This window comes from Aeromonas sp. S5(2024) (assembly GCF_041403025.1).
Classification (GTDB): domain Bacteria; phylum Pseudomonadota; class Gammaproteobacteria; order Enterobacterales; family Aeromonadaceae; genus Aeromonas; species Aeromonas hydrophila.
Map to the genome: position 1 here is coordinate 172,302 of NZ_JBGLRI010000003.1, position 114,293 is coordinate 286,594.

The 114,293-nt window shown below is 62.6% G+C and carries 105 protein-coding genes (2 of these 105 cut by a window edge); 55 read left to right on the forward strand and 50 right to left on the reverse strand.

Annotated elements, in window-relative coordinates; translation table 11 throughout:
* Positions 1–862: the 5' portion of an FAD-dependent oxidoreductase gene (locus ACB032_RS07375; protein WP_371137652.1), read on the reverse strand. Its footprint begins 827 nt before the window's first position; 862 of the gene's 1,689 nt are visible here — the first part of the coding sequence; its start codon is at positions 860–862; the stop codon falls past the left edge of the window.
* Positions 863–996: 134 nt separating this feature from the next.
* Between ACB032_RS07375 and ACB032_RS07380 the strand changes: the two genes are divergently transcribed.
* The 3 genes from ACB032_RS07380 (at position 997) to ACB032_RS07390 (ending at position 5,548) form a co-directional block, all read left to right on the forward strand.
* Positions 997–3,936 (forward strand): EAL domain-containing protein, encoded by a 2,940-nt coding sequence (locus ACB032_RS07380; protein WP_371137653.1) that lies wholly within the window; start codon positions 997–999, stop codon positions 3,934–3,936.
* A gap of 65 nt (positions 3,937–4,001) precedes the next feature.
* Entirely contained in the window at positions 4,002–4,820 is an 819-nt protein-coding gene (gene pflA / locus ACB032_RS07385) for a pyruvate formate lyase 1-activating protein (RefSeq protein ID WP_011705579.1), read from the forward strand.
* Between the two features lie 86 nt (positions 4,821–4,906).
* On the forward strand, positions 4,907–5,548 hold the full coding sequence (locus ACB032_RS07390) for an energy-coupling factor ABC transporter permease (RefSeq protein ID WP_045790156.1): 642 nt from the start codon (positions 4,907–4,909) through the stop codon (positions 5,546–5,548).
* Positions 5,549–5,599: 51 nt separating this feature from the next.
* Here ACB032_RS07390 and ACB032_RS07395 read toward each other — a convergent pair whose 3' ends face one another.
* The 4 genes from ACB032_RS07395 to ACB032_RS07410 all read right to left on the reverse strand — a co-directional run bounded on the left by ACB032_RS07395 (position 5,600) and on the right by ACB032_RS07410 (position 8,850).
* Positions 5,600–6,292 carry an ABC transporter permease gene (locus tag ACB032_RS07395; protein ID WP_371137654.1) on the reverse strand — a complete coding sequence of 231 codons (693 nt, stop codon included), beginning with the start codon at positions 6,290–6,292 and terminating at the stop codon, positions 5,600–5,602.
* Positions 6,293–6,295: 3 nt separating this feature from the next.
* Positions 6,296–7,036: an ABC transporter permease gene (locus ACB032_RS07400; RefSeq protein WP_011705576.1), complete on the reverse strand. Its 741-nt coding sequence runs from the start codon at positions 7,034–7,036 to the stop codon at positions 6,296–6,298.
* Positions 7,037–7,240: 204 nt separating this feature from the next.
* Positions 7,241–8,014 (reverse strand): ABC transporter substrate-binding protein, encoded by a 774-nt coding sequence (locus ACB032_RS07405; protein ID WP_011705575.1) that lies wholly within the window; start codon positions 8,012–8,014, stop codon positions 7,241–7,243.
* A 65-nt stretch (positions 8,015–8,079) separates the two neighbouring features.
* A complete protein-coding gene (locus tag ACB032_RS07410) occupies positions 8,080–8,850 on the reverse strand; it encodes an ABC transporter ATP-binding protein (protein WP_011705574.1) in 771 nt (256 codons plus the stop codon).
* A 533-nt stretch (positions 8,851–9,383) separates the two neighbouring features.
* Here ACB032_RS07410 and ACB032_RS07415 point away from each other — a divergent pair.
* The gene (locus tag ACB032_RS07415; RefSeq protein ID WP_252376907.1) at positions 9,384–10,286 is read left to right on the forward strand and encodes a lysine exporter LysO family protein; all 903 of its coding nucleotides are present in this window, start codon (positions 9,384–9,386) and stop codon (positions 10,284–10,286) included.
* Positions 10,287–10,395: 109 nt separating this feature from the next.
* On the opposite strand, the gene iadA is transcribed toward ACB032_RS07415, so the two are convergent.
* Positions 10,396–11,526 carry a beta-aspartyl-peptidase gene (gene iadA, locus ACB032_RS07420; protein WP_371137655.1) on the reverse strand — a complete coding sequence of 377 codons (1,131 nt, stop codon included), beginning with the start codon at positions 11,524–11,526 and terminating at the stop codon, positions 10,396–10,398.
* Between the two features lie 175 nt (positions 11,527–11,701).
* On the opposite strand from iadA, the gene ACB032_RS07425 reads away from it, so the two are divergent.
* The gene (locus ACB032_RS07425) at positions 11,702–12,322 is read left to right on the forward strand and encodes an ACP phosphodiesterase (RefSeq protein ID WP_371137656.1); all 621 of its coding nucleotides are present in this window, start codon (positions 11,702–11,704) and stop codon (positions 12,320–12,322) included.
* A 36-nt stretch (positions 12,323–12,358) separates the two neighbouring features.
* On the opposite strand, the gene ACB032_RS07430 is transcribed toward ACB032_RS07425, so the two are convergent.
* From ACB032_RS07430 to arsC, 3 genes are all read right to left on the reverse strand, one after another.
* Positions 12,359–13,429 (reverse strand): linear amide C-N hydrolase, encoded by a 1,071-nt coding sequence (locus tag ACB032_RS07430; RefSeq protein ID WP_286040941.1) that lies wholly within the window; start codon positions 13,427–13,429, stop codon positions 12,359–12,361.
* 296 nt (positions 13,430–13,725) lie between these two features.
* Positions 13,726–14,121 carry a DUF2069 domain-containing protein gene (locus ACB032_RS07435; protein ID WP_324014732.1) on the reverse strand — a complete coding sequence of 132 codons (396 nt, stop codon included), beginning with the start codon at positions 14,119–14,121 and terminating at the stop codon, positions 13,726–13,728.
* Complete coding sequence (gene arsC, locus ACB032_RS07440; RefSeq protein ID WP_286040942.1) at positions 14,118–14,468, reverse strand: arsenate reductase (glutaredoxin); 351 nt, start codon at positions 14,466–14,468, stop codon at positions 14,118–14,120. The genes ACB032_RS07435 and arsC overlap by 4 nt, the downstream gene beginning before the upstream one ends.
* A 60-nt stretch (positions 14,469–14,528) precedes the next feature.
* Here arsC and ACB032_RS07445 point away from each other — a divergent pair, with 60 nt between their 5' ends.
* Positions 14,529–15,011 (forward strand): TlpA family protein disulfide reductase, encoded by a 483-nt coding sequence (locus tag ACB032_RS07445; RefSeq protein WP_371137657.1) that lies wholly within the window; start codon positions 14,529–14,531, stop codon positions 15,009–15,011.
* A gap of 119 nt (positions 15,012–15,130) precedes the next feature.
* Here ACB032_RS07445 and ACB032_RS07450 read toward each other — a convergent pair whose 3' ends face one another.
* Complete coding sequence (locus ACB032_RS07450; RefSeq protein WP_348981351.1) at positions 15,131–16,585, reverse strand: M48 family metalloprotease; 1,455 nt, start codon at positions 16,583–16,585, stop codon at positions 15,131–15,133.
* Positions 16,586–16,713: 128 nt separating this feature from the next.
* Here ACB032_RS07450 and ACB032_RS07455 point away from each other — a divergent pair, with 128 nt between their 5' ends.
* Genes ACB032_RS07455 through ACB032_RS07465 form a run of 3 tightly spaced genes read left to right on the forward strand, consistent with a single transcriptional unit; the run spans position 16,714 to position 18,881 of the window.
* Entirely contained in the window at positions 16,714–16,956 is a 243-nt protein-coding gene (locus tag ACB032_RS07455; RefSeq protein WP_011705565.1) for a sulfurtransferase TusA family protein, read from the forward strand.
* 15 nt (positions 16,957–16,971) lie between these two features.
* Complete coding sequence (locus ACB032_RS07460) at positions 16,972–18,039, forward strand: AI-2E family transporter (RefSeq protein ID WP_039215776.1); 1,068 nt, start codon at positions 16,972–16,974, stop codon at positions 18,037–18,039.
* 35 nt (positions 18,040–18,074) lie between these two features.
* Entirely contained in the window at positions 18,075–18,881 is an 807-nt protein-coding gene (locus ACB032_RS07465; RefSeq protein ID WP_371137658.1) for a MipA/OmpV family protein, read from the forward strand.
* Positions 18,882–18,988: 107 nt separating this feature from the next.
* On the opposite strand, the gene ACB032_RS07470 is transcribed toward ACB032_RS07465, so the two are convergent.
* Complete coding sequence (locus ACB032_RS07470; protein ID WP_371137659.1) at positions 18,989–19,789, reverse strand: alpha/beta fold hydrolase; 801 nt, start codon at positions 19,787–19,789, stop codon at positions 18,989–18,991.
* A gap of 112 nt (positions 19,790–19,901) precedes the next feature.
* On the opposite strand from ACB032_RS07470, the gene ppk2 reads away from it, so the two are divergent.
* A complete protein-coding gene (gene ppk2, locus ACB032_RS07475) occupies positions 19,902–20,717 on the forward strand; it encodes a polyphosphate kinase 2 (protein WP_045526273.1) in 816 nt (271 codons plus the stop codon).
* A 115-nt stretch (positions 20,718–20,832) separates the two neighbouring features.
* On the opposite strand, the gene ACB032_RS07480 is transcribed toward ppk2, so the two are convergent.
* The 5 genes from ACB032_RS07480 to yejK form a co-directional block, all read right to left on the reverse strand.
* Entirely contained in the window at positions 20,833–21,969 is a 1,137-nt protein-coding gene (locus ACB032_RS07480; protein ID WP_011705560.1) for an ABC transporter ATP-binding protein, read from the reverse strand.
* A 69-nt stretch (positions 21,970–22,038) separates the two neighbouring features.
* Complete coding sequence (malG, locus tag ACB032_RS07485) at positions 22,039–22,929, reverse strand: maltose ABC transporter permease MalG (protein WP_005299600.1); 891 nt, start codon at positions 22,927–22,929, stop codon at positions 22,039–22,041.
* Positions 22,930–22,941: 12 nt separating this feature from the next.
* The gene (gene malF / locus ACB032_RS07490) at positions 22,942–24,594 is read right to left on the reverse strand and encodes a maltose ABC transporter permease MalF (RefSeq protein ID WP_102989026.1); all 1,653 of its coding nucleotides are present in this window, start codon (positions 24,592–24,594) and stop codon (positions 22,942–22,944) included.
* Between the two features lie 75 nt (positions 24,595–24,669).
* Entirely contained in the window at positions 24,670–25,851 is a 1,182-nt protein-coding gene (gene malE / locus ACB032_RS07495) for a maltose/maltodextrin ABC transporter substrate-binding protein MalE (protein ID WP_011705558.1), read from the reverse strand.
* A gap of 395 nt (positions 25,852–26,246) precedes the next feature.
* Positions 26,247–27,296 carry a nucleoid-associated protein YejK gene (gene yejK / locus ACB032_RS07500; protein ID WP_043121934.1) on the reverse strand — a complete coding sequence of 350 codons (1,050 nt, stop codon included), beginning with the start codon at positions 27,294–27,296 and terminating at the stop codon, positions 26,247–26,249.
* A 73-nt stretch (positions 27,297–27,369) separates the two neighbouring features.
* On the opposite strand from yejK, the gene ACB032_RS07505 reads away from it, so the two are divergent.
* From ACB032_RS07505 to hdfR, 10 genes are all read left to right on the forward strand, one after another.
* Positions 27,370–27,597, forward strand: a complete 228-nt coding sequence (locus ACB032_RS07505) for a DUF1414 domain-containing protein (protein WP_011705556.1) — start codon at positions 27,370–27,372, stop codon at positions 27,595–27,597.
* A 43-nt stretch (positions 27,598–27,640) separates the two neighbouring features.
* On the forward strand, positions 27,641–29,491 hold the full coding sequence (locus tag ACB032_RS07510; protein WP_016350314.1) for a DUF3413 domain-containing protein: 1,851 nt from the start codon (positions 27,641–27,643) through the stop codon (positions 29,489–29,491).
* A gap of 306 nt (positions 29,492–29,797) precedes the next feature.
* Complete coding sequence (locus ACB032_RS07515; protein WP_324003333.1) at positions 29,798–31,960, forward strand: TonB-dependent hemoglobin/transferrin/lactoferrin family receptor; 2,163 nt, start codon at positions 29,798–29,800, stop codon at positions 31,958–31,960.
* Positions 31,960–34,038 (forward strand): prolyl oligopeptidase family serine peptidase, encoded by a 2,079-nt coding sequence (locus tag ACB032_RS07520; RefSeq protein ID WP_371137660.1) that lies wholly within the window; start codon positions 31,960–31,962, stop codon positions 34,036–34,038. The genes ACB032_RS07515 and ACB032_RS07520 overlap by 1 nt, the downstream gene beginning before the upstream one ends.
* Before the next feature lie 32 nt (positions 34,039–34,070).
* Positions 34,071–36,485, forward strand: a complete 2,415-nt coding sequence (locus ACB032_RS07525; protein ID WP_371137661.1) for a proprotein convertase P-domain-containing protein — start codon at positions 34,071–34,073, stop codon at positions 36,483–36,485.
* A 59-nt stretch (positions 36,486–36,544) separates the two neighbouring features.
* Positions 36,545–37,915, forward strand: a complete 1,371-nt coding sequence (locus ACB032_RS07530) for a DUF1566 domain-containing protein (protein WP_371137662.1) — start codon at positions 36,545–36,547, stop codon at positions 37,913–37,915.
* Positions 37,912–38,469 (forward strand): DUF1566 domain-containing protein, encoded by a 558-nt coding sequence (locus ACB032_RS07535; protein WP_029301308.1) that lies wholly within the window; start codon positions 37,912–37,914, stop codon positions 38,467–38,469. Before ACB032_RS07530 ends, ACB032_RS07535 begins: the two co-directional genes overlap by 4 nt.
* A gap of 231 nt (positions 38,470–38,700) precedes the next feature.
* Complete coding sequence (gene eco, locus ACB032_RS07540; protein WP_005299572.1) at positions 38,701–39,183, forward strand: serine protease inhibitor ecotin; 483 nt, start codon at positions 38,701–38,703, stop codon at positions 39,181–39,183.
* 302 nt (positions 39,184–39,485) lie between these two features.
* The gene (maoP, locus tag ACB032_RS07545) at positions 39,486–39,848 is read left to right on the forward strand and encodes a DUF413 domain-containing protein (RefSeq protein ID WP_016350309.1); all 363 of its coding nucleotides are present in this window, start codon (positions 39,486–39,488) and stop codon (positions 39,846–39,848) included.
* Positions 39,848–40,723, forward strand: coding sequence for an HTH-type transcriptional regulator HdfR (hdfR, locus tag ACB032_RS07550; protein WP_016350308.1), 876 nt, complete (start codon positions 39,848–39,850; stop codon positions 40,721–40,723). The genes maoP and hdfR overlap by 1 nt, the downstream gene beginning before the upstream one ends.
* Positions 40,724–40,795: 72 nt before the next feature.
* Here hdfR and tyrA read toward each other — a convergent pair whose 3' ends face one another.
* From tyrA to glpD, 4 genes are all read right to left on the reverse strand, one after another.
* Positions 40,796–41,935: a bifunctional chorismate mutase/prephenate dehydrogenase gene (gene tyrA / locus ACB032_RS07555; RefSeq protein WP_077097440.1), complete on the reverse strand. Its 1,140-nt coding sequence runs from the start codon at positions 41,933–41,935 to the stop codon at positions 40,796–40,798.
* 118 nt (positions 41,936–42,053) lie between these two features.
* Positions 42,054–43,127 (reverse strand): 3-deoxy-7-phosphoheptulonate synthase, encoded by a 1,074-nt coding sequence (locus ACB032_RS07560; RefSeq protein WP_011705545.1) that lies wholly within the window; start codon positions 43,125–43,127, stop codon positions 42,054–42,056.
* 319 nt (positions 43,128–43,446) lie between these two features.
* On the reverse strand, positions 43,447–44,526 hold the full coding sequence (gene glpQ, locus ACB032_RS07565; RefSeq protein WP_044799739.1) for a glycerophosphodiester phosphodiesterase: 1,080 nt from the start codon (positions 44,524–44,526) through the stop codon (positions 43,447–43,449).
* 102 nt (positions 44,527–44,628) lie between these two features.
* On the reverse strand, positions 44,629–46,116 hold the full coding sequence (gene glpD / locus ACB032_RS07570) for a glycerol-3-phosphate dehydrogenase (RefSeq protein WP_011705543.1): 1,488 nt from the start codon (positions 46,114–46,116) through the stop codon (positions 44,629–44,631).
* A 104-nt stretch (positions 46,117–46,220) separates the two neighbouring features.
* Here glpD and ACB032_RS07575 point away from each other — a divergent pair, with 104 nt between their 5' ends.
* Entirely contained in the window at positions 46,221–46,424 is a 204-nt protein-coding gene (locus ACB032_RS07575) for a hypothetical protein (protein ID WP_259231168.1), read from the forward strand.
* A 12-nt stretch (positions 46,425–46,436) separates the two neighbouring features.
* Here ACB032_RS07575 and ACB032_RS07580 read toward each other — a convergent pair whose 3' ends face one another.
* Entirely contained in the window at positions 46,437–47,195 is a 759-nt protein-coding gene (locus ACB032_RS07580) for a DeoR/GlpR family transcriptional regulator (protein WP_011705542.1), read from the reverse strand.
* 101 nt (positions 47,196–47,296) lie between these two features.
* Positions 47,297–48,652, reverse strand: a complete 1,356-nt coding sequence (glpT, locus tag ACB032_RS07585; RefSeq protein WP_011705541.1) for a glycerol-3-phosphate transporter — start codon at positions 48,650–48,652, stop codon at positions 47,297–47,299.
* Positions 48,653–49,139: 487 nt separating this feature from the next.
* Between glpT and ACB032_RS07590 the strand changes: the two genes are divergently transcribed.
* Positions 49,140–49,988: an MIP/aquaporin family protein gene (locus ACB032_RS07590; protein ID WP_029301314.1), complete on the forward strand. Its 849-nt coding sequence runs from the start codon at positions 49,140–49,142 to the stop codon at positions 49,986–49,988.
* 54 nt (positions 49,989–50,042) lie between these two features.
* On the forward strand, positions 50,043–51,545 hold the full coding sequence (gene glpK, locus ACB032_RS07595) for a glycerol kinase GlpK (protein WP_101148811.1): 1,503 nt from the start codon (positions 50,043–50,045) through the stop codon (positions 51,543–51,545).
* A gap of 167 nt (positions 51,546–51,712) precedes the next feature.
* Here glpK and ACB032_RS07600 read toward each other — a convergent pair whose 3' ends face one another.
* Entirely contained in the window at positions 51,713–52,615 is a 903-nt protein-coding gene (locus ACB032_RS07600; RefSeq protein WP_371137663.1) for a LysR substrate-binding domain-containing protein, read from the reverse strand.
* A 192-nt stretch (positions 52,616–52,807) separates the two neighbouring features.
* On the opposite strand from ACB032_RS07600, the gene ACB032_RS07605 reads away from it, so the two are divergent.
* The 6 genes from ACB032_RS07605 (at position 52,808) to ACB032_RS07630 (ending at position 57,131) form a co-directional block, all read left to right on the forward strand.
* Positions 52,808–53,194: a DUF6404 family protein gene (locus ACB032_RS07605; protein WP_371137664.1), complete on the forward strand. Its 387-nt coding sequence runs from the start codon at positions 52,808–52,810 to the stop codon at positions 53,192–53,194.
* A 20-nt stretch (positions 53,195–53,214) separates the two neighbouring features.
* On the forward strand, positions 53,215–53,580 hold the full coding sequence (locus ACB032_RS07610; protein WP_073349683.1) for a VOC family protein: 366 nt from the start codon (positions 53,215–53,217) through the stop codon (positions 53,578–53,580).
* A 154-nt stretch (positions 53,581–53,734) separates the two neighbouring features.
* The gene (locus tag ACB032_RS07615) at positions 53,735–54,289 is read left to right on the forward strand and encodes a hypothetical protein (RefSeq protein ID WP_371137665.1); all 555 of its coding nucleotides are present in this window, start codon (positions 53,735–53,737) and stop codon (positions 54,287–54,289) included.
* A gap of 146 nt (positions 54,290–54,435) precedes the next feature.
* On the forward strand, positions 54,436–54,732 hold the full coding sequence (locus ACB032_RS07620) for a putative quinol monooxygenase (RefSeq protein WP_371137666.1): 297 nt from the start codon (positions 54,436–54,438) through the stop codon (positions 54,730–54,732).
* A 47-nt stretch (positions 54,733–54,779) separates the two neighbouring features.
* The gene (gene dkgB / locus ACB032_RS07625) at positions 54,780–55,583 is read left to right on the forward strand and encodes a 2,5-didehydrogluconate reductase DkgB (protein ID WP_371137667.1); all 804 of its coding nucleotides are present in this window, start codon (positions 54,780–54,782) and stop codon (positions 55,581–55,583) included.
* 375 nt (positions 55,584–55,958) lie between these two features.
* A complete protein-coding gene (locus ACB032_RS07630) occupies positions 55,959–57,131 on the forward strand; it encodes an MFS transporter (RefSeq protein ID WP_371137668.1) in 1,173 nt (390 codons plus the stop codon).
* A 62-nt stretch (positions 57,132–57,193) separates the two neighbouring features.
* On the opposite strand, the gene cydX is transcribed toward ACB032_RS07630, so the two are convergent.
* Genes cydX through ACB032_RS07645 form a run of 3 tightly spaced genes read right to left on the reverse strand, consistent with a single transcriptional unit; the run spans position 57,194 to position 60,033 of the window.
* Positions 57,194–57,307: a cytochrome bd-I oxidase subunit CydX gene (gene cydX, locus ACB032_RS07635; protein WP_005310033.1), complete on the reverse strand. Its 114-nt coding sequence runs from the start codon at positions 57,305–57,307 to the stop codon at positions 57,194–57,196.
* A gap of 27 nt (positions 57,308–57,334) precedes the next feature.
* The gene (gene cydB / locus ACB032_RS07640; protein WP_371137669.1) at positions 57,335–58,462 is read right to left on the reverse strand and encodes a cytochrome d ubiquinol oxidase subunit II; all 1,128 of its coding nucleotides are present in this window, start codon (positions 58,460–58,462) and stop codon (positions 57,335–57,337) included.
* Entirely contained in the window at positions 58,462–60,033 is a 1,572-nt protein-coding gene (locus tag ACB032_RS07645) for a cytochrome ubiquinol oxidase subunit I (RefSeq protein WP_371137670.1), read from the reverse strand. Before ACB032_RS07645 ends, cydB begins: the two co-directional genes overlap by 1 nt.
* A 120-nt stretch (positions 60,034–60,153) precedes the next feature.
* Between ACB032_RS07645 and ACB032_RS07650 the strand changes: the two genes are divergently transcribed.
* Positions 60,154–61,593, forward strand: a complete 1,440-nt coding sequence (locus ACB032_RS07650) for a PLP-dependent aminotransferase family protein (protein ID WP_371137671.1) — start codon at positions 60,154–60,156, stop codon at positions 61,591–61,593.
* A 33-nt stretch (positions 61,594–61,626) separates the two neighbouring features.
* On the opposite strand, the gene ACB032_RS07655 is transcribed toward ACB032_RS07650, so the two are convergent.
* The gene (locus ACB032_RS07655; RefSeq protein WP_371137672.1) at positions 61,627–62,145 is read right to left on the reverse strand and encodes an N-acetyltransferase family protein; all 519 of its coding nucleotides are present in this window, start codon (positions 62,143–62,145) and stop codon (positions 61,627–61,629) included.
* A 128-nt stretch (positions 62,146–62,273) separates the two neighbouring features.
* A complete protein-coding gene (locus ACB032_RS07660) occupies positions 62,274–62,924 on the reverse strand; it encodes a tellurite resistance TerB family protein (protein WP_371137673.1) in 651 nt (216 codons plus the stop codon).
* A 63-nt stretch (positions 62,925–62,987) separates the two neighbouring features.
* Here ACB032_RS07660 and ACB032_RS07665 point away from each other — a divergent pair, with 63 nt between their 5' ends.
* The 6 genes from ACB032_RS07665 to ACB032_RS07690 all read left to right on the forward strand — a co-directional run bounded on the left by ACB032_RS07665 (position 62,988) and on the right by ACB032_RS07690 (position 66,679).
* Positions 62,988–63,836, forward strand: a complete 849-nt coding sequence (locus tag ACB032_RS07665) for an EamA family transporter (protein ID WP_371137674.1) — start codon at positions 62,988–62,990, stop codon at positions 63,834–63,836.
* On the forward strand, positions 63,833–64,132 hold the full coding sequence (locus tag ACB032_RS07670; protein WP_371137675.1) for a hypothetical protein: 300 nt from the start codon (positions 63,833–63,835) through the stop codon (positions 64,130–64,132). The genes ACB032_RS07665 and ACB032_RS07670 overlap by 4 nt, the downstream gene beginning before the upstream one ends.
* Before the next feature lie 20 nt (positions 64,133–64,152).
* Positions 64,153–64,623: an acyl-CoA thioesterase gene (locus ACB032_RS07675; RefSeq protein ID WP_227289804.1), complete on the forward strand. Its 471-nt coding sequence runs from the start codon at positions 64,153–64,155 to the stop codon at positions 64,621–64,623.
* Between the two features lie 81 nt (positions 64,624–64,704).
* Positions 64,705–64,860 (forward strand): pleiotropic regulatory protein RsmS, encoded by a 156-nt coding sequence (gene rsmS, locus ACB032_RS07680; RefSeq protein WP_371137676.1) that lies wholly within the window; start codon positions 64,705–64,707, stop codon positions 64,858–64,860.
* A 40-nt stretch (positions 64,861–64,900) separates the two neighbouring features.
* A complete protein-coding gene (locus ACB032_RS07685; protein ID WP_319897458.1) occupies positions 64,901–65,368 on the forward strand; it encodes a GyrI-like domain-containing protein in 468 nt (155 codons plus the stop codon).
* A gap of 111 nt (positions 65,369–65,479) precedes the next feature.
* Positions 65,480–66,679 (forward strand): MFS transporter, encoded by a 1,200-nt coding sequence (locus ACB032_RS07690; protein ID WP_319897460.1) that lies wholly within the window; start codon positions 65,480–65,482, stop codon positions 66,677–66,679.
* 22 nt (positions 66,680–66,701) lie between these two features.
* Here ACB032_RS07690 and ACB032_RS07695 read toward each other — a convergent pair whose 3' ends face one another.
* Positions 66,702–67,550 (reverse strand): LysR family transcriptional regulator, encoded by an 849-nt coding sequence (locus tag ACB032_RS07695; protein WP_371137677.1) that lies wholly within the window; start codon positions 67,548–67,550, stop codon positions 66,702–66,704.
* Positions 67,551–67,655: 105 nt separating this feature from the next.
* On the opposite strand from ACB032_RS07695, the gene ACB032_RS07700 reads away from it, so the two are divergent.
* Positions 67,656–68,159: a nucleoside deaminase gene (locus tag ACB032_RS07700; RefSeq protein WP_371137678.1), complete on the forward strand. Its 504-nt coding sequence runs from the start codon at positions 67,656–67,658 to the stop codon at positions 68,157–68,159.
* On the forward strand, positions 68,152–69,384 hold the full coding sequence (locus ACB032_RS07705) for a cyanate transporter (RefSeq protein WP_371137679.1): 1,233 nt from the start codon (positions 68,152–68,154) through the stop codon (positions 69,382–69,384). The genes ACB032_RS07700 and ACB032_RS07705 overlap by 8 nt, the downstream gene beginning before the upstream one ends.
* A gap of 73 nt (positions 69,385–69,457) precedes the next feature.
* Here ACB032_RS07705 and rluF read toward each other — a convergent pair whose 3' ends face one another.
* Positions 69,458–70,492, reverse strand: coding sequence for a 23S rRNA pseudouridine(2604) synthase RluF (rluF, locus tag ACB032_RS07710; RefSeq protein ID WP_077095534.1), 1,035 nt, complete (start codon positions 70,490–70,492; stop codon positions 69,458–69,460).
* A 629-nt stretch (positions 70,493–71,121) separates the two neighbouring features.
* Between rluF and gdhA the strand changes: the two genes are divergently transcribed.
* Together gdhA and ACB032_RS07720 are read left to right on the forward strand one after the other, a co-directional pair.
* The gene (gene gdhA / locus ACB032_RS07715; RefSeq protein WP_371137680.1) at positions 71,122–72,468 is read left to right on the forward strand and encodes an NADP-specific glutamate dehydrogenase; all 1,347 of its coding nucleotides are present in this window, start codon (positions 71,122–71,124) and stop codon (positions 72,466–72,468) included.
* Positions 72,469–72,666: 198 nt separating this feature from the next.
* Complete coding sequence (locus tag ACB032_RS07720; protein ID WP_371137681.1) at positions 72,667–74,250, forward strand: alpha/beta hydrolase; 1,584 nt, start codon at positions 72,667–72,669, stop codon at positions 74,248–74,250.
* A 126-nt stretch (positions 74,251–74,376) separates the two neighbouring features.
* On the opposite strand, the gene ACB032_RS07725 is transcribed toward ACB032_RS07720, so the two are convergent.
* Complete coding sequence (locus ACB032_RS07725; RefSeq protein ID WP_219311174.1) at positions 74,377–74,745, reverse strand: VOC family protein; 369 nt, start codon at positions 74,743–74,745, stop codon at positions 74,377–74,379.
* Between the two features lie 153 nt (positions 74,746–74,898).
* On the reverse strand, positions 74,899–75,366 hold the full coding sequence (locus tag ACB032_RS07730; RefSeq protein WP_171282542.1) for a hypothetical protein: 468 nt from the start codon (positions 75,364–75,366) through the stop codon (positions 74,899–74,901).
* Between the two features lie 256 nt (positions 75,367–75,622).
* Between ACB032_RS07730 and ACB032_RS07735 the strand changes: the two genes are divergently transcribed.
* Positions 75,623–76,300, forward strand: coding sequence for an HNH endonuclease (locus ACB032_RS07735; RefSeq protein ID WP_371137682.1), 678 nt, complete (start codon positions 75,623–75,625; stop codon positions 76,298–76,300).
* A 58-nt stretch (positions 76,301–76,358) separates the two neighbouring features.
* Here the strand turns inward: ACB032_RS07735 and ACB032_RS07740 are convergent, their stop codons facing one another.
* From ACB032_RS07740 to ACB032_RS07755, 4 genes are all read right to left on the reverse strand, one after another.
* Entirely contained in the window at positions 76,359–76,946 is a 588-nt protein-coding gene (locus ACB032_RS07740) for a histidine phosphatase family protein (protein WP_206819715.1), read from the reverse strand.
* Between the two features lie 164 nt (positions 76,947–77,110).
* A complete protein-coding gene (locus tag ACB032_RS07745; protein WP_005299461.1) occupies positions 77,111–77,764 on the reverse strand; it encodes a transcriptional regulator in 654 nt (217 codons plus the stop codon).
* A 58-nt stretch (positions 77,765–77,822) separates the two neighbouring features.
* Positions 77,823–79,112 carry a serine dehydratase subunit alpha family protein gene (locus tag ACB032_RS07750; protein WP_011705514.1) on the reverse strand — a complete coding sequence of 430 codons (1,290 nt, stop codon included), beginning with the start codon at positions 79,110–79,112 and terminating at the stop codon, positions 77,823–77,825.
* A gap of 22 nt (positions 79,113–79,134) precedes the next feature.
* Positions 79,135–79,518: a Rid family detoxifying hydrolase gene (locus tag ACB032_RS07755; protein WP_011705513.1), complete on the reverse strand. Its 384-nt coding sequence runs from the start codon at positions 79,516–79,518 to the stop codon at positions 79,135–79,137.
* A 248-nt stretch (positions 79,519–79,766) separates the two neighbouring features.
* On the opposite strand from ACB032_RS07755, the gene ACB032_RS07760 reads away from it, so the two are divergent.
* The 3 genes from ACB032_RS07760 to ACB032_RS07770 all read left to right on the forward strand — a co-directional run bounded on the left by ACB032_RS07760 (position 79,767) and on the right by ACB032_RS07770 (position 83,829).
* A complete protein-coding gene (locus ACB032_RS07760; protein WP_041218311.1) occupies positions 79,767–81,062 on the forward strand; it encodes an amino acid permease in 1,296 nt (431 codons plus the stop codon).
* Between the two features lie 189 nt (positions 81,063–81,251).
* Complete coding sequence (locus ACB032_RS07765) at positions 81,252–83,258, forward strand: methyl-accepting chemotaxis protein (RefSeq protein WP_060388991.1); 2,007 nt, start codon at positions 81,252–81,254, stop codon at positions 83,256–83,258.
* A gap of 280 nt (positions 83,259–83,538) precedes the next feature.
* Entirely contained in the window at positions 83,539–83,829 is a 291-nt protein-coding gene (locus ACB032_RS07770) for a hypothetical protein (RefSeq protein WP_167297544.1), read from the forward strand.
* A 65-nt stretch (positions 83,830–83,894) separates the two neighbouring features.
* On the opposite strand, the gene ACB032_RS07775 is transcribed toward ACB032_RS07770, so the two are convergent.
* Positions 83,895–84,083 (reverse strand): hypothetical protein, encoded by a 189-nt coding sequence (locus tag ACB032_RS07775; RefSeq protein ID WP_371137683.1) that lies wholly within the window; start codon positions 84,081–84,083, stop codon positions 83,895–83,897.
* A 285-nt stretch (positions 84,084–84,368) separates the two neighbouring features.
* On the reverse strand, positions 84,369–86,270 hold the full coding sequence (gene speA / locus ACB032_RS07780) for a biosynthetic arginine decarboxylase (protein ID WP_024943754.1): 1,902 nt from the start codon (positions 86,268–86,270) through the stop codon (positions 84,369–84,371).
* Positions 86,271–86,297: 27 nt separating this feature from the next.
* On the opposite strand from speA, the gene ACB032_RS07785 reads away from it, so the two are divergent.
* The 3 genes from ACB032_RS07785 (at position 86,298) to ACB032_RS07795 (ending at position 90,428) form a co-directional block, all read left to right on the forward strand.
* Entirely contained in the window at positions 86,298–86,555 is a 258-nt protein-coding gene (locus ACB032_RS07785) for a hypothetical protein (RefSeq protein WP_024943755.1), read from the forward strand.
* Positions 86,556–87,337: 782 nt separating this feature from the next.
* Positions 87,338–88,561 (forward strand): peptidase T, encoded by a 1,224-nt coding sequence (gene pepT, locus ACB032_RS07790; protein WP_371137684.1) that lies wholly within the window; start codon positions 87,338–87,340, stop codon positions 88,559–88,561.
* A gap of 142 nt (positions 88,562–88,703) precedes the next feature.
* Positions 88,704–90,428: a lysophospholipid acyltransferase family protein gene (locus tag ACB032_RS07795; RefSeq protein ID WP_371137685.1), complete on the forward strand. Its 1,725-nt coding sequence runs from the start codon at positions 88,704–88,706 to the stop codon at positions 90,426–90,428.
* A 62-nt stretch (positions 90,429–90,490) separates the two neighbouring features.
* On the opposite strand, the gene ACB032_RS07800 is transcribed toward ACB032_RS07795, so the two are convergent.
* The 4 genes from ACB032_RS07800 to ACB032_RS07815 form a co-directional block, all read right to left on the reverse strand.
* On the reverse strand, positions 90,491–90,802 hold the full coding sequence (locus tag ACB032_RS07800; RefSeq protein WP_017781774.1) for a SelT/SelW/SelH family protein: 312 nt from the start codon (positions 90,800–90,802) through the stop codon (positions 90,491–90,493).
* Between the two features lie 37 nt (positions 90,803–90,839).
* Positions 90,840–91,961: an adenosylhomocysteinase gene (locus tag ACB032_RS07805; protein WP_016350268.1), complete on the reverse strand. Its 1,122-nt coding sequence runs from the start codon at positions 91,959–91,961 to the stop codon at positions 90,840–90,842.
* Between the two features lie 186 nt (positions 91,962–92,147).
* Positions 92,148–92,885 (reverse strand): hypothetical protein, encoded by a 738-nt coding sequence (locus ACB032_RS07810; protein ID WP_371137686.1) that lies wholly within the window; start codon positions 92,883–92,885, stop codon positions 92,148–92,150.
* Positions 92,885–93,445 carry a YceI family protein gene (locus tag ACB032_RS07815; protein ID WP_011705502.1) on the reverse strand — a complete coding sequence of 187 codons (561 nt, stop codon included), beginning with the start codon at positions 93,443–93,445 and terminating at the stop codon, positions 92,885–92,887. The genes ACB032_RS07810 and ACB032_RS07815 overlap by 1 nt, the downstream gene beginning before the upstream one ends.
* 110 nt (positions 93,446–93,555) lie before the next feature.
* On the opposite strand from ACB032_RS07815, the gene ACB032_RS07820 reads away from it, so the two are divergent.
* On the forward strand, positions 93,556–94,458 hold the full coding sequence (locus ACB032_RS07820; RefSeq protein WP_011705501.1) for a LysR family transcriptional regulator: 903 nt from the start codon (positions 93,556–93,558) through the stop codon (positions 94,456–94,458).
* A 29-nt stretch (positions 94,459–94,487) separates the two neighbouring features.
* Here the strand turns inward: ACB032_RS07820 and ACB032_RS07825 are convergent, their stop codons facing one another.
* Entirely contained in the window at positions 94,488–94,904 is a 417-nt protein-coding gene (locus tag ACB032_RS07825) for a hypothetical protein (RefSeq protein ID WP_371137687.1), read from the reverse strand.
* A gap of 66 nt (positions 94,905–94,970) precedes the next feature.
* Here ACB032_RS07825 and ACB032_RS07830 point away from each other — a divergent pair, with 66 nt between their 5' ends.
* The gene (locus tag ACB032_RS07830) at positions 94,971–96,701 is read left to right on the forward strand and encodes a formate--tetrahydrofolate ligase (RefSeq protein ID WP_371137688.1); all 1,731 of its coding nucleotides are present in this window, start codon (positions 94,971–94,973) and stop codon (positions 96,699–96,701) included.
* A 242-nt stretch (positions 96,702–96,943) separates the two neighbouring features.
* Here ACB032_RS07830 and ACB032_RS07835 read toward each other — a convergent pair whose 3' ends face one another.
* Together ACB032_RS07835 and folE are read right to left on the reverse strand one after the other, a co-directional pair.
* Positions 96,944–98,599, reverse strand: coding sequence for a methyl-accepting chemotaxis protein (locus ACB032_RS07835; protein ID WP_371137689.1), 1,656 nt, complete (start codon positions 98,597–98,599; stop codon positions 96,944–96,946).
* A 411-nt stretch (positions 98,600–99,010) separates the two neighbouring features.
* Positions 99,011–99,667 carry a GTP cyclohydrolase I FolE gene (gene folE, locus ACB032_RS07840; protein ID WP_011705496.1) on the reverse strand — a complete coding sequence of 219 codons (657 nt, stop codon included), beginning with the start codon at positions 99,665–99,667 and terminating at the stop codon, positions 99,011–99,013.
* Positions 99,668–99,972: 305 nt separating this feature from the next.
* Here folE and moeA point away from each other — a divergent pair, with 305 nt between their 5' ends.
* Both moeA and moeB read left to right on the forward strand, forming a co-directional pair.
* A complete protein-coding gene (gene moeA, locus ACB032_RS07845) occupies positions 99,973–101,199 on the forward strand; it encodes a molybdopterin molybdotransferase MoeA (RefSeq protein WP_371137690.1) in 1,227 nt (408 codons plus the stop codon).
* Positions 101,196–101,951 (forward strand): molybdopterin-synthase adenylyltransferase MoeB, encoded by a 756-nt coding sequence (gene moeB / locus ACB032_RS07850; RefSeq protein WP_371137691.1) that lies wholly within the window; start codon positions 101,196–101,198, stop codon positions 101,949–101,951. Before moeA ends, moeB begins: the two co-directional genes overlap by 4 nt.
* 102 nt (positions 101,952–102,053) lie before the next feature.
* On the opposite strand, the gene ACB032_RS07855 is transcribed toward moeB, so the two are convergent.
* From ACB032_RS07855 to ACB032_RS07865, 3 genes are all read right to left on the reverse strand, one after another.
* Entirely contained in the window at positions 102,054–103,244 is a 1,191-nt protein-coding gene (locus tag ACB032_RS07855; RefSeq protein WP_371137692.1) for an amino acid aminotransferase, read from the reverse strand.
* A 175-nt stretch (positions 103,245–103,419) separates the two neighbouring features.
* A complete protein-coding gene (locus ACB032_RS07860; RefSeq protein WP_371137693.1) occupies positions 103,420–104,361 on the reverse strand; it encodes a hypothetical protein in 942 nt (313 codons plus the stop codon).
* A 231-nt stretch (positions 104,362–104,592) separates the two neighbouring features.
* Positions 104,593–105,714, reverse strand: a complete 1,122-nt coding sequence (locus ACB032_RS07865; protein WP_017409876.1) for a porin — start codon at positions 105,712–105,714, stop codon at positions 104,593–104,595.
* 381 nt (positions 105,715–106,095) lie between these two features.
* Here ACB032_RS07865 and dinG point away from each other — a divergent pair, with 381 nt between their 5' ends.
* The 3 genes from dinG to ACB032_RS07880 all read left to right on the forward strand — a co-directional run bounded on the left by dinG (position 106,096) and on the right by ACB032_RS07880 (position 109,982).
* Positions 106,096–108,168, forward strand: coding sequence for an ATP-dependent DNA helicase DinG (dinG, locus tag ACB032_RS07870; RefSeq protein WP_371137694.1), 2,073 nt, complete (start codon positions 106,096–106,098; stop codon positions 108,166–108,168).
* Positions 108,169–108,341: 173 nt separating this feature from the next.
* Entirely contained in the window at positions 108,342–109,001 is a 660-nt protein-coding gene (locus tag ACB032_RS07875) for a DUF2057 domain-containing protein (RefSeq protein ID WP_043121838.1), read from the forward strand.
* Positions 109,002–109,085: 84 nt separating this feature from the next.
* Complete coding sequence (locus ACB032_RS07880) at positions 109,086–109,982, forward strand: histone deacetylase (protein ID WP_371137695.1); 897 nt, start codon at positions 109,086–109,088, stop codon at positions 109,980–109,982.
* 178 nt (positions 109,983–110,160) lie between these two features.
* Here the strand turns inward: ACB032_RS07880 and ACB032_RS07885 are convergent, their stop codons facing one another.
* Positions 110,161–111,309 carry an MFS transporter gene (locus ACB032_RS07885; protein ID WP_371137696.1) on the reverse strand — a complete coding sequence of 383 codons (1,149 nt, stop codon included), beginning with the start codon at positions 111,307–111,309 and terminating at the stop codon, positions 110,161–110,163.
* Between the two features lie 373 nt (positions 111,310–111,682).
* Entirely contained in the window at positions 111,683–112,633 is a 951-nt protein-coding gene (ylqF, locus tag ACB032_RS07890) for a ribosome biogenesis GTPase YlqF (protein ID WP_016351290.1), read from the reverse strand.
* A 332-nt stretch (positions 112,634–112,965) separates the two neighbouring features.
* On the opposite strand from ylqF, the gene ACB032_RS07895 reads away from it, so the two are divergent.
* Positions 112,966–114,293: the 5' portion of an alkaline phosphatase gene (locus tag ACB032_RS07895; RefSeq protein ID WP_219313935.1), read on the forward strand. The gene runs 64 nt beyond the window's last position; 1,328 of the gene's 1,392 nt are visible here — the first part of the coding sequence; its start codon is at positions 112,966–112,968; its stop codon lies beyond the right edge, outside the window.

Sequence of the window (114,293 nt, forward strand, 5' to 3'; positions counted from 1 at the left end):
TTCGCATGCCGGCATCCACCTTGATGCCGCCGCGGGGCCCCAGCTCCAGCCCCGCCTTGGCGGCGAGCAGGGTCTCTGGCTTGACGCCGATGGCGAGGATCAACAGGCCCGTATCGAGCCGGGTGCCATCGCTCAGGGTCAGGCGTAATCCACCCCGTTGTTCAGTGGCCACGGCAGCGGTTTTTTCCGCCAGCACATCCAGGCTCTCGATGGCCGAGAGGCCGGTGCGCAGGCGCAGATCGATTCCCTCCTCCCGGATACGGGCATGGAGCATGTTGGCCATCTCTTTATCCACCGGCGCCATCACCTGATCGGAGAGCTCCAGCAGGGTGACCGCCAGCTGGCGCTGGTGCAACGCCTCCATCATCTCCAGTCCGATGAAACCGCCCCCCACCACGGTGACGTGGCGCGGCTGATCGTGCGCCAGCGCCACCAGAATGCGATCCATGTCGGGAATATTGCGCAAGGTGTGCACACCCGAGCTGTCGATACCGGGGAACGGAGGCCGGATGGGTGCCGCCCCTGGGCTCAGCAGCAGCACGTCATAGGCTTCACGGCGCTCTTCGCCGGTCAGCAGGTTGCGCACCAGCAGGCTCTTGCCCGCCTTGTCTATCTCGATGACGTCGTGAAAGACCCGCACATCCACGTTGAAGCGGCGTTTGAAGCTCTGGGGGGTCTGCAACAGCAGGGCATCCCGGCTCGGGATGTCGCCCCCGATGTGATAAGGCAGCCCACAGTTGGCGAAGCTGACGAACTCGCCCCGCTCGAACATCACAATTTCCGCTTCTTCGCTCAGACGGCGGGCTCTGGCCGCCGCAGAGGCACCACCGGCCACACCGCCTACAATCAGGATCCGTTTCATCAGCAAGACTCCAGTCAACGACAGATTGCCATTAAATTAGTATTTTCTAATTTAGAATTCAATGAAATTTTGTTTGTACCGATTTTGCAGTATTCTTGCCACCCGACAGTCGTTCAACAGGATGTTATCAGTTCATGTCGTCAACCGCGCTCAGTCACCTTTCTTCTGCCAGCCAGACACCGCTGTTCTTTCGTCTGGACGTGCGCAGCCAGCGGCTGGTCGCCCTGACCGATGTGATGCAAACCCCGCTCTACTGGCTCGATGAGCCCAGAGGCCCCTGGCCGGCCCAGTTGCCGGATGCGCTGCGCCTGCCCATCGAACAGGCGCTCACCAGCGGCCAGGGCGGCAAGCTGGTGCTGCGCTTTGCCGGCCAGCAGTGGCACGTCGCCCTCTCCCACGAGCAGGATGCCTTCTGGCTCATCTGCCTGCAGACCCTGCGCCAGGAGCCGGTGGCCGATCTGGCGCTGCATCTGCCGCGCCTAAGCCAGATGGCGAGCCAGCAGCAGTTTGCCGCCATGCTGGAGACCCTCAAGGAGAGCCTGGGGGCCGATCGCCTCATCCTCTGGCACTATCAGGCCAACGGTCCCCTCGGCAGCGAACAGCTGACCCCGGTCTTCACCCTGGGAGCCGACGAAGTGACCGCCATTCGCGGCGACAGCCGCTACATCCGCGCCCTGCGCACCCGCAAGTCCCTGAGCTTTTCGGAGGCGGCGCACCAGCCCATGCTGAGCCAGCACTACTATCTGGCCAATGCGGGGGTAAGCTCGCGCCTGGACGGCGCGTTGCTGGAGCAGGAAAAACTCATCGGCGTGCTGAGCCTCGAGTACCTCAACGCCACCCCGCTCAGCGAGGAGATGCTGCAGCTGGTGCGTCACAGCGCCCAGCTGCTCGGCCACTGGCAACCGCTCCCTGAACCTGTGCACAACCCAGTGCTGGCCCTGCCGGCCGAGCTCACCCTGCTGACCGGCATCGCCTATTGCCGCGCGCTGGTGCGCTGGGGCATGAGCGTCAGTGGCGCCCGCATCGGCTGGATCGGCGAGTACCAGCCGCGCGGCCAGGAGCTGTGGATGATCCCGCGCTGCGTGCTGGAGGGGGAGACCTTCTCGGTGCTCAAACCCATCCAGATGGACCCGGGTCCCGGCCAGGAGCTGTTCCAGCACGGCCAGGCGGTCTATGTGGAAGACCTGCCCCTGCGCTATCCCCAGGCCAGCCAGCTGCTGGCACTCAATGCCCCCGTCTATGTCGGCATTCCGCTGCACGGCCAGCACGGTGCCCCCATCGGCCAGCTCACCCTGCTGCTCGGCACGCCGCTGGCCGACCCCATGCCGCTGCTCGACGCTCTCAGCAGCCAGCACGAACGGGCCGCCGTCGAACTGCAGCGGCTGGCCGCCGACGAAGCCTTGCGGCTGGCCGAGGTGGCCTTCAACACCCACGACGGCCTGCTGGTGATGGATCACAAGGGGATCATCCTCAAGGTCAACAACTCCTTTACCCGCATCACCGGCTTTGCCGACGATGAGATGATCGGCCAGCATATCGTCCGGCTCAGGCCCACCTACTATGGCGATCACCTGAAGCAGGATGTGCGCCAGGCGGTGGCGGCCCAGGAGTTCTGGATGGGGGAAGAGCGCTGCCTGCACAAGGATGGCCACCTGTTCCCGGTGCGCTTGATGGTGAGCGGGGTGCAGGACGAGCACGGCGAGATCAGCCACTACGTCTGCAGCTTCTACGATATCAGCAAGGAGAAGGAGGCGGCACGCCACATCGAGCAGCTCGCCTATTACGACGATCTGTGCGGCCTCTACAACCGCCGCAGCCTCAACGACATCATGCAGCGTACTCTGCAGGAGGCCAGCGGCCAGTGGGGCGCCCTGCTGCTGGTGGATCTGGACAACTTCAAGTCAATCAACGACTCCCTCGGCCATGCCTGCGGCGATCTGCTGCTGCAGGCGGTGGTGGAGCGGCTCAAGGGGCTGCCGCAGGACAACCTGGTGCTGGCCCGCATCTCGGGGGACGAATTCGCCCTGCTGTTCACCGCCCTGGGCCAGGGCTATGTCACCGCCAAGATCCTCGCCGAGCACTTCGCCCGCGAGCTGATGGGGCTGTTTCGCATTCCGTTCGACATCGAGGATCACAAGCTGCACTGCAGCGCCTCGGTGGGGATCAGCCTCTTCTCCAGCGAGGACAAGGATCACCTGGTGCTGATGCAGCAGGCCGACACCGCCACCCACATGGCCAAGCGATCCGGCCAGGGCAACTATGTGTTCTTCAGCGAGGCGATGGCCGAAAAAGAGAAGAGCAAGCTGGCGCTCAACAACCAGCTGCGCGACGCCCTGCGCCACCACGAGCTGCAGCTGCACTATCAGCCGCAATACCGAGTCGACAACGGTGCGCTGTCCGGCATCGAGGCACTGCTGCGCTGGCAGCGCAGCGACGGCAGCATGGTGCCACCGGCGGAGTTCATTCCCATTGCCGAGGAGACCAGCCTCATCCAGGACATCGGCTACTGGGTGATGAAGACCGCCTGCGCCCAGTACAGCTTCTGGCTCAACCGCGGGCTGGCCATTCCCCACCTGTCGGTCAACGTCAGCGCCCGCCAGTTCCACACCGTCGGCTTCGTGCAGCAGGTGGAATACATACTGCGCGATACCGGGGTGCCCCCCTCCCGCCTGCTGCTGGAGGTGACCGAATCCGTGGTGCTGGAAAACCGGCTGGAGAGCATCGCCAGAATGCGCCAGCTCAAGGAGCTCGGCATTCTGCTCTCCATCGATGATTTCGGCACCGGCTACTCGTCGCTCGCCTACCTGCGCGACCTGCCGGCGGACGAGGTGAAGCTCGACAGAAGCTTCATTCAGACCCTGGTGCACAGCGAACAGGACAAGGCCATCGTCAAGGCGATCCTGGAACTGGCCAAGGTTTTTCGTTTTACCGTCACCGCCGAAGGGGTGGAGGATGAAGAGCAGCTCGCCATCCTCAAATCCCTCGGATGCCAGCATTATCAAGGCTTCCTGACCAGCCGGCCGCTCACCGCCAAAGCCCTCGAGAGCCTGCTGGGTGCCCCGGTACCGGGCTAAACATGTAGGATTTATAGGGCTTTATGTAATAAAATAACGGCCTGCTCGAATCATTGGAGTCGTCTATGTCTGTCATTAATCGGATCCCCGCTGTCGAAGTCAGCGCCACCGCCGCTGAAACCAGTGTGACCGCCGATGCATCCGGGGTCATTGGCCGGATCCATTCCGTTGAAACCTGCGGCACCGTCGATGGCCCCGGAATACGCTTCATCGTGTTCATGCAGGGCTGCCTGATGCGCTGCAAGTACTGCCACAACCGCGACACCTGGGACACCCAGGGCGGCCGCGAGGTGACAGTGCCGGAGTTGATGAGCGACATCACCAGCTATCGTCACTTCATGAATGCCTCGGGTGGCGGCGTCACTGCCTCCGGTGGCGAAGCCATGCTGCAGCAAAATTTCATCGCCGAACTGTTCGCCGCCTGCAAGGAGAAGGGCATCCACACCTGCCTCGACACCAACGGCTTCGTGCGCCACTACGACGAGCAGCTCGACAAGGTGCTCGACAATACCGATCTGGTGCTGCTCGACATCAAGCAAATCAACGACGACAAGCACATTCCGCTGACCCACGTCAGCAACAAGTACACCCTGGAATTTGCCCGCTATCTGGCCGCCAAGGGCAAGACCATGTGGATCCGCTACGTGGTGGTACCGACCTGGTCAGACGACGACGAGAGTGCCGAAGGGCTCGGCCAGTTCATCGCCGAACTGGGAGAGTGCGTCGAGAAGGTGGAGCTGCTGCCCTACCACGAGCTCGGCAAGCACAAGTGGGACGTGCTGGGCGACACCTATGATCTCAACGGGATCAAGCCGCCCAGCAAGGAGACCATGGACCGCGTCCAGGGCATCCTCGCCAAGTACCACAACAACGTCAAATACTGATAGCTCAGGGGCTGGCCGGGAAAACGCCGGCCCCTTTCACATCGGGCTTCGCCCATCTGCATGCCGTCACCGGACAAGGATCTGCCATGAGTGAAGGACAAGCCGCCGCCCTGCTGCTCTGGGTACTGCTGCTCATATTCAGCCTGCGCGGCACCTTGCTGCGCACCCTCTACCAGAATCCGCTCTATCAGCATCTCTGCCTCGGCGGTGCCATCGTGCTGGTGCCGCTCTGGACCCTACGGGCCGGCCTGCACGAGGGACTGGACGTGCACTTTCTCGGCCTCACCAGCCTCACCCTGCTGCTGGGCTGGCGTCTCGCCCTGCTCGCCCCCTGCCTCACCCTGCTGGTGCTCAGCTATTTTGGCGTCATCCCGCTGGCCGAGATCGGCTGGCAGGCCCTCATCGGCGTGGCCCTGCCGGTTGCCACCACCTGGCTGCTGTTTCTGGCCAGCTGGGCCTGGCTGCCGCGCCATTTGTTCGTCTACCTGTTCGTGGTGGCCTTTCTTGGCGGCGCCCTATCCATCTCGGTCAAGGTGGTGGCCAGCGCCCTCCTGATGGGCCTTAGCGACACCTATCCCTGGTACACCATCAGCGCCGACTACCTTTCCATCTGGCCGCTGCTGCTCTTCCCCGAAGCGCTGCTCAACGGCATGACCATGACCCTGCTCGCCATCTACCGCCCCCACTGGGTCAACACCTTCTTCGACCGGGAATACCTAGGCCGCTGAGCAACACGCAGCGACAAAAAAGCCCGCAAATGCGGGCTTTTTTTATGGCGTTTACACGGTGCGAGGGCGCAGGTGAGCGTGCCAGCGAGCTTCCCACTTCTTGAACAGCCAGACGATGACGAAGATCAGCAGCATGTAGAGCAGGCCGGCGGTCAGGAACGCTTCGAACGGGCTGTAGTAGCGGGAGTTGATGATCCGCGCGGCGCCGGTCAGATCGACGATGGTGATGATGCCCGCCACCGCCGAGCCCTGCAGCATGAAGATCACCTCGTTGCTGTAGGCCGGCAGTGCCCGACGAAACGAGTTAGGCAAAATGATCCGGGTCAGGGTCTGCCAGCGGGTCATGCCGAAGGCGTTGGCCGCTTCAATCTGCCCCTTGGGCATGTTGAGCACGGCGCCGCGCACGATCTCGGCGGTGTAGGCCCCGGTGTTCAAGGTAAACGCCAGCAGGGCGCAGAACCAGGCTTCGGCAAACAGATCCCAGGCAACACTGTTTTTCAGCCACTCCCACTGGGCGGCGCCGTAGTAGATGATGAACAGCTGCACCAGCAGCGGGGTGCCGCGAAAGAAGTAGATATAAGCCCAGATCGGTCCCTTGATCAGCCAGTTGCGGCTGTTGCGCAGGATGCCGAGCGGCACCGCCAGCATCAGCCCGAGGATCAGGGAAGCCGCCACCAGCAGTACCGTGGTGTAGAGGCCCTGCCAGTAGGTGGGCCATTCGGTGAGAATGATTGAGAAATCCATGGCTTACCTCGTCTTTATCGCATAGTGACGCTCGGCCCATTTCAGTGCCGAGGTGGAGACCGCAGTGAAGATCAGGAAGATCAGGGCCACCGCCATGTAGAAGGTGAAGGGCAGCTGGGTCGAGCCCGCCGCCAGGGACGCTTTGCGCACCATGTCATCGAGCCCGATGATGGAGACCAGCGCCGTGGTTTTCAGCAGTACCAGCCAGTTGTTGCCAAACCCCGGCAGGGCGTGACGCATCATCTGGGGAAACAGGATCCGCACAAACACCTGGGTTGCCCGCATGCCGAAGGCGCGGGCCGCTTCCAGCTCGCCCTTGTCCACCGCCAGGATGGCGCCGCGGAAGGTCTCGGTCATGTAGGCGCCGAAGATGAAGCCGATGGTGGCCACCCCGGCCGCAAACGGGCTGATGTCGATGTAATCGGGTAGCAGGGAGACCCACTCCTGGTTGGGATTGCTCGCCAGCAGGTAGTTGTTGTAGCTCTCATTGACCCAGGTACAGAGGTTGTTGATGAGCACCTGGCCGCCGAAGAACAGCAGCATCATCAGCACCAGATCGGGGATGCCGCGAATGACGGTGGTGTAGGCGGTGGCAAAACCGCGGGCCCATTTGTAGGGGGAGAGCTTGGCCAGCGCCCCCAGCATGCCGAGCACCAGCGCCAGCAGCAGGGAGGCCAGCGCCACTTCCAGGGTGACCCAGGCCCCCTCCAGCAGGGAGGTTTCGTATCCTTTCAAATCAAACATATGCGGCTCCATTGCAACTCATTGAGCGGAATCTTCCGTCCCAATATCCTTTCAAACCAAACACATGCAGCTCCATTGCAACTAAGCGGGCCCATCGCTCCCTTGCGAGAGACAACGGGCCCGATGACTACAGACTAGGGTCAACCTGTCGTGATGATTCGCCGCAATTGCGCCGGCGGCTACCGGGGTAGCGCGCCTTCGGGATTACTCGCCGTACACGTCGAAGTCGAAGTACTTGTCGTTGATCGCCTTGTACTTGCCGTTGGCACGCAGCGCCAGGATGGCGGCGTTGAATTTCTCCTTCAGATCCTTGTCGGCCTTGCGCACCGCGATGCCGGCCCCCTCGCCAAACCACTTGGGATCGGTCAGTTTCGGGCCGATGAACTCGAACGCATCGCCACCCTCTTTCTTGAGCAGGCCGTCGCTGATGGCGGCGGAATCGGCCATCACGTAGTCAACCCGGCCGGATTTCAGATCGAGATAGGCCTCATCTGCGGTGCCATAACGCTTGATGGTAGCGTTGGGGAAGTTGTCGGTGATGTAGGTGTCCATGGAGGTGGCGCGCTGTACGGCCACTGTCTTGCCACTCATGAACTCCTTGTCGAGCTTGATCTCGGTGCCCTTCTTGGCGGCGAAGCGAGCCGGAATGTGCTGGTACTTCTGGGTGAAGTCCACCTTCTTCTTGCGCTCTTCGGTGATGTCCATGGTGGCGATGATGGCGTCATATTTGCGCGACAGCAGCGCCGGAATGATGCCGTCCCAGTCCTGTTTGATCAGGGTGCACTTCACCTTCATCTCCTCGCACAGGGCGTTGGCGATGTCGATGTCGAAACCTTTCACCTCGCCGCTCGGCTCGGTCCAGGAGAAGGGGGGATAGGCACCTTCCACCCCGATCCGCACCTCTTTCCACTCCTTGGCCATCAGGCTGCCGGAAGACAGGGCAGTGACTATGGCGGTCGCCAGCATCAGCTTGTTCATGTATCTCTCCTTGATAAAGTCATCGACTGTTGCAATTGCAGATTATTGGGGATCAGCCCCGGCCATCAATAGATGGAGGAGATGAATTGCTTGAACCGTTCGGACTTGGGATGGGCGAAGATCTCCTTGGGATTGCCCTCCTCCTCCACACGGCCCTGATGCAAAAACATTACCTTGTTCGACACATCGCGGGCAAACGACATCTCATGGGTCACCACCAGCATGGTGCGCCCCTCTTCGGCCAGCTCGCGCATCAGGCCGAGCACTTCCCCCACCAGCTCGGGATCGAGCGCCGAGGTGGGTTCGTCAAACAGCATCACCTCGGGCTCCACCGCCAGCGCCCGGGCAATGGCCGCCCGCTGCTGCTGGCCGCCGGAGAGGTGGCCTGGGTAGTAGTCGCGCCGCTCCCACAGACCCACCCGGTTGAGCAGGTGTTCCGCCTTGGCCATCGCCTCGGCGCGGGGCACCTTGAGCACCTGGATCGGCACCTCGATGATGTTCTGCATGATGGTCATGTGGGACCAGAGATTGAAGCTTTGAAACACCATGGCCAAGCGGCTACGAATGCGCTCCACCTGGCGCACGTCCTCCGGCAACCGTTCACCGGCCCGGTTGGTTTTCATGCGAATAAGTTCGCCATGGAGGGAAACCGTGCCGGAAGAGGGTGTTTCCAGCAGATTGATACAGCGAAGAAAGGTCGACTTCCCCGAACCGGAGGAGCCGATAAGGGAGATGACATCCCCCTTGTGGGCGGTCATATCGATGCCCTTGAGCACTTCGTGGGTGCCGAAATACTTGTGCAGATCACGAACTTCCAGTGCGGCAACGTCGCTCATCCATTACAACCTTGTCTGTCCCTAGACGCCGCTGGGGCGTGACTCACACCATCGTTTATTTAACAAAAAGTTAACCGATGGCAACCTTCAGCGAAAATATCACTCGGATAGTTAAAAAACAATACAGAACCGAGGTCTTTGGTGTTTTGTCTGTATTTTTATTGGCCAAACAGGTATTTTTCAGCACTTTGTCTGCATAAAACGCTAATCCACCCTGCCTGACGACACCGCCTTTTTATACCCCCAGCGCAAGGCTGGCAAGAAGATTCCTACGTTTTGGCCGCAAGCCACCCAGATTGACTTTATTCAACCATGCAGTACACGCATCCTGTTGAAAAATGGGCCTGTCAGACCCCGTTCTGGCTGCACCAGAATGGGCCAGCGCCCCAACAGCGGGCCTCATTTCGCACCAAAAACATAACATATTGATAAAAAAGCTCCGGATGGAGCAGGCAAACACACAAATATGTGACACAGGCCCAATAAGTGATGATAAGGTGTCATTTTTGTCAGTTTTTGTGATCGAGGCCCCGATGTTGCTCAATGTGTTGCTGATCCTGCTGCCGCTGGTAATCGGCTATCTGGTACCCCTCTCCTCTGCCCGTTTGATCAAGCTGGTCAATCAATCGCTGGGCAAGATGGTCTATCTCATTTTGTTCCTGATGGGGCTGGGGCTCGCCTACGTGGAGAACCTGGGCAGCAATCTGGCGGTGATCTTCAAGGTGGCCGGGGTGATGCTCGCCGCCATTACCCTGTGCAACATGCTGGCCCTCTGGTGGCTGGACAGACGCTCACCTCCCACCCACGAGGCCAGCGACGGCCAGATGCCGAGCAAGCTGCACCTACTGTGGGAGTCGCTGCAGCTCTGTTTCGTGGTGCTGGGCGGCGTCTTGCTGGGGCTGCTGGTCGACCTGCGCGCCCTGCCCATCGACAAGTGGAGCGAGTGGGCGCTGATGCTGCTGCTGTTTCTCATCGGGGTACAGATGCGCAACTCCGGCATGCGGCTGCGCCAGATCCTGCTCAACCCCTGGGGCATGAAGATCGCCGTCACCGTCATCCTCAGCAGCTGGCTGGGCAGCCTGCTGGCCGCCCAACTGCTCGGCATGCCGCTGACCCACGGCCTGGCTCTGAGCTCCAGCTTCGGTTGGTATTCGCTCTCCGGCATCCTGGTGGCCGACAAGCTGGGGCCGGTACTGGGCTCCGCCGCCTTCATCAACGATCTGGGGCGCGAGCTCATCGCCATCCTGATCATTCCGATGCTGATGCGCCGCCACCCCTCCGCCGCCATCGGCTATGGCGGCGCCACGGCGCTGGACTTCACCCTGCCGGTCATCCAGAAATCCGGCGGCATCCAGGTGGTGCCGGTGGCCATCGTTTCCGGCTTTATCCTGAGCCTGCTCGGCCCCATCCTGATCCTGGGCTTCCTGGCCATCTGATTGCCCCTGAGCCACCCACCGCCAACAACGACAAGCCCGGCACTGCTGCCGGGCTTGCCGTTTAAAAGAGGGGAGCGAGCGTGACAGCCCCGCCTTCAACTAACGGCCTTCAGGTGCGCCAGCGGCCGCCGCTCATCACCCGCTCGATGGTAAGCGTATCGGGCTCGATCAGCAGCAGATCCGCATCCTGCCCCACTGCCAGCGTACCCTTGGTCGCCAGGCCCAGCGCCCTGGCCGGATTGGCCGTCACCACCGCCAGCGCCACCTCCAGCGCGACCCCCTTGCCGCAAGCCTCCACCAGCGCCTGCCACAGACTGCCGATCTGGCCGCAGCGCAGCTCGATGAGACGCCCCTCGCCATCGAAGCGCGGCAGGCTGGCGTTGGCGTCCGAGCTGAAGCTGATACGATCGGCGGGCACCCCGGCCGCCAGCAGCTCCACCAGGGCGTCGGCCGCCAGCCGCTCGCCATCGTCCAGCAAGTCCGGAAAGCTCGAGGTGGTGAGGTCGACCCAGCCGCCGGCCCGACCCCACTCGATGGCCTCGGCAAACAGCCAGGGATTGCGGTTGCAGTGAGTGGGATAGAGCTGGCGCAGCGGGATGTCGGTGCCATCGCGCAAAGCCCGCAGCGGCGCCAGCGCCCCGCGCCCGTCCCCCAGATGAAAGAAGCTGACCCCGCTCTTGCCGGCGAGCAGCCCGGCCACCCGTGCCTCGCTCACCAGACGGGCCAGCTCGTCGTGGGTCGGCGCACTGGATCTGTGATCACTGATGGCCACCTCTCCCACTCCCAGTACCTCGGGAATGAGCATGATGTCGGACTCCACCGTGCCGGTGAGGGTCTTGACCGGCAGATGGTAGGAGCCGGTATACATGAAGGCGCTCACCCCGGCGGCGCGAAACTCGCGCACCTTGCCGAGCACCTGAGCCGGGCTGCGGGTCAGGCTGTCGGTACCGAGCGCCGCCACCAGGGTAGTAACCCCTGCGCTCAGCGCCTCCCTTGCCGCCAGCTCCGGCGTGCGAAAACCAAAGCCCCCCTCGCCGCCACCGCCGGTGATGTGGGCCAGCGGATCCACCAGCCCGGGCACCAGATAGCGGCCGCGGCCGTCCACCCGCGTCAGCGGCCAGTCGGCGGGGACTGACAAGCCCCGGCCGAGCCAGGCGATGCGGCCATCGGCCACCAGCAGATCCTGGCGGCCCAGCGCAGTCGGGCCATAGAGTTCGGCGCCCTCGATCAGGGTCAACATGTGCATGCTCCTCGTGATGATGATGGGCGCCACAAAGCGCCAGCCATGCTGCACTCTACCCAGCCGGCGGTCATGGTGGGAAGCACTTCCGCACGGCCAAGCGCCCGTTCCCGTAGGCAATAGCCGCCGGATCCGCTAGGCTCAGCGACAATCCCACTGGCTGACGTCACCCTTCATGAACTATCTCGCTCACCTGCATCTGGCAGCCCATACCCACAGTTCCCTCACCGGCAACCTGCTGGGGGATTTCGTCAAGGGCGCCCTGCCGAGCGCGCTCGGCACCGAACTCGACGAGGGGATCTGGCTGCACCGCAAGATAGATGCCTTCACCGACAGTCACCCCGAACACAGGGCGGCGGTGGCCTGCTTCGAGGCCCCCTGGCGCCGCTTTGGCGGTATCCTGGTGGACATGCTCTACGACCACTGGCTCAGCCTGCACTGGCCGCAGTTTCATGACGAGGCCCTGCCCCGTTTCCTGCAGCAGAGTTACCGGCACCTACTGGTGGATGCAGACAGCCTGCCGGATGGGTTGCCGCTGCCTCTCAGACGGATGGCGGAGCAAAACTGGATCGCCGCCTATCAGCACAGAGAGGGGCTGGCTCAGGCCCTCAACGGCATCGGCCGCCGGCTGCGCCGTCCCCTGCCGCTCGGCGATGCGCTGCTCACCCTCAAGCAAGTGCAATGGCAAGGGTGCGAGGCGGGCTTTCTGCGCTTCTACCCCCAGCTGATGAGCCACAGCGTGCAGCAGCTGGCCCACTATCGCGAGACCGGCGGCCACGCCGGCTTGCGGCCATAAAAAAGGCCCCGTGAGGGGCCTTCTACCAACATTTAATCAGGCCCCTGGCGTGGCCGGCAGGAAGGTGAACGCCTTGGCCGGCACAAACTTGTCCGCCGTTTCCCCCGCATAGAGCTGACGCTCGGTCAGCGGGAGTTTCTTGACCGGGGCGCCCGCACTCAAGTCCAGCTGGTCCATGCTCACCCAGAAGGTGTTGGGCAGATGGGTCAGCTCGAAGAAGTAGCGGCGATGCTGTTGATCCGACACGCTGCGCCACAGGGTGGTGGAGATGTTGGGTTGATCCGGTGTACTGATCCCCATGGGCACCGAGACGTTGCGCATCACGCTCATCACACCGGCCACGGCCTCATTGGCCTGATCCGTCTTGGGCAGGGTCTTGATATAAAAAGAGGCCCGGGCGAAACGATCCGCCGACCGGTTGGTGCCCGGCAGCATGGTGAGCCCGCCTATCTCCTCCCAGTACTCGTTGAGTGCCAGCTGCTTGTCGAACACGGGGGAGTTGGTCATCACCTGATAGCTGCGGTCGTGGTGGATCTGCAACTTGCCATCCACGTACTGGAAAATGGCCGAGTCTCCGCTGGCATCCGAGATGGAGAGGTGCAGCTGGCCCGGCTTGCCATCCGGCGTCAGGGTGGTCACCACATAGAACTCGTCCTTCGACAGGGCGGTGACCGCCTCGCTGACGGTGGCAAAATTGTCCAGCACATACTGGGCCCAGAGGGAGATGGAGAGCGTCTTGCGCGGATCCTTGTCGCTCGGAGTCACATACTCGGACTCGGTCAGATAGAGCAGGTTGGCCACCAGCCCCTTTTCGTTCATGCCATCGGCGGTACCCGCGTCAAACCCCGCGGCAACCAGGGAGCCATAGCGCGCGTTCCACGTCATGGAGTGCGGACCGGCTGCCCCGCTCCGTTCGATGCCGCGCGGCAAGGCCCAGAGGTTGGTCGGCATGGCGGCGCGCCAGTCCATGGTGCGGCCGGTCACCACCAGACCGCCGTCGCCCTGATAAACGGCGCGGGTGCAGGCATCGGCCAGCGAGCTGACCGACAGGGCCATGGTCAAGGCCAACAGAGTTTTCTGGAACAGGGGGCGGGATTGGCGTTTCATAGGATGCATCACTCAAGGCTGGTGAAAAGGACAGGCTAACGGCTGCCGCTGTATGGGAGCTTAATGAGGATAATCAGCCGCCCGCCCCCCCTCCCACCTCGCGGCGGCCAAGATGTGATCAGGTCGACATAGTTGCTGCAAGATCAGCGAGATACACCTGGCATCTACGCTGCCAGCAAGCCCTTGGCCCACCCGCTGTTGCGTCGATTCTGGTCGTATCATGCCTGGGCTGCTCATCCATAAAAAAACCGGACTCCAGGTCCGGTTTGCACAGAGCAGGCGCGCTGACACTGGCCTCAGTGGTCTTGCGCCGAAGGTTCACCCTTCTTCTTGCGAATGCTCAGGCCCAGCTCGCGGCCGCGCAGGCGGGCGTAATAGATGGTGCCGATAAAGGCGAGCACGGTGAACACCAGCTCCACCACCGCCAGCCACCGCTCCCCCTCGTCCGTGGTGATCAGGGTCAGGGCATGCAGGAAGTAGGGCATCAGCACGAAGTTGCCCCAGGCGTGAGTGTAGGGGTTGCCCTGCACGATCCCCTTGAGCGGGAACAGCAGCGGCACCGTCCAGATCACCGGCAGCAACCAGGGGTTGAGATCCGGGTGGGGCGAGAGCCACAGATGCCACAGAATGACCCAGCCCAGCAGGCCGAAGAAGCCGACCAGGGTCAGCAGGCGGGCGAAGCTGGTACTCACTTGAGGATCTCCAGCACCTGCTCGGGCGGACGGCCGATGCGGGCCTGACCGTTCTTGATCACGATGGGCCGCTCGATGAGCTTGGGATACTGGTGCATGGCGCGAATGAGGTCATCGCCGCTCACCTCGCCAAGCCCCAGCTCCTTGTAGAGATCTTCCTTGGTGCGCATCAGCTGACGCGGATCACTGAACCCCAGCTGGCTCAGCAGGGTGCGGATCTCTTCCTCGCTCGGAGCCTGCTCCAGATAGAGCACCACATCCGGGGCGATCCCGTGCTGTTCCAGCAAGGCCAGGGTTTCACGGCTCTTGGAGCAGCGCGGATTGTGGTAGATTTGGGTCTCGCTCATGATAACTCCCTGATTAATCGCAAGATGGGACAAGAAACGGCGCTATTGTAGGGGAAACTGATGGTCAGGGTAAGCGCGAGAGTGCAGGAATTGAAACGAATTTGTTGGCTGATTGTGGCCGGCCTGCTGACAGCCTGCAGCCCGGCCCCCCAGTTCACCGACAGCCAGAACCAGCCGGTGGCCCTGGCCGACTTTGCCGGCAAGCCGCTGTTGGTCAACTACTTCGCCCCCTGGTGTGCCCCCTGCCTGCGGGAGATACCGCTGCTGGAGGCGCTGGCGCGGGAGGGGCAAACTGCCGTGGTGATGGTCAACTACGACCCGGCCACCCCGGCCGAGCTCGACCAACTGGCCGGGCTGTACCGCATCGAGGTGCCGCTGCTCATCGCCCGGCAGGAGGCGAGTCTTCCCTTCCCCCGCCCCGCCGGGCTGCCCACCAGCTATCTGCTCGATGGCGAGGGCAAGCTCCAGCAGACCCTGGTGGGCGAGCTCACCCCATCGCGGCTCGAAGCCCTCAGGGCATCAGTCAAGTCGCTTGACCACTGACGCCAACGCCGCTGGCGGCGGCGCCAGCTGGCTGGCTTTGCCACCATTCTCTTCGCCATCATAAAACAACAAGGGCGCACCTCGGTGCGCCCTTGTTGCGTGTGAGAACCGCTGGCCCGTCAACCCTTGAGGCTGTCGAGATCCTTCTTGGCCCGCTCCAGCTCGGTGATGCGCGCCTCCAGTCTGGCCAGGGTCAACTTGTCGTTGGTGGTACCACGCGCCACAATCAGCTCGTCGATGGCCGCCTGATAGTCACCGCGCAGGGAGAGCATCTCGGCCCGTGCCATGTGCAGATCGGTCATCCTGCCCGCCTTGCGATAGGCATCGGAGAGCAGGCTCCAGGCCAGGTTGTTCTCTTCGTGCTCGCGGGCATAGGGGTCGAGAATGGCGATGGACTTCTTGTAGTTGCCCCCTTCCAGATAGGCGTTGCCGAGGTTCACCACCACCACCTCGTTGTCCGGCATGCGGGTGCGGAACTTCTCGAGCCGGGCGATGGCCTGGGCGCTGCGCCCCTTGGCGAGATCGATATCGGTGAGGGCATCCACCACGAACAGATCTTCCGGGTGGCGAGTCGCCAGCTCCTGCATCAGGGCGTCGGCCTCGTCGGTGCGCTTGAGCTGCAGCAGCGCCAGCGCCTTGCCGTAGGTGGCCGCATCCTTGAGCGGGTAGTCCCCCTTCTGCAGGCGGTTGTCAAAATATGTGAGCAGGGCCTGCGGGCTCTCGGTGCCAAAACGCACCTGAATGCGCACCTTGGCCAGCCAGAAGTCGAGGCTCGGCGGCAGATCCCGGCGGCCATAGCTGCCCGCCCGGGCGCGCGCCTCGCTGATCCGGGTCTCCGGCAGCGGGTGAGTCAGCAGCATCTCAGGCGGCTTGCTGGCGTAGCGATATTCGGCCGCCAGCTTCTGGAAGAAGTTGGCCATGCCCATGGGATCGAAGCCGGCGTCGTAGAGAGTCTTCATGCCGATCCGGTCCGCTTCGTATTCGTTGTCGCGGGTGTAGTTGATGGCCGACTGCATGGAGAGACCGAGCGTGGTCTGCAGCGCGGCGATGCCCGCGGTGGGGTTGATCACCGCCAACGCGATGGAGCCCACCAGCCCGGCCAGGGTCATGGCGGAGCTGCTCGCCTGCGCCTCCATGTAGCGGGCGATGTGGCGCTGGGTCACGTGGGTGATTTCGTGCGCCAGTACCGAGGCGAGTTCGCTCTCGCTGTCGGCATAGAGGAACAGGCCGGTGTGCACCTTGACCCGCCCGCCGAGGAAGGCAGCCGCGTTGATGCTGGGGTCGTTGATGAGGAAGAAGGTGAACGGGAAACGCACGCCGTCGGCGTTGGAGAGCAGCCGCTGGCCCAGATCGTCGATGTACTGGCTCAAGACGGGATCATCGATGATCGGCAAGCCGGCCCGGGCAAAGCGCATGAAGGCGTTGCCATAGCGCACCTCCTGCTCGATGGGCAGGGCGGCCACCCCGGCGGTGCCGATGTCGGGAAGCTGGTTGTTGGCCTGGGCATGGAAAGTGGCACCCATCAGGGAAGCCAGCAGGGGGAGCGATGCCATCAGGGGGGAAAAGCGTGCCACGTTATCTCTATCTCCAATCAGACCCTACCGGGACACCGGCAGAATACCCTTGCCCATCAAGGGCTACAAGCGTTGTTTCGCGCTCTCATCACGGCCATAATAGCCGCCTCACGCGCGATGGAGCCTCCATGGAATACCTCGACCTGACCCCCTGGCGCTGCCCCGAGCCGCTGATCCGGCTCAAGCTCTGGCTGCGTCAGGCCAACGCCGGTCAATCCCTGTCCATCCGGCTGGCCGATGCCGGCTCCCGGCAGGATATTCCCGCCTATCTGCAACGCCAGGGTCATGCCTTCACGTTGCAGGAGGCGCCAGACAATACCCTCTCTTTGCAGTTGGTGGTCGGGGCCCAGCACCACGGCAAGCCCCAGTAACCTAAGGATGTCGCCATGTTAGAAGTCATCAAGCGCTGGTATCAGACCCGTTTCTCCGATCCCGATGCCGTCACCCTGTTCCTGCTGCTGGTGGCCTGTTTCGCCGTGCTCTGGCTGTTCGGTGATCTCTTGGCGCCGCTGCTGGTGGCGCTGGTGATGGCCTACCTGCTGGAGTGGCCGGTGAGCCGGCTGCAGCGGGCCGGGCTCTCGCGCACCCTGGCCACCAGTCTCATCCTGCTGCTGTTCATCGCCCTCACCGCCATGGCATTTCTCGGGCTCATTCCGACCCTGGCGAGCCAGGGACTGAACCTCGCCAAGGAGTCGCCGGCCATGCTCTCCCATGCCCAGGACTATGTGCGCACCCTGCCGGAGCAGTACCCCGAGCTCATCAACGTCACCCTGGTGGAAACCATCATCGACAACATCCGTCAGCGCATCCTGACCGGGGGCGAGCAGTTGGTGAGCGCCTCCCTCAGCTCCCTCATCAACGTGGTAGCCATCCTCATCTACGCCATCCTGGTGCCGCTGATGGTGTTCTTCATGCTCAAGGACAAGCAGATCCTGATGGGCGGACTGCGCCGCTTCCTGCCGCGCAACCGCACCCTGGTCAACCGGGTCTGGGTCGAGATGAACGAGCAGATCCTCAACTACATCCGTGGCAAGGTCATCGAGATCCTGATCGTCGGGGTGATCAGCTATGTGGCCTTCGCCATGCTGGGGCTGCGCTACTCGGTGCTGCTGGCGGTGGCGGTCGGCTTCTCGGTGCTGATCCCCTATATTGGCGCCGCCGCGGTGACGGTACCGGTGGCCATGGTGGCCCTGTTCCAGTGGGGACTGACGCCGGAGTTCACCTGGCTGATGGTGGTCTACACCGTGATTCAGGTGCTCACCGGCAACGTGCTGGAGCCCATCCTCTTCTCCGAGGCGCTCAACCTCCATCCGGTGGCCATCATCATCGCCGTGCTGGTGTTTGGCGGCCTGTGGGGATTCTGGGGGGTCTTCTTCGCCATTCCCCTCGCCACCCTGGTCAAGGCGGTGCTCAACGCCTGGCCCAAGCGCGAAGAGCTGCCCGCGGCGAAATAACCAACTTCCCATGCAATCGTGACAACGGAGTGTCCATGACCTTTTTGCGTCAAATCAGAGCAGCAGGGCTGACGGCCCTGCTGCTCGCTGCCGCCATGCCCGCCCGCGCCGATATCGACCTTGGCGCCATGGATCTGCTCACCAGCGACAGTCCCACCAGCCCGGTGCCACAAGGCTTTGTCGCCGGTGCGGCGCTCATCGGGGGACAAGCCCGCTATGAGGCGCAGGATAATGCCACCTACGCCATCCCGGGCGTTATCTACTTCGGCAAGCAGTTCATGTTTCTCGGCGATCGGGCGCGTTACTACTTCCACAAGGATGAACATGTCGCCCTGTATGGCTATGGCCGGGTGCGTTTTGGCAATCTGGATCCCGAGGATTCGCCCGCCTTCACCGGCATGGTACAGCGTAAATGGCAGCTGGAAGGCGGGATCGGTGGCAACCTCATCACTCCCTACGCCCTGCTGACCGTGCGGGCCAACAGCGACATCACCGGCCGCAGCAAGGGCCAGGAGCTACTGCTGTGGGCCGACTTCCCCATCCAGCGCGACAACCTGCTGATCATGCCGGGGATGGGGCTGATGCTGCGCAGCGACAAGATGGCCAACTACTACTTCGGCGGCATCTCCGAAAGCGAGGCCACCGTCCAGCGCCCGGCCTGGGATACGGGGTCAACCCTCTCCCCCATGGCGGCGCTCATCACCAGCTATCGCTTCAGCCCCAACTGGATTGGCATGTTTGCCATGAACTACGAATTGTATGATCGGGATATTAAAAACAGTCCCATCGTCCAGCGCGATGGCGAACTCTATGCAGGATTTGCCCTCGGCTATATCTGGTAACTGTGATTCGCCGTGAGATACGAACAAACAAAAGGGAGCCCTCGGCTCCCTTTTTCACGACCATCGTCAGGCTGATAGTGCAGCCTACTCAGGCTGCCAATTCAGGCTTACAGCGCAGCCAGAAACGCGCCGAGCTGCTCATTGACGAAGGCGGGGTTCTCCAGCGAGGCGATATGGCCAGCCGCTGGGATCTCCCTGAACGGGCAGCCCAGTACCTCGGCCATCAGATAGCCCTCCAGCACCGGCCGCGCCTTGTCCTGACTGCCGGTCATCACCAGCGCAGGCACACGGATCGCTTCCAGCCACTCGATGCGATCCTCGCGGGTCACGAAGCTGCGGCCCACCGCCACCATGGCGGCTACCTTGTCGGCCGGCCAGGCGGCGAGACGCGCCTTGAAACCGCTCATCAGGTCGGCATCCGGCTGGTCGGCAAAGAACAGCGGCGCCACCTGCTCGACGATGGGGGCCGGGATGGTGCCAAGCTGCTCGATCATCGCCAGCATGCCTAGGTAGCGCTCGCAGGTGATCTGCGGCTCGAGACCAACGAAGCTGTCCATCAGCACCAGGCCCTTGAGGCGCGCGGGAGCCATGCGTGCCAGCTCGACGCCCCACATGCCGCCGATGGAGAGACCCACCAGCACGAACTCATCGATGCCGAGCGCATCGAGCAGCGCCAGATGATCGCATGCCAGGGTCGCCAGGGTGCAGGCCCCCTCGGGCAGCGCGTCGGAATCGCCGTGGCCCCACAGCTCGGGCACGATGCAGCGATACTGCCCCTTGAGGGCCTCGACTTGCGGCGCCCACATGGCGCTGTCCCACAGGTAGCTGTGACCAAACAACAGTACTGGGCCCTGCCCCTCGTCCAGATAGGCCATTTGGCGGCCCGCGATCTCCATAAATTGCTTCATGTTTTCTCCTGTTTCTGGTGCCGACTATTGACGGGGCGGCAGTGTAGCACGACCCTCTTGGCAGTGACGCCTGCCTGGTGCAATCTGGAAAAGTGTCAATAAGGAGAAGAACATGCCGAAGGACAAGAGCAAGAAACGCCCGCGCCTGGACAAGAAAACCTACGAGCACCACCTGGCCCATCTGCAGGAGGAGCTGGTCAAGCTGCAGGAGTGGGTCAAGCAGGAGGGGCTGAAAGTGGTGGTGCTGTTCGAGGGCCGCGACGCCGCCGGCAAGGGGGGCGTCATCAAGGCGATCACCGAGCCTCTCAATCCCCGGGTCTGCCGGGTCACGGCGCTGCCCGCCCCCTCGGATCGCGAGCGCTCCCAGTGGTACTTTCAGCGCTATGTGGCGCACCTGCCCGCCGCCGGCGAGATGGTGCTGTTCGACCGCTCCTGGTACAACCGGGCCGGGGTCGAGCGGGTGATGGGCTTTTGCAGCGACAACGAGTATCGCGAGTTTCTGCGGGCCTGCCCCGAGTTCGAGCGGATGCTGATCCGCTCTGGCATCACGGTGATCAAATACTGGTTCTCGGTCAGCGACGAGGAGCAGGAGAAACGGTTCAAGGAGCGGATCAACACCCCCATCAAGCGCTGGAAGTTCAGCCCGATGGACCTGCAGTCCCGCTCGCGCTGGGTGGAGTACTCCCGCGCCAAGGACGACATGTTCACCTACACCGACACCGAGGATTGTCCCTGGTTCGTGGTGGAGGCGGACGACAAGCGCCGCGCCCGCCTCAACTGCATCTCCCACCTGCTGGGCAAGGTGCCCTATGAGGCGATCCACTACGAGCCCATCACCCTGCCCCCCATCAACACCGAGGGGTATGAGCGCCCGCCGCTGGCCAACCAGCACTTCGTGCCCGACATTACCGCCGCACTCGAGGGCTGAGCCCTGCCACCTTGCCTGCCGTTCTCGCCAAACGGCAGGCAATAAAAAGCCGGTCTTGCGACCGGCAAAAAGGCATTGAATCTAAAGAAAGGAAAACCTCGGCAGCCGCCCCTGATCAGGTGCGGATGTATTTGGCCGTGCGCGGGAAGGCTTGCTCCTTGGCATCGAACAGGTAGCAGGCTTCGGCCGGAATGCCGACGCTGTACTGCTGACCGGTGGCCACGTCCACGTCGGAGCTGGCCTTGACGGTGAAGTCGTGCCCTGCCACGTCCATGTAGACGAAGGATTCGGCCCCCAGGTGTTCAGCCACCTGCACCACCCCGCTCACCTTGCTGTCGGCATGGGGGTGATCCAGCGGCACCAGGTGCTCGGGACGAATGCCCAGCTCCACCTTGTCGCCGACCGCGCCGCTGCGGGCATCGACCCGGGCACGCACGGTATCGCCGGTGGTCAGCTTGACCACGCACTCCTGCTCGCCAATCTCCACCAGCTCGCCGGCCAGGAAGTTCATCTTGGGAGAGCCGATGAAGCCGGCCACGAACTTGTTGTCCGGGTTGTGGTAGAGCTCGAGCGGGGTGCCGAACTGCTCCAGGTTGGTGGTCGCCTCGCCCTTGAGCGGGCTCAGCACCACGATGCGGTTGGCCAGCGTCATGGCCTCCACCTGGTCGTGGGTCACGTAGATGATGGTGGAGTTGAGCTCCTTGTGCAGCTTGGCAATCTCGATGCGCATCTTGACCCGCAGGGCGGCATCCAGGTTGGAGAGGGGTTCGTCGAACAGGAACACCTGTGGCTGCTGGACGATGGAGCGACCGATGGCGACCCGCTGGCGCTGACCGCCGGAGAGTGCCTTGGGCTTGCGGTCCAGCAGCGGCTCGAGACCCAGGATCTCGGCGGCGCGCATCACCCGCTTGTGGATGTTCTCCTTGTCCATCTTCTTGAGCTTGAGGCCAAAGGCCATGTTCTCGTAGATGTTCATGTGCGGATAGAGGGCGTAGGACTGGAACACCATGCCCACGTTGCGCTCTACCGGCGGCACGTCGTTCATGTAACGACCGCCGATGGTCAGCTCGCCGCTGGTGATGTCTTCCAAACCCGCGATCATCCGCAGCAGGGTGGACTTGCCGCAACCGGACGGACCGACGAAGACGATGAACTCCCCTTCCTTGATGGCCAGGTTGATATTGCGCAGGGTGTCCTTGTGAACAGCCGGGTCGTAATTTTTGCGAACGTTGTTGAGTACTACTTCAGCCATGTCGAGCTCCGCTCTTGAATCTTTGCAAATCGTGATGGCGGGGGGAGTCGGCTCCCCCGGCCATGAACCTTAACCTTTCACGCCGCCGGCAGTGAGACCGCCAACCAGCCAGCGCTGTGCGAGCAGGAAGACAACCGTGATGGGGAAGCCGGACAGCACGGCGGCTGCGGCAAAGTCGCCCCACAGGTAGTTCTGCGGATAGAGGTACTGCTGGGCTCCGACCGCCAGGGTCAGATTGTTCACATCCTGCAGCAGGATGGAGGCCATGGGCACCTCGGTAATGGAACCGATGAAGGCCAGGATGAACACCACCGCCAGGATGGGCACCGACAGCGGCAGCAGGATCAGGCGGAATGCCTGCCACGGGGTGGCACCGTCGATGGCCGCCGCCTCCTCCAGGGAGGAGTCGATGGTCTCGAAGTAGCCCTTGATGGTCCAGACGTGCAGGGCGATGCCGCCCATGTAGGCCAGGATCAGGCCGCCGTGGGTGTTGAGGCCAAGCCAGGGGATGTAGTCACCAATCTTGTTGAAGAGCGCATAGATGGCCACCAGTGCCAGCACCGCCGGGAACATCTGGAAAATCAGCATGCCCTGCAGGATGGTGGACTTGCCACGAAAACGCAGGCGGGCGAAGGCGTAGGCACAGGTGGTGGAGAGCACCACGATCATCAGGGCGGTGATGCCCGCGATCTTGATGGAGTTCCACAACCAGGTCAGCACCGGGAACGGCGGCGGCGTGATGCTGCCATCGGCGTTGGTGATGGACATGCCCAGCGCCAGCTTCCAGTGATCCAGGGTCGGGTTGGAGGGGATGATCTCCCCTACCGCGAAGTTGCCGTTTCTAAACGAGATGGCGATGACCATGATCAGCGGGAAGATGATCAGTGCCAGGAAGCCCCACATCACCAGGTGGGTTGCCCACACCCGGTATTTGACTGATTTGGGTTGTACGATTGCCATGTTGAAGCCTCCTTACAGTTGCTTGTCGGCTTTGGACAATTTCAGGTTGAGCAAGGCCAGCGCACCCACGATGAGGAAGATGGCGGTGGCGATGGCACTGGCCAGACCGTAGTCCTGACCACCCGAGCCCTGGAACGCGATCCGGTAGGTGTAGCTCACCAGCAAGTCGGTGGTACCGGCCGGGGTGCTGGCGCCTATGATGTCCGGCGCGCCGTTGGTCAACAACTGGATGAGCACGAAGTTGTTGAAGTTGAACGCGAACGAGGCAATCAACAGCGGTGTCAGCGGCTTCATCAAGAGCGGCACTGTGATCTTGAAGAAGTTCTGCACCGGACCGGCACCGTCCATGGCAGACGCTTCATAGAGATCTTCCGGAATGGCTTTGAGCAGGCCCATGCAGAGGATCATCATGTAGGGGTAGCCAAGCCAGGTATTGACGATGAGGATCATCACCTTGGCCAGGAAGGGGTTGGTATACCAGTCCGGCTTGATGCCGAACGCCGCTTCCAGGAACAGGTTGATCTCACCGAAGTTCTGGTTGAACAGGCCCTTGAACACCAGGATGGAGATGAACGCCGGGATGGCATAGGGCAGGATCAGCATGACCCGGTAGAAGCCGCGCCCCTTGAGGGACTCCCACTGCACCAGACAGGCCAGCACCATGCCGATGGCCAGGGTGAAGCCCACCGAACAGGCGGAGAAGATCACGGTCCAGACGAAGATCTGCAGGAACGGTGCCTGGATACCCGGATCGGTGACGATGCGGGCGAAGTTCTTCCAGCCCACGCTCACCACGAAGCCTGGCGCCACGCTCTTGCCGACAAACTGACCCTGCTCGTCGATGTATTGATAGAAGCCGGTGTCGCCGTTGGGCAGCATCAGCTCGCCGCTCTGGTTGTCACGCAGCAGGTTGCTGTCTTTGATCACCACCCCGGACTTGAGCACGGCACCATCCAGCAGACGGGTGTACTGCTGCTTCTGGGCGGCGAACTTGCGCAGGCTGCTCAGGGTCAGGTGGGTTCCGCCATCCGGCAGCACCAGATCGAGTGCGCTCAGGTGGGTGCGATGGTCGACGATGGCCCGAATGGGTGCCACCTTGTCCACGGCCTCCCCTTCCAGGTGTTGCAGCTGAACAACCTGCACCGGTTCATGAACTCTGCCCTCGCGGACAGCCAGTTCACGGGCCTTGTTGCTCATCAGGGTAACGGGTTGACTGATAAAGGATTGGTCGTCCTGTTTCAGCAGCAGCTGAAACTGATTGTTCTCACCACCCAAGAGGGTGAAATCGAATTCACCGCCCGCCACCTTGTAGGTTTTTTTCAGATGGTAATCTCGCGCCTGCTCGATGGAGAGCAGGTTGGAGCCCGAATAGTTGGTGAAGGCGATGCCGATCGTGTAGGCAAGAGGGAAGATGATAAAAACAACCATGCCGGCCACACCGGGGAAGATATAGCGGTGGGCATAGGTCTTCTTGTTCATGAAGACATACAGACCGACGGAGACCACCACCAGATCCAGCAGAGCGAATACCCACTCACCGCTGGCGTACATCATCACGGCTGCATAACCGTTGAGGATGGCTACCAGAGCAGCAATGGTCCACTTAAGCCAGGTGTGCTTATCCTTCGGACCGGCATAGGATTCAATAGAAGGTACTACTTCCATGCCAATTAACCTTTATAACGCCAAGAGAGATTTGAGAGAGTGGGAGGCCGTTGCGGCCTCCCGGGTAGTGCGTGCTTACTGAACGATACGCTTGGCAGCGGTATCCAGGGCTTCGTCAACGCTCTGACGGCCGGAGGTTACGTTCTTGAGGGCAGTTTCGAAGGAGGACCAGAAACGGCTCATCTCAGGCACGGACGGCATCGGCTCGCCATTCTGGGCGTTTTGCATGGTTGCCTTGATGTGCGGATCGGATTCCAGGGTCTTCTGGAAGGACTTCAGCGCCACGGCGCCCAGCGGCTTGTCGGCGTTGACCGGTGCCAGACCGGCGTCGGTCAGCAGGTAGTTTTCCAGGAACTCGATGGCCAGATCCTTGTTCGGGCTGGCGGCGTTGATGGTGGCACCCAGTACGCCGACGAAGGCCTTGGCCGGTTTACCCTTCAGGGTCGGCAGCGGCGCTACGCCGTACTTGATGCCGCTCTTGTCCAGGTTGCTCCAGGCCCAGGGACCGTTGATCATCATGGCCACTTCGCCCTTGTTGAACTTGGCGTCCATCACACCGTAGTCGATGCCTTTTTCCAGGTGACCGGACTTGATCATCTCGGAGATGTAGCCAACACCGGCCTTGGCACCCGCGTTGGCCACGCCGGTGTCTTTCACGTCATAACCGGTAGCGGTTTTCTTGAAGGCATAACCACCGTTGGCAGCCACCAGCGGGTAGCTGAAATAGGGGGTGTCATAGGCCCACATGATGGCGCGCTTGCCGTTCTTCTTCAGGGTCTCGTCAATCTTGGCGATCTCTTCGAAGGTCTTCGGCGGCTCCGGCAGCAGATCCTTGTTGTAAATCAGGCTGACCGCTTCCACGGCAACCGGGTAGCCGTAGGTCTTGCCATCGACGGTCATGGCATCCCAGGCGAACTGTTCAAACTTGGCTTTGGTGGCTGCATTCGGGGTCACGGGGACCAGCAGACCGGCCTTGACCCACTCACCGTAACGGTCGTGAGCCCAGAAGAAGATGTCCGGACCGTTGCCGGTGGCAGCGGCTTGCTGGAATTTCACTTCCACCTGATCAGGGTGCGCAACCGTCACCTTGATGCCGGTTTCGGCTTCAAACTTCTTACCTACTTCGGCCAGACCATTGTATCCCTTGTCACCGTTAATCCAGATGGTCAGTTGACCTTCGTCAATGGCGGCAGTGGCAGAGCAAGCCACGCCCAGAGTAGCCAGACCGATCAGGGATGACAGCAATTTCTTTTTCATGAGCCTTTCCTTGTATTAGTTCCGCGCTGTAAGAGCATTGTGTGCGAGATGAATATTATCCCAAGCCGTTACCGCCTCACATGACGCAACTCGCATTTTTGAAACGCAATTACGTATTTTCTTCCAGAAAGTTCTGAAAACATTTTCTTATTTCAGGGGGTTATCGCCATTTATTGGCATATTTATCGCCAAATTAAGAAATTCAATTACCAAAGAGAAATAAAAAAACATGAATGAAAGGGTTTTCACCTCACTGAAAACCCTTTCACGGGGATTATTCTGTTTAATTTGTTAACAAAGCACCGAGTTGGTTTCGCTGCTGCCTACCCCGTTAAATAAAAAGACACCGCAGCGAAGTGCGGTGTCTTTTTGCCAAAACTGGAAAGCAGATCACATTACGACTGGCGCAGCAGCTGATCCTTGAGGTTGGGCGGGACCCCCTTGATGGTCAGGGTATCGGTCTGGGGATCGTAGAAGATACGGCTGTTGAGCAGCTTCTGCTCGAAGCTCAAAGTCAGGCCGCCACCGGAGCCGACGAACTTGGTCAGGCCGCGCAGGGTCGAACGGTCGGCCGGGAAGCGATCTTCCAGCTCATACTCCTGACCGATGAAGCTGTAAAAATCGAGGTCGCCATCGCCCGGCAATTCCGCCGACAGCTCCTTGATCTCGATCTCTTCACCGGCGCTGGCCTGCTCGGTGCAATATTTGAAGACCTGTTTCTTGTAGTCGTTGCGCTCGGCCGGCTCGAGCTGGCGGCTGTCGCAATAATCGTCCACCGCCTGCAGCAGCCCCTTATTCTGGATCTTGGCATCCATCCCCTCGCGGGCACCCAGCAGATCCATGAAGAAATCACCCAGCTTGCGACCGACCCGGCCCTTGCTGAAGGTGATATAACGGCGCGAATCCGGCTGGGTTTTCCATTCGGTCAGATCGATGCGGGCCACCAGGTTCAATTTGCCGATATCCAGATACTGGATGTGACGCAGCTCCAGCGCCTCGCTGACGGTGACGCTCTCCTTGCCCTCCAGCAGGGCGATCATCAGATAATCCACCCCCACGTAGTTGTATTTGGCAAACAGCAGCACCCCCTGCTCGTCGAGGGCGTGCTCCACCAGCTGCTTGACCAGCAGCTGGGTCATCTCGACCGAGAAGGGGACAAAGTCGGTCTGTTCGCCGAGCAGCCGTTCGAGGGCGATGCGAAAGAGCGGAGAAGGCTGTTTGGGGGCGCTCTCCCCCTCCGCCAGCTCGGCGACGGCGGCCTCGGGGTCGGCAAAGAAGCCGAAGCCCTTGCCCCCCTTGCCGTTGTAAATGCGATGCAGCTCCGCCATCAGCCCCTGTACCGCCTCATCGGCAGGCAGAAGCTGGCTGCGGGTGTCGGCGTGAGGTTGACCATCGCCGCCCTGGCGCAGGGAGTGAAGAATGATCTTGTCGATATCGAGACTCATGTCACAAAGCCATAGTGTTAGCCGAAAGGGTGAAGTATTATAAGGCGCTTTGAACCGAGATGAACCCAAGATTATGCCCATCGTATCAAAGTACAATAACGAGCAGTTTGACGCCCTGATGAACGACCTGATCACCGCCCTGGAGAAGCACAAGGCGCCGGTGGATCTGAGTCTGATGGTGCTCGGCAACCTGACCACCAATATCATCAATGGCATGGCCCCGGCCCAGCGTCAGGCGATCACCGAAAAATACATCCAGGCGCTCACCGCCTCGGTGGATCATCGCCACGATGCTCACTGAGTCTCTTCGCATTCTTTGATGTTTTTCAAGCAGATGGATCACTATGGTCGAAACCGGCAACCCCTATCGTGATAATGTTTCTCGCCTGATCACCTGGGGGCATTGGTTCTCCTTCTTCAACATCATTCTGGCCATGCTGATTGCCACCCGCTACCTGGGGGCGATCAGCTGGCCGTCGACCACGCTCGGCGTGACCTATCTCATCATCAGCTGGATCGGTCACTTCTCGTTTCTGAGCTTTGTCACCTATCTGTTGACGATCTTCCCCCTGAGTTTCGTGCTGCCCAAAGAGAAGCCGCTGCGCTTCATCTCGGCCATCATCGCCACCCTGGCGCTGGTGCTGCTGCTCATCGACACTCAGGTGTTCCAGCTGTTCAAGTTCCACCTCAACGGCCAGGTGTGGCAGTTGCTGCTGGATCAGGCCCAGACCGAGGAGGGCTCGATCTGGAGCATCATCTTTGTGGCGGTGCCCACCATCTTCCTGGTGCAGCTGCTGCTGTCGGCCTATGTCTGGCGCAAGATCAACAAGCGCAAGCGCCGTCAGTACGGCAATCAGGTGGGGCTGGCCCTGCTGGTCTGCTTCATCCTGACCCACGTGGTCAACAGCTGGGCCGATGCCACCCTGTATCAGCCCATCACCATGCAGCGCGCCAACTTCCCGCTCTCCTACCCGATGACCGCCAAGAGCTTCCTCGCCAAGCACGGCTGGCTGGATCTGGATCAGTACGAGAAGAAGGCCGAATCACAGGATGGTGACAATGCGAGCCGCTTGCGCTACCCGCTACGCCCGCTCAGTGTCAACGCCCCGCTGACCCACAAGAACCTGCTGATCGTGGTGGTCGACTCCCTGCGGGCCGACATGCTCAACAACATCAACATGCCCAATCTGCAGCGTTATGCGGATCAGCACCTCAACTTTGCCAACCACATGAGCGGCGGCAACGATGATGTGATGGGGATGTTCAGCCTGTTCTACGGCCTGCCGGGTCACTACTACGACGACATTCGTAACGACAAAACGCCGCCGGTACTGTTCGACGAGATGCTGCGCCAGGACTACCAGTTCGGCCTGTTTGGCGCACTGGAAGATGCCCAGAAGTACCGCCAGAGCATTCTCTCCGGCCTGCGCAAGCAGGTGTTCGTCTCCGAGCAGACCGACGACACCCAGCTCATCGGCGACTGGCAGCAGTGGCTCGCCAAGCGCTCGCCGGACCGGCCCTGGTTCTCGCTGGTCTATCTGTCGAGCCCGGGTGACTACCAGCTGCCGGCCAACGTGAAGGGGCCCTTCCAGCCGGAGCTCACCAAGTTCAACCCGGCCACCGCCTATCAGGCCGAGAATCTGGTGAAGCTGGAGAACCGCTACAAGAATGCGGTCTTCTATACCGACCAGTTGCTGGAACAGATGCTGGCCCAGCTGCAACAGCAGGGGCTTGGCGAGCAAACCATCGTCGTGGTCACCGCCAACCACGGTCAGGAGTTCAACGAGACCCAGAACAACAGCTGGGGCTATGGCACCAACTACTCGCCCTATCAGGTGCAGGTGCCGTTCGTGCTGGCCTGGCCGGGCAACGATACCCTGCCGACGAGCCCGGTGAGCAGCCATCTGGATCTGGTACCGACCCTGATGCAGAGCATGCTGGGGGTGCGCAATGCGCCACGGGACTACAGCATCGGCCGCAACCTGTTCGACACCAGCCCGCGCAACTGGCTGCTGGCGGGGGATCAGCGCGACTTTGCCATCTATCAGGGCAACACCATCACCCACTTCAACAAGCAGGGTGACTTCGAGCTGCTGGAGCGAAACAGCTACCGTCCCATCAAGCACGGCACCCCCGACATGGGCGTCATGATCCAGGTGATGAACGAGCTGAACCGCTTCTATCGCGCCCCCTGATAACTGCCTCGTGCCCCTTGAAAACCCGCTCCTGCAGCGGGTTTTTTATTGCCGATATCACCTTGGCATCAGCTGCCCAGCCCTCAGCCAACACCTTGCCCCCCTCCCCCGTTTCATCCCCGGTCTGCCCGCCCAGTGCCCTGCGGGCGCAAACGTTGGCCCGCGTCGCTACTGATGCCTTCATCAAAAAATGCAGTCTGATCAGGATCATAAAAACAAAATGATAATGATTATCAATCGTTGATCTGACTGGACCTCTCTGCAATAATCCGCGGCCTTCAGGCTCAAATAATAATTATTCTCAACATGAAAACACTGCTTCACTACTGGCCCATGCTGCTGTCCGGTACAGCGCTGGCCGCCGGCGATCCCGCCGGCATAGACACCTCCGGCACCACCCCGCCCAAGGCACGCGAGACCATTGTCGTCAAGGGTCAGCGGGTCGAACAGAAACTGTCCGACATCTCGGGCTCCATCACCGTCATCACCGAAGAGGATCTGGAGCGCCAGATCGCCACCGAGCTCACCGACGTGTTCAAGAACGAACCCGGCGTCTCGGTGACCGGCTCGGCGGGCCGGCCGCAAAACATCAGCATCCGCGGCATCGGTGGCAACCGGGTGCTGATCATCAAGGACGGGGTCCGGGTCAGCGACGGCTTCGGCGCCGACGATCTCAACGACAAGGTGGGCCGTTTCAGCTTCGATCTCGATGACGTCAAGCAGATCGAGGTGGCCAAGGGGGCGGGCTCCGCCCTGCACGGCTCGGACGCCATCGGCGGCACCGTGGTCATCACCACCAAGCAGCCGGAAGATTACCTGCAGGGGCAGGATGCCTACCTCAGCAGCAAGGTGCTGCACGACGGCAGCAGCGACAAGCAGAAACTGAGCGCCACCGGCGCCGCCCGCTGGGGCGAGAGCGCCCACCTGCTGCGTCTCTCCGGCTGGCAGGGGCACGAGACCGCCAACTACGATCAGAGCCGCATCCCGGCGGATCTCGATGGCCTCAGCGCCTCCACCAGCTCCAGCCTGACCCTCAATGAGCAGCATCTGCTGCGCCTCGAGCTCGACTACTTCGAAGACAACGCCAAGCGGGATCAGGGGCCGCGCGAAATTCCCCAGCCCGATGGCAAGTGGCAGGTGCGCCAGTATCGCGAGAACGGCACCCAGCGCTCCCAGGGCGGCAAACTGAGCTGGGAGGCGCAGGATCTCGGCCACCCGCTGGCCGACCGCTTTACCTGGAACCTGCACGGCAACTACGCCAAGAACACCGCCAACAAGCGCAGCCTGCTGCAAAATGACGAGCTGAGCGGCTACCCCCGCTATCGCAGCGAGCGGGAGCTGGCCACCTTCACCGAACAGCTGATCGGCAGCGAGCTGGATATCCGCCGCGATCTGGTCACCGGCCCCATCGAGCACAAGCTGAGCTACGGCATCGAGCTGGCGCGCACCCGGCACGAGCGACCGGTGGAGAAGCTGATGCTGGAAGCCGGCATTCCCCAGCCCACCCAGTCCGCCCCCTTCAGCAGCGCCCGCACCGATCGGGCCGGTATCTGGCTAGGAGACGTGGCGACCCTGGGCCAGTGGCAGTTCACCCCTACCCTGCGCATGGATCAGCAGTGGCTGAGCCCGCAGGATGGCCGGGGCGAGAGCAACCACAGCTGGCATATCTCGCCGAGCCTGGCCACCAGCTACCGCTTCAACGAGCAGTGGCGCAGCTGGCTGAGCTACGCCAACGGTTTCAGCGCTCCCTCCTACGACAAGGTGTACGGCAACATCCCCCACTACTTTGCCCTGCCGCCGTTCGAGATCATCGCCAACCCGAACCTCAAGGAGGAGACCAGCCACAGCTTCGAGTGGGGGGTGAGCGGCGAAGGGGATGAGTGGAGCATCAAGCCGGCCCTCTTTTACAACCGCTACTACAACTTCGTCGACTGGCGTCAAGTGGGCTTTCGCCTGAGCGACGGGGTCATGCTCCGTCAATACCGCAACGTCGCCAAGTCCGAAACCTGGGGCGCCGAGATCGCTGCCAGCTACTGGCTGACCCAGCAGTGGGAGCTGGCCACCAAGCTGGGTTGGGTCGATGGCAAGACCAGCCAGGGCGAATCGCCGCGCAACCTCACGCCGCTCGAGGGCAACACCCGCCTCAGCTATCAGGCCAACAACTGGAGCCTGGGGCTGCAGGCCGACTACGCCGCCGCCATGAGCCGGGTGCCCAGCTGTGGCAACAGCCTGACCCAGCAGCAGGGCGAGTGCCTGAAAACCGCAGGCTGGCTCAGCTTCGCCCTGACCGCCGACTGGCAGATCACCGACGCCCTCAAGGCCAACCTCAAGCTCGACAACCTGCTCGACACCCGTTACACCCGCTATCAGGACGTCGCCGGGCTGGAAGCGGGCACGGATGCGGGCCTCTACACCCAGACGGGCCGCTCCCTGAGCGCCAGCCTGCGCTACACCTTCGTGGGGCTCTGATGCACGCACTCCTGATGCTGGCCAGCCTGCTGGTCAATCCGGCGCCCGCCCAGCCTGTCGCCCTTGCACCTGTCGATACCCAAAGCCAGGCCGTCGCCACCTCGGCGCCGCTCGTGGCCCCGCTTATTCCTCACCGCCCGCTGCCGATGCCGGGGAAGCGGGCCCGGCTCGACCCCTATGGCGGCTGGCGCGACGACAGCCGCCAGGATCGCGCTCTGCTGGCCCTGCTGGGCGAGCAGAACCGCTGGACCGAGCAGCAGCTCGCCGCGCAGCGGCCGCTGGAGCAGGCTCTGCAGGCCGAGTGGCAGGCGCAAGCACGCGGCGAGTCCATGCCGCAAGAGTGGCTGAGCGAGGCAGGCAGCCAGTGGCGGATGGAAGCCGACGGCAGCCTGTGGCAGCGAGACGGCGAGCAGGCTGAGCCCCGCCAACGGCTGACAGCCCGCCAGCCGGCCAGCGGCTACTACGAGCTCGCCAGCTGGGCCTTGCACCCAAACGGGCGCTGGCTGGCCCTGGCCGAAGATCTGCAGGGCGATCGGGATTACCGCATCACCCTGCTCGACCTGGTCGACGGCAAGCCCCTGGCCACCCTGACCCACAGGGCCAGCGATCTGCTCTGGAGCCTGGATGGCAAGACCCTCTACACCATCGCCAACGAACCCCGCACCCTGCGCCCCTGGCAGCTGTGGGCCTGGCGCGATGGCAAGGAGCAGCAGATCCATCAGGAGGCGGACCCTGCCTGGCTGCTGAGCCTCTATCGCACCACGGATCGGCGCCACCTGCTGCTGCAGAGCAACAACCACGACAGCGCCGAGCAGTACCTGCTGGACGCGGGCACACCGGCTCTGCTCAAGGCTCGTCAGGCCGGCCTTGAATACTATCTGGATACCCAGGGGGAGCAGGTGCTGCTCAAGAGCAACCGGGACGGTGCCCTCGGCCTCTATCAGGTAGCCGACCTGAGCCAGGTGGCCAAGGGCGAGTGGCAGCCGCTCTGGTCTGGCGAAGAGAGGAGTCTCGAGAAGTGGCGCCTGTTTGCCGACTACACGGTGCTGCAGTATCGCCATCACGGGGATGACTGGCTCGATGTGCTGGATGGCCGCGGCCGGCTCAGCCATCGCCTGCTGCTGACCGAGGGGGCCGGCACGGCCTGGATCCAGGGCGCCCACGACCCCGCCAGCGGGCAGATCCTGATCCGCCGCCAGGGCATGGCCGAGCCGCCGCACCAGCGCCAGCTCGATCTCGCCAGCGGCCGCTGGTTGCCGGATTCCCGGGCCGCCCTCCCCTCCCCCTACCGGAGCGAGCGCCGCTGGGTAGTGGGCAAGGATGGTGTCAAGGTGCCGGTCTCCCTGGTATGGCGCAAGGACATCCACACTCCCAAGGCGCTGCTGCTGTACGGCTATGGCGCCTATGGCACCCCCATGCGCCCCTACTACCAGCCGCAGGTGCTGAGCCTGCTGGATCGCGGCTTCGTCTACGCCATCGCCCACGTGCGCGGCGGCGGCATGCTGGGGGACGACTGGTATCTGGCGGGGCGCGGCCGCCACAAGCAGCACAGCGTGGACGACTTCCTGGCCGTGGCCGAGGCGCTGGCCCGGGATCCCGCCATCGACCCCGCCCGGCTGTTCGCCATGGGCGGCAGCGCCGGCGGCCTGCTGGTGGCGGCGGCCCTCAACCAGGCGCCGACCCGCTTCGCCGGGGCCGTGCTGCAGGTGCCTTTCGTCGATCTCATCGGCACCATGAGCGATCCAGAACTGCCGCTCACCCGCCAGGAGTACGCCGAGTGGGGCAACCCGGCCATTGCCGCCGATTACGCCGCCATGCGCCGCCTGAGCCCTTACGACAACCTGCATGCGGCCCCCTATCCCCCCGTCTATGTGACGGCCGGGCTGCACGACAGTCAGGTGCCCTACTGGGAGCCGCTCAAGTGGGTGGCCCGCCTGCGGGAACACAGCACGGGGGCGGGCCCCTATCTGCTCAGCACGGCCCTCGACGGCGGCCACCGCACCAGCCCGGGCAACGCGCGCCAGCAGGCGGCCCGCGAGTACGCCTTCCTGCTCACCCTGGCGGGCGCCCGCCGGTGATCCCTTTTCTCATTTTTATGTTGGAGTAAACCATGAAACCCTCTTCCCTGGCCCTCTGGCTGGCGGCAACCCTGCTCTCCCAGCCGCTGCTGGCGGCCGAGCTGCAGTTTGTCGATGAACAACCGCTGACCACCACACCCAAGCAGTGGCTCGAACAGCGCCTGGGTGTGAGCCTGGCCCCCGACTACGAGCGGGCCAGTCTGCTCGGCCATCACTACAGCTTCCGCCAGCTGGTCAACGGCCTGCCGGTGGCCACCATCCAGGCCGCCGTCAGCGTCGATCAAACAGGCAAGCCCTGGCGCATCTATCACAACAGCCGGCCGCTGCAGAGCAGCGAACCCGGCTGCGACGCCGCCGGCACTCTGGATCCCTTGCTGGAGCAGCTGCGCGATGGCGGCAGCGACATCGACACCCTTGGTCCGGTCGAAGCCTGGTACTGGCGCGACGGTGACACCCTGGTGCCGGCCCTGCGCCAGCGGGTGCGCGAGCATCAGGCGGGCAACGCCAAGGCCAGCTATGTGCAGCTGTTCGCCAGCTGTGACGGCAGCCGCGAGCTGGGTCGCTGGATGGATGCGGCCACCACTCAGGCCAGCCGCGTCGCCGACGCCGGCGATACCCAACTGGAGGCTCGTGTATTCGATCCGGATCCCCGTACCCAGCTGCGCGACGCCAGCCTGGTCTGGCACGAAGCCCTGCAACTGGCGGACGCCGCCTATCAGGACAAGGTGCCGTTGCCGGTCACCCTGGCGGGTGGACGCTATCTGCTGAGCGGCCCCCACGCCAGGGTGGTGGATGCCATGGAGCCGGACACAGCTCCCTTCAGCGCCGACAGCCCGCAGGCGTTTCGCCTCACCCGCGATGATCGTGGCTTTGCCGACATCAACGCCTACTACCACCTGGATCTGGCCCAGCGCCACCTCAAGCACCTCGGCTTTAGCGACCTCATCCCGGGGGCGCTCGACATCGACACCGAGGCCGGCTATCAGGACAACTCCCTCTACGATCCGTTCGAGCGCAGGCTGGAACTGGGTCGCAGCGGCGTGCCCGATGCCGAGGATCCCATGGTGATCTGGCACGAGTTCGGTCACGCGGTGCAGCATCACATAGTGCCGGATCTGGGGGATGAGGCGGACTGGGGCGCCATCGGCGAAGGCTTCAGCGACTACCTGGCCGCCAGCCACCGCCAGCGCAGCGAGGCCGGCCGCCAGTTCGAACCCGCCATGGTGTTCAACTGGGATGCCCGCTTCACCGACCGCACCCCGCGTCAGCTGGACGATCTGCGCGCCCGCTACCACCCGGATTACAACTACCCGGCCCACCGCACCATCAACGGCAGCAATGGCGACCAGCTGTGGGGCACCCCGCTGTTCCAGGCGCTGCTGGCCGCGGTCGCCGAGCAGGGCGAAGGGGCGCGGGACGAGTTTGATCGCCTGATCATCGAGTCCCACTTCGGTCTCGGCCCGGCCATCCGCATGCCGCAACTGGCCCGCATCACGGTGGATACCGCCGCCCGGCTCTACCCGGCGCGCCCCTATGCCAGGCTGCTGGAGCAGGCGTTTCGCCAGCACGGCCTGTTGCAGGCACCGGTCAATGTGGGCCTCAGTGATGGCAGCGTCATCGAGCTGGGGCAGCGCCAGTCGGTGCAGCTGACCCTCACCAACCAGGGCAAGGCGCCGGTCACCCTCAATGAGCTGGCCCTCACCCTGCCAACCGGGTTGCAGGCCGACCCTTACAGCTGGCAACCGGCGACCCTCGCGGCGGGTGCCAGCATGACCACCACCCTGCGCCTGCTGGCCCAGAGCCCGCTCGCCTGTGGCGACGAGGTGGCGCTGCCGGTCAGCCTCGCCATGAGCGGCACCAGCCCGACCGAGCGCCAGTGGCAGCAGTCGCTGACCCTGCCCATCGGCGCCCCCATCGTCAGCCGTGCCAGCGGCCAGCCGATGACCTTGAGCGATGCCATGAGCGACGAAGTGCGCGGCCTCAGTGAAACCAGCCTGCTGATTGAGAGCAGTGAGGCCAGGGTGAGCGATCGGCTGCAGCTGAACCTGGATCTGCAACACCCGGCGCTCGATGAGCTGGAGATCTGGCTCAACTCCCCCTCCGGCACCCGCATCCAGATCTGGAACAAGGGCTACAGCCCATTGCCGCGCCTCAAGGGGGTGTTCCCTACCGAGCTGCTGCCCCTGCAGCCCTTCAGCGCGCTGGAAGGGGAGCCGCTGGCCGGCCGCTGGACCCTGGAGATAGTGGACAGTAAGTCCGGCAATCGGGGCCGCATCAACGGCTGGAGCATCAGCCAGCGCACCGGCGCCCAGTGCAGCAAGCCGGTCACCCCGCCCGATGACGGCATCATCCACTTCCAGGTGGACGACGGCAGCGGCGGCGGGGCAGCCAACCTGCTCTGGTTGCTGCCGCTGGCACTCTGGCGCCGCCTGCGCCAGCGCACCTGAATCCACCCCATCCATATATAAGAAGAGGGGGCCAAGGCCCCCTTGCCCAAGGACAAGAGATGACACCACATTACTCCCGCCTGGCCTGCCTGCTGGCCCCCCTGCTCACCGCCTGTGGCGGTGGCGGCTCGGACGAGGTGCCGCTGGCGGCCCCCGGCTACAGCCTGACCGTGACCCTGCCCGAAGCAGGCACCCTGTGCGTCAACCTCAACCAGAATGCATCTTGTGATGCGGGGGAGCCCAGTGTCAGCGGCACGGCCGGTACTCACCGGTTGAGCGGCAGCGCCCCGGCGCTGTTGACCAGTACCTTGCTGTTCTTGCCAAGCAACCCGGCCGCCCCCGTGCTGCTGCACCCCGCCGCCCGGCTCGATGGCCAGCACCTCACCCCCAGCCCGCTCACCACCCTGCTGCAATACCGCATCGCCGAGGGGCAGCCCCCGAGGCAAGCCCTCGACCAGCTGCTGAGTGCACTGGCGCCGCTGCAACCCGTACAGGAGCTGGCCGCCCTGTCGCAGCTGAGCGACTTCAACCTGGCGCTGGGCCAGCTACTGCAGGCGGTCGTCGAGACCGATCTGAAGGCGGAGGGCTTCTCGACCGCCACCCTGCATATGCTGGTGTGGCCGGCCATCGGCAGCCTGCTGCCCGAGCTGGCCAGCCACTTTGCCCTGCACGGCGAGCTGGCCAGCCAGCAAGCAGACGTCCGCGCCCGGCTGCTGCAACAGCACTCCCATCCACTGATCACCGGCAGCGGCGTCACCACCTACACGGACGGGGTCGACTACCTGCTCACCCAGGAGCCCGCCGATCACCCGGGGCAGGAAGCCAGCCTCAACAAGGCGCCGCTGCGCTATCGCAAGCTGGATGGCAAGGGCCAGCCCCTGCCGGATGACGCCCCCGTCTGGGAATGCGTGGAGGATCTCAATACCGGCCTGGTCTGGGAGAAGAAGCTCGATGATCCCGCCAGCCCGCGCGATCTGCACCGCACCTTCGCCTGGGAGCTTGGTGACTATCACCCCACCCAGGAGGAACGTGACTACGCCTGCCCGGATGGCGAGGCCATCTGCACTACTGAGCAGTACCGCCAGTGGCTCAACGCCCAGCAGCTGTGCGGCATTACCAGCTGGCGCATGCCCCACTCGCGCGAGCTGATGAGCCTGCAGCACTATGGCTCCCTCGCCCGCCAGGACGGCCAGCCGGTGAGCATGGACGTGCGCTACTTCCCCGATGTCGGCACCACCAGCAAGGATTTCAGCGGCTACTACTGGAGCCAGACCCTGACCCCCTCGCGCCGGCTGGAGAGCGCCCCCATCAGCGCCATTGCCCACATTTTCCTTGGTGATGATGCCGGCACCGACTACGCCACCACAGTTCAAAACAGCGATGATGCCAACGGTCTGCAACTGCGACTGGTGGCGGAGGTAACCCGATGAACCGCTTGATGTTGACTCTGCTGCTGACCCTTGGCAGCCCCCTCGCCCTGGCCACCGCCATCTGTGATGACAACATGCCCAGAACCAGCCCCACCGCCCGCTTCATCGACCGCGGCAACGGCACCGTCACGGATCGCTCCACCGGCCTGACCTGGATGCGCTGCCAGCTCGGCCAGACCTGGCGCAACCAGAGCTGCCAAGGCGAGCCGACCCGGCTTTACTGGCAACAGGCCCTGCTGACCGCCGAGCGGATCCGCACCGAGCCGAGCCATGCCCTCTACAACTTCGGCGGCCACGGCGGCTGGCGCCTGCCCACCATCAAGGAGCTGGCCAGCGTGCTGGAGTCCGCCTGCTACAAGCCGGCGCTCAACGAAACCATCTTCCCCCGCGCCATGGCCGGCGAAGGAAAAGAGGTGAACGACGGCTACGTCTACCTCTGGTCCTCCACCCCGGTACCGGCCAGCAAGGGGGTCGCCTATCTGGATATCACCAGCGGCGCCGTCGGCATGCGGGCGCCCGGCGCCTGGGCCAAGCAGGTGTTGCTGGTGCGCTGATGAAGCCGGGTGGCCAGGGGATCCCGATGAGCACAGGATCCCGGCTGGCCACCCATGTTTGGCACCCGGCCTGTCGCTTAGCCTCTCTTCCGTCCTGTCAGAAAATAGCCAGAACACGTCATTGTGTGCCGGATCTGCGTCATTTTACGCAGTTTTTACGTAGCAGATCGCTGGCATGAAACGGGCAGAGCGGTTAGTCTAGCGGCGTTGAACCAACCCCATGAGGTACAGATGAAAACCGTATTGCGTTTTAGCCTGCTGGGCGCCTTGTTGCTGGGCGGCCATGCCTTCGCCGCCGAACCGAAAAAATTTGATATCAGCATGTTCCCGGCCGCCGAAGTGAACCAGGAACGTGTGGTGATCCGCCTGCCGGAAGTCGAGAACGAAGCCGACATGATGGTCGAGCTGCAGGTCGGCAAGAAAATGATGGTCGATTGCAATGTGCCGCGCTTTGCCGGCAACCTGGAACAGCACAGCGTCAAAGGCTGGGGCTACAACTACCTGATGCTCGGCAAGGTGTCCGATCCCATCAGCACCCTGATGGCCTGCCCGGATGGCCAGAAGAAAGAGACCTTCGTCCAGATCTACGGTCAGGGCTTCTTCGTGAACTACAACTCCAAGCTGCCGTTCGTGCTCTACGTACCGCAGGAGTATGAAGTGCGCTACCGTCTGTGGCGTGCCGACACCCTGGCTCAGCCAGCCATGATAGAGTGAGTCTCCATCGAGACCAAACCTCCCGCTTTGGTTCATGAATACAACAAAATAGAGCGCCGAATGGCGCTTTATTTTTAGCCAAATGTCGTCTGACCAGAGCCTCAAACCTTTACAGAACCTGACATAACTCCGCTTTTTTTCTCACTTTTTTGCCCTTCCCCCCGGCTCAGACCCACTGGATCATGGCTAAACCGCTTTCGATTAAAGATATTTATCCATATAGTGAAAAAATTGATTTTGCACTCTGCGACGGCCTGATGATACTTGCCCGCAAAGGTCAAACTAACCAGAAAAAGAGCACTATGAGCTTCGAATCAGACAAGCGTTTCAACGACTTCAAACATTTTCCCCGTGGCCTGCGTCGCAGTGGCGAATTCACTGTGGCCGAAGCGGACAGTCTGGAAAAATACGGCACCGCCATGCTCGCGCTCTATCAGGGCAACCTGGCCCCGCGCGATGACGTAGAAAGCGCCTTTATCGAACAGGTCAAATCCGGCGCCGCCGGCAGCAACCCCCACGCCAAGGTGTGGTTCAAGTATCTGAAGGTGATCGGTCCCAAGCGCGTGCACCGGCTGTGCACCGTCGCCGGCGGTGCCAACGAGGAGACCGGTGGTGGCGGCTTTGAAGGTGGCAGCGGTGGTGGCAGCGACGAGTCCATCGATTAATGGATACCGAACTGCTTCGGACGTTTATCGAGGTCAGCAAGACCCGGCACTTCGGCCGGGCAGCTGAAAATCTCTACCTGACCCAGTCGGCGGTGAGCTTTCGGATCCGCCAGCTCGAACAGCAACTCGGGGTCAGTCTGTTTGCCCGCCATCGCAACAACATCCGCCTGACCGCCTCCGGTGAGCGTCTGCTGCCCTACGCAGACGCCATCTTGCATACTCTGGGCCGCGCCAAGCAGGATGTGGCCCTCTCCCCCGGTTTCAGCCAGCAGCTCGCCATCGGTGCCCCCGCGGTATTTTGGGAGCTCGACTTCAACGACTGGCTCAACCATGTCTATGCCCTGGCCCCCGGCCTTGCGGTGCGGCTCGAAACCGCCTCCCGCGAGCACCTGTGCCGCCAGTTGCTGGAGCGCTCCCTCGATCTCGCCCTGCTCTCAGAGCCGACCAAGATCGACGAGATTGCCCTGCACCCCATCGGCGAGCTGGTGTTCGAGCTGGTGAGCCGGGATGCCGCCGCCAACGCCGACAGCCTGATGCAGATGCCGCACATTCATCTGGATTGGGGCACCAGCTTTGAGCCACAACCCAGCCGGCTGCAGAGCCTGCAAAAGACCCCGGTGCTGCATTCGAGCTCCGCCAACATGGCGCTGCAGTTCGTGCTGGCCAACGGTGGCGCCGCCTATCTGCCGCGGCGCATGGTGAGCCCCTTCCTCGAGCAGGGGCGCCTGCACCTGGTGGAAGGCGCCCAGGCCTTGAGCCGTCCGCTCTACCTCGCCTATCTGGAAAAATCCGATCGGCGGGAGCTGATCGATCAGTTGCTGACCCTGCCGCTGGGCTGGGATGGCGCCGATCTGCGCTTGCCGCAGCCAGAATAAAAGCAGCGCTGCGCGCAAGCGGGAGTGCAAAAGCAAAAGGGGCCGACAGGCCCCTTTTGCTTTTAGTTATCGTCAGCCGTGATGGCGACGATCGTTGGCCTGTGCCAGCAGGGTGCGACTCTCGCGCAGGAACTCGTCCGCCCGCTCGCCGAAGAAGCCGGAGACCTGGCTGAAGGCCTCGATGAAGCCCTCCCGGTCCCCCCGCTCCAGCAGGCCCAGCGCCTCGCCGAAGTTCTGGTAGTAGCGGCGGATCATCGCCAGATTCTGCGGCGACGACAGTATGATGTCGGCGTAGAGGTGGGGATCCTGGGCGAACAACCGTCCCACCATGGCCAGCTCCAGCCGGTAGATGGGGGAGCTCAACGCCAGCAGGCGATCGATGTTGGCCTGCTCGCGAGAGAGGTGCCAGCCGTAGGCGAAGGTAGCGAAGTGGCGCAGCGCCTGGATAAAGGTCATCGCCTCGTCGTGGGCCTTGGCCTCCACCTGCTGCAAACGCGCCCCCCAGATGGTCATCTGCTCCAGCAGCCACTGGCTGGCGGCACCATCGCGCCCCTGACAGCAGACGATCACCTGCTTGGCGAGGCTCGCCACATCCGGCCCGAACATGGGGTGCAGCCCCAGCACCGGCCCCTGGTGTACCGCCAGCATATGGGCAAGCGGTTCACTCTTGACGCTGGTAACATCCACCAGCAGGCAGTTCTCAGGCAGGTTACCGAGCCGGTCGATCACCTCGCAGGTAACGTCGATGGGCACCGCCACCATCACCAGTCCGGCACCGTGCAGGATCTCGTCGGCGCGCGGCCAGTCGGCCTGCCCCAGGGTTTCGACCCGGTAGCCCGAGAGGCTGAAGAGGTTGCCAAACAGGCGGCCAAGTTGCCCCTCGCCACCGATGATCACCACCTTGCCGAGCTCAGGCTTCATGCACTTGAAGTGGTGCTCCTTGTCGCTGGCGGACTCCAGAATATAGGATTCGCGCATCACCCGGCGCAGCACGTCTTCGATGAGATCTCCCGGCACCCCCAGTGCCTCGGCCTCGGCGCGGCGGCGAGCCAGCATGCTCGCCTCCCGATCCGGTGCATAGATGGGCAGGCCGTGCCGGCTCTTCACTTCCCCCACTTCCCCTACCAGGGCGAGACGGGCAGCCAGCAGATCAATCAGCTGCTTGTCCACCGCATCGATTTTGTCCCTGAGGGCATTCAACTCTTCAGCCATATCCGGTCCCTGCGGCGCCGCCCGCAGCGACGCCCTGTGATTCAAGAGGCAACGAGGTGCCACCGCCTCGGCCGGTGACACCTCGATTGTTCAATCAGTGCTGACAAGATACCACGGCTTATGCCTTGGTTCTGGCCAAAAGTGGTGCCGCCAGCTGGCTGTGGCAGCGGGCCAGCAGCGCATCCGTGGTCTCCCAGTCGATGCAGGCATCGGTGATGGAGACGCCGTAGCGCATCTCGCACTTGGGCTGCTCGCTGGACTGGTTGCCTTCGAACAGGTTGGATTCGAGCATCACCCCGATGATGGAGCGGTTGCCTTCCTGGATCTGGTGGATCACGTTGTCCGCCACCTTGGGCTGCAGGCGGTGATCCTTGCTGGAGTTGCCATGGCTGCAATCCACCACCAGACCTGGCAACAGACCCGCCTTCTCCAACGCCTCTTCTGCCAGCGACACATTGACCGAGTCGTAGTTCGGGTGCTTGCCGCCGCGCAGGATCACGTGACCATCCGGGTTGCCCTGGGTCTGCAGCAACGCGACCTGGCCCTGCTGGTTGATCCCCATGAAGGCGTGGGGGCTGGAGGCGGCCTGCAGCGCATTGATGGCGGTGCCCAGGTTGCCGTCGGTGCCGTTCTTGAAGCCCACCGGCATGGAGAGACCGGAGGCCATCTCCCTGTGGGTCTGGGATTCGGTGGTGCGGGCACCGATCGCCGACCAGGAGAAGAGCTCCGCCAGGTATTGCGGGCTGATGGGGTCGAGCGCTTCGGTCGCCAACGGCAGTTCCAGCTCGGCCAGCCAGCAGAGCAGCTCGCGGGCGCGGTGCAGCCCCAGCTCCACGTCGAAGGTGCCATCCAAGTTCGGATCGTTGATAAAGCCCTTCCAGCCGACCGTGGTGCGTGGCTTCTCAAAGTAGACCCGCATGACAATGTAGAGAGAGTCCTGATAGGCGTCATGCAGCGCTTTGAGTCTGGTTGCGTACTCTTTGGCGGCGTCCATGTCGTGGATGGAGCAGGGACCACAGATCACCAGCAAGCGGTGATCGCGACGGTGGATGATATCGGCGATGGTATTGCGGGCCCCTTGCACGAATGCCAGCGCGCGATCGGAGATGGGCAGTTTCTCCTTGAGCTGGGCAGGCGTGATCATCACTTGTTCGGACTGGATATGGATGTTGTTCAGGGGATCTCTTTGCATCTTCTCATTCTCTCTACTGTTTCAAGCCAACTGCGCCGACCGTTCATTTATGTTTACACAAGTCAGCACTTTGTTACGCAACCGCCCTCACCTTACCAATTAAAAACAAACAATCAAGTGAAACCAGTGGATTTATTCGCTAACAGATGGATAAATGACCACAAAAGAGAGTCTTTCGGCCTGAAAGTAGCGATTAGCGCATGCTCCACGCATCAAAATCGTAAACATATAATTACACTCCTTTTGTCTTTCCTTGCCCACCGACATAAAAAAGCGGGGCACCTGGCCCCGCTTGCATTCCCATGTTGCTCTTCTTTTATTATTTGCCGTGAGCCTTGATCACCTCGACCGCCTTGTCGGGGAAGTCGCTGAATACCCCGTCCACATCGGCCTGATAGAGGAAGATGTTGAGCAGATCGGTGAAGTCTTTCGCATAGGCCGGGATCTGGCCCTCATCCTGACGGAAGGTATAAGGATGCACTTTGAGGCCGGCCGCATGGGCCTCTTTCACCATGCCGGTGAAGGTCGGTTTGCCCAGGGTACCCGGCTCCGGCACTATCATCGGCTTCCAGGGGCCGATCCCCTCGGCATAGCCGGCGATCTCCTTCATGGCGCCCGGCTTGAACATCCAGTCATAGCTGTAGGGGGTCGCCTTGCCCTTGGCGTCATAGACCATGGTCTCGTTCCAGTCGGTCTCGGCCATCAGCTGCACCAGTTTCAAGTCCATGCCCATGGCGGGCATCAGTTCGCTGTTGATGCGCTTGAGCTCGTTGGTATCGAAACACTGCAGATAAACCTTGTCGTTCTTGCTGGTGTAGCCGTACTCCTTCAGTACCTTGAGTACCGCCTTGGAGATGTCCTTGCCCTCGTGGCGGAACAGCCAGGGGGCTTTTATCTCCGGGTAGATACCGATGTTCTTGCCGGTGCTCTTGTTGAGCCCCTGGATCATCTCGATCTCTTCCTGGAAGGTATGGATCTTGAAGCTCGACTTCCACAGCGGGAAGCGGGCCGGATAGACCGGCACCTGCTTGCCGTCCACCAGCTGGAACGGCTCGGTCATGCGCAGGGAGCGCACCTCGTCCAGGGTGAAATCCACCACGTAGTAGCGACCATCCGGGCGGGCCCGGCCGGGGAAGCGCTCGGCCACATCGGTGATGCCATCGAGGAAGTGATCGTGCATCACCACCAGCTGGTCATCCTTGGTCATCACCAGATCCTGCTCCAGATAGTCGGCCCCCATGCCATAGGCCAATGCCTTGGACTCCAGGGTGTGCTCGGGCAGGTAGCCGGAGGCCCCCCGGTGAGCGATCACTATCTTGCCTTCATCGACCGCCAGTGCGGGCAATGCCAAGGCGGCCCCCAGACCAAGGGCAAGCAGGGAGAGAGTGTGTTTTTTCATGCGCGGTGCTCTTTGTTATTGTTTATGGGATGTAGGTTATTGTTATAACAGAGGTTTATTGTATTTTCACGGCGGGCGGCCAGGGCCGCCCACCGGGGATGATCAGCAGGCTTCGGGCAGGGCGTGGTGGTGTTCGCTGAGCCAGGCAGCCAGTTGCTGCTGCTCGGCTTCGGACAGACGCAGCCCCAGCTTGCTGCGGCGCCACAGAATGTCTTCCAGGCTGCAGGCCCACTCCCGCTCGATAAGGTAGCGCACCTCAGATTCGTACAGTCCGGCACCAAAATGCTGGCCACGCTCCTGATGCAGCCAGAGACGGGCATGGGCGCCATAGGCCTCGGCAATGCGCAGGGCACTGCGATCATCGAGCCAGTCAAATTCCAGCGCAAAGGCGCGCGCCAGCTCGCGGACCGAGCAGTCGAACTCGCCACCGGGCAGCCGGCTGTTGGCGGTCCAGTCATCCCCCATCTGGCTGAACCAGGGCTTGAGCTTGTTGCAGGCGGCCTGGGCCAGCTTGCGATAGGTGGTGAGCTTGCCACCAAACACCGACAACAGCGGCGCACCGTCGGATTCGCCGGACAGTTCGAGGGTGTAGTCGCGGGTCACCGCCTGCGGCGAGTCGGACTCGTCATCGCACAGCGGGCGCACCCCGGCATAGGTCCAGATCACATCTTTGGGGGCGATCTGACGGGTGAAGTGGGCGTTGACCACCTTGCACAGGTAGTTGATCTCGGCGTCGCTGATCTTGGCTTCACGCGGGCTGCCCTTGTGCTCCACGTCCGTGGTGCCGATCAGCGAGTAGTCCTGCTGATAAGGGATGACGAAGACGATGCGGTTGTCCTCGTTTTGCAGGATGTAGGCCTCTTCGCGCTCATGGATGCGCGGCACTATCATGTGGCTGCCCTTGATGAGGCGAATGCCACGCGGGGATTTCTCGTGCAGGCTCTCGTCATAGAAGGTCTTGACCCAGGGGCCGGCCGCATTGACCAGACCGCGGCAGGTGACGTTGAACTGCTCGCCCCCTTCCCGCTCCAGGGTCAGGGTCCAGTGTTTGGAGCCGCGCACCGCCTTGACGCAGCGGGTGCGGGTCTGCACGTCGGCGCCCTTGTCGCGCGCCATCATGGCGTTGAGCACCACCAGCCGGGCGTCGTCGACCCAGGCGTCCGAATACTCGAACCCCTTGCTGATGCCGGCGGTGAGGCCATCCTGCGGCAGGAAGCGCACGCCGCAGCTGCCCTTGAGCTTGTCGCGCTTGGCCAGGTTGTCATAGAGGAACAGGCCGGCGCGGATCATCCAGGCCGGGCGCAGGTGCGGGCGATGGGGCAGTCGGAAACGCATGGGACGGGCGATGTGGGGGGCCATGCCGAGCAGCACCTCCCGCTCCGCCAGCGCCTCTTTCACCAGCCGGAATTCGTAGTGTTCGAGGTAGCGCAGGCCGCCGTGGATCAGCTTGCTGGAGTTGGAAGAGGTGGCAGAGGCGAGATCGCGCGCCTCGAACAGGGCAACCTTCAGACCCCGCCCCGCTGCATCAGCCGCAATGCCTACCCCGTTGATGCCGCCGCCGACGACGACCAGATCATAATGTTCGCTCATGTTCACCTACTTTCTTATTTTGACCTTGCGAAACCGTCGCAATGTTTGATTTCGCTCATATTAGAGCATGAAAAAATGATAAACGAACATTTTATGGAGAAAATGTGATCGCGATTGTTTTGGCAATGCTAAAAATGCTGCCGGTCGGTGATAAAGCGGCGCAACCTGGGGAAAACGGGGGCAAGGCTGTGAGCGAGATCGCGCTTTGGGGACATCAGCACGGCATTGGCGGTGGAATGAGGGTGAGCAGAAGTGCGGGGAGGCTGAAAACGAAGCGGCCGCCCGATGGCGGCCTGGTGCTGGAATAGGTTAACGGCGACTCAGCAGATGTGGCACTCGATCTGGTGCTGGGACATCAGCCGCATCAGCTTCTCCGGCGGCTCCTGATCGGTGAACAGGGCGTGGATCTGGCTGAGGTTGCCGAGGTTGACCATGGCGTTGCGGCCGAACTTGGTGTGGTCGGCGGCCAGGAACACCTGGCGGGAGTGGGCGATGATGGCCTGGGCAATCTTCACCTCGTGGTAGTCGAAGTCGAGCAATGAGCCGTCGCTGTCGATGCCCGAGATGCCGATGACGCCGTAGTCCATGCGAAACTGGCCGATGAAGTCGCGGGTCGCCTCCCCCACGATGCCGCCGTCCCGGTTGCGAATTTCGCCGCCGGCGATGATGACGGTGAAGTCATCCTTGGCGGTGAGAATGCTGGCCACGTTGAGGTTGTTGGTGACGATGCGCAGCTCGCGGTGATCGAGCAGGGCGCGGGCGATGGCTTCGGTGGTGGTGCCGATGTCGATAAAGAGCGACGAGCCGTCGGGAATATTGGCGGCCACTTCACGGGCAATGCGCTCTTTCTCCTTGAGCTGCATCACCTTGCGAGCGCTGTAGGCGGTGTTGACGGTACTCGAATGCAGGGAGGCCCCGCCATGGTGGCGCCGGATCTTGTTCTGCTCGGCGAGATCGTTGAGATCCCGGCGAATGGTCTGGGGGCTGACGTCAAAGTGGGTCACCAGATCCTCGGTCGAGACAAAGCCCTGCCGCGTCAGGACGTCCAGGATCTCCAGATGTCGTTGGGTTTGCTTCACGCTTGAACTCCGATGATGAGACGAAAAAAGGCCCCGGCAGATGCGGGGCCTTGGGGAGTTTACCTGATCCCTTTTCCAATCGATAAGGGCAGGATCACGTTTTATGCCTTATGGGCAGCCGCTTTGGCGGCAATCGACTGGTTCTCGTGCTTGAGGGTCATCGCCAGCAGGATGATGGAGAGCACGCAGGAAGCGGTCAGCACCATGAAGCCGCCATCCCAGCCGAAGTGGTCAACGGTGTAGCCCAGCATGGCGTTGGCCGCGACCGCGCCACCCAGATAACCGAACAGACCGGTGAAGCCTGCCGCAGTACCGGCGGCCTTCTTCGGCGCCAGCTCCAGGGCATAGAGGCCGATCAGCATGACGGGGCCGTAGATGAGGAAGCCGATGGCCACCAGCGCCATCATGTCGACGGTCGGGTTGCCGGCCGGGTTGAACCAGTAGACCAGCACGGCCACGGTCACCAGCACCATGAACAGGATGCCGGCCGGTGCACGGCGGCCCTGGAACATCTTGTCAGAGATCCAGCCGCACAGTAGGGTGCCCGGAATACCCGCCCACTCGTACAGGAAGTACGCCCAGGAGGAGTTGTCGACGCTGAAGTCCTTGGCCTCTTTCAGGTAGGTCGGCGCCCAGTCCAGCACACCGTAACGGATGAGGTAAACGAAGGCGTTGGCAATGGCGATGTACCACAGCAGCTTGTTGTGCAGCACGTACTTGACGAAGATCTCCTTGGCGGAAAACTCCTGCTCGTGGCTTTCGTTATAGTCCTTCGGATAGTCGTTCTTGTGCTCCTCGATGGGAGGCAGACCCACGGATTGCGGGGTGTCACGCATCACGAAGAAGGCGATCACCGCGATGGCGGCGGCGGCAGCAGCCGGCACATAGAAGGCACTGCGCCAGTCGTTGAACCAGCCCATCCCCAGAATGAACAGCGGACCTATCATGCCGCCACCCACGTTGTGGGCCACGTTCCAGACCGCGACCACTTCGCCGCGCTCTTTCTGTGACCACCAGTGCACCATGGTGCGACCGCAGGGCGGCCAGCCCATGCCCTGTGCCCAGCCGTTCAGGAACAACAGCACGAACATGATGGCGATGCTGGAGGTGGCCCAGTGCATGGTCCCCATCATGAACATGATGCCGGCCGACAGCAGCAGACCGGCGGAGAGGAAGTAGCGGGCGTTGGAGCGGTCCGACACGTTCCCCATCAGGAACTTGGAGAGACCGTAGGCGATGGAGACGCCGGACAGCGCCAGACCCAGATCACCGCGGGAGAAGCCCTGTTCGATCAGATAGGGCATCGCCAGACTGAAGTTTTTCCGTACCAGGTAGTAACCGGCATAACCGAAGAAGATCCCGAAAAACACCTGCCAACGCATGCGTTTGTAGAAGGGGTCGACCTTGTCGGCCGGGAGCCTGTCTATGTGTGGTGCAGGCCTGAAGAGACTAAGCATGTTCTGCTTCCTTATTGTTGTTGTGGGCGGTTGAGGGTGCCCTGTCCATGCTGACCAATCAGATGAGTCCTGATTCGAAAGCGAGCCTATTGTGCTCATATGTGAACATTTAATCTGTGATGGAGGCTGAAATATTGCAGTTTTATTACAAAAGAAAGTGCCAAATGAGCAATCACTCATCAGCCGCAATCCCTTGTGTAGCAAGGCTTTTGGCTACCCACTAAGTGGTATAACCACTGTATCAACTTGCTTTCCGTCACATTTTCTTAGCAATGAGTGGGATCTTGTCCACATTTCCTGCGGGGAGGGAGTGGTGAATGGGCGATTTAGGTTTATTTTCTCTCTCGTCCGAGAACGAGCGCAAACGAGCATAACGTTTGCGTCAGCTCAAAAAACAAGAAGAAACGTTTTCGGACGCAATAATGGGAATGAAAAACAACAAAACGGAATATCAAACCTACTCTGGGTGGATATAAGGAATAACGGTATGAGCATACAAAGACCCAATACCCTGCTTGGCGAATGCATTGCCGAGTTTATCGGAACCGGCCTGCTGATATTTTTCGGCGTCGGCTGCGTGGCCGCACTGGTGCTGGCGGGAGCCAACTTCGGGCAATGGGAAATTTCCATTACCTGGGGTCTGGGCGTCGCCATCGCCATCTATGTCACCGGCGGTATCTCCGGTGCCCACCTCAACCCGGCCGTGACCCTGGCGCTGATGACCTTCTGCGGGTTCGACAAGCGCAAAGTGGTGCCCTACATCATCGCCCAGGTTGCCGGCGCCTTCTGCTTCGCGGCGCTGGTCTACTTCCTCTATGGTAACCTTTTCACCCAGTGGGAAGTGACCCACAACGTGGTACGCGGCAGCGTCGAGAGCCTCGGCAGCGCCGGCATCTTCTCTACCTACCCCAATGCCCTGCTCTCCAACATGCAGGCCTTCGCGGTCGAGATGGTGATCACCGCCGTGCTGATGCTGGGCATCATGGCACTGGGTGACAACAACAACGGTGCCCCCAAAGGCTTCGCCGCCGCCCTGCTGATCGGTATCCTGATCGCGGTGATCGGCGCCTCCCTTGGCCCGTTAACCGGTTTCGCCATGAACCCGGCCCGTGATTTCGGCCCCAAACTGTTCGCCTTCCTGGCTGGCTGGGGTGATGTGGCCATGACCGGTGGTCGTGACAACCCCTACTTCTGGGTTCCCATCCTCGGCCCCATCGTCGGTGCCCAGATCGGTACTGCCCTTTATGTAAAAGTGTTGGCTCCTTGTGTGCCGGGCAACCGTGTTGCCGCCACCGAGCAAGCTGCCCAAACCGCCAAAGAAGAGGCCGCCGCTTAAGAGCGGCCCTCCCCAACGTGTAAAAACGTGGAAAATAAAAACGTGGAGAACATCATGTCTGCTGAAAAGAAATATGTCGTCGCTCTGGACCAGGGAACTACCTCTTCCCGTGCCATCGTGTTTGATCAGGATGCGAATATAGTCGCAACCTCCCAGCGCGAATTCACCCAGCACTACCCGAAAGCGGGCTGGGTGGAGCACGACCCGATGGAGATCTGGGCGACCCAGTCCTCCGTCTTCACCGAAGTGCTGGCCAAGAGCGGCCTTCGCAGCGAAGAGATCGCCGCCATCGGCATCACCAACCAGCGTGAAACCACAGTGGTATGGGAAAAGGCCACCGGCAAACCCATCTACAACGCCATCGTCTGGCAGTGCCGCCGCACCGCGGCCATCTGTGAAGAACTGAAAGCGCGCGGCCTGGAAGAGTACGTGCGTGAAAACACCGGTCTGGTGCTGGACGCCTACTTCTCCGGTACCAAGGTGAAGTGGATCCTCGACAACGTCGAAGGGGCCCGCGAGAAGGCGATGAACGGCGAGCTGCTGTTCGGCACCATCGATACCTGGCTGGTGTGGAAGATGACCAACGGCGAAGTGCACGTCACCGACCCGACCAACGCCTCCCGTACCATGCTCTACAACATCCGCGACCTGAAGTGGGATCAGAAGATGCTGGACGAGCTGGGCATCCCCATGTCCATGCTGCCACAAGTGAAACCCTCTTCCGAGGTCTATGGCTACACCACCCGTGGCGGCGGCTCCCGCATCCCCATCGCCGGTATCGCCGGTGACCAGCAGTCTGCCCTGTTCGGCCAGCTCTGCTTCGAGAAAGGGATGGCCAAGAACACCTATGGCACCGGCTGCTTCATGCTGATGAACACCGGCACCGAGCCGGTTCGCTCCAGCAACGGCCTACTGACCACCGTCGCCATCGGCCCGAAAGGGGAAGTGAATTATGCCCTCGAGGGCGCGGTATTTATGGGCGGTGCTACCATCCAGTGGCTGCGTGACGAGCTGAAGATCATTCATGATGCCCGCGATACCGACTACTTTGCCTCCAAGGTTGGCGACACCAACGGCGTCTACCTGGTTCCGGCCTTCGTCGGCCTGGGCGCCCCCTACTGGGATCCGTATGCTCGTGGCACCATGGTCGGCCTGACCCGCGGCGCCAACCGCAACCACATCATCCGTGCCGCGCTGGAATCCATCGCCTATCAGAGCCGCGATGTGCTGGATGCGATGCAGCAGGACTCCGGCATCAAGCTGGCCGCCCTCAAGGTGGACGGTGGCGCGGTAGCCAACGACTTCCTGATGCAGTTCCAGGCCGACATGATGCACACCCCGGTAGTGCGTCCGACCCGGATCGAGACCACCGCCATGGGCGCCGCCTTCCTGGCTGGCCTTGCCGTCGGCTTCTGGAAGAGCTCGGAAGAGCTGGAAGACAAGTTCAGCGTGGACCGCGAGTTCATCCCGCAGATGGACCGCGACGATCGCGCCAAGCGTTACAACGGCTGGAAGAAAGCGGTGGAACGTTCACGCCGCTGGGCAGAAGAGGAGTGATCGGGCAACCGACCCAGCCTTGAGCTGAAAAACGTGAGAGGCCGACAGCAATGTCGGCCTCTCTTTTTTTAGCGCCGCCCCGATGATAACGCCCCCTATCCGGCCTCGGCAGGCACCCCAAGCGCGGCGGGCCCCTTCTGCCAAGTAGCCCGGTCAGAGCACGGGCGTTAGAGCATCTCGCTGCCGAGCTGCTCTTTGAGGAAATCGAGCCAGACCCGCAGCCGGATGTCGCGCTGGGCATCGGAGTAGAACACCGCATTGATGGGGCGCGAGGCACCGCTGTTGCTGCGGGCCAGCACCTCCACCAGAGCGCCACTCATCCGATCCTGCCCGGTCATGAAATCCGACAGACAGACGATCCCCTCCCCCCGCAGCGCCAGCTGGCGCAAGGTTTCACCGCTGCTGGCGCGCAGGGTCGGGGTGATGGGAAAGCGGTCCCCCTGCTCCTGGCTCAGCAGCGGCCAGTGGTTGAGGTGATCGGGGTGCAAAAAACCGAGCAGCTCGTGGCCACTCAGCAGATCCGCCGGCTGGCGCGGGGTGCCATGCTCGCGCAAATAGTCGGGAGACGCCAGCAGCCGCAGCCGCGAGCGGCCCAGCGGCAGCGCCCGCAGAGACGAGTCGGTCAGCTCGCCGATGCGAATGGCCATGTCCACCCGCCGCTCCATCAGGTTGATAAAGCCCTCGGAGCTGTGCAGTTGCAGCTCGATGGCGGGATAGCGGCGGCGAAACTCGCCGATGATGGGCACCAGCCGGTGCAGGATGAAGGGGGTGGCGGCATCGACCCGCAATACCCCCTCCGGCTGCTCGCGGCGCATCAGCAGCAGCCCCTCCGCCTCGCTCATCTCGGTCAGGATCTTCACCGCCCGCTGATAGAACCAGCTCCCCTCCTCGGTCAGACTGACCCGCCTCGTGGTGCGGTTGAGCAGCACGGTCGAGAGCTTCTCTTCCAGCCGCTTGATGCCGCGGCTCACCACCGAATTGTCCATGCCGAGGTTCTCCGCCGCCTGGCGAAAACTGCTCGCCTCCACCACCGCCACAAACAGGGTCAGTTCATCAGAATGGGTCTTCATTGCTGCAATCCAGACAAGAGTAATGGGCCTTTATAGGCGTATTGTCCTTGAGTTGGCAAGGCCGTATGGCGCAGCATTCTGTATTTCCACGGATAAATAACGTGATGACCAGCGCATACCAGGTTCGCCCTTTGCCAGTACAATGCGGCCAAAACGGCATCGTATGGCGCCACACCATCACAAGGACGATCTATGATATTCGACAACAGGCTGGCCGCCGCCCATCGGGAGCTGGCAGAGAAGGGCGTGCAGACGCTCAACTACAACCCGCCGATCACCTGGCTGCTGCGAAAGGCTGGGTTCACCATCAGGCCGCCCCACTACGAACGCTTTCTGGTCAATGTCCTTGCTCTGGGGATCCCCACTGGCGCTATCTGGGGGGGGTTGATGTGGTTCTTCGGCTGGCAACATGAGGTAAGCCCCGCATTCGCCCTGCGCCAAAGCCTGCTGTTTGGCATAGGGGTCGGTCTGCTGATGGCGACCTGGCTCTGGTTTCGGCGCAAGCAGCTCAAGCTGACCCCTTGGGACGCGTTGCCCCACTCCACGATCCGCACGCAAAAACGCTGGCAACCGAAATAATCACCGACAAGGAGAGCCTCATGACCAGGGCCCATGAAAAACTGAACTATGTGGAGTTTGCGGCCAGGGATCTTGCCGCCACCAAGGCCTTCTTTCAGGCCGCTTTCGGCTGGCAATTTGCCGATTATGGCCCCGATTATTGCGCCTTCGAGGGAGAAGGGCTGGATGGCGGTTTCTATCGCGCCGATCTCTGCAGCCAGAGTGCGCAAGGCGGCGCCCTGCTGGTGTTCTACAGCGCCGATATTGAAGCGACCCAGAGCAAGGTAGCCGGCGCCGGGGGCACCATAGTTCGCCCCCTGTTCGATTTTCCCGGTGGCCGCCGCTTCCACTTCGTCGAACCCAGCGGCAATGAGTTTGCGGTCTGGTCCGAGCCGGCTAATGCCTGATTATATGGGGCAAGAGATATAATCTCTCTGTCCCAATTAATATCCTAGCTAGACACAGCCCCCTTATAAAAGTAATTTACTAGCTATGACAATAGCTTTTATGTGAGAATATTATAATTTTTAATGCTCACAATGATTTTATTAAGGTAACTATATGAACATAGAAGAAACTGCACTACTTACAGAAGCACTAAAGGCAATGACAATTAAAGAGCCTAACGAATGGATTCCTGTGATTGCAGCCATTGGAGGGGCAGTAATAGGTGCATTATCTTCATTAGTACCTACCATTTTCATTGAAAGTAAAAGAGAAAAGGTATTCTCACAGCAGATAACAAAATGCCTTCTTGCTGAAATATCAGCTTTGATGAGATTAATCGAAGTCAGAAGAATTATAGATAATATTGAGGATGCCATATCCCACTTAAAAAACAATCCAAATGAAACATACATAATTGCATCAGAAATACCTCTTCATTATTCTCTCGTCTATCAAGAGAACTGTAGGCACTTAGGTGCTGTTGATAAGCAAGTTGCGCAGCAAATAATTCATTTTTACCACTTGATCGATGCAGTCGTTCAGGACATAAAATATGGAGGCACCTTCAGTAAAGCTCCAACTATTGATGGCTATAAAGAGACACTCGAAATACTCGTGCTAGCAGTTAACATTGGACGTAATTTAGAAAAAACTACAAATTCTTTATAAGGGTTTTATTACTTGCAATATAACTCTTTCATATTTATATAGTTTTCTATTGCTGCTCTATTCTCAATACTGTTTTGCGACAGCGGCCCTGTTTCGGGCACGTCTCGGTGGGCATACTGACCCTTCGTTTTTGCAAGGAGGTTCCGATGTCATCACCCGTGATTGTGATTGCCCAGCTTGAAGCCAAACCCGAATTCGCCCCCCAGTTTCGCGCCGCCCTCGATCCGCTGATCGCCGCCACCTTGCAGGAGGCTGGCTGCCTGCGCTACCAGCTGCATCAGGATCTGGACAATCCCCACAGCTGGATGCTCTACGAGGTGTGGGAGAGCGAGGCCGCCCTTCGCGCCCATCAGAGCCAACCCCACTTTACCGAATTTGTCGCCAGGGCCGAGCCCTGGTTTGCCGGCAGCACCATTCGCCGCTATCAGCCGCTGGACGCCTGATTTGCCGTGCCGCTGAGCGCTCTTTTGCCACCTATTTGAGGAATAACATGATGAAGATGCCCAACCTGGGTCTTGGTACCTTTCGCCTGACTGGCCAACCCCTGCGCGACTCCCTGCTGCAGGGGCTCGAGCTTGGCTACCGCCATATCGATACCGCCCAGATCTATGCCAACGAGGCCGAAGTGGGCCAGCTGATGAGCGAAAGCGGCGTGCCCCGCCAGGATATCTACCTGACCACCAAGGTGTGGACCAGCGAGTTCGGCCCGGGCAAGGTGATCCCGAGCCTGGAGGTGAGCCTGGAAAAACTGGGCACCGACTATCTGGACCTGACGCTTATTCACTGGCCCTCCCCCCAGGATGAGGTGCCGATGGCGGTCTATCTGGAACAGTTGGCCGAGGCCAAGACTCGGGGCCTGACCCGCGAGATCGGGGTTTCCAACTTCACCGTGGCCCAACTCAAACAGGCCATCGAGATCCTGGGGCCGGGCGTCATCGCCCATCAGCAGGTGGAGATCCACCCGCTGCTGCAAAACCGCAAGGTGGTGGAATTCTGCCAGGCCCATGGCATCGCCATCACCGCCTATATGCCGCTCGCCTATGGCAAGGTGCTCACCGAGCCGCTGCTGATGGAAATTGGCCAGCGCCACGGCGTCTCGGCGGCCCAGGTGTCGCTGGCCTGGCTGCTGGCCCAGGGCATAACGGTGATCCCGAGCTCCACCAAACGGGAGAATCTGGCCGCCAACCTGGCGGCGCTGAAGGTGCAACTCAGTCGCGATGAGATGGCCGCCATCGCGACCCTGGAGCGGGGCGAGCGCTGTGCCAACCCGGATTTTGCGCCAGATTGGGACTAATAAGCAGGTTCAACCGGATTGTTCCCTCTCCCCATGGGAGAGGGCTAGGGTGAGGGTATAGCAGGCTACCCCAGGCTAGTTTTGCTGCATATACAGAATTCCCCCTCATCCCCGACCCTTCTCCCGCCAGGGGAGAAGGGAAGCAATAACGATCCGGGATATTTCTCCAACCCCTAGCGGGAGGCATTGTACCTCCCGCTTTTTTTGGTTTTGTGCGCCACCCATACAATTCCCCGCCCGATAAGACCCGAGCCATCGCGATAATTGCTGCTTATTTGGCAAAAGTAATTTGATGTTGTCGTCATTTTTACCAACAAACACCCTCGGCATACTGGCGCCATTCTCCCGTCGGGAGTCCCTATCCAAGGAGTTGTTATGCCACTGGCGTTATTTGCCCTCACCTTAAGTGCCTTTGCGATCGGCACCACCGAATTCGTGATCGTGGGGCTTATCCCCACCATCGCCGAACAGCTCAATGTCTCGCTCCCCTCGGCGGGCCTGTTGGTCAGCCTCTATGCCCTTGGGGTGGCCATCGGCGCCCCGATCTTAACGGCGCTGACCGGCAAGGTGCCGCGCAAGTGGCTGCTGGTGGGGCTGATGGCGCTCTTCACCGCCGGCAACCTGCTGGCCTGGCAGGCCCCAGGTTACGAGAGCCTGATCGTGGCCCGTATCCTGACCGGGCTGGCCCACGGGGTCTTCTTCTCGGTGGGCAGCACCATCGCCACCGGCTTGGTGGCCAAGGAGAAAGCGGCCAGCGCCATCGCCATCATGTTCAGCGGCCTGACCATAGCGCTGGTGACCGGCGTCCCGCTTGGCACCTGGATTGGTCAGGTCTTCGGCTGGCGCGAAACCTTTCTGGCAGTGAGCCTGCTGGGCCTCATCGCCATGGTGGGCAGCCTGCTGCTGATCCCGAGCAACCTGCCCAAGGGGGCGGCCTCGACTATTCGCGAGCAGCTCTCGGTGCTCACCAAAAAGCCGCTGCTGCTGGTCTACGCCAAGACGGCGCTGGGTTACGGCGGCGCCTTCACCGCCTTTACCTTCCTCGCTCCCATTCTGCAGCAGGTGAGCGGCTTTAGCGCCGGCGCGGTGAGCCTCATTCTGCTGGTGTACGGGGTATCGGTCGCCGTCGGCAATATCTGGGGCGGCAAGCTGGCCGACAAGATGGGCCCGCTGCCTGCGCTGAAGCTGCTGTTTGCCGGTCTGGCGCTGGTGCTGCTGGTGCTCACCTTTACCGCGCCGCACCCGGTGCTGGCGGTGCTGACCGTGCTGGTGTGGGGCGCCTTTGCCTTTGGCAACGTGCCGGGTCTGCAGGTGCTGGTAGTGAAACAGGCCGAGCAGCACACCCCCAGGGCGGTGGACGTGGCATCGGGCCTCAACATCGCCGCCTTCAACGTCGGCATCGCGCTGGGCTCCGTCGTCGGTGGCCTGGTGGTGGAGCACCTGGGGTTGATGCACACCCCCTGGATCGGGGCGCTGATCGTGCTGCTGGCCTACGGCCTCACCCATCTCAGCGAACGGCAGGCCGCCCGGGTTGCCCTCCCCGCCTAAGTGACCCTTCCAGCAAGATGCAAAAAGGCCGACACTTGTGTCGGCCTTTTCATGGCTGCGTCTCAAGACTCCTTGAGATCCTCATCAGCGGCCCAGCGCGCCTCCAGCCAGAGCAGGTTGACCAGCCCGCACAACAGGGCGAAGCCCAGTCCCAGAATCCAGGTGAAATACCACATGTCGCATGATCCTTTGGTTGAAGAGGGTTAGTAGAGGCTATGGCCGTGCTGGCGGATCTGCTGGGCGCTCATCTTGCCGCGCACCACCCGGTAGACCCAGAGGGTGTAGCCGATGTTGATTGGCATCAGCACCCCGACAATTCCCAGCATGATGAAGAGGGTACGCTCGCTGGAGGTACTGTCCCACAGGGTCAGGCTGCTGGACGGATCCAGCGACGAGGGCAGCACGAACGGGAACAGGGCGATGGCGATGGTCAGCATCATGCTGGCGCAGGCGCCGCCGCTGGCGAGCAGGGCCGTGCGCGGCAGCTCGCGGGCGCTGGCCAGGCTGCTCACCATGGGCAGCACCAGGCCAAGTGCCGGCACGCACCAGAGCCAAGGATGGGCGACGAAGTTGGCAAGCCAGCCCTGCTGGGCCACCCCCACCTCCTTCATCAGCGGGGTGAGCCCCCCGTTGATATCACCAATCTCCAGCACCCGGTAGCCGGCCATCTGGCTGAGCCAGACGCCGCCCAGGGCAAACAGGCCGCTCGCCAGCGGGCCGAGCCAGAGGCTCTGGCGGGCGCAGCGCCGGGCGATCTCCCCCTGGGTCTTGCACTGCAGGAAGCTGGTACCGTGCAGCAGCAGCAGCGCCAGCGCCGTTCCCATGCAGGTCAACAGCAGCGGCCAGTGGAAGTCAAAGGCGCCGTAGTGGATGCGAAGGGCCGCATCGAAGCGAAACGGCAGCCCCTGCAGCAAAAAGCCCAAGGTGGCGCCAAACACCAGGGTCGGCAGCAGGCCGCCCACCACCAGGGCGCGGTCCCACCAGCGGCGCCAGACCGGGTCCGCCAGCTTGCTGCGATAGTCAAAACCGACCGGGCGCAGGAAGAGGCCGAACAGCAGGAACATGAAGGGCACGTAGAGCGCCGAGAAGGCGGCGGCATAGACCAGCGGCCAGGCGGCGAACAGGGCGCCGGCCCCGGCGATGAGCCACACCTGGTTGCCCTCCCACACCGGCCCCACGCTGTTGAGCAGCACCCGCCGCTCCTCGTCGTTCTTGGCCACCACCGGCAGCAGCATGGCCACGCCGAGATCGAAGCCATCCATCACCACGAAGCCGACCAGCATGAACAGCACCAGCCCCCACCAGATCAATTTCAGGGTTTCGTAATCCATCAGGCAGGACTCCCGTTTTGCAACACTTCACCTTGATAGCGACCCGTCTGCAGGCTGGCGGGCCCTTTGCGGATCACATGACGCAACAAGAACAACTCAACTACCAGCAGGCTGGTGTAGATGAGGCAGATGGAGATCAGGCTGAACCAGAGCTGGCCCGGGGTCAGCAAGGAGACAGACGCCGACACCGGCAGCACGTCGCTGATGGTCCAGGGCTGGCGACCGAACTCGGCCACGAACCAGCCCGCCTCGATGGCAATCCAGGGCAGCGGAATAGACCAGAACAGGGCCTTGAGCAGACGCGGGGATTGCACCAGCTTGCCCCGGCACAGCTGCAGGAAGGCGGCGGCAAAGAGCGCCAGCAGCAGCACGCCGATGCCCACCATCAGCCTAAAGCTCCAGAACAGCGGCGCCACCTGAGGGATGGAGTCCGCCACCGCCTTGGCGATGGCCGCCTCGTCCGCCTTGCCAATCTCCTTGGCATAGGGGGTGAGCAAGAGGCCGTAGCCCAGATCCTGGCGATGACGCTCGAAGGTGGCTCGCGCCGCCTGGTTGCTGCCATCTGCCCGCATCGCTTCGAGCGCCTCGTGGGCCAGCATGCCGCTGCGAATGCGCTCCTCATGCCGCGCCTTGAGATCCTTGAGGCCCGTCACCTGCTCATCGAAGGAACGGGTGGCGATGATGCCCATCAGATAGGGGATCTTCACAGCGGCATGGGTGGTCTCGGCGGCCTGATCCGGAAAGCCGAACAGGGTGAAGGAGGCGGGTGCCGGCTCGGTGTGCCACTCCGCCTCGATGGCGGCCAGCTTCACCTGCTGCACCTCACCGGTGCGATAGCCCGACTCGTCGCCGAGCACGATGACCGAGAGGATGGCCGCCAGACCAAAGCCCGAAGCGATGGCAAAGGAGCGCAGGGCGAAGCGCACCTCCATGCGGCGCAGCAGATACCAGCTGCTCACCCCCATCACGAACAGGGAGGCCGCCACATAACCCGCCGCCACCGTGTGCACGAACTTGACCTGGGCCACCGGGTTGAAGATCACCGCGGCCACGTCCACCAGCTCCATGCGCATGGTCATGGGGTTGAACTCGGCGCCGACCGGGTTTTGCATCCAGCCGTTGGCGATGAGGATCCAGAGCGCGGAGAGGTTGGAGCCAAGCGCCACCAGCATGGTCACCAGCAGGTGCTGACCGCGGGAGAGCTTGTCCCAGCCGAAGAAGAACAGACCCACCAGGGTGGACTCGAGGAAGAAGGCCATCAGCCCCTCCACCGCCAGCGGCGTGCCGAAGATGTCGCCGACATAGTGGGAGTAGTAGGCCCAGTTGGTACCGAACTGGAACTCCAGGGTAATGCCGGTGGTCACCCCCATCACGAAGTTGATGCCAAACAGCTTGCCCCAGAAACGGGTGATGTCTTTGTAGATCACCTTGCCGGTCATCACGTAGGCCGACTCGGCGATCACCAGGATCCAGGACAGCCCCAGGGTGAGGGGCACAAACAGAAAGTGGAACATCGCCGTCGCCCCGAACTGCATTCGGGAGAGGCTGACCACATCATCCAGGCTTATCATGCATGACTCTCTATGTTGCATTTAACAGACAGGTTTTCGCCCGTTAAGTACATCACGGTCCATGACACCTATAACAGATGCAGTTATAGTGAAATACACCTATAACAGTTTGACAATCCCATGTCCCTATACGGCCAGCTGGCAGATCAGCTGCAACAGCAGATAACGAGCGGCCTCTGGCAGCCGGGGGAGCGCATTCCCTCCATCCGCCAGAGCTGCAAGACCCATGGCCTCAGCCCCATGACGGTGCTGCAGGCCTATCAGCTGCTGGAAAGCCGCGGCCTCATCCTGGCGCGGCCCCAGTCCGGCTACTACGTCAAGGCAGCCCCCTCCCGCCCGGCCGCCAGCCTGCCCCAGCAGGCGCACTACAGCGGTTCGGTTGACATCAACGATCTGGTGTTCGAGGTGCTGCAGGCGAGCAAGTCGCGGGAGCTGGTGCCGCTCGGCATGGCGGTGGCCGATCCCACCCTGTTCCCCCACCCCCAGCTCGGCCGGGCGCTGGCCAGCAGCATGCGCCGGCTCGACCCCTTCAGCACGGTGGCAGATCTGCCCCCCGGCAACGAGGCGCTGCGCCGGGCCATCGCCCAGCGCTACGCCGGCGAGGGGCTGGCGGTAGATCCCCAGCAGATCATCATCACCACCGGCGCCATGGAGGCACTCTCCCTCAGCCTGCAGGTGCTGACCGAGCCCGGCGACTGGGTGGTGGTGGAATCCCCCACCTTCTACGGCGCCCTGCAGGCCATAGAACGGCTGCAGCTCAAGGCGGTGGAAATACCCGTGATCCCCGGGGTCGGCATCGATCTCGCCCTGCTGGCCCAGGCGCTCGCCGAGCGCCCCATCAAGGCGTGCTGGCTGATGGGCAACGTCCAGCACCCCCTCGGCCACACCATGCCGGATGGCCACAAGGAGGCGCTGATGCAACTGCTCAACGCCCACGGGGTGGCGCTGGTGGAGGACGACGTCTACGCCGAGCTCTATTTTGGCCGCGAGCGGCCGCGCCCCATCAAGTGCTGGGATGCGCGGGGACAGAGCCTGCTGTGCAGCTCCTTTTCCAAGTGCCTGGCGCCCGGCTTTCGGGTCGGCTGGGTGGTGGCCGGTCGTCACGCCGAACGGGTGCAGCGACTGCAGCTGATGTCGACCCTCTCCACCAATGTGCCAAGCCAGCTGGCGCTGGCCGAGATGCTGCGCCAGGGTGGCGTGGATGCCCACTTTCGCCGGCTGCGCCACACCCTGGCTCAGCGCCAGCAGCAGATGCGGGCGGCCCTGCTGCGCCTGCTGCCGGGGGAAGTGAGCATCTCCTCCCCCGATGGCGGTTACTTTCTCTGGCTCGAGTTTGATCCGCGCCTCGACAGCCGCGCCCTGCATGCCCAGGCGCTGGCCAGCGGTTTTTCACTGGCCCCCGGCGCCCTCTTCTCCAGCAAGGGGCTGCACAACCACTGTCTGCGCCTCAACAGCTCCCATCCCTGGAGTCCGCAACTGGAGGCCGCTCTGGTCCGGCTGGCCGAGCTGATCCATCGGCAACTGGCCGTTGTCCCCACCAAAAACAACAAGGCCCCGTGACGGGGCCCGACTGGCTTGCCCGACTTGAGCAGGCTACCTGGCGTAAATTTCTGACTGGCGCGTGAACCCCAGGGATTCGTAGAGTGCCTTGGCCCGTTCGTTGAATGCCATCACCTCCAGCCGGATCTGGTGGGCACCGTGCGCCTTGCCCCATTCGTCACAATGGGCGATCAGCGCCTTGCCGATGCCTTGGGAGCGGCGCCCCTCATCGACCACCACGGTGCCGATGCGGCAGATGGGCTGTTTGCTCAGAAACGGGATGGTCTCGTTGATGTCGATGCGCGCAGTCAAAAAGCCCACCACGGCCCCCTCCTGCTCGGCAACGCAAAACAACCGCCCTTCGGCGGCGATAGCCGCCAGCAAGAAAGCCCGCTCCTCGGGGGACGGAGGACAAAAGACCTGCGGGGCCTGCTCGAAGTGGATCTCTCCTATCTGCCGGTTCAGCTCGAGGATGGCGTCGATGTCCTGCTCTTGTGCCTTGCGTATTTCCAATGAATGCTCCTTGCCTCTGTGTCCTGGCGATGATGTGCCTGAGCGATGAGACGGTCTCATCTGCTCCCTTTTGGCCGAAGAGCCATCATAGTGGCTGCCCGCGCCAATAAGAAGTGCCGTGACCAGTGACCAGATACAACAAGGCCCCGTCACGGGGCCTTATCGACAATCCATGTACTGAGCGGGGGTCAAGCGGGGGCATCCAGCTGGGCCACCTGCCGCTCTATGCTGCCTTTGAGGTTCTCATCGAGCTTGAGGGCGCGCGCCAGCTCGTCCAGATAGCCGCGCTCCATAAAGTGATCCACGTCGATGGCAAGCAGGGAGGCGAGGTAGACCTCGGTCGCCAGCTCCATGTCGGTCACCTCCCGCGCCAGGGCGTGGGGGTCGAGCGGGCGGGCCAGTTCGGCATCAATCCAGCGGGCCGCATCACTCTGGCCCTGTTCGGTCAGGTACTGCTGGATCTTCTGACGTTCGTCGCCATCGATATGACCGTCGGCCCGCGCTGCCGCCACCATGGCGCGCACCAGCAGGGCGGCTCTGGCATCCAGTGCATTGCCCTGCAGGGTATCGAGGGGCTGGGTCGGCTGGGCCGGGCTTGACTGCTGGGCCTGCCAATCCTGATAGAGCTTGTAGGCCAGCCCGCCGAGCGCCGCCGCGCCGCCCACCGCCGCCACCTTGCCGCCATATTTGTGCATCTTCTTGTTGCCAAGCAGCAGGGCCATGGCGCCGGCAGCGAGGCCCCCTTGCGCCATCCCCTTCATCTGCGCCTTGCGGCTGTCACCGCCTTCGTTGAGCCAGCCCTTGCCAGCGCCCATCAATTGCTCCAGCATTTGTTTCATAAGACCTCCTCTTTTGCATGATTTTCCATGCTGGGCTGCGCCCACTGAACTCAAGGTGAATGGATGCCACTGCCACGCCTGTTGCTGCTGACCCTGCTGACCCTGATGGCGTTCGCCGCCAACTCGGTGCTCTGCCGGCTGGCCCTGTTCGAAGAACGGATGGATCCCGCCCTCTTCACCCTGCTGCGCCTGACCAGCGGTGCCCTGGTACTGGTGCTGCTGTGCGGCGCGCGCAAGCAGTCACCCCGCCAGGGAGACTGGGGGGGCGCCCTGGCCCTGGTCACCTATGGCGCCGCCTTTTCGTTCTCCTACCTCACCCTGACGGCGGGCACCGGCGCCCTGCTGTTGTTTGCCGCCGTCCAGCTCAGCATGCTGGCACCGCCCTTGCTGCGCGGGGAGTCCCTGCCCCGCTGTCAATGGCTCGGCCTGCTGCTCGCCATGGCGGGTTTGCTGGTGTTGCTGCTGCCCGGCCTCAGTGCGCCGGATCCGCTGGGGGCGGCCATGATGATTCTGGCCGGCATCGCCTGGGCCAGCTATACCCTGCGGGCCTCGCGCTTTGCCGATCCAATCGCCGCCAACGCCGGCCACTTTCTACGTGCCAGCCTGCCAGCCGCCCTGCTCTATCTGCTGCTCGGGCAGTTGCAGACCAGCCCCGCCGCCATCGGCTATGCCCTGACCTCCGGTGCACTGGCCTCCGGCCTTGGCTATGCGCTCTGGTATCTGGTGCTGCCCCACCTTGGTCGCACCCTGGCCGCCAGCGTGCAGTTGCTGGTGCCTCTGCTCGCCGCCCTGGCCGGGCTCATCTGGTTGGATGAGTCCTGGTCGCTGCGGTTGTTATTGTCATCACTGGGCATTCTGGGGGGGATAGCCCTGGTCATCGTGGGACGCCCCCCTTCAGGAGAAAAACCATGAAAATTGCCATACTGCTGCTCGGTTGCAGCCTCTCGGCCAGCCTGCTGGCCGCGGTAGAAGACAGGGATGCCAAACAGGCCAAGCTGGATGCCGCCTGCCAGCAGGCCCAGCAGCAGCTGGTCGAGCAGGGCAAGCAACAGCGGATCGACGCCTGCATCAAGGCGGGCGGCAAGGCCGTCAAATGCCAGCAGGAGTTCGCCAGTTTTGGTCAGCGCGAGGGCAACAAGCGGCCCGACCTCAACAACCTGGCTCCCTGCCAGCAGGCTGACGCCTATCGCAAGAGCTACCGGCAATGACCCTCAATCAAGGAGCACCCATGACCCCACCCCGCGAGCTGACCCTGCAGTTTCTGGCCGAGCCCGCCGACGTCAACTTCGGCGGCAAGGTACACGGCGGCATGGTGATGAAGTGGATCGATCAGGCGGGCTACGCCTGCGCCGCCGGCTGGTGCGGCGGCTACGCGGTAACCGTCTACGTGGGGGGGATCCGCTTTTTGCGCCCCATCCAGATAGGCCATCTGGTAGAGGTGCACGCCCAGGTGATCCACACCGGCACCACCAGCATGCACCTGGCGGTGGATGTCTACAGCCGCCACCCGGCCAGCCGGGAGCGCCACAAGACCACCCACTGCATCATCATCTTCGTCGCCATGGACGAGAGCGGCAAACCGACCCCGGTGCCCCAGTGGCAACCGCAAAACGAGAGCGATCGGCAGTTGCAGCAGTACGCCCTCAAATTGATGGCCCTGCGCGAGCAGATCGAGCAGGAGATGCGCCAGCACCTCTAGCCGGGTCGCCCGCAACACCAGACAGGTCCCCATCCGGGAGCGGCCCTGTATAATGGCGTTTTCCCCGTTATGGAGTCTGTCATGTCATTGGAAACCGCCCCGCCCGAGGTCCAGCTCGCGGTGGACCTCATCGAACTGCTGGAGACCAACCGGATTGAGCCGGCCCTCGCCCTGGCGGCGCTGGCCATCGTCTCCTCGGACTATCAGCGCAAGCTCAACGAAGGCAAGGAGTGCTGAGCAAGGTTGCTTTGCCATCCCATCCTGCACAGGAGGTGTCATGACAGACCCCATTCGTTTTGAAACCGGCCGCCCCATGCTGCTTGGCGGCCTGCGTCGTCACCATGCCTTCGCCCACGCCGACATCGGCGGCCAATGGCGCGATTTCAGCGCCTTGGGCCCATTGCCGGGCCAGCTGGGCGAGCATGCCTATGGCGTCATCTGCGGCGTGACCGCGACCGAGTGCGAATACATGTGTGCGGTGGAGGTCGCCGCGCTGGAGGTACTGCCCAAGACCCTGGGGCGAATGCGCATCGAGCCCCAGACCTATGCCGTCTTCCTGCATCAGGGGCATGTCTCGGCCATGCCGCACACCTGGCAACAGGCGCTGGACTGGCTGGCGCAGTCCGCTTACCAGTCGGCCCACAAGCCCGATTTCGAGCGCTATGGCGCCGCCTTTGACCCGGACAGCGGCAGCGGCGAGGTCGAACTCTGGCTCGCCGTGCTGCCGCGCCAGGCCATCGCCTGAGCATCCCATGCTCTTTGCCCTGATAAACCGGCAAGGTTTAACCCAGACGAGGGGCTGACTCGGCGCTCGGGCAGTGCAAGGATATGGCTCCCTTACTGCCCGAGAGTTGTTATGGATAACCAGGAATGTCTCGACCAGGCCGGTCTCTGGAGCCGCTCCGCCCGCATCATGACGCTGGCCTGCCTCATCGTCTTCATGGCCCAGATGGCCACCACCGTTTACCTCCCCTCCCTGCCCGTGGTGATGACGGATCTCGCCATGACCCGGCAAGGAGCCGAGCTCTCCATCTCGCTGTTCGTCATCGGCGCCGCCCTGCCGGTGCTGTTCTGGGGCGCCGCCGCCGATCGCTACGGTCGCCGGCTGCCCCTCGCCCTGTCACTCTTGCTGTTTGTCGGCCTCAGCCTGCTGCTGGCCACCACCAGCCAGGGGCCGCTGCTCTTGATCCTGCGCACCCTGCAAGGGGTGGCGGCCGGCGGGGCGGCCATCATCGCCCGCATCCTGGTGCGGGATCACTGGCACGGCGATGAGCTGGCGCGCCGCCTCTCGGTGCTCTCCATCGCCTTCATCACCGCCCTCGGCGGCGGTCAGTGGATAGGCGGCCTCATCAGCCGCTATGCCCATTGGCAGCTGGGATTCGTGCTGATGGCCGGGGTCGGTGTGCTGGCGCTGCTCTTGATGAGCAGCCTGCCGCTGCAGGGGCCCAATCCGGCGGCGACGAGCGGCAGCATGTGGGCCCGTTACGCCAGCCTGCTGCGCCGCCCCGGCTTTTTCTGGCCGGCCTGCGCCGGTGGCATCGGCTTTGCCATCACGGTGACCCTGCAGGAGGTGAGCCCCTTCGTGCTGCAGCAGGGGTTTTCCCTCGAGGTCACCACCTTCGGCAGCCTGGGGTTGCTGATCGGTATCGCCTACTTCGCCGGCGCCATGACGGTCAACCGGCGGGTCGCTCGGGTGGGAGGCCGCCAGCTGATGCGCCAGGGGGCCGCACTCATACTGCTGGCTGCCAGCGGCATGCTGCTGCTCTGGGCACTGGGCGCCCTGCAGGGCAGCGGTGGATTGGTGGCCATGATGACCTGCTACTGCCTCATCATCTTCGGGCAGGCGGTGCTCTTTCCCAACAGCATGGCGCTGGCGGTGAGCGATGGCCGCGAGCACGGCGCCTACGCCATGGCCCTGTGCGGCTTCCTGCAGCAGGGGGTGGCCGGGGTGGCAGCCGCTGGCGCCACCCTGGTGAGCCATCACGGTGCCTGGGCCCCGCTCGTCTTCACCCTGGCGCTCATCACTCTGCTGATCGTGCGCACCAGGGTGCGCTAAGCAGGCACCTGCCTGCGTCTCCTCACCGCTCAGCTGGCCCCATCACCCGATCACACAGGCTGATGAGGGCCTCGCAGAGCCGAGTGAGCGGCTCGCCGCGCTCCGCCCCCAGGTGCAGCGCCAGCTCCACCGGCGCCACCGCCGGCCAGTGGGTCAGCTCCCGCTGATCCGGCTGCAGCAAGCGCCGGGGCAGCAGACTGACCCCGATCCCCGCACTCACCGCCCCCTGCAGGCTGGCCAGGCTGGCGCTGACGTAGGCGATGCGCCAGCGCCGCCCCATCCCATCGAGTGCCTCGGTCACCTGCCGCCGATAGAGCCCTTCGCTCGGGAACACCACCAGCGGCAAGGGATCCCGCTCGCTGGCGGGCCAGGCACGGCTGTCGACCCAGGCCAGCGGCTCCCGCCAACAGGCGCGCGGCGCCCCCTGTCCCCGCGCCTGTTTGACCAGCGCCAAGTCCAGCTCGCCGGCCTCGAAGCGCTGCCAGATCTCGTGACTGAGGCCGCTGTGCACTTCCAGCCGCACCTGCGGGTAATCGCGGGCAAAGGCCGCCAGCACCGGGGCGATGGCGCCGGCGGCAAAATCCTCCGGTACCCCCAGGCTCAGCTGCAGGCTGGCCTCGGCCACCTGCTCCTCGGCTCGGGCCAGCAGGGCCAGGATGCTGCGAGCCAGCCCCAGCAGCTTCTCCCCCTCTGCCGTGGTCACCACCTGGCGACCGGAGCGGTCCAGCAGCGGGCAGCCGAGCTGCAGCTCGAGCCGCCGCATCTGCTGGCTGATGGTGGATTGGGTGAGGTGCACCCGTTCACCGGCACGGGTAAAACTGCCGCTGTCGACGATGGCGACAAAGCTGCGCAGCAAGAGGGGATTCAGCATGGTGACTCCATTTACAAAACCACTGGATATCATTCTATCATTTAATTTCCCCATGACTGATTCCCCCGCTAGGCTGGTCTCCTCCCCTTGCCTCGAGGATCCGTCATGCCCCACTCCCTTGCCGAACCCGCCGGCTCACGCCTGATCGCGTCGCTGACCGCCAATTCCACTCATCAGGAGTGGCTGGAGCAGGCGTTGCAACTGGCCCTCCATAACCGCCAGCAAGGAGGTCGCCCCTTTGCCGCCCTGCTGGTACGAGACAACCAGCTGGTCACCAGCGCCGTCAACGGCATGCACCAGGATGGCGACCCCACCCGCCACGCCGAGCTGGAAGCCCTGCGCCAGGCCAGCCAGGTCGGGCCGCTGGCGGGCGCCATCGTCTACGCCAGCGGTCACCCCTGCCCCATGTGCCTGAGCGCCCTGGTGATGAACGGCATTGCCGCCGTCTATTACGCCTTCGATAACGAGGATGCGGCCCCGTTCGGCTTTGACAGCACGGCCGCCTACCAAAAACTGGGCCTGCCCCTCGCCCCTGCCCCCCTGCCGCTTATCAAGCTGCCAAGCCCGCTGGCCGCCGCCGAGCTCTACGGTGCACCAGACCATGCTTAAGGCCCGCATCGATACGCGCCAGCAGCAGGCCCTGCTGGTGCTGGTGATCCTGATCGGGCTCAACCTGCGGCCGTTTCTCACCGCCATCGGCCCCTTGAGCCGCGACATTGCCGAGGCGCTCGGGCTTGGCATGGACACCCTGGCCTGGCTGACCCTGCTGCCGCTCTGGCTCATCGGCGGCGGCGTGCTGCTCACCCCGGCCCTGCGCAGTCGCACCGGGCCGCGTCAGCTGCTGGGGGCCGCCCTGCTGCTGCTGGGAATGGGCAGCGCCATGCGCTTCGAGGCAGCCAGCGGCGCCCTGCTCATCGCCAGTGCCGCCCTCTGCGGGCTGGGTTCGGCCCTGGTGCAGGGAGTGCTGCCCGGCCTCATCAAGCAGGCATTTGCGCAGAAGGTGCCGCTGGTGATGGGCATCTTCTCGGCCTGCATGATGGGGGGCGGGGCGCTGGGAGCCAGTCTCACCCCGCAGCTCGCCGCCCGGCTCGACTGGTCCCAGGCGCTGGCGCTGTGGAGCCTGCCGGTGCTGCTGGCCATGGGCTGGCTCGGCTGGCGAGTACGGCTGCCCGCGACGCCGGTGGCGGTATCTGGCGGCGAGCAGCGTCTCATCAGCCTGCCCCGCAGCTGGCTGCTGATAAGCTGCTTTGGCATCATCAACAGCGGTTACGGCATCGTCGTGGCCTGGCTGGCGCCGGCCTACATGGCGCAGGGCTGGAGTCCCCAGCAGGGCGGCGAGCTGGTGGCCTGGCTGGCGCTGGCCCAGACCGTGAGCGGCCTCGGCCTGCCGCTGCTGGCCGCCCGCCGGCTCGACCGCCGCCCCTGGATGGGATTGGCCATCGCCATGCAACTGGCGGGCTTTGGCGGCCTCTGGCTGGCGCCGACTGCCGCCCCCATTCTCTGGTGCATGCTGTGCGGCGCCGGGCTTGGCGGCAGCTTCTCCCTCATCATGGTCATCGCGCTCGATCACCTGCCGGATCCGCGCCGCGCCGGCACCCTCAGCGCCCTGATGCAGGGGTTCGGCTTCATGCTGGCGGCCACCGGCCCCTGGGTGGCGGCCCGCCTGCACCACCTGAGCGGTGACTTCGCCGCCGCCTGGCAGTGGCAGCTGGCCGGTCTGGTGCTGATGAGCCTGCTGGTCCTGCGCCTCGACCCGCGTTACTACCCGAGGGCGATGCGACAATCCAGCAACGAAACTACTGCCCCGCTTACGCGGAACAACCCTTCCGCCTAGCTCAATCGCCAAAACAAAAACACCGGCCTGTGGCCGGTGTTTTTTACTGTCAACGCGGGGAGTGAGAGGGCGCCTAGCGCCCCTTCTTCTGCCGCCCACCCTGGCCGGCGCGCGGTTTGCCGGCGGCCGGTTTGGCCCCCTTGTTCGGGGCGCCTTTGCCTGCACTCCCTTTGGCCGAGCCGCCTTTGCCAGCAGCCCCCTTGCCGGCCGGGCTCTTGTTTTCGAATGCCGACGGCCCCGGCACGTTGGGACGCCCGCCAATCTCGTGGTCATCATCCCGGCGCGGTTTTTTGCCCGGTGCCGGCTTGCCGGCTTGCGCGGCGGATGCCTTGGGTTTACCGCCTTGCCCGGCGGCAGCTTGGCCCCCTTTGGCCGGTTTCACCTCGGAGGAGGAGTCTTCAATCAGCTTGAACAGTTCGATCAGCTCGTCGTCGGTGAGATCGCGCCACTCGCCCACAGGCAGCCCCTTGAGGCTGACGTTCATGATGCGGATACGCTCGAGCTTGGTCACCTCGAAGCCGAAGTGCTCGCACATGCGGCGGATCTGGCGGTTCAGCCCCTGCACCAAGGTGATGCGAAACACGAACGGCGCCTCTTTTTTCACCTTGCACTTCTTGGTGACGGCACCCAGGATCGGCACCCCGGCGCCCATGCCCCGGATAAACTCGTCGGTCACCGGCTTGTCCACGGTCACCAGATACTCTTTCTCGTGATCGTTGCCCGCCCGCAGGATCTTGTTGACCAGATCGCCGTGGTTGGTCAGGAAGATGAGTCCCTGGGAGTCTTTGTCCAGTCGGCCGATGGGGAAGATGCGGGTACTGTGGTTGACGAAGTCGACGATGTTGTCCTTCTCGCCCGCCTCGGTGGTGGAGACGATGCCCACCGGCTTGTTCAACACGATGAACACCAGGCTGTCCGCCTCGCGCGGCTCGATCACCTGGCCGTTGACCTTGACCAGATCCCCGGCAAACACCTGATCCCCCACCCCGGCCCGCTTGCCGTTGATGAAGACGTTGCCCTGCTCGATAAAGCGGTCGGCCTCGCGGCGCGAGCAGATGCCGCTCTCGCTGATGTATTTGTTCAGGCGCATGGATTCATCAGCCAGCATGGGTCACCTGCCACTGGCCTGCGGCCTGGATCCGGGTCATCAGGGCGGCACACTGCCGGTTCACTAACTCAAAATTGTGCATATCATTCCATCTTCAAAAAAGGCCGCTACCGACCTGTCCGGCAAAAAGCGCCGACACATTAACATATTGCCCCCTGACACACGCCGGATAGTTGCACTCGGCCCGTCCCCTTCTCACAAAATGCGCCCCCTGTCACGCGGCCAGCCCCCGGTATTGCATCGTCATGCGCGGCCATTCGATTGCCGCCAGCACCGCCGAAGTCAGCCTGGCAATGGCCACTTCCGCCGTTGTACGGGGTTCTCTCGCTACGCCATAAAGATGCATGAAATACGCAAGAAACAATAACCCAAGCCAAATGACAGCAACATTTTCTTGCTATTTATTAATCAAAAATGCATAAAAAGATTTTGATTCGCGCGAATTATCTGCCCCTATCAACGCTCTTTTCTGCTGTTTTCGGCGATTCGCACAACAATTTTCGCCCAATTGCGAAAAACACCAAATATTCACCTGCATCCAGGCCTGACAAAAACCATAAATTTGGCTGCAGGGTGTGCACTTTTCTCTGGCAAGAGGCCACTTTTACCCTTCACTACAGGAGTTACAGATGAGTCATTCCCTCTCCCAGGCGGATTTTCTGGCCCAGGTCGCCAGCCGCAATCCCCACCAACCGGAGTTCATTCAGGCCGTGAGCGAGGTGATCGCCTCCATCTGGCCTTATGTGACGCGCCACCCCCGCTACCTGCAGCACGGCCTGCTGGAGCGGCTGGTGGAGCCGGAGCGGCTGATCCAGTTTCGGGTGAGCTGGGTGGATGATCGAGGCCAGGTGCAGGTGAACCGGGGTTACCGGGTGCAGCACAGCTCCGCCATCGGTCCCTTCAAGGGGGGGATGCGCTTTCACCCCTCGGTGGATACCTCGGTGCTCAAGTTCCTCGCCTTCGAGCAGACCTTCAAGAACGCCCTCACCACCTTGCCCATGGGCGGCGGCAAGGGGGGCAGCGATTTTGATCCCAAGGGCAAGAGCGAGGGAGAGGTGATGCGCTTTTGCCAGGCGCTGATGCTGGAGCTGCATCGCCACCTCGGCGCCGACACCGACGTGCCGGCCGGTGACATCGGGGTAGGCGGGCGCGAGGTGAGCTACATGGCGGGCATGATGAAGAAGCTCACCAACAGCGCCGAGTGCGTCTTTACCGGCAAGGGGCTCTCCTTTGGCGGCAGCCTGATCCGCCCGGAAGCCACCGGTTACGGCCTGCTCTATTTCGTCGAGGCCATGCTGGCCAACCGGGGGCAATCTCTGGACGGCATGACGGTCTCTGTGTCTGGTTCAGGCAACGTGGCCCAGTACGCCATCGAGAAAGCGATGGCCCTCGGCGCCCGGGTCATCACCGCCTCTGACTCCGGCGGCACCGTCTACGATCCGGCGGGCTTTACCCCCGAGAAACTGGCGCGGCTGATGGAGCTCAAAAACGAGCAGCGCAAACGCATCGCCGATTACGCCCACGAGGAGGGGCTGGAGTTTTTCAGCGGCCGCACTCCCTGGCACCTGCCGACGGACGTCGCCCTCCCCTGCGCCACCCAGAACGAGCTGGATGAGTCGGACGCCGTTACCTTGATTGCCAATGGCGTGCAACTGGTGGCTGAAGGGGCCAACATGCCGAGCAGCGCCGCCGCCATCCGCCGCCTGCACGAGACCAAGGTGCTGTTTGCCCCGGGCAAGGCCGCCAACGCCGGCGGGGTCGCCACCTCGGGCCTCGAGATGAGCCAGAACGCCCAGCGCCTCTGCTGGAGCCGGGAAGAGGTGGATGCCCGCCTCAAGGGGATCATGACCAGCATCCACGCCACCTGTGTACACTATGGCCAGGATGAGACGGGTCACGTGAACTACGAAAGCGGCGCCAACATCGCCGGCTTCGTCAAGGTGGCCGACGCCATGCTGGCTCAAGGGGTCTGCTGACGCCGCCAGCGACCACGAAGACGGACAGCCTTACCACAGAGGGCAGCCCAAGGGCTGCCCTCTGTTTGCTCGGATGAGCCGCTCACTGTCTGTACTTATCACCTTGTTTCCCTTAGGCTTTAAGCCAGCTTTCGACCCTTAGTACGGCCGCCGTGGACGCGGGGCCACCCCTCTTTTATCAGTGCCAAGGACTCTCCCATGCTGGCTCGCACCCGCCGCCTCGTTCGCCGCCTTCTTCTCAGCCTGCTGGGTTTGCTGTTGCTCGGCTGGGCCCTGATTGCCTACTTCGCCTGGCAGGCGGCGCCGCTGCAACCCTGGCACACCCTGGTGCCGCCCGAGCTCAGTGCCGAGCAGCTCGATAACAGCGACTGGCAGGCCTATCTGACCCACGAGCAGCAGCTGTTCGAGCTGGTGACCAAAGAGGTGATCGCCAGAACGCCGCCGGAGCAGCAGCTCGACAGCAATCGCTACTATCAGGATGCCCCCATCAACCCGGCTCATTTTGCAACCGACTGGAACCGCTCCTATCTGCTGCGCCCGAGCGGCGAGGTAAAAGGGGTGGCGGTGTTCCTGCACGGTTTGACCGACTCCCCCTACAGCCTGCGCCACCTGGCCCAGCGCTACCGCGAACAGGGCTTCATCGCCCTGGGGCTGCGCATTCCGGGACATGGTACCGTGCCGGCGGGGCTGATCGACATCGACTGGGAGACCTGGCTGGCCGCCACCCGGCTGGCGGTGCGCGAGGCCAGGGTGCTGGCGCCAAGCCCGTTGCCGCTGCATCTGGTGGGGTTTTCCAACGGCGGCGCGCTGGCGGTGAAATATGCGCTCGATGCGGAAGGTGACAAGACGGGCACGCTGGCAAGGCCGGATCGGCTGGTGCTCATCTCCCCCATGATAGGGGTCACCCGCTTTGCCCGCTTCGCCGGTCTCAAGGCGGTGCCCGCCCTGCTACCCGCCTTTGCCAGCGCCGCCTGGCTCGACACCATGCCGGAGTTCAACCCCTTCAAGTACAACTCGTTTCCGGTCAACGGCGCGCGCCAGTCCTACCGGCTGACCCACGCCATCCAGCAGCAGGTGCGTGAGCAGGCTGCCAGCGGCGAGTTGGCGGCCTTCCCGCCCACCCTCACCTTCCAGTCGGTGATGGACTACACCGTCAGTACCCGCTCCATCATCGCCGATCTCTATCACTTCCTGCCTGCCAACGGCAGCGAGCTGGTGCTGTTCGACATCAACCGCGGCACCCTGTTCGGCCCGCTGCTGAGCAGCGCCTCCGAGCTGGCGCTGAGCCACCTGCTGCCGCGCCCGCCGCTCTCCTACCGGCTGACGGTGGTGGGCAACCAGGCTCCCGCCAGCACCCGCACCCAGGCCAGCAGTCTGCCGGCCGGCGGCGGGCCTGAGCAGATCCAGCCCCTCGACATCGACTACCCCAGGGAGATCTACTCCCTCTCCCACGTGGCCCTGCCCTTCCCGATGGATGACCCCCTCTACGGCATGGCGCCACGGCCCGAGCAGCGCGAGCAATACGGCATCAACCTGGGGGGCCTGGCCCTGCGCGGTGAGCGCGGGGTCCTGATCGTCAACCCCAGCGCCCTCACCCGCACCTCCTCCAACCCCTTCTACCCCTATCTGCAGCAGAAGGTGATAGAGACGCTGACCGCGCCTGCCCAACCGCTGGCCGGCAAGCAGCCAACCCCGGTCTGGGACAGCGAAGACGAGGCCGCCTATCAGGCGGAGCGGGAACAGTTTCTACAGGATGCGCAGGAGAGCGAGGCTCCCTTTTAAAGCCCTTGCCAGGACCCGTTGCGGCTGTGTGTCAGGATGGGGCTAGCACGGAGCCTTTTACCACTTGCCCCGATCGCCCCGGCAGGGCGGCATCCACCAACGGCCGCCACCCGATGCCAAGCGCCATCAGGGATAACGGCTGATCTCAATCAGGTTCTGATCCGGGTCCAGGCAGTAGACCGACTCGATGGGGCCGCAGGCCCCGCTCTTGGTCACCGGCCCCTCTACTATCTCCACCCCGTGGCAATGGAGCTGGGTGATGACCTGTTCCAGCGGCCAGCGGGTGATGAGGCAGAGATCCCCCGAGCCCACCTGCGCCCGGTTGCGCGGCTCCTGCCCCAGCAGTTGCAGATTGATCTTCTGGTTGCCAAAGCGCAGGGCCCGGCGCCCCGCCCCAAAGGTAATGGCTTCCATGTTGAGCACTGAGCTGTAAAACGCGACGGCCCGCTCGATGTCACTGACCGTCAATACCAGATGGTCGATATGGCTGATCATGTCCCCTCCTGGCTGATGTGTGTCGATAGTGCTGGCCCGACAGACGGCTCTGTGGGCACCCTCATCATACCCAATTGTCCACCTGGCAACTGTGCCGAATGGCGCAAAGGTGGCCGAGTAAAGCCGCTAGCTGAGCGAAGGCGGCATTGGCCTTCACTGCTGGGGACCACACGCCTGATCACGCTGGGCCAGCAGGGCTTCATCATCACTGTCCATCGCGGCCAGAATGGCCTGATTGCAGGCGCGCTCAGCCTGCCGAGCCGCATCCGGTTTGCTCTCGCGAATGTCGGCGATCATGGGGCGGTAGTTAACTGAAGCGGCGCAGTACATGGCGCGATACTGGGGCTGCTGCACGTTGCTGTCGTCCTGGCGGGACAACTCGCCACACAGCTTGCTAAATAGTGCCGCCGCCTTGACGGTGCATTGGCTGAAGCGCCGTGCATCCTGCTCGTAACTGCGGCAGACGCTTTTCGGCTGCAGTTGCCAAAACTGGAAAGCAAAGGGGATTTGTTCCCCCTCATACTCCACCACCAGCGACTTGAGCTCAGTGCCATAAATATCCGATACCTGCTGCTGTACCAGATTGAGATAAGCCGAGAAAAGATAAGAAACCGGATCCATCACCACCTCCTTGTGGTTGACCTGGGTGAATTGACGTTTGTAACTCCCCTACTCTAAGTCCTCCACGAAAGGACCCACTCTAGCCTACTGCTTACTATCAGCTAATTGCTTGATGATGCACACATTATTGTGCCAACACAGCTGAAACAAGGTGTCGATTGGATTAAGATGCGCACCATATCAGGTAACTCGGATGGCGCCATCCCGATCAAATCGGGGCTCAGGGCGACCGAGAAACAGGGCTGAGGAGCCAGTTTTGCGCGGGACATGGACAGAAGAGGAATTAAGGGCGACGGTCAGCGCCTATCTGGCGATGCGCACCATGGAGCAAAATGGCGCCCCCTTCGTCAAAAAGCGCTATTACACCGAACTCGCTAACCAGTTTGGCCGCACCGAGAAGGCATTCGAGTATCGAATGCAGAACATCTCCTATATCTGCGCCCTGCTAGGGCGGACCTGGGTATCAGGTCTCAAGCCGGCTAAAAACGTGGGCCCCCACAATGCCCCCATCATAGAGCGCCTGCTCTGTGAACTCGATGGCCAACCCTATACCGGCAAGGCCGCCTTTGAGCATCAAGTGAGCCGCTACAAGATCAAGCCAACACTCCCCATGCCCATCGGCATCCAAGAACCACAGCAGCGTTATGGAGCCAACCCTGGCTATGGGCGAGATCCAAAGGTGAAGGCTTGGGTATTGATGACGGCGGCGGGCCACTGCGAAAGCTGCGCACAACCGGCCCCTTTTCATGCCACCACGGGGGACGCCTTCTTAGAGGTGCATCATCTGCGCACACTCGCCGAAGGGGGTTCGGATACCATCAGCAACACGGTGGCGCTCTGCCCTAATTGCCACCGTGAGCTGCACTATGGCGTCAACCAGGCACAAAAACGTGAGGCCCTTTACCAAGCGCTGCCCAGGCTGGTGCGAGAATAACGCGCCTGCTTCGCTCATAAATAAACGGCTCGCCAATGGCGAGCCGTTTTGGTCGGGGTCAGCAGGGGATCCGCTCGATGCGGCCACCGCTCAGTTTGAAGAAGGCATCCTGCGGCAACTCTTGCAGCCAGGTGGTGGTGTAGTCCAGATCCGCATAAGCCCCGCGCAGCATGGCACCAAACAGGCCGTGGGAGACCACGATGGCGCGCTCGGCGATCTGCTCATCCTGCAGCCAGCTCAGCGCCCGGCCTTGAATGCTCTGAAAGCTCTCGCCCTCGGGGGCTTGCAGATACCAGTCTGGCTGTTCCAGATCGAGCTCGGGGTGGGCCGCCAGCAGCTCGGGCACCCGGCGGCTCTCCCACTCCCCCATCCCCAACTCCACCAGCCGCTCGTCCCAGACGATACGCGCTTGGTCCAGGCCAAGCTGCTGACACACCCGCTCCGCGGTCTGGCGCGCCCGCCCGAGGGGGCTGGCATAAATCATCCAGTCGGCAGGCTCGGACAGGAGCTTGGCCAGACGGGCCCCCATGGCGAGGGCCTGGGCTTCCCCCTTGGCGGTCAGTTCGGAGTTGCAGCGCCCCTGCAGCCGCAGTTCGGCGTTGTAACGGGTCTGACCGTGGCGCAGCAGATAGAGGGTACGGGACATGGTTTCTCCAGCAGGTTCAATGAGATAACAAAAACAGAAGAGGCATGATAACAGATGCACCGGGGCAGCCAAGGCGCAGGCGGCGGGCGGCGGGCGGCGGGCGGCGGGCGGAAAAAACAAAACGGGTCAATGCTGACCCGTTAATGCTGGCTGGCGCCATGCGCTCAGCCCTTCTTGATCTCCCGCAGATAGCGGTAGATGGAGTGAACCGAGATGCCGAGCTGGCGGGCCGCTATCTGGGCGCTGTCCTTGAGCTCGAAGATGCCGAGCTCGTGCAGCTGGTTGACCATGACCCGGGTCTTCTGGGACGGGGGCACCGCCTCGTTGCCGCGCACCTCGGCACTGACGGTGTCGATGGTGCTGTTGAGGGCCTCATCGATGTTGCGGGCAAACACCTCCGGGGTGGCATGCCCATCGTGGCCGTGCAGGCACTCCGGCATCATGGTGCGCAGCACGGATTGCAGCGGGGCATCCATGTCGGTGTTGATGCAGAGCAAGCCGATGGCCTGCCCCTCGCCATTGCGAATGACGGTGGTAAGCGAGCGCAGGGTCTTGCCGGTGGCGCACTTGGTCATGTAGGGGCTGGAGATATCCTGCCCGCTCTTGAGTTTCATCATCGCCAGGTTGGTGATGGGAGCACCGACGCTGCGCCCCGTGATATGGCCGTTGGCAATCTTGATGATCGACGGATTGCGCGCATCCAGGCTGTGCAACAGCACCTCGGTGTGCTGACCATACATGGCGGCGATGCCGTCCACGATGATCTCCATCGCCTTGAGGATCTCGAAATCGGTCTGACTCAGCTCTTGCAGCTTCACATTGAAACCTTATAAAAGGGCCGCCGACCCGGGCAAGGGTGGCAGCCGACAGGGACACTCAGGCGGACATGATATCAATAATGGTGCTGTCTGTGGCAGACATGCCGTCTTTGACCATCTGGCCCACGTTGCGAATGGTCTGCTCCACGTTGCCCGCCACGATCCCCTGCCCCGATACCCCGTGGCTGTTGAGCGCCATCAGGAAGCCGCGCACCGCCGCCCCGGAGGAGGTGCTCACCTTCATGGCGCAGGAGGCCTTGGCGCCGTCGCACACCATGCCGGCGCTGTCGCTCAGCACGTTCTGGATGGCGTGGCAGGATTGCTCGAAACTGCCGCCCGCCAGATAGACCATGGCCATGGCGGCGGCCGCGCTGGTGACCGTGTTGCCGCAAAAGGCCGACAGCGGCGGATAGTGGGACTTGATGTAGATGGCCCCCAGGTGGCTCATGATGAGGGCACGGGCCAGCTGCTCTTCGCTGGCACCGAAGCGCTCGGCGATGACCACCACCGGGATGGTGGCAGCGATGCCCTGGTTGCCGCTGCCAAAGTTGCTCATGGCCGGCAGGCTGGCGCCCCCCATGCGGGCATCGGAGGCCGCCGCAGTGCGCATCACGATGCGGTTCATCACGTCCTCGCCGATGAGGCCGGCCTGGATGTTCTGCTGCATGGTGCGGCCGATCTCGAGGCCATAAGGGTTGTTCATCCCCTCGTCGGAGAGTTTGCCGTTGAGCTCGGAAGCCTGCAGGATAAAGCGGATCTGCTCGAACTCCACCTGGGTGGCGAACTCATGAATGGCGGCGATGCTGATGTCGACCCCGTCGCAGATGGCGCCGGTGGCACCGCCCTGGCCCTGCTCGGCCGTGAAGGTCACTTCATCATTGCAGCGCTGCTCGACGATGCGGGTATGGCCGCCGCACAGGGTCACCTCGGCGCTGTGTTCGGTGCCCTCTGCATCAAGGCCCAGCAGCCGCACCCGGCAATAGATGAACTCGGGGGCCGAGGTGCGACTCACCTGCACCTGACCTGCATCGATCAACTCCTGCGCCTCTGCGACCTGGGCCGGCGTGATGGCGGCCAGCACCTCCAGCCCGGCCTCAGCGTTACCACCGATGGCGCCGGCGGCGGCGGCAATGGCCAGCCCAATCTTGCCGGTGCCCGGCACATAGACCCCCATGGAGTTCTTGTAGAGGTTGTCCGACACCACCACCTCCAGCCGGACGGGCTTGCAGCCCAGTTGCCGGGCGGCGACGGCGGCGGCATAAGCGGCGGCGATGGGCTCGGTACAACCCAGCGCCGGTTTGACAACCTGTTGAATAATCTGCAGATACTGCTGCCACGCTTGCTTCATCAGAACACCCTTTCTATCAACATTAACCAGCGATGTGAGCGATCGCTTCCACTTCTACCCTGACACCCATCGGCAGATCCTTCACCGCAAAGCAGCTGCGGGCCGGGCAATCTTTCAGGAAATAGCGTTTATAAACCTCGTTGAACGCGGCAAAATCACTGATCTCGGCGAGATAGCAGGTGGTCTTGAGCACGGTATCCAGGTTGCCGCCGGCGGCCTCCAAGACATGCTTGAGGTTCTCCAGCGCCTGACGGCTCTGGGCTTCGATGCCCCCTTCCACCACGCCACCCTGCTGTTTGCACACCGGCAGCTGGCCAGAGGTAAAGATGAGGTCGCCATAGGCAGTGCCATGGCTGTAGGGACCGATGGCATCGGGTGCGGCTTCTGCCACGATGATCTTTTTCATATTGCCACTCCTTAAAATGCAATTATTTTTGCAATCAATAGTCTCGTCTTGTTCAACATTATTTGCTTATTAGGCATTCTATTCAACTAAAACCTGCAAAAACAGCGATAAATTCGGTTGCAGGCGCAAATTGAAAGCGTAATCTGTCTCCCTCTTTAGGTAGAAGAGCGATAAAAAGCATTGTTTTGCCGCTTTTTATTCAACTATATTTGCGCCTGATTTTTACCCCTACAAAAATAAGGTATTTTATGGACGCGCACAGTACGACACTCACCCGGCCCGTGATGGGCACGCTGGAATGGAAAGAAGCGGTTCGTTTTGACAGCACCGACTGGGGCTGGGTCATCATGAGCATCGGCATGGCCATCGGGGCGGGGATCGTCTTCCTGCCGGTGCAGGTGGGACTGATGGGGCTGTGGGTGTTTCTGCTGTCGGCAGTGATCGGCTACCCGGCCATGTACATGTTCCAGCGCCTCTTCATCAATACCCTGGCCACCTCGCCCGAGTGCAAGGACTACCCCAGCGTCATCAGCGGCTACCTCGGCAAGAACTGGGGCGTGCTGCTTGGCGCCCTCTACTTCGTGATGCTGGTGATCTGGGTATTCGTCTACTCCACCGCCATCACCAATGACAGCGCCTCCTTCCTGCAAAGCTTCGGGGTCACCCAGCAACTGCTCTCCGAGAATCCCTTCTACGGGCTGGTGCTGATCTGCGCCCTGGTGGCGCTGGCCTCGCGCGGCGAAAACCTGCTGTTCAAGATCTCCACCTTCATGGTGCTGACCAAGATCAGCGTGGTGGCGGTGCTCGGCCTGATGATGGTGGGCAAGTGGGATGCCGCCAACATCACCGCCATGCCGGCCAGTGGTGACTGGCTGAAGGATGCCATCGTCATGCTCCCCTTCACCCTCACCTCCATTCTCTTCATCCAGAGCCTGAGCCCCATGGTGATCTCCTACCGCTCGCGGGAAAAATCCCTGGAAGTGGCCCGCTTCAAGGCGATGCGCGCCATGAACATCGCCTTTGGCATCCTGTTCGTGGTGGTGTTTTTCTACGCCGTCTCTTTCACCCTGGCCATGGGCCACGAGCAGGCGGTCAAGGCCTCCGAGGAGAACATCTCGGCGCTGGCCATGGTGGCTCAGGGCATGCCGGGCCAGACCCTCAAGCTGCTCAGCCTCACCCTCAACATCTTCGCGGTAATGACCGCCTACTTCGGCGTCTATCTGGGCTTTCGTGAAGCCTGCCAGGGGCTGGCGATGAACCTGCTGCGCCGGGTGATGCCGGAAGATCGCATCAACAAGGGGCTGGTGGGCAAGGGCATCATGCTGTTCACCGTGCTGCTCTCCTGGGGGGCCATCGTGCTCAACGCCCCGGTGCTGAGCTTCACCTCCATCTGCAGCCCCATCTTCGGCATGGTGGGGTGCCTCATCCCGGCCTATCTGGTCTATCAGGTGCCGGCGCTGCACAAGTACAAGGGGGTCTCCCTCTACATCATCATCGTCACCGGCCTGCTGCTCTGCGTCTCGCCCTTCCTGGCGTTCAACTGAGCCGCGACCTGCTCCCATCGGCAACGGGCCCCCCTGAGGGTGGCCCGTTTTTCTGACCCATTCAGCCCCCCTCGCCATGGGAAAAAGCCAAGGGGATCACAACTTCCACCCCGCCCCCAGCCGAGCCACCCGGCGAGGAGTAATATCCAGCCATCCCGCTACACGCCCCGTCGGGGCCCGAGGCTTCATATGAAATGGATATTCACGCCCGCCATCCGGCTCGGCAATCAGCTCTCCTTCAAGTACAAGTTTTTGCTCTGGTCCTGCCTGATGCTGCTGCCGCTGGCCTACAGCATGACCAACCTGCTGGGTCGACTGCAGGACGACAACGCCCAGGCCCGTAAGGAGCTGGCCGGCGTGGTCAAGCTGGCGCCGCTGCCCGCCATCGAGCAGGCCCTGCTGACCCATCGCAACTTGGTCACCCGGCACGGCTATGAACAGAACCCGGTCGGCGAGGAGGAGGTCAAGGCCGCGGCCCGGGCCGTCGATGCGAGCCTGGCTGCCTTCGCCGCCACCAAACAGCAAAACCCTGTGTTCGATACCCTCGCCCAGGAGTGGTCCAGCCTGCAAAACGAGGCGCTCGGGCTCGAGGTGGATCAGAGCAACCTGCGCCACGACAAGCTGCTGACCGAGGTACGCCACCTCTACAAGAGCACCACCGCCGCCAGCAGCCTGGTGCAGGATCCCGCGCTCGGCACCTACTACATGGTGGTGCTCGCCAGCGAGCGGCTGCCGCAGCTGCGCGATCTGCTGGCCCAGGTGCGGGATCGGGCCGCCACCATCGCCGACTTTGGCCTGTTTCAGGCCCAGGGCTACAGCGCCCTGCGCTTTCGCCTCGACCTCATCAACGCCACCCTGCAGGAGCTGGAGGCCGACCTGACCCTGCTCTATGAGATGGCCCCCGCCTATCGCAGCGAGCTGGGCCAGCAGACCGACGCCCTGCTTCAGCAAGCCCATCAGGGGGTCGACACCCTGGAAAACAAGATGATGAAGGACCAGCAGGTGCAGCTCTCCAGCAAGGAGGTGCTGGCGCTGGGGGATGGGCTGGATGCCGCCATCACGGCGCTGGCCGGTCAGGTGCGCCAGCGGCTGGAGGCGGATCTGCACCAGCGCATGACCGCCAACCAGCGCCACTTCTGGTGGGTGACCGGGCCGCTGACCGCCATCCTGCTGGTCTATCTCTACCTGATGATCGGCGCCTATCTCTCCTTGCGTGGCACCGTGGGCCGGGTGCGGGAGATCGCCGCCCGGGTCAACGCCCAGGATCTCAGCCAGCAGATCGAGATCGTCGGCCAGGATGAACTGGCCGCCATCAGCCGGGATTACAACGTGACCCTGCAGACCCTGCGCACCCTGATGCTGCGGGTGCGGGAGAACGGTGTCAGCGTGGTGGAGAGCGCCACCGAAATCGACGCGCGGACCTGCCGTTCCCAGGAGGTGATCGCCGATCAGCAAGGGGAGACCCATCAGGTGGCCACCGCCATCAAGGAGCTGGCCGCCACCTCCCACGACATGGCGGGCAACGCCCAGCAGGCCGCCCGCATGACCCAGGAGGCGCAGGCCGTGGTGGGCCAAGGCGAGGCGGTGGTCGAGCGTACCATCAAGGCCATCGACCACATCAACCGCGAGGTGCTGCGCACCGCCGAGACCATCGGCCAGCTGGAGCAGCAGTGCAGCCAGATTGGTGGCGTCATCGGGGTGATCCGCGGCATCGCCGAGCAGACCAACCTGCTGGCGCTCAACGCCGCCATCGAGGCGGCCCGCGCCGGCGAGCAGGGACGCGGCTTCGCGGTGGTGGCCGACGAGGTGCGCTCGCTGGCCAACCGCACCCAGGGGGCCACGGTCGAGATCCAGCAGATGATCGAGCAGTTGCAAACCGGCGCCCGTGCCTCGGTCAGCGCCATGTCCGCCGCCAGCCGCGAGGCGCAGGAGGGGGTTGGTCTGGCCCAGGAGGCCCAGCAGGCCTTTGGCGCCATCACCGAGCGGGTGGGCAGCATGGTCGACACCAACTCGGTGATCGCCAGCGCCATCGAGCAGCAAGGGGCCGTGGTCAACGAAATAGAGCGCAACGTGGTGCGCATCTCCGATGGCAGCGACGAGGCGCTGCAGGTGGCCAACGCCGCCCGCGACGCCGCCCGCCAGATCCACCAGCTCACCGAGCAGCTGCGTGCCATGGTGCAAAGCTTCGTACTCTGAGCCAGCGCCCGTCACCTACGCCAGCCCCTTGCCGGGGCTGGCTTTTTTTGCCAATCCAGACCGTCGGGCCGCATTGTTTTTCTTGGCGAAAAAAGTATCAACTGCCCATTGTGCGATGAGGATAAAGCGGGGTAATCTTCAGCCACAACAAGATTCGAACGTTACCTTTATTGCCTGCAACAGGCCCGGGGATCAGTTCGACGCCCGAGAAACAGTTCGACGAAAGTTCGGCGAGAGGAAGCTCGCATCACGACACAACCGTTCAGGCGAGGTATCGCAAATGGCGAAGTACCAGTTTTTCTCTATCCCGGCCTCCAACCGGCAGCAGTACACCTTTATCGACATGGCCTCCCCCACCTTCCTGCCCGAGAAAGCGGCGCTGCTGGCGCAGGGGTTCGAGGTGGAAGAGGATTTCATCGACGCGGCCAACCCGCGCGAGGCGGTGGAGAAGTATCGCTCCAACTTCCTCTACGTGGCCGATGAGATAGGCAAGTCGGACGCCGGTTACGCCGCGGCTATCGCCCTGCAAGAGCTCGGCAAGGGACTGCTGGGGCAGAAGCGGGGCAATTGAGCTGATAAATGAAGCGCGGCCATCGGCAAGCTGCCGATGGCCGCAGGCAATGCTGGCAATGTAGTTCAGCAGCGGGCGAGCTGGCGGAGCATCTCGATAAGCTCCTCCTCGCTGCTGGGCTCATAAGCCAGCTGCAGGCTCGGCGCGGCGCCTCCCATCAGCATGTAGACGTTGGTGCTGCAGTGGTCGTAGTGATACCACTTACCGTCGATACAAACGTCGGTGTAGCATCTCGGGTCCCTTTCAAGTTCCATACGCACATCCTTTTGTTACATCCCTTCAACATCACTCTGACCGTAAGATAACCCGGCCGCTGCAAACTTGATGCAGATCAAGGGAAGCGACGGCCGCCCCGGATATCTGCCGGATCTGCGGCCCATGGGGCCCAAAACCGACATCCGCCAGCCGTACCCAGCCCAAGACTCACTCCGCCAGCGCCCGCTGCGGCGGATCGTGCGCAACAAAAACGGCGCCCGCAGGCGCCGTTTTTTTATCTCCGCGCCACGTGGTCTCGCGGGGCGGATGAACAAGCCTCAGGCTTATTCGTCTTCCAGGTAGGCGTAGCCTTGCAGACCCAGCTCCAGCTCGTCGAGCAGGGCCTTGCGGGTCGCGTCGTCCAGCGCCGGGTGGGAGACGATGCGCTGGTAGTTCTCGCGGATGACGGACGGGTCGATGTTGACGTAACGCAGCAGCTGGTCGACGGTGTCGCCGCGCACCACGTTGCGAATGTCCATCTTGCCTTCGTCATCGAGCCACACTTCCGCGCAGTGGGTGTCACCGAACAAGTTGTGCAGATCTCCCAGGATCTCCTGGTAGGCACCGACCAGGAAGAAGCCGACGTGGCACTCTTCGTTCTCGCCGTAGACCGGCATCGGCAGGGTACTCTCGACCCCCAGACCGTCGACGTAGTGCTCGACCTGACCGTCGGAGTCACAGGTGATGTCCATCAGGATGCCGCGGCGAGTGAGCGGACGCTCGAGGCCGGCCAGCGGCATCACCGGGAACACCTGACCGATACCCCAGGCATCCGGCAGGGACTGGAACAGGGAGAAGTTGGCAAAGCACTTGTCAGCCAGTTTCTCGGAGAGCTCGTCAGCCAGCGCACGGTGGTTGCGGTTGACCGGGTTGAGCAACTCTTTGAGCGCCAGACAGGTGTTCTGGTGCAACATCTCGGCCCAGGCGCGTTGCTCCAGGTTGAGCAAGCCCATGGTGTACTGGGTGTTGACGTCGCCCAGGTCAGCCACCGAGTCGTGGAAGATCTCCAGCAGGGAGGGATCTTCGCTGCGCAGGTCCAGCCAGCCTTTCCACATGTTCTGCAGAATGGTGGGCGCATCGTCGTCCGGTGCGCTGATGTCGTTCATCTCCACCCCTTCGGCACCAATGATGTTGGTAACCAGCACGGCGTGGTGAGCGGTCAGGGCACGGCCGGACTCGCTGATGATGGTCGGGTGCGGCAGGTCGAACTCGCGGCAAACATCGCCGATGCCCCACACCACGTTGTTGGCGTACTCGGAGAGGCTGTAGTTGGCGGAGCAGTGGCTCTGGGAACGGGTTCCCTCGTAGTCCACCCCCAGGCCGCCACCCACGTCAACCACTTCGATGTTGGCACCGAGGCGACGCAGTTCGGCGTAGAAACGGCCGCACTCGCGGATGCCGCCCTGGATGTCGCGGATGTTGGCGATCTGGGAACCCAGGTGGAAATGCAGCAGTTGCAGGCAGTCCAGCTTGCCCAGCCCGCGCAGACGCTCGATCAGCGCCAGGATCTGGGAGGCGGACAGACCGAATTTGGACATGGAGCCGCCGCTCGATTCCCACATGCCGGAGCCGGTGGAAGCGAGCTTGGCACGCACCCCGATGTTGGGCTTGATGTTGAGACGAGCTGACTCGTCCAGCACCATTTCCAGCTCGGAGGGCTTCTCCACCACGATGTAGACCTTGTGGCCCATCAGGTTGCCCAAGAGGGCGTGGCGGATATATTCGCGGTCTTTGTAACCGTTGCAGACGATCACCGAGCCTTGCTCATGGTGATGGGACAGCACGGCCAGCAGTTCCGGTTTGGAACCAGCTTCCAGGCCAAGCCGGGGCTTGTCGCTGTAGGACTGGCTGATGGTCTCGATGACGCGACGCTGCTGGTTTACCTTGATCGGGTAAACGCACAGGTAGTCCCCTTCATAGCCTGACTTCTCGATGGCCTGACCGAAGGCGTTGAACAGCGCATCGACCCGACTCTTGAGGATGTCGGGGAAACGCAGCAGTACCGGAGTGGTCAGCCCGGATTGACGCAACTGTTCGATGGCGTCGGAGAGCACGATCTGTGCATCAGGGCGTGATTTGTCGGGAGCGACGGTCACATGACCGGCGTCATTGATGTTGAAAAAACCCGCACCCCAGTAGGGAACGTTGTAGACCTTCAAGGAGTCCTTGCTGGACCAGTTAGTCATGGGCTATGCCTCGCAAATGAGCGGCCGGTGGCCGCCTTCGTTACCCTCAATCACATCCAGACCATCGATGACAAGGTGCGGCGCGCCGAGGCGGCCTGCCGGCTCGGGAAGGGCGACTCCTGCAACCTGCGCGCACTACGCGGCGGCTTGACCCGGGCCCTTCCGTCACATCCCTTGCACATCGCGGCAAGCCTAGGCTGCCTGGTGGATCTTGGGGAAGTAACGAGTCTTGATGTGGGGCTGGTGGCTTTACATCAAGCTCAACGGTATGCGGTGCTGCGCTAACAGCGCCGCGGTACTTTGATGACGGACAGCATCAGCCACGCGATCCGTTCATCATTCGGCAGCCATCACGACAGCAAGGGAAGGTTTCAAGGAAGAGAAGCGAAGGCGTCAGCACGCATGCGTGTTGATAGACGACAACAACCACAGCCCGCTCAGCACCAGTGACCGCCCATGACAAGGGAAGATGATGAGCCGTTGGCTCACTCGGTCAGCTGGACATTGAGTGTCCGTTGTTCTCCCTGATACCGGAGCCTAACCGGTATTAAAGAAACCATACCCTAGCAGTGTCTGTCGTTGCTGCGTGCCTCGCCCTATAGGCGTCTGATCTTCCGGGAGTCTGGTGGCCTCTGCCTGCTCAGGGTTACCCTTGGATCGGCGCGGAGTGTACACACTTACCGCCAGCGGTGACAATAAAAAATAGTGTTCAAAAACTGCTTTTAATAAGGCGATCAAATCTTGCTGCCAGCAGGCCTGGCATGCGGGAGAAGAAGTCCGTCCACCCCCTCTTTTCCACCCTGAAAATAACGCCGGTTTGCGCCATCCGTTGTCGCCCCCGACACCCTCAGTGCTGAGCGCCTGCCTGGCCACATCACAAGCCGCTTAAAAATGTCAGTAATTAGATATTTTATGCTGCGCTTGATATCAACAACCACAGCCTGAACCACCTTACACGTTTACAGCCAGATCTTCGCCAAAAAATGCGGCAAAAACTGCGCTGACGCAAAAAGCCGCGCCGCCAGATTGGCCACAATGGCCCCTCCCCACCGGTACGAGGCTTGCCAATGGATACCTTGCTTGAGCGTTTTCTGCGTTACGTGACTTTTCATACCCGCTCCGATGCGACCAATCCCGCCTGTCCCAGCAGCGAGGGGCAGCTCGTCTTCGCCCGCGCCCTGTGCGACGAGATGCAGCAGATGGGGCTGAGCCGGGTCACCCTGGACCAATACGGCTACCTCACCGCCTGCCTGCCGGGCAACCAGCCGGACGCGCCGGCCATCGGCCTCATCGCCCACATGGATACCGCCGACTACGAGGCGGCGCACGTGGTGCCCCAGATCATCGAAAACTATCAGGGCGGCGACATCTGTCTGGGCAAGGGCGACGAGGTGCTGGCCATTCGCGACTACCGCTTCCTGAAAAACTACCTGGGACAGGATCTCATCACCACCGACGGCAGCACCCTGCTGGGGGCCGACGACAAGGCGGGCATCGCCGAGATCCTCACCGCCATCGACCACCTGCTGGCACACCCCGAGATCCCCCGTGGCGATGTCTGGGTCGGTTTTACCCCGGACGAGGAGATAGGCCGCGGCGCCGACCGCTTCCCGCTGGACCGCTTCCCGGCCAAATGGGCCTATACGGTAGACGGCGGCGAGCTGGGCGAGCTCGAATACGAGAACTTCAACGCCGCCGGCGCCACCGTGCGCTTTATCGGCAACAACATGCACCCCGGCACCGCCAAGGGCAGCATGATCAACAGCCAGACCCTGGCCGCCCGCTTCCACGCCGCCATGCCTGCCGAGCAGACCCCGGAGGCGACCGACGGCTATCAGGGCTTCTTCCACCTGGCCCAGATGAACGGCACAGTGGAAGAGACCAGCCTGCACTACATCATCCGCGACTTCGACGACGAGGGCTTCGCCGCCCGCAAGGCCCAGCTCAAGGAGCGGGTCGCCTCGCTGCAGCTGGAGGCCCCCAGGGCGCGCATCGAGCTCACCCTGACCGACAGCTATCGCAACATGCGCAGCCAGATCGAGCCGCACATGCACATCGTCGAGCTGGCCAAGGCCGCCATGCAGGCCGCCGACGTCACCCCGAGGATCAAACCCATTCGCGGCGGTACCGACGGCGCACGGCTCTCCTTTATGGGGCTGCCCTGCCCCAACCTGTTTACCGGCGGCCACAACTTCCACGGCAAGCACGAGTTCATCCCGCTGCAATCCATGGAAAAAGCGGTCACCACCTTGGTGGAGCTGGTGCGCCTGACTTCGGCCTGGCGCGGCTAAACCGGCCATCGTCACCGCCATGACCACAAGAGGGGAGCCGGTTAACCGGCTCCCCTCTTTGCCATCAAACTGTCATCCCGCTGCCATGGGGCGGGAACAGAAGGGCGTCACACTAGGACAACGACTCATCGGAGCCCAGCCCATGTTCAGTGTCGATGCCCTGCTACAACAACACCTGCCCCGCCTCTCGGCCCACGGCCTGCTGCGCCCCCTGCTCCGGCAAGGGCTGCGCTGGCTGCTGCACGAGCAGGCGTTTCAACGCTTCGCCACGAGTCATCCCCACCTGCGCGGACTCGACTTCGTCGAGCAGGCGCTGACCGAGCTCGACTTCGACTACCGGGTGAGCGAGGCCCAGCTCGAGCACATTCCGGCCAGCGGCCGGGTCATCATCGTCGCCAACCACCCCATCGGCTCCCTCGACGGGCTGGCCCTGCTGCGCCTGCTCGGCCGCATCCGGCCGGACGTCAAGATAGTGGCCAATCAGCTGCTGGCCCAGCTGACGCCGCTGCGCCCCCTGCTGCTGCCGGTGGACAACCTGAGCGGCAAGACCGACCGGCGCGCCATCCTGGCGATGGGGGAACACCTGGCGAGCGAAGGGGCGCTGGTGATCTTTCCCGCCGGCGAGGTGTCGCGCCTCAGCCCCAAGGGGGTCAAGGACGGCCCCTGGCAGGCGGGCTTCATCAAGCTGGCCCAGCGCACCCGTACCCCGCTGGTGCCCATCCATCTGGACGGGAGCAATGGTCTCTCCTTCTATCTCGCCGCCTGGCTCCACAACGACTGGGCGGGGCTGTTGCTGGTCAAGCAGCTGTTTCGCCAGCAAGGGAAACGCATCGGCGTCACCATCGGTGCCCGCATTCCGGCCAGCGGGGTGCAGGAGCTGCCCGCCAAGAGCGCGGCCCGGCTGGTGCGCAACCACCTCTACCGAGTCGGGCGCGGCAAGCGGGGTTTGCTGGCCACCGAGGCCCCCATCGCCCTGCCGGAGGAGCGCCGTCAGCTCAAACAGGCCATCGACGCCTGCGAGGCGCTCGGCCACACCCCGGACGGCCAGGGGATCTACCTCTACCGGCGCCACGAGCTGAGCCACTCGGTGATCCTGCGCGAACTGGGACGCCTGCGGGAAATCGCCTTTCGGGCGGTGGGGGAAGGCTCCGGCAGGCGGCGGGATCTCGACGCCTTCGACGATGACTACCACCACCTGCTTCTCTGGGATCCGGCCCGGCTCGAGATCATCGGCGCCTACCGTTTCGCGCCGGTGGCCGAACTGCTGGCCAGCAAGGGGCTAGGCGGCCTCTACAGCCACACCCTGTTCGGCTTTGAAGAGAAATTGCTGCCCAGGCTGGAACTTGCCATCGAGCTTGGCCGCAGCTTCATCCAGCCCGCCTATTGGGGCAAGCGGGGGCTCGATTACCTCTGGTTCGGCATCGGCGCCTACCTGGCGCGCTATCCCCGCTATCGCTACCTGTTCGGGCCGGTGTCGCTCTCCGGCAGCCTGCCGGCGGCGGCCAAGGATCTGCTGGTGAGCTTCTATCGCCAGCACTTTTCCCCCGAGCTCGCGCTCGCCCCGTCGCGCCGCCCCTACCCCGCCACGCCGCCGCTGTTTACCGGGCTGGATTACGGCGCCGATCTGCGGGAGCTCAAGGCCCGTCTCGACAACCTGGGCTGCGCCATCCCTACCCTCTACAAGCAGTACTCCGAGCTGTGCGAGCCGGGCGGCGTGCAGTTCATGGATTTTGGCATAGACCCCGACTTCAACCACTGCATCGACGGCCTGGTGTGGGTGGATGTTAGCCGCCTCAAACCCCACAAGCGGGCCCGCTATATCGGCCTTCCCGCCGAAGATGAGCCAGGCACAGCTGCCGACCGTTGACCGAATGCCACAACGAGAGAGGGAGGCCTGTGCCTCCCTCTCTCTGTCATTGATGCTGTGGCCTACTCGGCAGCCGGCTTGCGATCGGCGTGGCCCAGGTCGCGCTCGGGGGCGATGACATCGCGTACCCGCTGCTTGATCTCCTTGGCCTCGGGGAAGCCCTCATCGGCCACCCGATCCCACACCAGCACCCCGTCCACCAGGATGCGAAACTCCCCCTTGCTGGCCGGCACCAGCGCTACCTCGCCCAGATCGCTGTCGAAGGTGGAGAGCAGCTCCTGGGCCAGCCAGGCGGCGCGCAGCATCCAGCGACAGAGGGTGCAGTAGCGGATCTCGATGCGGGGTTTGGGGGTGGGCAGCGTCGTGTCGCTCATGTGGTCACTCCATCAATGGCGGCTAAGAAAAAGGCACTCACTGGGCGACCCCGTGGAAGTCGGCCAGCCAGTGGCGGGCAATGGTGCGCATGGTCGACTGCGGCAGGTCGAACAAACCGGGGGCCAGCGGCTGCAGCGCCAGCTGACGCACCCCTTCGATGATCTCCGCCAGCACCAGATAGACGTATTCGCCGATAACGGCGCCATGGACGAAGTTGACCGCCTCGCCCCGGTTGAGCAGGAAGATGGTGCTGCCGTCGGGGCGGGTCAGTGCCAGCACGTGGGGGCACACCTCCTCGCTCGGCCAGGGCAGCTGGGCAAGGCAGAACGCAAACTCGTCGTCCGCCGAGGTGACCGAGGCAACCATGGTGCCGGGGCGCAGCTGCTGCAGATCCGCCAAGTCCAGCGCGCCATTGCCGGTGGAGCAGATCACCAGCTCGGCCCGACCGAGGGCTTCGGCCTTGCCCACCAGCTTGAAACCGTGGGAGAGCGCCTCCACCTGGCGCAGCACGTCGGTCTCCACCAGCTCCAGGTGCAGATTGCGGCATCTGAGCTCGCGGGCGATGCTGCGGCCCACCTTGCCGTAGCCGAACAGGGCGGCCTGGCAGACATTGAAAGTACGGTTGAGGGTGCGGGCCAGGGATTCGGCGGAGTAGACCACGCTCAAGCCAATCTGGATATCCTCGGCCTGCTTGAGCGGGCTGCGCGCCACCGAAATGACCGGGGTGGCCAGCACCTCCTGCTCGTAGCGCTGATGGCCGTTTTCGGTCATCTCCACCACCCCGAGAAAACGGGGGCCAAAGTACTCGCTGAGGGTGACCTGGGTCCTGGCGAAATAGCCCCCGATATCGAGGATAATCAACCGCTCATGGGGCGCTACCAGCGGGGCTATGTGCTCGATCACTCCCTGCGGGGTGTTGGTCCACTGGCGATTGAGGGGCAGTACCGGATAGTGTTGCTGGGCCCAGGTCAGGGTCGGTCCATGCACTGACTTGGGTTTGGGCAGGATGGCGCCGATCCGCCCGATCTGATCGAGGGCCTGGATAAACTGGGGGCGATCGGGAAGCAGATGGGTAACCAGCAGAATGCAGAGCCCGTCGAGACGTCCCTGCTCGGTGAAATGGCGAAAAAACAGATGCTCAGATCCTTGACTGCGCAACTGTGGCCTCCTTAGCGCGCCGCAAACAAGCAGGCAAACAGAACCCGGTCAGACCGGGTTCTGTGTGTGTCCAGATAATTGAAAAACCTTTTTATCTGAAAGCACTATGGGGCTCAATCTTTATCTGTGCAGACTATGACGAAGTCGGCAACTTTTGGGTTAATTGTCTGTTTTTTATGCTAAAAATCAGTACAACGAGGCTTCCGGCCACACCTTCCAGAGGCTGAGTCCGGCTCCTGCGCCCGCCAGCAGGATCAACATGGCCCAGCGCTGGATCCAGGGCTTGCTGCGCAAGGTCCACTCCAGCAGCGGCAGCAGCCAAACCGGCAGCAGCACCAGCAGCGGCACTTCCACGTATTGCCAGGCGAGCATCTGCACAAAGGCCAGCGCCAACCCGAGCGCAGCGGGCGCCACCTGGCTGCCGGCAAAGGCCCCTAGCAGAGCACGGGAACCGGCGAAAGCCGCCAGCGCGCCGGCCAGCTGGGCAATCAGCAGGCTGCCGTCGATACCGATCACCAGCGCCAGCCAGATGAAGCCGAGGGCAAAGCCGAGCCCCTCGCAGCTGTCACCGCGCAGCCCGGTCCATCCCAGCCAGGCGATGGCAGGCAGCAACGCCAGCCAGATGGCAGGCTCGCTCGCCAGCACCGAGGCCAGCCCCTGCCACCACACCAGCGCCCCCAGAGCGGCAAACAGCGCAAGCGCGGCCCGCTGGTCGGCCAGCTGCGCCGCCAGGGCGGGCACCAGCAGAGTCAGCGGCAGCCACTGCCACGCCTTCACCGGCAGCCCGTAGGCACCGCCCAGCAGACAGCCCACCAACCAGAGCGCCAGGGCGCCCCACAGATACCCCAGCCGCGGCCAGCGCCACGACAGCAAAGCGGCTCCCAAAGGAGCCGCCAGGGTTTGCAGCAGGAGTGCCGCGCCCATTACTTGCGCACGCCTTCGACGAACAGATTGATGCTCATCTCGTCGGGGATGTTCGGCACCATGTAGTTCACGCCAAAGTCGCTGCGCTTGATGGTGGTGGTGGCGTTGAAGCCGCTGCGGTAGCCACCCCAGGGATCCTTGCCTTCACCGATGTGGACCAGATCGAAGGCCACTTCCTTGGACACGCCGTGCAGGGTCAGGGTGCCTTTCAGTACGCCTTTATCCTTGGTGCCCTCATAGCCGGAGCTGACGAAGGTCATCTTGGGGAACTGCTTCACGTCGAGGAAATCGGGGCTGCGCAGATGCTTGTCGCGCGGCTCGTGGTTGGAGTCCACGCTGGCGGCATCGATCTCGAAGCTCGCCTTGGCCGCCGCCGGGTTGGCGTCGTCCATGCTGAAGGTGCCGCTGAAGGTATTGAAACGGCCCACCAGTTCGGAGAAGCCGAGGTGACCCACCTTGAACTGCACCGTGGTGTGCGCCGCATCGACGTCGTAATCGGCTGCCATCAGGGGAGCCGCCATAAACAGGCAGGAGGCCAGCAGGGCCTTGGTCATTTTCATCCGTTCGTTCCTTCATATTGGGGGTTCACAACAACAGCCAAGATGCTAACCTCCATATCGGAATAGATAATCGGCGATTTATTAAAATAATTATCAACTGAGAGTGAAAGATGGACCAGATAGCCGCCATGCGCACCTTCATCAAGGTGGTGGAGTGTCAAAGTTTTACCAAGGCCGCCAACCAGCTCGGCATCTCGGTCGCCATGACCTCCAAGCTGATGCAGCAGTTGGAGGAGTCGCTCTCCACCCGGCTGCTGTCGCGCACCACCCGCCAGGTCAACCCCACCGAGGCTGGCCAGTTCTACTACCAGCGCTCCCAGGCGCTGCTGGCGGAACTCGAAGAGACCCACAGCCAGCTGACCCGCAACAACCAGCAACCCCAGGGCACCCTCAAGCTGTCGGTGCCGATGGATTTCGGCTACCTGCACCTCTCCCCCGCCCTGCCGCTGTTTCGCGAACGCTACCCGGATCTGAAGCTGGAGATCGAGTACAGCGATCGACGAGTGGCGCTGGTGGAAGAGGGGTTCGATCTGGCGCTGCGCATCGGCAACCTGCCGGACTCCTCCCTGGTGGCCAAGCCGCTGGCCATGATGCGGCTGGAAGTGTGCGCCAGCCCGGCCTATCTGGCCCGCCGGGGCACGCCAAACACCCCGGAGGATCTCAAGCAGCACGACTGCCTGCTCTACACCCTGACCCAGCCGGACTGGGTGTTCAAACGGGATGGCGAGCAGCTGAGCGTGCGCCCGCAGGGGCCGCTGCGGGCCAACAACGGGGTGGCCCTGACCCGGGCGGCCTGCGACCATCAGGGCATCATACTGCAGCCCACCTTCATCGTCGGCGATGCGTTGCGCTCCGGCGCCCTGGTGTCACTGCTGCCGGAGTGGGAGAAGGGGCAGGTGGGGCTCTATGCCCTCTATCCGCACCGCCGTTTCGTCTCAGCCAAGGTGCGCTGTTTCATCGAATTCGTGCAGGAGCGCTATCTCGCCCCCCACTACTGGGATCGCAAGGCTTAAGTCTTGCCGCGGCCGAGGTGACGGGATGGCTAAGAGGCGGCGCTATCGGCAGGCAGCGGCAGCTCGGCCACCAGCAGCAAGTCGCGCAGGCTCAGCTGCCAGCGCGGCAGGCGCTGGCGCAGGGTCGCCAGCTGCGCCTCGTCAAAGGCATAGGGCAAGGTGATGTGCAGGCAGTGGCAATCGAGCATGCCGGCCAGCTGCAGGGTCAGGATGAGATTGGCCTCGTCGGTCTTGTGCTTGTTGATGCGCTTGCCCAGCTCGTGGCGAAAGTGGGTCTCGGGATTCTGGGTCATCGCCTGCCAGCCATAACCAAACAGCGGAATGAAGGCGCTGACGACCCCCAGCGCGGTCAACGGCTGTTTGGGCGGGTGATAGAGGGCGTTGAGATCCAGCTCGATGGGCGTTAGATGCAGCTCACGATTGCCGGACAAAATATTATTACTCATTGGATAACCCTGTTGATTCCACTAGACTGCGCCGCATATTTGACCTGACATGCCAACGAGGTGCTGATGCTAAGCGATATCGAGATCTCCCGCCAGTCCCCCCGTCTCTCCATTCACGCGCTGGCCGAACGCCTCGCCATCCCTTCGCACCAGCTCCATCCTTACGGTCACTACAAGGGCAAACTCAGCCTCGAGCTGCTCAAGTCTCTCCCCAAACCGGCGGGCAAGCTGGTGCTGGTGAGCGCCATCACCCCCACCCCGCTTGGCGAGGGCAAGACGGTGACCACCCTCGGTCTCTCCATGGGGCTCAACCATATCGGCCAGCCCAGCATCGCCACCATCCGCCAGCCGAGCCTGGGCCCGGTGTTCGGGGTCAAGGGGGGCGCCGCCGGTGGCGGTCATGCCCAGGTGGTGCCGATGGAGGAGATGAACCTGCACCTCACCGGTGACTTTCACGCCATCACCGCTGCCCACAACCTGGCGGCGGCGGCCCTCGATGCCCGCCTGTTCCATGAGCGCAAGCTCGGCGACCAGTTCAGCGCCAGAACCGGTTTGCAGCGCCTCGATATCGATGCAGACAACATCCTCTGGCCGCGCACCCTCGACATGAACGACCGCGCCCTGCGTCACCTCACCATCGGTCAGGGGGGCGCCGCCGATGGCGTCGAGCACCAGGATCGCTTCGTCATCACCGCCGCCTCCGAGCTGATGGCCATTCTGGCGCTGGCGAGCAATCTGAAAGACTTGCGCCAGCGCATCGGCCGCATCCAGCTGGCCCGGGACCTGCACGGCAAGCCCATCACCGCCGAGCAGCTGGAAGTGGCGGGCGCCATGACGGTGCTGCTCAAAGAGGCCCTGCAGCCTACCCTGATGCAGACCACCGAGCAGACCCCGGTGCTGGTGCACGCCGGCCCCTTTGCCAACATCGCCCACGGCAACTCCTCGGTGATCGCCGATCGCATGGCCCTCGGCCTCACCGATTACGTGGTGACCGAGGCGGGCTTTGGCTCCGACATGGGGCTGGAGAAGTTTTTCAACATCAAGCATCGCCAGTCCGGCATCACGCCGGCCTGCGTGGTGCTGGTGGCGACGGTACGCGGCCTCAAGGCCAACAGTGGCCTGCTCGACATTCGACCGGGTCAGCCGCTGCCGGAAAGCCTGCTGCGCGAGGATCTGCCGACCCTTGAGCAGGGCTGTGCCAACCTCGGCTGGCACATCGCCAATGCCCGCAGCTACGGGGTGCCGGTGGTGGTCGCCATCAACCGCTTCCCCACCGACAGCGAGGCCGAGCTTGCCTTGCTGGCCCGCGCGGCGCTGCAGGCCGGCGCTTGTGGTAGCGCCATCTCCAGCGCCTTTGCCCAGGGCGGGGCCGGTGCCAGCGAGCTGGCCCAGGTCGTGGTGGCCGCCTGTGAGCAACCGGGCAAGGTCAAACTGCTCTACCCCGACGAGATGAGCCTCGACGCCAAGCTGGCAACCCTGGTGGAGTGTGGCTACGGGGGCCGCGGGGTGACGCTGTCGGACAAAGCGCGCCAGCAGCTGGCACAACTCTCCGCCGAGGGGTGGGAGCACTTGCCGGTCTGCGTGGCCAAGACGCCGCTCTCCATCAGCCATGATCCGGCCCTCAAGGGGGTGCCGACGGACTTCGAGGTGCCCATCGAAGAGGTGAAGCTCTGCGCCGGTGCCGGCTTCGTCTATGCCCTGGCGGGCCCCATCATGACCATGCCGGGCCTTGGCAGTCTGCCGGCCTACCGTCATATCGACATCGACGATAACGGCGAAATAGTCGGCCTGAGCTGATGGTTGATGGTGAGTGGCAGCTGCAGACCAAGCCACCGCCTCGACGCCTGCCACCGGTTACCGTCATATCGATATCGACGATAACGGCAATATCGTCGGGCTGAGCTAAATGATCGGATAAAAAGTCTGGCACCGACCGATGACACTGCGCTCATCGACTCTGCGATCCACAAACCAGCCAGAAACAACAAGGCCCCGCCAATGGACGGGGCCTTCTGTTATTTGCCTGGTGGCAGCAAGATTTAGAGAGTGAAACGCTGGGTCATATGGTGCAGCGTATTGGCCAGCTTGCTCAGCTCCACGCAGGCCTGGGCGGTCTGCTGGGCCCCCAGGGCGTTCTCGTCGGCCGCATTGTGGATGTTGACGATGCTGCGGTTGAGCTCCTCCGTCACCGCGTTCTGCTCCTCGGTGGCGGTTGCGATCAGGGTGTTCATGTCGGTGATCTGGGTGACGGCACCGTTGATGGTGTCGATGCTGCTGCCCGCTTCCCGGGCCAGCCCCACGCTCTCCTGCATCTGCTGGCGACTCAGTTGCATGGCGCTGCCCGCCTCGGCGGTACGCTCCTGCAACACCTCGATCATCTTGCTGATCTCGGCGGTGGAGTTCTGGGTGCGCTGGGCCAGGGAGCGCACCTCGTCGGCAACGACCGCGAAGCCGCGGCCCTGCTCGCCGGCACGGGCCGCCTCGATGGCCGCGTTGAGCGCCAGCAGGTTGGTCTGCTCGGCGATACCGCGAATGACGTCCAGCACCATGCTGATGTTGTTGCTGTCTTGCTCCAGCTGCTGCACCACGGCGCCCGCCTGCTCAATCTTGACCGACACCTCCTCGATGCTGCTGATGGCGCTGCGCACCACCTGGTTGCCCTGGGTCGAGGTGCGGGAGGCATCCTTGGCCGCGCTCATGGCGTCCGTGGTGTTGCGGGCCACCTCGTTCACTGTGGACTGCATCTCGTTCATGGCGGTGGCGACCTGGGAAACCTCGCTCTGCTGGCGAGCCATGCCGGTGGCGGATTGCTCGGAGATGGCGCTCACCTCCTCCACCGCGCTGCTGAGCTGGCTCACCGAGCCGGCGATCTCGCTCACCAGATCCGCGAGCGAACCCTGCATGCGATCGATGGCGGCGCCGAGCTGACCCAGCTCGTCACGCTTGAAGCGACTGCCGCGGATCCACTCCTGCAGTTCGCCCTTGCCCAGATCACCGCTCGCGATGCGCTGCGCCTGACGGGCCAGCATCACCAAGGGATCGCGGATCTGGCGGGTCAGCACGGTGGAGAGCACGGCCGCCAGCCCCAGACCCAGCAGCAGGGCGATGATGATGCTCAGCTTGGCGCTGTCAAACGCCTCCACCACCTGGGCACGGGAGCCCACGGAGTAGCCGTGGTTGATGCGGATCAGATCCGCCACCGACTTGGCCAGATTGGTATAGAGGGTGACGCCCTCGCTCATGAACAGCTGCTGGGCCTCTGCCAGCTGGCCGCCATCCTGCATCAGCCGCACCCGCTGGTGCAGGGCGACGTACTTGTCCCAATCCTGCTTGACGATATCAAAGGTGCGACGCTCCTCCACATCCTCTGCCCAGATGGTGGCGTCGTGGGCTTTGACCTGCCGGGCAACCTCTTGCAGGCTCTGCTCGCTGAGATCCCGATAGTGGGCCCGCTGCTGCGGGTCGGCCGCCACCAGAAACACATCCAGTTCATAGCGGCGCAGGGTGTTGATGGTCTCACCCAGGGTGCTGGTGCGCACCACGGCGGGCAATATGCTGTCGGTAAAGCCGATGGCTGCCCGGTTCATGTTGCCGAACTGCAGCAACGAGAAGCCGCCGATGAAGGCCATCATCAGGCCGAGCACGGCAAAGCCGGCGGTGAGTTTCTTGCCAATGGTCATGGTACTGGTATTCATGGCATGTCCTGGATATGAGTGAACAGATAACGCTCGTCTGGACCGTAGCGATACGATCCGCGGTCACCGCCTCCATGGCGGCTCATCCAGCCTTGATGAATCTATGTCCTTGCATGAACGAGGCGAACAGTGTTGCCAAAGTGCCGAGCTGCCCAACAGCCGAGCCCAAGCCGCGATGGCACATGGCTGGGAAATGGCTGCAAGACCCCGGTCGAGAGAGCCGCCGGAACAGGCACCTTGCCGGCTTGGGTGCGCTCCCAAAGAGCGCACCCAAGCCATGAAAAGATATATCGACCGGGCCTGCCAATCCCTTGAGGAAAATTGTCGGGGCAATCGGCGGGCAGTCAGGAGAAGGAAAAAAGGGGGGAAAGCGAGGAGACATGCCGCCGCGGCGGCACGTCTCCGGGCAGATCAGCGCTTCAGGCCGGCCAGAAATTCGGCACGGGTATCGGGCTGGGTCTTGAACACCCCACCGAGGGAGGTGGTGGTGGTGTAGGAGGTGGAGTCCATCACGCCGCGGGCCTTCACGCAGAAGTGGGTCGCCTTGATGCTGATGGCCACATCCTTGGTGCCGAGCAGGGTCTGCAACGCCAGCAGGATCTGCTGGGTCAGCCGCTCCTGCACCTGGGGGCGGCGGGCAAAGAACTGCACGATGCGGTTGATCTTGGAGAGCCCGATCACCTTGCCACGGGGGATGTAAGCCACATGGGCCAGCCCGTCGATGGTGACGAAGTGGTGCTCGCAGGTGCTGGTGAGGCTGATGTCCCGCACCATGATCATCTCGTCCACCTTCATCTTGTTCTCGATCACCGTCACCTTGGGGAAGGTGGCGTAATCGAGGCCGGAGAAGATCTCGTTGACGTACATCTTGGCGATGCGGTGCGGCGTCTCCGCCAGACTGTCATCGGCCAGATCCAGCCCCAGCGTCTCCATGATGGCGCGCATGTGGCCTTCGATCTTCTCCCGCTTCTGCTGACCGTCCAGTGCATTGGCCACCAGAGGTGTTTCGAGGCCCTCGGCCTCGAGGGCGGCCCTGACCAACAGGGCTTCCCGACTTAAGCTCGTCATCTTGTTCCTCTCCCACGCTCAGGGACTGTGATGGCCGCCTTGTCTATGACGGCATTCTGTTTTGGCGCAATAGTAAACGGCGATTATTGTCATAATTCAAGCTAACTCAAGCCCGTTCCCTGACTTTATGCCAATCCGGCGAATTTTACCCCGCCGGCGCTCCCCATACGGGGGTACCCTTTCGCTCCGGTCGCTGCCTATCTGTGCAGCCAGTCGGTTTTATCCCGCGGCAACCTGCCCATCCAGCTGGATTTTTGGGATAATTCGCCCTCTACTCCCCCTCCATCACACAATGAGGTCATGACATGGGATTTGATACCAGCGGACTACTCCCCCTGAGCGACGCCCTGCAAGGCATGCTGGCACAGCTTGACGGCTGCTGCGACAGCGAACAGCGGCCCCTGCCAGAGGCCCTTGGCCGGGTACTCGCCATGGATATCGCCTCCCCTCTCTCCGTGCCTCCGTTCGACAACTCCGCCATGGATGGTTACGCGGTGCGACTGGCCGATCTCGCCGGCGGAGCCCCCCTCATCATGGCGGGCAAGGCCTTTGCCGGTCAGCCTTATCAGGGTGAGTGGCCCGCCGGCCACTGCGTGCGCATCATGACTGGCGCCCCGGTGCCGGCCGGGACGGATGCGGTGGTGATGCAGGAAGAAACGCAGGCCGACGGCGACAGGATCACCTTTTTGACCACGCCGGTGCCCGGCCAGAACATTCGCCGCCGCGGCGAAGACATCCGCGAGGGCGCCAGCGTGCTCGCTGCCGGTACTCGCCTCACCGCCCGGGAGATGCCGCTGCTGGCCTCCCTCGGCATTGCCAGCGTGCCGGTACGTCGGCCGCTAAAAGTGGCCATCTTCAGTACCGGTGACGAGCTCAAGCCAATCGGCACCCCGCTCGCCCACGGCGACATCTACGATTCCAACCGCTACGGCGTGCGGGCCATGCTGGATCGCATGGGTTGTGATTGCCTCGACCTTGGCATCATCCCGGACGATCCGGCCCAGCTGCGCGCCGCCTTTCTGAAAGCCGATCGCGAAGCTGACGCCCTCATCACCACCGGCGGCGTCTCGGTGGGGGAAGCAGACTTCACCAAACAGCTGCTGGAGGAGCTCGGCGAAATCGGCTTCTGGAAGCTGGCCATCAAGCCGGGCAAGCCGTTTGCCTTCGGTCGTCTGCCCCACGCCTGGTTCTTCGGCCTGCCGGGCAACCCGGTCTCCGCCATGGTCACCTTCGATCAGCTGGTGCAACCGGCGCTGGCCAAGCTGGCGGGCCAACACTTCGAGCGCCCGCTTCAACTGCCAGCCATGGCCGCAGAGCCGCTCAAGAAGGCGCCGGGCCGGCTCGACTTCCAGCGCGGCATCCTGACTCAGGGACCAAACGGCCTGGAGGTACGCAGCACCGGCTCGCAGGACTCCGCCGTGTTCAGCTCCCTGTCGCGGGCCAACTGTTACATCGTCCTGGAGCGCGAGCGGGGTCGTGTCGCGGCAGGCGAGACGGTCACCGTCGAACCGTTCGGGGGATTGCTGCTGTGAGCGAGATCCTGAGCGACGCCGAGCTCTTGCGCTACAACCGCCAGATCATCCTCAAATCCTTCGACTTCGAGGGGCAGGAGGCGCTCAAGCAGGCTCATGTGCTGGTGATCGGCGCCGGCGGCCTCGGCTGCGCCGCCAGCCAGTATCTGGCGGTGGCCGGGGTTGGCCAGCTCACCCTGGTCGATTTCGATCGGGTGGAGCTCTCCAACCTGCAGCGCCAGGTGCTGCACACCGATGAGCGCATCGGCCACTACAAGGTGGACTCCGCCGCCCAGTCCCTGCGCGCCCTCACCCCCTGGCTCAACGTGGAGACCCACGCCGCCGTGGCCGACGAGGCGCTGCTTGATGCCCTATTGCCACGCCACCAGCTGGTATTGGATTGCACCGACAACCTAGCCATTCGCAACCTGCTCAACCAAAAGGCCCGCCAGCACGGCGTGCCGCTGGTCAGCGGCGCCGCCATCCGGCTGGAAGGACAAGTCTGCAGCTTTACCTGGCAGGAGGGGGAGCCCTGCTACGCCTGTCTCAGCGCCCTGTTCGGCGAGCAGGCGCTCACCTGCGTCGAAGCAGGGGTGCTGGCACCTGTGGTGGGTCTGGTGGGCAGCCTGCAGGCGCTCGAAGCCATCAAGCTCTTGGCAGGGATGGGCCGCAGTTACAGCGGCCGCCTGCTGATGATCGACGGCCTTGGCGGCACCTTTCGCGAAATGAAGCTGCCCAAACGCCCCGACTGCCCGGTCTGCTCGCACGGGTGAACAAGGCAGTTTTCGCATCATGATGCGGCTATGAGCAAAAACGAGAAAGCCCGCCGGGTTTCCCTGGCGGGCTTTTTACTGAACGGATGTCAGCGGGGGTGCTTACAACACCTTGGCGATCGCATCGCACAGCGGATCTATGTTGGCACGGGTGATACCGGCCACGCTGATCCGGCCCGAGCCGACGATGTAGATGGCAAACTCGCTCTTGAGGCGATCCACCTGATCCTTGGAGAGACCGGAGAAGGAGAACATGCCGTTCTGCTCGCGGATAAAGCTGAAGTCCTGGTTCACGCCGCGCGCAGCCAGTTTTTCCACCAGCAGCTCACGCATCTCGCGAATGCGCACCCGCATGGCCGCCACTTCTTCCACCCACTCGGCATAGAGGGCCGGATCGCTCACCACGGCAGTGACGACGGCGGCACCGTGTGACGGCGGGTTGGAGTAGTTGGCACGAATGACGGTCTTGACCTGGGTAAAGGCCACATCGGCAATCTCCTTGGTCGCACTGACCAGGGTGAAGGCGCCGACCCGCTCGTTGTAAAGGCCGAAGTTCTTGGAGAAGGAGCTCGCCACCAGCAGCTCGTCGTGGCACTCGGCGAAGATGCGCAGACCTTCGGCATCCTCTTCGATACCGCGGGCAAAGCCCTGATAGGCAAAGTCAAACAGCGGCAGCCAGCCGGCGGCAGCACTCTGCTTGGCCAGTGCGCGCCACTGCTCGGCTGTGGGGTCAATACCGGTCGGGTTGTGGCAGCAGCCATGCAGCAGCACCAGCTCGCCTGCCTGCACTTCAGCCAGAGAGGCCTGCATGGCGGCAAAGTCGAGGCCCTTGCTGGCCGCATCGTAGTACTTGTACCACTTGACGGTCAGACCCGCAGCCTGGAACACGCTGACGTGGTTGGCCCAGGTGGGATCGGAGATCCAGACAGTCTTGGCCAGCCCGTTGCGCACCACGAACTCGGCGGCGATGCGCAGGGCACCGGTACCGCCCGGTGCCTGAGCAGTCTTGGCCCGGCCGCTGGCGACCAGCGCAGAATCTTGTCCGAACAGCAGTTGCTGCACGATGCGGCCATATTCGATATTGCCTTCGATACCGAGGTAATTCTTGGTCTTCTCGTCGGTCAAGAGCTTCTGCTCGGCTTTCTTGACGCAGTGGAGAATGGGGGTGGCACCGGTCTCATCCTTGTAGATCCCGACCCCCAGGTTGATCTTGTGGCTGCGAGAGTCAGCACGGAAGGCTTCGGTCAGGCCCAGGATCGGATCCGCTGGGGCGGCAACAACCTTTTCAAACATGGTATTCCCTGTATTCCGTTGAGTTCGTTGGCTGGCAAAGCGTGTTGGCACACCGTCCGTGACACGCAAAACACGTGGCAAACAAAAGCGCCCATCTGGCGAGCGCTTCGTCAACTCTTTATATCACCGTGCAGAGTGGGGGCAAACCGCTTTTTCGGCCGGATCTGTGGCAATCTCAACCGATGGCATGCCACTGCGGCGCCAACGCGCACACCTCGGCAGACAAGCCACCATTGGACTCAACCAAACCGCTACAAACTGCTAACAATGGCTTGGGAATCCGGCTCGGCTCCCAGGGACGGGAGTCGGTCAGCGGCAGGGCATAGGCCAACATGATGGGAGCCAGTGAGGTAGGCAGCCACCAGCTGGCCGGACGGCCCAGCCGTTGGGCCAGGGTCAGCACCCGATCCACCCCGCTCGGGTCGAGGGAGGTAAGATGGCTCCACTGCACCTGGGGCGGCAGAGCGGCGATCACTTGCTGCAGCGCCTGCTGCGCCGAGGCGGGAGCCCAGACCAGCAGCGTCCCCACCGGCAGCACCAGCTCGGCAAAGGCGCCGACGCTGTCGGTGGTGATCACCCGCAGCAGCTCCCCCTCCCCCCACAGGATCTTGCCGAGGCTGGCCAGGGTACGCTCAGGCAGTACCACCTCGCCGAGCGCCTGCAACCAGGGGGCGGCATCGAGCAGGGTGCCGCCACTGAAAAAGAGGCTGAACGGCTGGGGGGCGCGCAGACGCAGCAGCTGATCGGCGCAGAGCCGGATCCCCTTGTCTTCAAAATCGATCTGCTCGTTAGGGGAAAAGCTCACCTCGCTCTTGCGATAGAGCGCGCCGAGCACCCGCTCGTTGACCTGCTCCGCCAGCTGCCACCCCTGCCCATGAAGCCACTCCTCCGGGGTTGGTGGTGCCGTGGCGATCTCGGCCAGCGTCAGTTCACGGGTCAGGTAGCGGCGGCCGGCGGGTGTCAGCTCATAGTGGTGGTTGCCCAGCGCCAGCAGCAGCTGGTTGTCCTTGAGCAGGCCCAGCAGGGGTTGCCACTGACGGGCGCGGACCACCGAGGTGGGGTTGTCCAGCAGCTGGCGGGCCAGCTCCCGCCACTGCGGGTGACTAAAGTCAATCAAGCGTCATCCTTTCCTGTCTGCCGAACATCCTGCAACGAGCTGAATAATCTAGCGATTTGCTGACCAGGAGCCAAGTACAGAAAAGAGACAACGTGAACTGGCGCAAACCAAGCAGGAGAAGGAGAGAATGATCAACAGAGGGGGGACAGAGATAATCAGGTGGGAAGCAGATAAAACAAAACGGCCAAGTAAGCTTGGCCGTTTATCAACTAAATCAGCACAGAGGCTTGATTAGAAGTTGTATTGCAGGGCAACGGTCCACTCGTCGTCCATCTTGTCGATACCCTGGATTTTGTACTCGGTGTAGGCTTTCAGCTTGGAAGTGAAAGCGTACTGTACGCCCAGCAGGGTTTCGTCAACGATGTCTTGGTACTCAGCACCAGCTTTGTTGGAAGCAACTTTACCTTCAGTGAAGTTGTAACCAGCCAGGAAAGTCCAGGCATCAACGTTGTAGGAAGCAGCCAGCTCGTAGCCACGGCCTTTGTCTTTGTCACCACCGGTGGTGGTGTCATAGCTCAGATCTGCTTGGGTGTAGACACCGGCGAAGTAGAAACCGTTGATGGCGTAGTGCGCACCCAGTGCCCACTCTTTCTTGTCGCCAGTGTTGTTTGTTGCGGTATTTTCCAGATCGGAGTAAGCGTAACCTGCGTTCAGACCCAGACCGAAGTCGAAGTCATAACCAGCAGCAGCGGCATAACCGTAGTTACGCTTAACATCTTTGCCGTACACCGCTTTTTCTTTGATACCTTGACCAACATCGGTAACTTTAACGGCTTTGTCATCATTGGTTTGATAGGACAGTTTGCCTTTGAAGCCGCCGTAGGTGTTGGAGTAGATGACCTGACCTTCTTGACGACCGTCATAGAAGTTACCTACATCGCCCCACTCGTTGAAGATATCGGTCGGTTCCAGCACGTCGTAGAACGCGGTGTCAGTCTGACCGAAGATGATCTTACCGTACTGGGTGCCGTCGAAACCAACGTAGATGTGGCGGGAGTCAAACTTGTTGGCAGAGTTTTCAGCAGAAACTTGCCACTCGGTCTTGGCGATACCGGACCAGGTGTTGTTCAGGGCAATCTTGCCGGACCAGCCCAGACGGGAAGAACCAACCAGCTCACCATCGACATCAGAGTAATGAGCCGCGGTACCAGGAGTATATTCCGGAGTACCAGTTTCACTGAAACCCCAAGATCCATCGGTAGCAGCTACAGATTTGTTGTGGTCACCGTAGTAGTTAGCCTGAACACGGCCGTATACGTCAAAAGTGGTACCGTCTTTGTCATAAACCACTGCAGCGTTAGCGGCAGATGCGAACAGAGCCGGGATAGCAATAGCCAGAATTGTCTTTTTCATAGTTTCCAATGCCTACTGTAATTAAACACTAAGTCGTTGTTATTCCCTGTGTTAGCGATGTACTTTGCATCACTATGGCGCCGAGACTAGCACCGGGTTTTCCAATCCGCAATGAAAAAACTTGGAACTTTTTACGAAAAGCATAGTCATAGCGGAAAAATTGTGACCTGAATCCCACATTGTTTGCACGTCATGGGAAAACGTTTACAGTGATAACCGCTGGTATTATTCGGTCAGATTGGTGATTTATCACACAATAGCGGTGCCACGCCCTATATAAAGAAGAGGAGGTCGGATCTGTGCGTTGCCACATGCCTCGACCCGGGTTGCCAGTTGCAGGTATCCTGTCCCCCTTCACCCTGTGCAACGGTCATTTTTTTCATGCTGTCTACCCGTCTCAAAACCACCATTCGCAATACCTATCGACAAATTGCCGATGGCTTACCCGGTTTTGTGCCGCGCAAGGAGCAGAATTTTCTGGTGGCCGAGATAGCCAAGACACTGACCGGGGAATATGACAAACAGCGTCGCATCCTGGTGGCCGAAGCCGGAACCGGCATCGGCAAGTCTCTCTCCTATGCCCAGGGGGCCATCCCGGTGGCACGGCTCACCCAGAAGAAGCTGGTGATCTCCACCGCCACCGTGGCGCTGCAGGAACAGCTGATCCACAAGGACCTCCCCTTCTACCACCGCCACAGCGAGCTGCCGTTTCGCTTCATGCTGGTCAAGGGACGCCAGCGCTACTGCTGCGAGCACCTGCTGGAACAGGCCGCAAACGGCAGCGAGGTGGCCAACTTCGAGTTCGACTTCGGCAGCCTCAGCAAGCACAAGCCATCAGAATCCGACAAGAGCTGCTATCAGGCGCTGTGGCAGGCCTACACCGACGGCAAATGGGATGGCGATCGGGACAACTGGCCCAAACCCATCACCGATCTCTGCTGGGATCGCATCGCCGCCGACCGCCACACCTGCAACAAGGCGCTCAGTCATCATCAGCACTGCCCCTTCCACCGCGCCCGCAACGACATGGATGCTGCCGATGTGCTGGTGGTCAACCACGCCCTGCTGCTCTCCGACCTCACCATGGGGGGCGGCATCATATTGCCGCCGCCGGACGAGTGTATCTATGTGCTGGACGAGGCCCACCACCTGCCCACCATCGCCCGCGATCACGGCGCCGCCTCGGCCAGTGTCAAGGGTTCGCGCCGCTGGCTGGAGAAGCTTGCGCAGGGTGCCGGCAAGCTGGCCAGAATCCTCAACAAGGAGAGCCTGCTCGATCCCCAGCTCAAGCTGCAGGATGCGCTGGCCTCTCTGCAGCCGGATCTGAAGGCGCTGGAGCAATGGCTCGCCGCCAACGACCGGCTGTTCAATGAGGAAAAACACTATCGCTTCGCCGATGGCGTCTTGCCAGACCCTCTGCCGATGCTGGCGGAGAACCTCAAGGAGGCGAGCAAGAAGGCTCTGCGGGCGCTGGACAGAATGCAGGGCGCCATTGGCGAGGCGTTGAAGGATGGCGAGATCCGCCGCAAGGAGGCCGAACCCCTGCTGGCTGAGAGCGGCTTCTATCTGCAGCGGCTGGAGGGGTTTTGCGCCCTGTGGGAGATGCTGGGGCGGCACGTGGCACAAGGCAAAACGCCGTTGGCTCGCTGGATGGTCAAGAGCGATGACGGCGACATCTGGCTGCATGCCTCCCCCATCGAGGTTGGCTATCTGCTGGAAGAGTGGCTCTGGTCCAGGTGTCTTGGCGCCGTGCTGGTGTCGGCGACCCTGACCGCCCTCTCCTCGTTCAGCTATTTTCGCCATCAGGTGGGGCTCAAAGAGCACGACGGCACCCGCTATCTGCGGCTGCGCTCCCCCTTCGATTACCAGAAGGCCGAGCTCTATCTGCCCAAAATGGAACACGAGCCCAGCTCCCCCGCCTTCACCCAGGAGCTCATCAGCGCCTTGCCCCGCCTGCTGGCAGGCAAGGAAGCGAGTCTGGTGCTGTTCTCCTCCTACCGGCAGATGAACGAGGTGGCGGTGGGGCTGCGGGCCAAGGGGCTCTCCCTGCTGGTGCAGGGCGAAGCCTCCCGCAATGCCCTGCTCACCCTGCACAAGCAAAAGTGCGATGGCGGCCAGGCCAGCATCCTGTTCGGCACCGGCAGCTTCTCGGAAGGGCTGGATCTGCCCGGCCACTACCTCACCAACCTGGTGATCACCAAGCTGCCATTTGCGGTGCCCAACTCGCCAGTGGAAGAGGCCACCGCCGAGTGGGTCGAGAAGCGGGGCGGCAATCCCTTCCTGCAGCTGACGGTGCCGGAGGCCTCCCGCAAGCTCATTCAGGCCTGCGGTCGTCTCATCCGCAAGGAGGCGGACAGGGGCCGGGTCACCATCCTCGACCGACGTCTATTGACCAAGCGTTATGGCAAGGGGCTGCTCGACGCGCTGCCCCCCTTCAGCCGTCGGATTGAGTAAGACAAAGGTCGATTGGCTCGGCCAGAACCAGTGCCGTGGCTCGCGTTCGCTTTAAACAGCGGGGCCGAGAGGCAACCCAGGCGCCATAAACGCCTATTGCTGCCCTTGGGCAAACCTGTAAAAATGAGCCCCTGTTTTTCAGTGGGCACTCGCCGACTGTTCAAGGAGATGAAATGAAACTGACTGTTCTGGTGCCGGCCCTGGCTGGTCTGTTGTGGGCAGGTAGTGCCCTGGCCGATGCCCAATTGGAAGTGACCAACCCCTACGTCGTACAGCTGATCGATGGCCAATCCATCAATCCCAAGCTGCTCGACAAGACGAGTACCTATCCTATCAAAGCTGGCAAGCACCAACTGGTTGTCGCTTTTGAAGGCAACTACTCCAGCCGCAGCGAGACCAAGCTGGTCACTGCCGAGCCCCTGGTGATCAACTTCACCGCCGCCGACAACCAGAAGCTGGTGCTGGACTACAAGAAGCCGCGCAACGAAGCTGAAGCCAAGCTGTTCGTCAAAGAGCAGAAAGTCGCGCTGAAAGACAAGAGTAGCAACCAGGTCGTCGCCAGCGAGCAGTTCGTGCTGCCGAAAGTCGAAGGCTTCCAGCTGACCCGTGACTATCAGCAAGAGCTGCTGAACATGGGCAAGGCCTTCAACCAGCCGGCCACTGTTGCCGTCTCCACCGCCGCCGTCATGGCCGCCAACAGCGCCCCGGTGCAAGTGGCCCCGAGCAAGGCTCAGAGCAACCCGGAAGCCCTGACCCAGCTACAAAACTGGTACAACAAGGCCGATGCGGAGACCCGCAAAGCCTTCCAGATCTGGGTGATCCAGCAGCAGTAATGGCGCGCGAGCACTCGTTTCGTGCGACAAGGGGAGCCTGGCTCCCCTTTTTCATATCTGCCTCTCTGCCAAGGCCCTGCCGTCATGTCACTGCGTATCTTCTATCACCCCCTCTACTCCGCCCTGACCCTGCCAGCGCGCCATCGCTTCCCGCTGGCCAAGTACCAGGCGCTGTTCGAGCGGCTCGGCAGCCTCGGCTATCCGCTGGCAGAAGCCGCCCCCGCCACCACTGAGCAGATCAAACGGGTGCACGATGCCGCCTATGTGGAGGCAGTCCTCGCCGGCACCCTTGATGCCGGTGCCATTCGCCAGCTCGGTTTTCCCTGGTCGCCCCTGTTGATTGAGCGCACCCTGCGCTCGGTGGGGGCCACCCTGGCCGCCAGCCGCCACGCCTTGGAGCAGGGTTGTGGCCTGCAGATCTCCGGCGGTTATCACCATGCCCACCGGGATGTTGGCAGCGGCTTTTGCCTCTTCAACGATCTGGTGATCGCCGCCCAGGTGTGCCTGGACGAAGGGCGCTGCGAGCAGGTATTGATCATCGATCTCGATGTCCATCAAGGGGATGGCAGCGCAGCACTGTGCCAGGGGCGGCGCGACATCATCACCCTCTCCCTGCACGGGGAGCACAACTTCCCTCGCCACAAGCCCGCCTCCCACATGGATTTTCCCCTGCCAAGCGGCATGGCGGACGATGCCTATCTCACCACGCTGGCAGAGGCGCTCAACCTGGCGCTGCGGCTCTACACCCCCGACCTCATCCTCTATCAGGCCGGGGTCGATGTGCATAAGGACGATGAGCTTGGCTATCTCGCCTTGAGCGATGAGGGGGTCCGCCAGCGCGATGCCATGGTCTTTGACTGCGCGCAGCGGCACGGGCTGCCCATCGCTGCCGTGCCGGGCGGCGGCTACCGGCGTGACTGGCAGCAGCTGATCCCGCTGCATATGTCCTTGTTTGAAGAGGCGAAAAAGCGCTACGGCTAGCCGTTTATCTCTTCGTCAATCTCTCCTCTCCATGAAGCTCTAACTGGCAACCGTTGCAAACAACAAGGCGGCCCTGGGGCCGCCTCTTCTTTATACCGGGTACCCTATTGATACCGGGCACCCTAGCACCGTCTTGCCCCCCTTGTCGGAAAGTGAGGCTGGGGCCCTGCCGCCCCGTTCAGGCGTGTGCCACCGGCGTCGGGTGTTCACCCAGCTTGCGCAGCAACATCAGCAGATAAACGCACGACACGCCGGCGATCACGATGAACAGCTGGTTGTCCGAGTAATGCTGCATCAACAGCGCAGTACAGGCCGGGCCCAGCAGGCTGCCGATGGTGTAGCTCAGCAGCAGCGCCTGGTTCATCGCCACCAGCTGATGGTGCTCGACCTTCTCGCAGGCCCACGCCATGGCTACCGGATAGAGGGTAAAGCCGGCGGCGCCCAGCACAAACAGCGCCGGGCCCATCGCCACGCCGCCGAGCATGGCCCCGCACCCCAGGATCACTACCAGTACTTGTACCCGCAGCACCGGCAAGCGGCCAAACCGATCCGCCAGACGGCCCACCGGCCACTGCCCCAGGATGCCCGCGCTCACCATCACCGCCATCCAGTAGCCAATGCCGGCATCGCTCACCCCGCGGTGGTTCAGATAAAGCGGCATCAGGCCGTACAGCGACCCCAATACCATGCCGGAGATGATGCAGCCATCGACCCCGAGCCGCGCCTGTCGTAGCCGCAGCATCGGCCAGACCCGGGTGCTCCCTTGTTGCTCATTGCGCTCACTGACGATGCGGGTGAACAACAGCGGCAGGATAGCCGCCAATATCAGCCCGGTCGCCCAGGGCAGTACCTCCATCAGGCCGGTCGGCAGCCTGCTGACCAGCAGTTGCCCAAGCACGGTCCCCAGGTAATAGACCATCATGTAGGCGGCCAGCAGGCGCCCTCGATTGCGCGCGTTGCCACTGCACATCAGCGCGCTCTCCACCACCACCCAGATCATGGCGCAGCCGATCCCGGCGAGGAACCGCCAGCCGAGCCAGCTCCAGAAACCAAGGGTAATGCCGAGCCCGACACAGCCTGCGGCAAAGAGGGCGGAGGCCAGGTAGTAGCTGCGGTTGAACCCGTAGCTCTTGATCAGCGCCCCCGCCAGCAGGGTGCCCAGCAGGTTGCCGCTGAAATAGGAGGAGCTGACCATGCCCACCTGCCAGGTCGGCAGATTGTCATGGGCCAGCCAGAGCGGCACCAGGGTGTTCAACACCGCGATGGCCAGCGTGAGCAGCAACAGGCCGCAGAGCAACAACAGCACTGGCCGGGTGTAGGTAGTCATGGGTAATACCGTGCGGAGAGTCAAAATGCGAGCGCATCATGCCACCGCCAATGCCATTGTCAATCGGCGTTAATTGGCGCAGGGAATGTTTTTTTCGTGCAGGCAATAAAACCTCATTTGGCTCCGCTCAGCGCTTGCTCGGCAGCCCGGTTCATCTCCTTGATTAACGGGTAGTTTGGCGGTCTTGGTGAGGGCATGGCCGGTCGATCATCCTCATAGTTCTTGCGCGGCGCTATCAACATGGCCGCGGAGCGCGCACACCAAAGTACGCCACAGCAGTGGCCAAGCCGCCCCGTCATTGATGTTCAATCTACCCAAAAACGAAGAGGCGACCCCAGGGTCGCCTCTTGGTGAGTACCAGACACAACGCCGGTTAGCGCTGACGCTTCTTGGCGTACTTGCGACGCGCCCGCGCTTGACGCTCCTCTTCCCGCTCCGCCTTCTCCTTGGCCTTCTGTTCGGCCTCGGCCTCGGCTTCCACAATCTCGACGCTCACCATCGCCGGGGTCTCCAGCGAGATGCGGCCCAACAAGCCTGAGCGGAACTCGTTGACCAGGATCTCGGACGCCTTGTGCAGATCGGCCAGGCCGCCCTTGCGCATGAAGCCGCGCTGGCGGGCGATGAGCTCCAGCAGCTCGATCTCGGTTTCCGGCAGCTCGCTCAGCTGATAGCGCGCCTGGATCCGCTCCGGGTAGGCCTTGATGAAGTAATCGGCGGCAAACATGGCGATGTCGGCGTAGTCAAACACCGTGTCCTTGATGGCGGCCGTGATCGCCAAGCGGTAGCCGCAGGAGGGCGGGTTGAGCTTGGGCCACAAGAACCCTGGGGTATCGGTCAGGATGACGTTGTTGTCGAGCTTGATCCGCTGCTGGGACTTGGTCACCCCCGCCTCGTTGCCGGTACGGGCAATGATGCGCCCGGCCAGGGTATTGATCAGGGTGGATTTGCCCACGTTGGGAATGCCCATGATCATGGCGCGCACGCCGCGCAGCTCCAGATTGCGCTCCGGCAGCATCTCGTGGCAGAGGGTCAGCAGCTGCTTGATCTTCTCCGGCTCCTGCTGGGTCAGGGGCAACGCCTTGATCCCCTTCTCCTGCTCCATGTGGGCCACCCACAGCTCGGTGATCTCGGGGTCGGCGAGATCCGCCTTGTTGAGCACCTTGATCACCGGAGTATCGCCGCGCAGCTCGGGCACCAGCGGGTTTTCGCTGGAGAAGGGGATGCGGGCGTCGAGCATCTCGATGATGACATCGACCTGGGGCATGACCTCGGCAATCTCTTTGCGGGCCTTGTGCATGTGGCCGGGGAACCAGTTGATGGACATATCCGTTACTCTCATCTAGGGACTGCGGGCGCTGGCTTGCGGTGGTGCGAGCGGCGAGCGGTGGCGGACGCAGGGCGTCGCAAGGGGGCGCATTTTACCTGCACACGCCCTGATTTGACAGGCCATTCTAGCCGCCGACCGGCAATCCGGCCAGATTCTCCCCCACCCGGCCCCGTCGCCCACCGGTACCCAGTACTTCGGCTGCATTAATATAAGCTATTGATACAACATAACATTCACGCAACACCTTCATCGGATTGTCATCCCGTTTCACTAAAAGTGTCATCTGCGACCTCTAGGCTGCGCTCAGGTTTTACAAGGAGCGAACCCCAATGAGAAAGATGGCAGGACTTGCATTGATGATCGGCGCCGCCCTGGCTGCCGGCTGCAACTCCAACAACGACAGCAGTGCGCCCGCCCCCGGCGCCAAGAACGTGATCTTCTTCCTCGGCGACGGCATGGGTCTCAATACCCTGACCGCCGCCCGCATCTACGGCGTCGGTGAAGAGGGCAGCCTCACCATCGATACCCTGCCGGAGACGGCCTTCATCAAGACCTTCTCCCACGACGCCCAGGTGACCGACTCGGCCCCCTCCATGTCCGCCTACATGACCGGGGTCAAGAGCAACAACGGCGTCATCAGCATGGACAGCGACGCCACCCAGGAGAGCAACTGCAGCAAGAGCGGCGGCAAGCCGGTCACCACCTTGCTGGAGCTGGCCAAGGCCGCCGGTCGCGGCACCGGCGTGGTCACCACCACCCGGGTGACTCACGCCACCCCGGCCGCCACCTATGCCCACCTCTGCAACCGGGATCTGGAAGCCGACATCGCCGCCCAGCTGGTGCCCGGCGGCGTGGGTTACAACAGCGCCCTCAAAGAGGGGGTGGACGTGGTGCTTGGCGGCGGCAGCAGCTTCTTCTTGCCGAAGGCAGACAAGGGCAAGCGCGAGGATGGCCGCAACCTCATCGATGAGATGAAGGCCAAGGGCTACCAGTTTGCCGGCAATCTGGAGGAGTTGAACAAGGCCGAGGCGGGCAAGCCGCTGCTGGGGCTGTTTGGCTCAAGCCACATGAAATATGACCTGGACCGGCCCGCCAGCGAGCCTTCCCTGGCCCAGATGACCCTGGCCGCCATCAAGCAGCTCAAAGACCAGAAACAGGGCTACTTCCTGATGGTGGAAGGGGGCCGCATCGACCACGCCCTGCACGACACCAACGCCAAGCGTGCCCTGCAGGATACCCTCGCCTTCGACAACGCCATCAAGGCGACCCTCGACGAGGTGAAGAAAACCGATCCCGAGCTGAAAAACACCCTGATCGTGGTCACCGCCGACCATGACCACACGCTAGTCCTGAATGGTTATGCCAAGCGTACCGGCAAGACCACGGCCGACAACCCCGGCGTGCTCGGGCTGGTGAAGAACTACGAAACCGGCGAGCCGAGCAAGGATGCCGATGGCATGCCCTACACCATCATCGGCTTTGGCAACGGCTACAACCGGGTGGACGGGCCGCGCAGCAGCGTGGCGCCGCTGGACGACGCCACCGTCTCCGCCAACGACTATCACCAGGAGGTGGTGGTCAAGGTGGGCGAAATAGGCAACGAGACCCACGGCGGCACCGACGTCTTCCTCGGCGCCATCGGCCAGGGAGCGGACAG

Coding starts and splice junctions, on each gene's coding strand:
- ACB032_RS07590 (WP_029301314.1), top strand. CDS start 49,140: ATGAGCATACAAAGACCCAATACCCTGCTTGGCGAATGCATTGCCGAG.
- iadA (WP_371137655.1), bottom strand. CDS start 11,526: ATGTTGACCCTGATCGAGGGCGCCGAACTCTATGGCCCGACTGCGCTG.
- ACB032_RS07795 (WP_371137685.1), top strand. CDS start 88,704: ATGTTCAGTGTCGATGCCCTGCTACAACAACACCTGCCCCGCCTCTCG.
- ppk2 (WP_045526273.1), top strand. CDS start 19,902: ATGCCGAAGGACAAGAGCAAGAAACGCCCGCGCCTGGACAAGAAAACC.
- hdfR (WP_016350308.1), top strand. CDS start 39,848: ATGGATACCGAACTGCTTCGGACGTTTATCGAGGTCAGCAAGACCCGG.
- ACB032_RS07430 (WP_286040941.1), bottom strand. CDS start 13,429: ATGAAACGCCAATCCCGCCCCCTGTTCCAGAAAACTCTGTTGGCCTTG.
- ACB032_RS07830 (WP_371137688.1), top strand. CDS start 94,971: ATGCTAAGCGATATCGAGATCTCCCGCCAGTCCCCCCGTCTCTCCATT.
- ACB032_RS07395 (WP_371137654.1), bottom strand. CDS start 6,292: ATGGATTTCTCAATCATTCTCACCGAATGGCCCACCTACTGGCAGGGC.
- ACB032_RS07675 (WP_227289804.1), top strand. CDS start 64,153: ATGACCCCACCCCGCGAGCTGACCCTGCAGTTTCTGGCCGAGCCCGCC.
- dinG (WP_371137694.1), top strand. CDS start 106,096: ATGCTGTCTACCCGTCTCAAAACCACCATTCGCAATACCTATCGACAA.
- malE (WP_011705558.1), bottom strand. CDS start 25,851: ATGAAAAAGAAATTGCTGTCATCCCTGATCGGTCTGGCTACTCTGGGC.
- ACB032_RS07630 (WP_371137668.1), top strand. CDS start 55,959: ATGCCACTGGCGTTATTTGCCCTCACCTTAAGTGCCTTTGCGATCGGC.
- ACB032_RS07730 (WP_171282542.1), bottom strand. CDS start 75,366: ATGGATCCGGTTTCTTATCTTTTCTCGGCTTATCTCAATCTGGTACAG.
- ACB032_RS07400 (WP_011705576.1), bottom strand. CDS start 7,036: ATGTTTGATTTGAAAGGATACGAAACCTCCCTGCTGGAGGGGGCCTGG.
- ACB032_RS07505 (WP_011705556.1), top strand. CDS start 27,370: ATGCCCATCGTATCAAAGTACAATAACGAGCAGTTTGACGCCCTGATG.
- ACB032_RS07470 (WP_371137659.1), bottom strand. CDS start 19,789: ATGAAGCAATTTATGGAGATCGCGGGCCGCCAAATGGCCTATCTGGAC.
- glpD (WP_011705543.1), bottom strand. CDS start 46,116: ATGAGCGAACATTATGATCTGGTCGTCGTCGGCGGCGGCATCAACGGG.
- ACB032_RS07655 (WP_371137672.1), bottom strand. CDS start 62,145: ATGAGACCGTCTCATCGCTCAGGCACATCATCGCCAGGACACAGAGGC.
- ACB032_RS07800 (WP_017781774.1), bottom strand. CDS start 90,802: ATGAGCGACACGACGCTGCCCACCCCCAAACCCCGCATCGAGATCCGC.
- ACB032_RS07660 (WP_371137673.1), bottom strand. CDS start 62,924: ATGAAACAAATGCTGGAGCAATTGATGGGCGCTGGCAAGGGCTGGCTC.
- ACB032_RS07725 (WP_219311174.1), bottom strand. CDS start 74,745: ATGATCAGCCATATCGACCATCTGGTATTGACGGTCAGTGACATCGAG.
- ACB032_RS07520 (WP_371137660.1), top strand. CDS start 31,960: ATGCACGCACTCCTGATGCTGGCCAGCCTGCTGGTCAATCCGGCGCCC.
- ACB032_RS07530 (WP_371137662.1), top strand. CDS start 36,545: ATGACACCACATTACTCCCGCCTGGCCTGCCTGCTGGCCCCCCTGCTC.
- ACB032_RS07765 (WP_060388991.1), top strand. CDS start 81,252: ATGAAATGGATATTCACGCCCGCCATCCGGCTCGGCAATCAGCTCTCC.
- folE (WP_011705496.1), bottom strand. CDS start 99,667: ATGACGAGCTTAAGTCGGGAAGCCCTGTTGGTCAGGGCCGCCCTCGAG.
- ACB032_RS07865 (WP_017409876.1), bottom strand. CDS start 105,714: ATGAAAAAGACAATTCTGGCTATTGCTATCCCGGCTCTGTTCGCATCT.
- ACB032_RS07820 (WP_011705501.1), top strand. CDS start 93,556: ATGGACCAGATAGCCGCCATGCGCACCTTCATCAAGGTGGTGGAGTGT.
- tyrA (WP_077097440.1), bottom strand. CDS start 41,935: ATGGCTGAAGAGTTGAATGCCCTCAGGGACAAAATCGATGCGGTGGAC.
- ACB032_RS07825 (WP_371137687.1), bottom strand. CDS start 94,904: ATGAGTAATAATATTTTGTCCGGCAATCGTGAGCTGCATCTAACGCCC.
- ACB032_RS07750 (WP_011705514.1), bottom strand. CDS start 79,112: ATGAAGCAAGCGTGGCAGCAGTATCTGCAGATTATTCAACAGGTTGTC.
- rsmS (WP_371137676.1), top strand. CDS start 64,705: ATGTCATTGGAAACCGCCCCGCCCGAGGTCCAGCTCGCGGTGGACCTC.
- ACB032_RS07510 (WP_016350314.1), top strand. CDS start 27,641: ATGGTCGAAACCGGCAACCCCTATCGTGATAATGTTTCTCGCCTGATC.
- ACB032_RS07650 (WP_371137671.1), top strand. CDS start 60,154: ATGTCCCTATACGGCCAGCTGGCAGATCAGCTGCAACAGCAGATAACG.
- ACB032_RS07875 (WP_043121838.1), top strand. CDS start 108,342: ATGAAACTGACTGTTCTGGTGCCGGCCCTGGCTGGTCTGTTGTGGGCA.
- ACB032_RS07610 (WP_073349683.1), top strand. CDS start 53,215: ATGACCAGGGCCCATGAAAAACTGAACTATGTGGAGTTTGCGGCCAGG.
- malG (WP_005299600.1), bottom strand. CDS start 22,929: ATGGCAATCGTACAACCCAAATCAGTCAAATACCGGGTGTGGGCAACC.
- ACB032_RS07770 (WP_167297544.1), top strand. CDS start 83,539: ATGGCGAAGTACCAGTTTTTCTCTATCCCGGCCTCCAACCGGCAGCAG.
- ACB032_RS07620 (WP_371137666.1), top strand. CDS start 54,436: ATGTCATCACCCGTGATTGTGATTGCCCAGCTTGAAGCCAAACCCGAA.
- ACB032_RS07460 (WP_039215776.1), top strand. CDS start 16,972: ATGTTAGAAGTCATCAAGCGCTGGTATCAGACCCGTTTCTCCGATCCC.
- arsC (WP_286040942.1), bottom strand. CDS start 14,468: ATGAGCGAGACCCAAATCTACCACAATCCGCGCTGCTCCAAGAGCCGT.
- glpQ (WP_044799739.1), bottom strand. CDS start 44,526: ATGAAAAAACACACTCTCTCCCTGCTTGCCCTTGGTCTGGGGGCCGCC.
- ACB032_RS07880 (WP_371137695.1), top strand. CDS start 109,086: ATGTCACTGCGTATCTTCTATCACCCCCTCTACTCCGCCCTGACCCTG.
- dkgB (WP_371137667.1), top strand. CDS start 54,780: ATGATGAAGATGCCCAACCTGGGTCTTGGTACCTTTCGCCTGACTGGC.
- ACB032_RS07760 (WP_041218311.1), top strand. CDS start 79,767: ATGGACGCGCACAGTACGACACTCACCCGGCCCGTGATGGGCACGCTG.
- glpK (WP_101148811.1), top strand. CDS start 50,043: ATGTCTGCTGAAAAGAAATATGTCGTCGCTCTGGACCAGGGAACTACC.
- ACB032_RS07615 (WP_371137665.1), top strand. CDS start 53,735: ATGAACATAGAAGAAACTGCACTACTTACAGAAGCACTAAAGGCAATG.
- eco (WP_005299572.1), top strand. CDS start 38,701: ATGAAAACCGTATTGCGTTTTAGCCTGCTGGGCGCCTTGTTGCTGGGC.
- ACB032_RS07405 (WP_011705575.1), bottom strand. CDS start 8,014: ATGAACAAGCTGATGCTGGCGACCGCCATAGTCACTGCCCTGTCTTCC.
- rluF (WP_077095534.1), bottom strand. CDS start 70,492: ATGCTGGCTGATGAATCCATGCGCCTGAACAAATACATCAGCGAGAGC.
- yejK (WP_043121934.1), bottom strand. CDS start 27,296: ATGAGTCTCGATATCGACAAGATCATTCTTCACTCCCTGCGCCAGGGC.
- ACB032_RS07605 (WP_371137664.1), top strand. CDS start 52,808: ATGATATTCGACAACAGGCTGGCCGCCGCCCATCGGGAGCTGGCAGAG.
- cydB (WP_371137669.1), bottom strand. CDS start 58,462: ATGGATTACGAAACCCTGAAATTGATCTGGTGGGGGCTGGTGCTGTTC.
- ACB032_RS07775 (WP_371137683.1), bottom strand. CDS start 84,083: ATGGAACTTGAAAGGGACCCGAGATGCTACACCGACGTTTGTATCGAC.
- ACB032_RS07885 (WP_371137696.1), bottom strand. CDS start 111,309: ATGACTACCTACACCCGGCCAGTGCTGTTGTTGCTCTGCGGCCTGTTG.
- pflA (WP_011705579.1), top strand. CDS start 4,002: ATGTCTGTCATTAATCGGATCCCCGCTGTCGAAGTCAGCGCCACCGCC.
- cydX (WP_005310033.1), bottom strand. CDS start 57,307: ATGTGGTATTTCACCTGGATTCTGGGACTGGGCTTCGCCCTGTTGTGC.
- ylqF (WP_016351290.1), bottom strand. CDS start 112,633: ATGTCCATCAACTGGTTCCCCGGCCACATGCACAAGGCCCGCAAAGAG.
- ACB032_RS07810 (WP_371137686.1), bottom strand. CDS start 92,885: ATGGGCGCGGCACTCCTGCTGCAAACCCTGGCGGCTCCTTTGGGAGCC.
- malF (WP_102989026.1), bottom strand. CDS start 24,594: ATGGAAGTAGTACCTTCTATTGAATCCTATGCCGGTCCGAAGGATAAG.
- ACB032_RS07465 (WP_371137658.1), top strand. CDS start 18,075: ATGACCTTTTTGCGTCAAATCAGAGCAGCAGGGCTGACGGCCCTGCTG.
- maoP (WP_016350309.1), top strand. CDS start 39,486: ATGAGCTTCGAATCAGACAAGCGTTTCAACGACTTCAAACATTTTCCC.
- ACB032_RS07685 (WP_319897458.1), top strand. CDS start 64,901: ATGACAGACCCCATTCGTTTTGAAACCGGCCGCCCCATGCTGCTTGGC.
- ACB032_RS07525 (WP_371137661.1), top strand. CDS start 34,071: ATGAAACCCTCTTCCCTGGCCCTCTGGCTGGCGGCAACCCTGCTCTCC.
- ACB032_RS07600 (WP_371137663.1), bottom strand. CDS start 52,615: ATGAAGACCCATTCTGATGAACTGACCCTGTTTGTGGCGGTGGTGGAG.
- pepT (WP_371137684.1), top strand. CDS start 87,338: ATGGATACCTTGCTTGAGCGTTTTCTGCGTTACGTGACTTTTCATACC.
- ACB032_RS07415 (WP_252376907.1), top strand. CDS start 9,384: ATGTTGCTCAATGTGTTGCTGATCCTGCTGCCGCTGGTAATCGGCTAT.
- ACB032_RS07425 (WP_371137656.1), top strand. CDS start 11,702: ATGAACTATCTCGCTCACCTGCATCTGGCAGCCCATACCCACAGTTCC.
- ACB032_RS07720 (WP_371137681.1), top strand. CDS start 72,667: ATGCTGGCTCGCACCCGCCGCCTCGTTCGCCGCCTTCTTCTCAGCCTG.
- ACB032_RS07410 (WP_011705574.1), bottom strand. CDS start 8,850: ATGAGCGACGTTGCCGCACTGGAAGTTCGTGATCTGCACAAGTATTTC.
- ACB032_RS07380 (WP_371137653.1), top strand. CDS start 997: ATGTCGTCAACCGCGCTCAGTCACCTTTCTTCTGCCAGCCAGACACCG.
- ACB032_RS07480 (WP_011705560.1), bottom strand. CDS start 21,969: ATGGCTGAAGTAGTACTCAACAACGTTCGCAAAAATTACGACCCGGCT.
- ACB032_RS07815 (WP_011705502.1), bottom strand. CDS start 93,445: ATGAAAATGACCAAGGCCCTGCTGGCCTCCTGCCTGTTTATGGCGGCT.
- ACB032_RS07835 (WP_371137689.1), bottom strand. CDS start 98,599: ATGAATACCAGTACCATGACCATTGGCAAGAAACTCACCGCCGGCTTT.
- ACB032_RS07855 (WP_371137692.1), bottom strand. CDS start 103,244: ATGTTTGAAAAGGTTGTTGCCGCCCCAGCGGATCCGATCCTGGGCCTG.
- glpT (WP_011705541.1), bottom strand. CDS start 48,652: ATGCTTAGTCTCTTCAGGCCTGCACCACACATAGACAGGCTCCCGGCC.
- ACB032_RS07455 (WP_011705565.1), top strand. CDS start 16,714: ATGGAATACCTCGACCTGACCCCCTGGCGCTGCCCCGAGCCGCTGATC.
- ACB032_RS07390 (WP_045790156.1), top strand. CDS start 4,907: ATGAGTGAAGGACAAGCCGCCGCCCTGCTGCTCTGGGTACTGCTGCTC.
- ACB032_RS07560 (WP_011705545.1), bottom strand. CDS start 43,127: ATGCAAAGAGATCCCCTGAACAACATCCATATCCAGTCCGAACAAGTG.
- ACB032_RS07670 (WP_371137675.1), top strand. CDS start 63,833: ATGAAAATTGCCATACTGCTGCTCGGTTGCAGCCTCTCGGCCAGCCTG.
- gdhA (WP_371137680.1), top strand. CDS start 71,122: ATGAGTCATTCCCTCTCCCAGGCGGATTTTCTGGCCCAGGTCGCCAGC.
- ACB032_RS07665 (WP_371137674.1), top strand. CDS start 62,988: ATGCCACTGCCACGCCTGTTGCTGCTGACCCTGCTGACCCTGATGGCG.
- ACB032_RS07445 (WP_371137657.1), top strand. CDS start 14,529: ATGGTCAGGGTAAGCGCGAGAGTGCAGGAATTGAAACGAATTTGTTGG.
- ACB032_RS07690 (WP_319897460.1), top strand. CDS start 65,480: ATGGATAACCAGGAATGTCTCGACCAGGCCGGTCTCTGGAGCCGCTCC.
- ACB032_RS07705 (WP_371137679.1), top strand. CDS start 68,152: ATGCTTAAGGCCCGCATCGATACGCGCCAGCAGCAGGCCCTGCTGGTG.
- ACB032_RS07645 (WP_371137670.1), bottom strand. CDS start 60,033: ATGATAAGCCTGGATGATGTGGTCAGCCTCTCCCGAATGCAGTTCGGG.
- ACB032_RS07515 (WP_324003333.1), top strand. CDS start 29,798: ATGAAAACACTGCTTCACTACTGGCCCATGCTGCTGTCCGGTACAGCG.
- ACB032_RS07695 (WP_371137677.1), bottom strand. CDS start 67,550: ATGCTGAATCCCCTCTTGCTGCGCAGCTTTGTCGCCATCGTCGACAGC.
- ACB032_RS07700 (WP_371137678.1), top strand. CDS start 67,656: ATGCCCCACTCCCTTGCCGAACCCGCCGGCTCACGCCTGATCGCGTCG.
- ACB032_RS07755 (WP_011705513.1), bottom strand. CDS start 79,518: ATGAAAAAGATCATCGTGGCAGAAGCCGCACCCGATGCCATCGGTCCC.
- speA (WP_024943754.1), bottom strand. CDS start 86,270: ATGACTAACTGGTCCAGCAAGGACTCCTTGAAGGTCTACAACGTTCCC.
- moeA (WP_371137690.1), top strand. CDS start 99,973: ATGGGATTTGATACCAGCGGACTACTCCCCCTGAGCGACGCCCTGCAA.
- ACB032_RS07535 (WP_029301308.1), top strand. CDS start 37,912: ATGAACCGCTTGATGTTGACTCTGCTGCTGACCCTTGGCAGCCCCCTC.
- ACB032_RS07740 (WP_206819715.1), bottom strand. CDS start 76,946: ATGTCCCGTACCCTCTATCTGCTGCGCCACGGTCAGACCCGTTACAAC.